The sequence below is a fragment of the Desulfovibrio sp. Huiquan2017 genome (genome assembly GCF_017351175.1).
In the GTDB taxonomy this organism is placed as follows: domain Bacteria; phylum Desulfobacterota; class Desulfovibrionia; order Desulfovibrionales; family Desulfovibrionaceae; genus Pseudodesulfovibrio.
This window is the reverse complement of record NZ_JAFMPN010000010.1, coordinates 56,073-166,814: the sequence shown is the minus strand read 5'-3', so window position 1 is coordinate 166,814 and position 110,742 is coordinate 56,073. Positions and strand designations below refer to the sequence as shown.

The following is a 110,742-nucleotide window of genomic DNA, read 5'->3' as shown; positions in this document are numbered from 1 at the left end:
TCAAGGTCATCGAGGCCGATAAGCTGAATGTTTACGACGTGCTGCTGTACCCCGAGCTGGTTATGCTCGAGTCCGCCGCCCAAGACGTTCAAGAGAGGTTGAAGTAATGGATTATTCGAAAGTCCTGCTCAAGCCCGTGGTCTCCGAGAAGGCCAACGAGGCCAAGGAGCAATCCAATCACGTCTCTTTTTACGTCCACCCCGATTCCAACAAGATCGAGGTGAAGAAGGCCGTTGAAGCAGCCTTCGACGTCAAAGTCGAGTCCGTGAATATCGTCAGCAAGAAAGCCTCGCCGCGCAAGCGCATGGGCCGTCTGACCGGTGGCCGCGTCCCCGGTTACAAGAAGGCCTACGTCAAACTTGCAGCCGGTGATAAAATCGAAATCTTCGAAGGAGTGTAACCCATGGCAACCCGTAAGCTGAAGCCTACTTCTCCGGGCCGCCGGTTCCAGACCATCTCCGATTTCGCGGAGATCACCCGGACCACTCCCGAGAAGTCGCTGACCAAAGGTCTGACCAAGAAAGCCGGCCGCAATAATAACGGCCGCGTGACCATGCGTCGTCGCGGCGGCGGCAACAAGTCCCTGTATCGCCTGATCGACTTCAAGCGGAACAAGCTTGGCGTGCCCGCCAAGGTGGCCGAGATCGAATACGATCCGAATCGTAGCGCCCGTATCGCCCTGCTGCATTACGCGGACGGCGAGAAGCGCTACATCCTGGCCCCGGTGGGCCTGAATCAGGGCGACGTCATCACCGCCGGTGAAGGCGCCGACATCAAGCCCGGCAACGCCATGGCTCTGACCCAGATCCCGACCGGTACCGTCGTGCACAACATCGAGCTGTACCCGGGCAAGGGCGGCCAGTTCTGCCGCGCCGCCGGGACCTATGCCCAGCTCATCGCCAAGGAAGGCAAGTACGCGCTGCTGCGCATGCCCTCCGGCGAAGTCCGCAAGGTGCTGGCCACCTGTTGCGCCACCATCGGCCAGGTTGGTAACATTCATCACGAGAACATCAAGATCGGTAAGGCCGGACGCAATCGTTGGCTTGGCCGTCGCCCGAAGGTCCGTGGTGTGGCAATGAACCCGATCGATCACCCGCTGGGTGGTGGTGAGGGCCGCAGTTCCGGTGGTCGCCATCCGGTGTCCCCGTGGGGTACCCCGGCCAAGGGCTACAAGACCCGGAACCGCAAGAAGGCTTCCTCGAAGCTCATCGTCAAACGCCGCGGCCAGAAGTAGGAGTATAACCAATGCCTAGATCGCTGAAGAAGGGACCGTTCCTGGACGGTCACCTGATCAAGAAAATACAAGTGGCCGCCGAGAATCAGGACCGCCGCGTGATCAAGACCTGGTCGCGCCGTTCCACGATCGTCCCCGAGATGGTCGGCATGACCTTCGCCGTCCACAATGGCCGGAAGTTCATCCCCGTGTTCGTGACCGAAAACATGGTCGGACACAAGCTGGGTGAATTCTCCCCGACCCGCACCTACTTCGGCCACGTCGCCGACAAGAAGAAGTAGGGGGAGTACGTTATGGAAGCCAAAGCAGTCGCTAAGTTCATCCGTGTGTCGCCGCGCAAGACCCGCATCGTCGCCGAGAACATCAAGGGCAAGGGCGTCGAGGATGCCCTGAACATCCTGCGGTTTACCCCGCAGAAGCCCGCCGACATTCTCAGCAAGGTGCTGTACTCCGCCGTGTCCAACGCGGAGCAGATGCCCGGCGTGGACGTGGACTCCCTGGTCGTCGCATCGGTCGTGGTCAACGAAGGTCCCACTTGGAAGCGCATTCAGCCGCGCGCCATGGGCCGCGCCTACCGTGTCCGCAAGCGCACCAGCCATATCACCATTGTAGTCAAGGAACAGTAGCATGGGACAGAAAGTACATCCTTACGGTTTTCGTCTGGGGTATAACAAGAACTGGCTGTCCCGCTGGTACAGCAAAAAGGACTATCCTGCGTTCGTCTTTCAGGACGACCAGGTCCGCAAGTTCGTCAAGAAAAAACTGTATCAGGCCGGCGTTTCCCGCATCGAGATAGAGCGGGCCGGCGGCAAGATTCGCCTGATCATCCACACCGCGCGTCCCGGTATCGTCATCGGCCGCAAGGGTGTAGAGATAGAAAAGTTGCGTGAGGAATTGCGCAACAAGTTTCAAACCGAGTTCACCATTGAGGTCAACGAGATCCGTCGGCCGGAGGTTGAAGCTCAGCTCGTAGCTGAGAACATTGCCCAGCAGCTCGAACGCCGCATTGCCTTCCGCCGTGCCATGAAGCGCACGGTGGGCCTTGCCAGGAAATTCGGCGCCGAGGGTATCAAAGTCGCGTGCGCGGGCCGGTTGGCCGGCGCCGAGATCGCGCGCGGCGAATGGTACCGTGATGGGCGTGTGCCCCTGCACACCCTCCGTGCGGACATCGACTACGGTTTTGCCGAGGCGGCTACCACCTACGGCGTAATCGGCGTCAAGGTCTGGATCTTCAAAGGTGAGATCCTGGACAAAGAGGTACAACAGTAATGCTTGCTCCAAAAAGAGTGAAATTCAGAAAGCGGCAGAAAGGCCGCCTCAGAGGCAAGGCCCAACGGGGTAACATAGTGTCCTTCGGCGATATCGGCCTGAAGGCATTGGAGCACGGAAAGATCACCAGCCAGCAGATTGAGTCCGCCCGTGTGGCCATCATGCGCCACATCAAACGCGGCGGTAAGGTCTGGATCCGCATCTTCCCTGATTTCCCCGTCACCTCCAAGCCCGCGGAAGTCCGCATGGGTAAGGGTAAAGGCGCTCCCGACGGTTGGGTCGCGCCGGTGAAACCGGGCCGCATCATGTACGAAGTGAAGGGCGTTGACATCGAGCTCGCCAAGGAAGCCCTCAAGCGCGCTTCCTACAAGCTGCCGATCAAAACGGCCATCGTAGTCAAGGAGGGTCTGTAAATGACTTCCAAGGAACTTCGTGAACTGGATGACGCCAAACTGGTCGAGAAGCTGAAGGAATCCCAGCACGAGTTGTTCACCATGCGCTTTAAGCATGCGACTGCTCAGCTGGAAAACACCAAGGCTCTGTCCGGCGTCAAGAAGACCATCGCCCGTATCCTGACCATTCAGCGGGAACGACAGGGAGCGTAAGAAATGGCTGAGTTCAAATACCAAGGCAACAAGCGGTTGCTGACCGGCCTGGTCATCTCCGACAAGGCCGACAAGACCATCGTCGTCCGCGTCGAGACCCTGGTGAAGCATCCGCTGCTGAAGAAGTACATCCGTCGCCGCAAAAAGTTCATGGCCCATGATCCGGCCAATGACTGCGGTGTCGGCGATACGGTGCAGATTGTCGAGTCGAGGCCCATGTCCAAGCGCAAGCGCTGGCACCTGGTGAAGATCCTCGAAAAAGCCGTCTAGGGATTAGGAGGAAATCAATATGATTCAGGTTGAATCCAATCTCGACGTGGCTGACAACTCTGGAGCCAAGAAAGTCGCCTGCATCAAGGTGCTCGGCGGTTCCAAGCGCCGTTACGCCAGCGTCGGTGATATTATCGTAGTGTCCGTCAAGGAGGCCATGCCCCATTCCAAGGTGAAGAAGGGCTCGGTCATGAAGGCGGTTGTCGTCCGCACGAAGAAGGAGCTCGGTCGTCCCGACGGTTCCTACATCAAGTTCGACAACAACTCCGCCGTGCTGCTGAACAACAACATGGAACCCGTGGGAACCCGTATCTTCGGTCCCGTGGCCCGCGAACTGCGTGCCGCCGGTTTCATGAAGATCGTTTCCCTCGCTCCCGAGGTTCTGTAAGGAAATGACGATGAAGACTAAAATCCGTAAAGACGACAAGGTCATGGTCATCGCCGGGAAGGACAAGGGAAAGGTCGGCAAGGTCTTGAAGATCCTTAAGAAGCAGGACAAGGTCCTGGTCGAAAAGGTGAACATGGTCCAGCGCCACACCAAGGCCAATCCGTATGCCCAGCAGCCCGGTGGCATTATCGAGAAGGAAGCCCCTATCCATGTATCCAATGTGGCTGTGGTTTGCGACGCCTGCACCAAGCCCACGCGGGTAGGGTACAAGAAGACTGAAGACGGCAAGAAGGTGCGCTTCTGCAAGAAGTGCAACGAGACCTTCAAATAGGTATCAGTATGACACGTCTCGAAAAATTGTATAACGAAAAGGTCGTCCCCGAGCTCCAAAAGGAGTACGGTTACACCTCGTCCATGGAGATCCCCAAAATGGTCAAGATCTCCCTGAACATCGGTCTTGGAGCTGCCAGTCAGAACAGCAAGCTCATTGAGGCCGCCTGTGACGAGTTGACCGCCATCGCCGGGCAGAAGGCCGTGGTCACCCTGGCCAAGAAGTCCATCGCGCAGTTCAAGCTGCGCGAGGGGCAGCCTGTCGGGTGCCGCGTGACCCTGCGCGAAGATCGCATGTGGGACTTTTATGACAAGCTCGTGAGCTTTGCTCTGCCCCGAGTCCGCGACTTTCGCGGCATCCCCGACCGCGGTTTCGACGGTCGCGGGAACTTCACCCTGGGCATCAAGGAACACACCATCTTCCCCGAGCTTGACATCGACAGGGTGGAGTTGGTGAAGGGCATGAACGTGACCGTGACCACCACGGCCAAAACCGACAAGGAAGGCAAGACGCTTCTTGACCTCCTTGGCATGCCCTTTAAAAAGTAGGAGGACGGAAAGTGGCCAAAACAAGCTTACGCGTTAAGGCAAGCCGCAAACCCAAGTTCAAGGTCCGCGCTTACAATCGTTGCCCGATTTGTGGCCGTCCTCGGGCTTTCCTGAGGCGGTACGGCATTTGTCGTATCTGCTTCCGCAACAAGGCTCTCGCCGGCGAACTGCCCGGCGTCCGCAAGGCGAGCTGGTAATTAAGGAGAAATGAAATGGCTGTTGTTGATCCTGTAGCCGACATGTTGACCCGCATTCGGAATGCGTACGGCGCCTATCACACTGATGTCGCCGTCCCGACTTCCAAGATGAAGTCTTCCATCGCGGGTATCCTGAAGGAAGAAGGTTATATCGCCGACTACGCTGTCGAGGACAGGGACATCAGTATTACCCTCAAGTACGCCGATGGCAAACCGCTCATTACTGGCCTTCGTAAGGTCAGCAAGCCCGGTCGCCGCGTATACGTTGGTGCTTCTGATATCCCCCGCGTCCAGAACGGCATCGGTATTTGTATCGTGTCCACCTCCAAGGGGCTGCTCGAGGGCGCCAAGGCCAAAGAGGCCAATGTTGGCGGCGAGCTCCTCTGCGAAATCTGGTAAAGAGGTTCCGTTATGTCTCGTATAGGAAAGAATCCCATCGACATCCCTTCGGGTGTCGAGGTGTCTGTCGGAGCCTCCGAAATCCAGGTCAAGGGTCCCAAGGGAACCTTGAATACCCCGGTCGATTCGTCCGTTGGGTATAAGATTGAGGATGGCAAGGTGTACGTTTCCCGCGCGGATGATTCCCGCCGCTCCCGCGACCAGCACGGTCTTCGTAGGACCCTGCTCGCCAACTGCGTGGACGGCGTGACCAAGGGCTTTTCCAAGACCCTGGAAGTCATCGGCGTCGGTTACAAGGTGTCCGTGCAGGGCAAGAAAGTCGTTCTGGCCGTCGGGTATTCCCATCCGGTCGAGTTCGACCTGCCCGCCGGCCTGGAGGCCAAGGTGGAAGGCGCCAAGCTGACCATCGAGGGCATCGACAAGCAGCTTGTCGGTGAAATTGCGGCCCAGATTCGTCGTGTGCGTCCGCCCGAACCTTACAAGGGTAAGGGCATCAAGTACCTCGACGAAATTATTCGCCGCAAGGCCGGTAAGTCCGGCTCCAAGTAGGGGTAAAGTCATGAAAAGCAAGAATGCACAGAGGCTTCGTCGCAAGCCCCGCATCAGAAAGAAGATCTCCGGTACCGAAGCTCGGCCCCGTCTGGTCGTCTATCGCTCCAACCAGCATATCTATGCCCAGTTGGTCGATGACGTGAAGGGCGTGACCCTGGCCTCCACCAGCACTCAGGTGCTGAACAAGGATGGCGAGACGCTGAAGGCCAATAAGGATTCTGCCACCAAGGTGGGCAAGGCGATTGCCGCCGCCGCCTTGGCCAAGCAGATCGAGACCTGCGTCTTCGACCGGAATGGATATATCTACCACGGCAAGATCAAAGCCCTTGCCGACGGCGCCCGTGAAGGCGGGCTGAAATTCTAGGCACCAGGGAAAGAACAATGGAACAGAATGAAAGTGGATTGATTGAAAAAATCGTCTACCTCAATCGCGTCGCCAAGGTTGTCAAGGGTGGCCGCCGTTTCAGCTTCAGCTGCCTGGTGGTCGTCGGTGACGGTGAAGGGGGAGTGGGTTACGGCCTGGGTAAGGCCAATGAAGTGCCCGAAGCCATCCGCAAGGCGAGTGAACGCGCCAAGAAGAACATGATCAATGTTCCCCTGCTGGACGGTACCCTCCCGTATGAGGTTTTGGGACGCTACGGAGCGGGCCGCGTCATGCTCAAGCCCGCCAGCCGAGGCACCGGCATCATTGCCGGTGGTCCCGTGCGTGCGATCATGGAGGCCGTGGGCGTCAATGACATCCTGACCAAGGCCATCGGGACCAACAACCCGCACAACGTGTTGCGGGCCACCATGGCCGGGCTGGAGTCCCTGCGCAGCGCCGAGGAGGTCTCCTCCCTGCGCGGCGTGTCGGTCTCCACTCCCAGAAAGTAGGAAGGATATCGTCGTGATTAAAGTCAAGCAGATCAAAAGCAAGATCGCGTGCAAGCCCGACCAGGTAAAAATCCTGGAAGCCTTGGGCCTGCGCAGGATCAATCAGGTCAAAGAGCACGATGACACTCCTGTCATCCGCGGAATGATCTACAAGGTCAGACACCTGGTGGAGGTTACCGAATCATGAGACTTCATGAACTCTACGCCTTCCCGGAAGAATATAAGAATCGCAAGCGCATAGGTCGCGGATCCGGCTCCGGATGGGGCAAGACCGCCGCCAAGGGCCACAAGGGTCAGAACGCCCGTTCCGGCGGCGGTGTCCGTCCCGGTTTTGAGGGTGGCCAGATGCCCCTCGCCCGGCGCCTGCCCAAGCGCGGATTCAAGAATCCCTTCCGTGAAGAATATGAAGCCGTGAACGTGGGCCGACTTATCGCCCTGTTCGAAGGCAAGGACGAGATCACTCTGTCCGACATGTACGAGCGCGGCGTCGTCAAAGACGGCGCTCCGGTTAAAGTGTTGGGCACCGGTGAAGTCGACAAGGCCGTGACCATTGAAGCTCATCGCTTCAGTGCGTCGGCCGCCGACAAGATTGCCAAGGCCGGCGGAATCGCCAAGGCCATTGAGGCGTAAACTCACTATTGATTCGGAAGGGTACTGAGACGATGTCAGGAGTTGACAATATTGCCCGGTTGCCGGAGCTGCGGAAAAAGCTGCTCTGGACGTTCGCACTGCTCGCTGTCTACCGGTTGGGCATACACATCCCTATTCCCGGCGTCGATAGTGCTGCGCTTTCCGAGTTCTTCGCGCAGGCGCAGAACACCCTCTTCGGCGTGTTCGACATGTTCTCAGGCGGTGGACTCAAACGGATGTCCATCTTCGCCTTGGGTATCATGCCGTACATTTCGGCCTCGATCATCCTCCAACTTCTGACCGTCGTCAGCCCCGAGCTGAAGCGGCTTCAGAAGGAGGAGGGCGAGGCCGGCCGCAAGAAGATCACCCAATACACCCGGTACGGTACGGTGCTCATCACCATCGTTCAGGGTTTCGCCATTGCCACCGGACTGGAATCCATGAGTTCGCCCACGGGCGCGCCCATGGTCCTTTATTCCGGCATGGGCTTCAAACTGATGACGATTCTGACCCTGACCGCAGGCACCGTGTTCCTGATGTGGCTGGGCGAACAGATGACCGAAAAAGGTATCGGCAACGGCATCTCCCTGATCATCTACGCGGGTATCATCGCCGGCCTTCCGGCCGCGGTGGTCAATACCCTGCAATTGATGACCGTGGGCGAGATCTCGCTGTTCATCCTGCTCATCCTGATCGTGGTGATGGTCGCTACTTTGGCCTTCATCGTCTTCATGGAGCGCGGACAGCGCCGTATACCCATTCACTATGCCAAACGTCAGCAAGGACGACGCATGTTCGGCGGGCAGACCACGCATCTGCCGTTGAAGATCAACACCGCCGGTGTTATTCCGCCGATCTTCGCTTCTTCCATACTGATGTTCCCTGCAACGCTTGCTCAGTTTTCGAGCAACAAGTATTTGCAGGATTTCTCGGCCTACATGAGACCGGATTCCATCCTGTACAACATTCTGTACATCGGAATCATCATCTTCTTCTGCTATTTCTATACGGCGATCATGTTTGATCCCAAGGGAATCGCGGAGAACATCCAGAAGCAGGGCGGCTTCATCCCGGGCATTCGCCCCGGCAACCGCACCCGCGAGTACATCGACAAGGTTCTGGCCCGCATCACCCTGTGGGGCGCCTTCTATGTCTCGGCGGTTTGCGTGCTGCCCATGTTCCTGATCAGCAAGTTCGGCGTGCCGTTCTATTTCGGCGGTACTTCGCTTCTGATCGTGGTCGGCGTGGCCATGGATTTCATGGGCCAGATCGAGTCCTACATGATCTCCCGCCAATACGAGGGATTGATGGGGAAAGGTAACAAACTTAAAGGCAGGCGCTAGTTTTGAAAAAGTTCAGGGGCGTCTTTCTCAAAAACGATAAAGAGATTGGCCTCATGCGTGAGGCCAATCGCATTGTTTCGAGAATTCTCGACGAACTGGGTGAAAACGTCAGACCCGGCGTGTCCACCATGCACTTCGAGAATATTTGCCGCGCACGCTGCGACGAGCACGGCGTGAGGCCGAATTTCCTGGGTTACCAGGGGTTCCCCTTCGCCCTGTGTTGCTCGGTCAACGAGGAGATCGTGCACGGCTTTCCCTCCGAGGAGCGCATCCTCCAGGAGGGCGACATCGTCAGTTTCGACATGGGTGTCGAATACAAGGGATTCCACGGAGACTCGGCCCGCACCTTCGGGGTGGGCAAAGTTTCCGCCGAAGCGCAGAAACTCATGGATGTAACCCGCGAGTCTCTGTATATAGGGATCGAACAGGCCCGGCCCGGAAACAATCTGTATGACATCTCCGCGGCAATCCAGTCATACGTGGAAGGGTTCGGCCTGGGCATCGTCCGTCGTTTTGTAGGTCATGGGATCGGCAGTCATCTTCATGAGAAGCCCGAGATCCCCAACTTTGTGCCCAGGGGGCTGTCCGGTGTTCCTCTCAAAGCCGGTATGGTCCTTGCCATTGAGCCGATGGTCACGCTGGGAACACACGAAGTGGAGATTCTTGAGGATAATTGGACTGCGGTGACCAAAGACGGTTCCAAGGCCGCTCATTTCGAGCACACCGTGGCCGTGACCTCCGACGGGCCGAGAATATTGAGCCTGTCCGACTAGCTCCTTCGGGGCCTGTAATTCGGGCTTGCTCTTTGTTCAAAAAGGCTGTATAAAACGCAGCTTCGTTAAAAAGGCCACCCCCCGACAGGGGGGTATGGGCATTATTGTTATTTAGACATTGGAGATGGTCATGAAAGTCAGACCTTCTGTGAAAAAAATGTGTTCCAAGTGCAAAGTAATTCGGCGCAACGGCGTGCTGCGGGTGATCTGCGAAAACCCCCGGCATAAGCAGCGTCAAGGATAGAGGGAAAGAACTATGGCACGTATTGCTGGCGTTGATCTGCCGAGGAACAAGCGCATCGACATCGCGTTGACGTACATTTACGGCATTGGCCGGACCATGGCCCTGCAGATTCTCGATACCACCGGGATCGACTGGAAGACCAGCAGTGACGACCTCACTGCCGATGAAGTCAACCAGATCCGTGTCGAGATCGAGAACAACCACAAGGTTGAGGGTGACCTCCGTCGTGAGATCACCACCAACATCAAACGTCTGATGGACATCGGCTGCTACCGCGGTCTGCGCCATCGCCGCGGCCTGCCGGTTCGCGGCCAGAAGTCCAAGACCAACGCCCGTACCCGCAAGGGGCCGCGCCGTTCCGTCATGGGCCGTAAGAAGAAATAGCTCGACATGCGACTTCCGCCTGTGCGCCTGTGAGCGCGCGGGCGTTGTATAAGACTTTTATTCAACGGAGATTAAGGCAATGGCTAAACCCCGTCGCTCTGGGAAGAAAAAAGAGAAGAAAAATATTCCCGTCGGTATTGCCCACGTCAAGGCCACGTTCAACAACACGATCGTGACCTTCACCGACGTCAAAGGCAATGTCGTCAGCTGGGCTTCCGCCGGTGCTCATTTTAAGGGTTCCCGCAAGTCCACTCCTTTCGCGGCCCAGATGGCTGCCGAAGCCGCCGCCAAGCGCGCGCAGGATTCGGGCATGCGCACTGTGGGCATCTACGTCAAGGGCCCCGGTTCCGGACGTGAGGCCGCCATGCGCGCCATCAATAACGTCGGCTTCAAGGTTACTTTCATCCGGGACATCACCCCGATCCCGCACAATGGTTGCCGGCCGCCCAAACGCCGCAGGGTCTAATTAAGGAGAATTATCGTGGCAAGATATACCGAAGCAAAATGCAAGCTGTGCCGCCGCGAGGGAGAGAAGCTCTTCCTCAAGGGTGATCGCTGCTACACCGACAAGTGCGCTTACGAGAAGCGCCCCTATCCTCCGGGACACGCCGGCCGCATGCGCCACAAGATGTCCGACTACGCCGTCCAGCTGCGCGAGAAGCAGAAGGTTCGCCGCATGTACGGCATCCTTGAGGGCCAGTTCCGGACTTACTACAAGCGCGCTGAAGGCATGAAGGGCGTGGCGGGTCACAACCTGCTGTTCCTGCTGGAGCGCCGCCTCGACAATGTTATCTATCGTCTTGGCTTCGCGAATTCCCGCGACCAGGCTCGCCAGTTGGTCCGTCACGGCATCTTCAAGCTCAACGGCCGCCGCGTGTCCATTCCGTCCATGCAGGTCAAAGCTGAGGACGTCATCGAGGTCCGCGAGGAAGCCCGCAAGATCCCCGTGATCAACGAGGCCCAGGAAGTCATCGCCCGCCGCGGCTGCCCCGAGTGGTTGGAATCCGACGGCGCCAACTTCAAGGGCACGGTTAAGGCCATGCCGAGCCGGGAAGACATTCAGTTCCCGATCAACGAGCAGCTGATTGTCGAATTGTACTCCAAGTAAATAGGGGACTACATGCTTATTGAGAACGGCGACAAACTCATCAACACCCGCAATTGGAGCGAGTTGGTCAAGCCCGAGGCCCTCGTGCGCGACTCCAAGTCCTCCAGGACGTACGGTAAATTCATCTGCGAACCCCTGGAGCGCGGCTATGCCACCACCATCGGCAACGCCATGCGCCGGGTTCTCCTCTCCTCCATGCAGGGGTGTGCCATCGTGTCCGCCTCCATTGAAGGAGTGCAGCATGAGTTCACCACGCTGCCCGGGGTGCTTGAGGATATGACCGAGGTAGTGCTGAACCTGAAGCAGGTTCGCATAGCCATGACCACGGACGAGCCTCAGCGCTTGGTCCTCGAAGCCAACAAGAAGGGGCCGGTCACGGCCGGAATGATCCAGGAAAATCAGAATGTGACCATCCTGAACAAGGATCAGCTCATCGCCACCCTGACCGAAAATCGCACCTTGAAGATGGAGTTGGAAGTCCGCATGGGCAAAGGGTACGTCCCGGCCGACATGCATGAAGGACTGACCGACGAAATCGGCTCCATGGTCCTCGACGCCAGCTACTCCCCCGTCAAGAAGGTCGCTTACTCCGTCGAACAGGCGCGAGTCGGCCAGATGACGAACTACGACAAGCTCATCCTGGAAGTGTGGACCGATGGCTCCGTCACTCCCGAGGATGCCTGCGCCTACAGCGCCAAGATCCTCAAGGACCAGCTCTCGGTGTTCATCAACTTCGACGAATCCTCCTCCGAGACGCATGAGGAAGAGGACGATTCCATCGATCTGAACCCGAACCTCTTCAAGTCCATTGACGAGCTCGAACTCTCGGTTCGCGCCACCAACTGCTTGAAGGCCGCCAACATCCAGCTGGTGGGCGAACTGGTCCAGCGTACCGAGCAAACCATGCTCAAGACCAAGAACTTCGGCCGCAAGTCCCTGGACGAGATCCGTCGGGTTCTGGACGGCATGACGCTGAAGTTCGGCATGACGGTCGAGGATTTTGACAAGAAATACCAGGAATGGTTGAAGAGGAAAGAGAAAAATGAGGCATAGAAAGTCCGGTCGCAAACTGAATCGGTCCAATACGCACCGTGCCGCCATGCTCAAGAACATGGCTCGCGCGCTCCTGACCTATGAACAGATTCGTACCACCGAAGCCAAGGCCAAGGAACTTCGTCGCATTGTAGACAAGCTCATCAGCCTGGCCATTCGCAACGACCTGCACGCACGCCGTCAGGCCTACAAGGTCCTCGGCAGCCACCAGATGGTTCAGCGTCTCTTCGACGAGATCGGCCCGCGTTTTGAAAGCGGCGTCGGCGGGTTCACCCGCATCGTCAAGCTCGCTCAGCCCCGCAAGGGCGACTGCGCCCCCATGGTCATCATCGAGCTGACCCGGAAGGGAGGCGAGGCTGCCGCCGAAGCTCCGGCCAAGGCAGAGCCCACGCAGGCTCCCGCCAAGACGGCCGAGAAGAAGGAAGCGCCCAAGGCCGCTCCCGAAAAGACCGAAAAGCCTGAAGAACCGGCCAAGGAAAATCCTGAAGCCGACGAAAAGGCCGACGCGGAATAAGTAAAGAAAGGGGCAGGCTTAGGCCTGCCCTTTTTTTGTCTTAAGGTATAGATTACATCTATTTATGGGATTGATTTAATGGACATCCGAAAGCTTGAAGCGTTTTGCAAGGTCTATGAACTGCAAAGTTTTTCCAAGGCGGGGGAGGCCATGTTCCTGTCCCAGCCGACCATCAGCTCACACGTGGCCAACCTTGAAGACGAGTTGGGCGTCAAGCTGTTCGACCGGCTGGGGCGCAAGATCATGCCCACCCAGGCCGGTGATGTCCTTTATGAGAGCATGGTGACCATCTTCCGCAACCTGGACCGGGCCAAAGCGGCCATCGAGGTCTTGCGCGACAGGGTGGTCGGCGAACTCCAGATAGGGTGCAGTACCATTCCGTCGCACAGCATCCTGCCGGAATTGCTCAAATCTTTTTCCGCCCAGTATCCAGAGGTCTCGTTTATCGTCCACACCGGCGACTCGGCCGAGGTTATCCGGCGGGTCGTCTGCGGCGACTGGCCTGTGGGGATCGTGGGCAAACGGCCCGACGAGGATGAGTTGGTGACCAAGCTTCTGGCCCGGGACGAGACCATTCTGGTGGCCTCTCCCCGTGCTCCCTGGCTGCCGGCCGATGGCGAGCCGTCCATGGACACGCTGGTGGGGTTGCCGTGGGTCATGCGCGTCAAGGGGTCGGCCACGCGGCTGGTCCTGGAGGAGGCTCTGGGCAAGGCGGGCTACTCGCTCCAGAACCTGAACATTCGCTGCAAGGTCGAAGGGACCTGCGAGAGCCTGGCTCACGCGGTGCACGGCGTGGGCTTGTGCTTCACCTCGAAACTGGCCGCCCAATCCCTGCTGGACAGCGGCGAGGTGGTGCAGATCAAGGCTCCGGCCCTGGAGGGACGTCGGGAATTCTACCTCATCCATCATGGCGGACGGTATATGTTCCCGGCCCTCAAGGCCTTCGTGGAATTCCACGGATAGCGGGCTCAGGGCAGGAAGACCAGCTCCGGAGCGCGGTCGATGATTCCGGTTTCCACCAGGCTTCCGTAGAAGGATCGCATGCCCTTTTGCTCCTCGGGGCCGAGGTCGTAGACCAGGCCGTCAAAGTAGGAGCACATTTCCTCGTCGTTCAGGCAGCTTTCCTCGGCGGCCATGGCGCAGACGTCGTCGATGTTCTCCGCCCCCCATCGTTTGCCCGCCAGGAGCAATTCGGCGGCCTGTCGGACCTTTTCCCGATTTCGCTCCCAACTGTCGCGCTGGACGATCCAGACGCCGAAAATGAACGGCAGGCCGGTCAATTCGCGCCAGGCCTCGCCCAGATCGATACGGTAGGGGTAGTCCGGGTGATAGCGCAGGTTCAAGGCCTCGTCGCCGATGCACAGGATAGCTTGGGGGCGTTCTCCGGTCCCGAGGACGTCGGTGGCGCTGCCGGTGGTGAAGACGGTTTCGATCTTCCACAGCTGGGCCTGGAGCACGCGGAGCAGCGCGGCGGAGGTATGGGTCTGGGCGCTGACCAGGATGGTCTTGCGGTCCAGTTCCTCCACCGGGCGGCGGCTCAGGAGCAGTACCGACTGGACCGGTCCCCGACTGCCGATGGCGATGTCCGGGATGAGATAGTACTTGTCGGCGTGGCGCGCATATTCCACGCTGGAGGCAGCGGATACGTCGAGCAGGCCCGCGTCCATGAGCCGGTTGAGTTCGGCGGGCGGCCCGGAGGTAACCTCGCAGTCCATGGGCAGGATGCCGGTTTCCAGAGGGTGGTAGATGGGCAGGACATTGAGATAACCGATCTTTCCAAGACGCACGGACATTATTTTTCCTCCATCAGGGTGTAGTCCATGGTCCGCTGCCGAGGGGTAAACCCGGCCGCTTCGACCAGACGATGAATTTCCTCACGGGACAGGCGGAAGGCGACGCCCGCGGCTTTGACCACGTTTTCCTCGATCATGGTCGAACCGAAGTCGTTGCCGCCGAAATAGAGGGCCAACTGGGCGATCTTGGGCCCCATGGTCACCCAGGAGACCTGGATGTTGTCCACATTGTCCAGGACGATGCGCGACAGGGCCAGGGTGCGCAGGTATTCCACGCTGGTCAGCTTGCGGCAATGGGGCAGGGCGGTGTGGTCCGGCTGGAAGGTCCAGGGGATGAAGGCCGTGAACCCGTGGGTGCGGTCCTGGACCTCGCGCACGCGGAAGAGATGTTCGAGCCGCTGGGCCGGGGTGTCCAGGTGGCCGAACATCATGGTCGCGGTGGTGCGCAGTCCCTGGGCGTGGGCCTCTTCCATGACGCCGAGCCACTGATCGGTCGGGCATTTGTTCGGGGCCACCCGGGAACGGACCTCGTCCACCAGGATTTCCGCCCCGCCGCCGGGGATGGAGTCCAGCCCGGCCGCGCGCAGGCGCCGGATGACCTCGGCCACGGATATGCCTTCTTTGTTGGACCAGAAGACCACTTCGGGCGGGGAAAAGGCGTGTATGTGCACCGGGTGTTCGGCCTTGATGAAGCGGAGCATGTCCTCATACCAGGTCAACGGCAGATCCGGGTGGTGTCCGCCCTGCATGAGGATTTGTGTGCCGCCAAGGGCCTTGGTTTCGTCGATCTTGCGTCCGATCTCCTCGAAGGAGAGTACGTATCCGTCCGGGGCCCCAGGTTCGCGGAAGAACGCGCAGAATTTGCAGCAGCAAACGCAGATATTGGAATAGTTGATGTTCCGGTCCACCACGTAGGTGACCATGGGCTCGGGGTGCTTGCGCAGTCGTACCTGGTGGGCCAGCCTCCCGAGGTCGTGGAAATCCGCACCGGCATACAGTCGTTCGGCTTCGGCGAACTCAATTCGCTCCCCGTCCAAAACTTTCTCATAAATGCTTTCAAGCTCGTTCATATCCATCTCACCTGCATTGTCTTTCCGTTTCCTCCATCCCGCGAAGCGGCCTAAAAAACTTGGCGGGGGGAAGGGATGCCCTTTTCAAAAGGGTTTCTTTCCTCCTTCATCCGCCGCCGGAAGCGGCCCTACACCTCGTTGAAAAAACCGTCGCGCTCCACGGGGGTGCAGCCGCAGCCCCGGATCATGTCTGTCAATTCCGAGCGGGACAGCCCCTGTTCCGAAGTGGCTCCGGCCTCGTGGCCGATCTTTTCCTCGATGACCGTGCCGTCGAAGTCGTCGGCTCCGAACTTGAGGGCCGCCTGGGCCTGCTTGACTCCGAGCATGACCCAATAGGCCTTGATGTGCGGGATGTTGTCCAACAGCAGGCGGGAGACCGCGATGGTCTTGAGTTCCTCCAGGCCGGTCAGGGGATTGTCGATCGTCAGTCGGCTGTTCTTGGTCAGGAAGGGCAGGGGAATGAAACAGGTATAGCCGCCTCCCCGGTCCTGGGACTCGCGCAGTCGGACAAGATGATCCACACGGTCATCAATGGTTTCGATATGCCCGAAGAGCATGGTGGCATTGGTTTTGAGCCCCAGGCCGTGGGCCTCCTCGTGGATGGACAGCCACTCATCCGCCGTGGCCTTGCGCGGGCAGAGCCGTTCGCGAACCTCCGGGGCGAAGATCTCGGCTCCACCTCCGGCAAGCATGCCGAGTCCGGCGGCCTTGAGTCGGGTCAGGACTTCCCGGGCCGCAATGCCTTCGAGCCGGGCGAAATGGGCGATCTCCACGGCGGTGAAGCATTTGAGGACCGCATCGGGGTATCGCTCGTGCACGGCGGAGAGGATGTCCTCGAAATAGGTTAATCCGAGCTTGGGGTGGCAGCCGCCCACGATGTGGACTTCGCGCGGCGGCAGCGCAGCGGCCGCAAGCTTGGTCAGGACGTCGTCGCGGGTCAGGACAAAACCGCCGCTTTGCCCCTCTTCCCGTTGGTAGGCGCAGAACACGCAGCCGTTGACGCAGATATTGGTGTAGTTCACATGGCGGTTGACCACGTAGAAGGTCTTGTCGCCATGCAGTCGGCTGCGCACACGGTGAGCCAGGGCACCCACGGCCAAAGGTTCGGGACAGCGGAACAGGCGCACGCCGTCGTCGAAGGACAGGCGCTCGTGTGCTTCGACCTTGTCGCGGATGTCGGCCAGGCCCAGGGTGGCGAAATAGTCGCTTTGGAAAAGATGCATTCGGTTACTCCTGTGAAGGGATGTCTGCCAGGCCGTGGCGCAGGAAGGCGGCCAGGGCGCGGGCCCGGTCCGGCAAGGATGCGGCGGGCGCGAGTCCGTTGTCCAACGATGGCACGGCATAGCCCTGGATGAAGCGGTCCATGACCGCGTGCACGGTGAACACGGCCATGTCCACGTCCAGCGAGGCCGGGAGCTGCCCGGATCGGATGCCGCCCTCGATAAGTTGCCGGAGGTACTTGGCGTGTGCGCCGCGGATCTCGCCGAGAAACCGCTCGCGCAGGGGGAAATTTTCGTTGAAGAGCATCTTCAGGTAGATGTGGTACAGGTTCGGGTGTTCGTCCACGAATCGGGTTCCGGCCAGGAAGCTCTGTTCCATGCGTTCGAAGAAGTCCAGATCGGGCGTGTCGCGGATGGCTTTGAGAGGTTTCTTGAACCCGGTCACAGCGCTGCTGAAGATGTGCTCGAACAGTCCTTGCTTGTTGCCGAAATATTTGAACAGCGACCCCTTGGCGATGCCTAGGCGGTCGACGATGCGGTTGACGCTCGCCTGATGGTAACCGTGCTCGGCAAATTCCACGGTCGCCTCGTCCAGGACGCGCCGTTGTTTTTCCTCGGGTAGATTCTCGAAGGTTTTTTTCGTCAATGCCGTGGCTCCCGCACTTGCGCTTTCCGGTCGGTTCCGTTAGTGGTGACCGGGTGGTCACCATGAGTACAAGGGCGCGGGGATTGTGTCAAGCATGGTGGCTAAATTTAGTTAAAACAGAAGGTTGTCATGCAAAAAAAACTAACTCTCGGCTATTCTCCCTGTCCCAACGACACCTTCATCTTTCACGCCTTGGCCACGGGGATCATCCCATGGCCAGGCGGGCTGGACGTGACCCTGGCCGATGTGGAGGAACTGAACGGGCTGGCCGCTGGCGGGGCGCTGGACGTGGTCAAGGTGTCCACGGCTGCGGCCGCCGGAATTCTGGACGAGTACGTGCTGTTGCGCGCGGGCGGAGCCATGGGCTACGGGGCAGGGCCGGTGCTGGTGGCGCGGAAGGCCCGCACCCTCGCATCCCTGGACGGTTCCGACGTGGCCATCCCGGGCGAACGGACCACGGCCAATCTGATCTTCGGGCTGTGCTGTCGGGAGGCTGGGATCGCGGTCAACCGCGTGCCCATGGTTTTCGACGAGGTTATGCCCGCAGTGCAGGCCGGGCGGGTGGACGCCGGCGTGGTCATTCACGAGGGGCGGTTCACTTTCCAGAAGCGCGATCTGGTCCGGGTGCTCGATCTGGGGGTGTGGTGGGAAGCGCATACGGGACTGCCCATTCCGCTCGGAGCCATTGCCGTCCGGCGATCCCTTGGCGAGGATCTTGCCCGGCGCATGAACGAGGCCATTCGGCAGAGCCTGCTCTTCGCCCGCAACGAACCCGAGGCCGGGTGTGATTATATTCGCGCCCACGCCCAGGAATTGAGCGAGGACGTCATCCGCACGCACATCGAGACCTTCGTTACGGACTACAGCCTGGATGTGGGCGAGGCGGGAATGGGGGCGGTTTCCCGGTTGTTGGCCGAGGCGGGCTGCGACCGGGAGGATATCTTCATCGGCCTCTAGGCGGTGGGAGCGGGCGTCTTGGCCCGTTTCTCCTGGCTGACGTACACGCCGACGACGACCAGGGCCGAGGCCGTGTACTGCATCCAGTTGAGTCGTTCGTCCAGCAGGACCAGCCCCAGGATCAGGGTGATCACCGGAATGAGGTTGATGAAGGCCGAGGCCTGGGCCGCCGGGATCTTGGACATGCCGTAGTTGTACATACCGTAAGCCCCGATGGTCACGAACACGCCCAGGTAGAGGATGGATATCACGCCCATGGCGTCGAAGGCGGTGGGCAGCTCGGTGGAGGGCAGGAAGAGCAGCGGGAAATAGAACAGCGAGCCCGTGAAGGCCTGGATCATGGTCAGGAACCACGGATTGTAGCGCGGGGTCAGCTTCTTCAGCGATATCATGTACCCACAGGCGCAAATCATGGCCAGGAATTCCAAGAAGTTGCCGAGCGTCGGGTTGGTCGCCGTCGCCGTGGCCTCGGCTGCGCTCGACAGGATCACGGCCCCGACGATGGCCAGGCTGAATCCGGTGATGGTCCGGCGGGTCAGGGGGTCTTTCAGGATCAGGCGCGCGGCCACGGCCACCATGAGGGGCAGCAGAGCGCAGATCATTCCGGCCTGGGAGGCGTCCGTGTAGGTCAGGGCCAGGGCCTCGAATACGAAGTAGAACCCTGGTTCGCAAATGCCCATGAAGGCCAGCAGTTTCCAATCCCCGGGGCGGTAGTCGATCTTGCGCAGGCTCTTGAAGACCAGCAGGAAGCAGAGGGAAGCGATGAACATGCGGCCGAAGATGACCACCATGGGATCGAAGCGCTGAAAGGCGATCTTGAGCACGATAAACGAACTGGCCCAGAGCATGACTGCCGCCCACAGCGCCAGTAATGCCCTTGTTTTTCCTTCAGCGATAACCATATGCGACTCCTGCGGATGTGATCGGATCATCTACCATTGTTGCCAGGTGATGGGAATGGCGTCCGCCATCATTTATTCGGATGGAGATCATCGGCGTCCGGTGGCCGAAACGTGAAAAGGGCCCCGCTTTCGCCGGACCCTTTTCACGGTGTTCTATGAAATGTTTGCCCTAGTGGGGGCAGACGGCCAGGACGTTGACGGGCTTGAAGCCGTTGTCCGGGTTTTCGGCATAGCGGCAGCCCAGGTGGGAATCGTCGCGCTTGTTCAGTATGTCTCCCTCGGAACCGAGGTAGTGCGGGCAATTGTTGTTGTTGCAGATGAGGATGACACCCCAACCGGTTTCGGGGGGTGCGAGCCAGGCGTCCAGCCGCTTGCCACAGTGCGGGCAGTCTCTGTCGGGCAACTCGGTGACGATGCCGGCGTATTCATGGATAACCATCTCTGTATCTCCTTGCGTGCGGCGGATCAGGCCGTCATTTATTCAATGATACAAAATAATCCCTCAACCCCCGCCGTCAAGACCCATGGGGTTGTTTTTTTTTGTTTCCCGGTCGTCGGAAGGGCTATGCTTCGCCCTGGAGGTCGCGCAGCAGGCGGAAGAGGGCCCTGGCATCCCGAGGGGGTTTGCCCGCCGCTTTTTCGCGGCGCGCGCCGAGGGTCAGTTGGCGGAGGCGCTGGCCTTGGTCGGGGTGATTGTCGAACAACTCTTGCAGCAGGTCGTCGTCGCCACCCAAGAGACGGTCGCGCAGGGCTTCGACGCGCTTGAAGGCCTCGGTCTTGACCGTGTGGCCGAGTTGGGCGGCTTCGACCAGGTCGCGGACGCGGGAGGTGTCGAAGGTGCGCATGAGTTTGCCCACGTACTGCATGTGGCGGCGTCTGGCCTCGTGCTTGGTGATGGTTTTGATGAGCAGCAGGGCCTTTTCCACTTCCGGAGGCAGGCCCGCCTCTTTGACGACTTTGTCGCCCAAGGCGGCCAGGTCGGCCCCGAGCTGTTGCAGGGCGGCCATGTCGCGTTTGAGCTGAGAGCGGCTCGGGCGGTCGTCGATCTCGTCGAATTCCTCGGGACGGTATGTTGATTTTTTGGCCATCAGTTTTTGAGCGGCGCGGCGGCCAGGTCGGATTCAAGGGAAGTGAACACGGCTTCCACGCCCTGGGTCAAGGCTTTGACCAGGGCCTGTGGGGAGCTGTCGGCAAGGGGGACGCGTTCGGCGTAGGAGCCGGAGAAGACGATATCGTTTTCGGCCGTGGACTCGTCCACCGCGAAAAACTGCATCTCGACCACGGCGGCGGGCCGGTCGGAGGTGTAGTCGCCGTACAGGGCGTTGACCGTACCCTCCAGGGTCAGATCGGGCACGGCGATGCTGCCCGGCTCGATGATGTGCTTAAACTGCCCGGATTCGCGCAGCCAACGGCGCAGTTCCGTGGTCAGCATGTTGGACGGGCTGACGAAGAAGAGGTTGTAGAAGTCGGAGTCGATGCGTTCCTCGGGGGATCGGTAGACCAGCTCGCGGGTGTTGTAGAGGTCCGAGACGGACAGCCGCCGGACCATGAGCACGAGTTTGCGGGGTGCGGCCGCCTTGGTGGCGGTGCGCGCGGGGGCTATCTGATAGTACCGTTTTTCCAGGGGCCGGGCGCCCAGCTTGACGCAGGCCGAAGCGGCCAGGGCCGTGACCAGGAGTGCGATGAGGATGGCGTGTCGTTTCATGACGGGTACCGCCTAGTTGCCTTCGGGATTGGATTTGCTCGGCGGGTTGCCGAATATCATGCCGGACGGGTACCGTTTGGCCTCGTCCGTGAGTTCCTTGACGTTCTGCATGGCTTCCCTGGTATCCTCGACGATGGACCGGACGTTGGCCTCCTGGGAGGCGAGCACGCCGTTGAGGCGGTTGACCAGGGCATGGACCTTGGATACTGCGGCGGCCAGGTCAGTCGAGGCCTTGGAGATGTTTTCCAGGGATGGGGCGATCTCGCCCATGGCCTTGTCCATGCGCGGGTCGGTCAGGGTCTTGCTCAGGACCTGGGAGGCCTGCTTGAAGCTGGCGATGGCCTGCCGGGTCTCGGAAGCAGCCTTGATGATGTCGTCCGCCGATTCGGTGGTGATGCGATCGACGTTGGACAGGATGGAGGCCGCATGCGGGATGAGGGTCTTGGTCGCCGGATCGCCGAGCAACTTGTCGGTCTGGGCCAGGATGCCCTGGGTGGACTGGAGGATGGCGAGCAGGCGATTGCCCGCTTCCCGGCCGCCCTCGGTCTTCATGAAGTCATTGAGCGTTCCGACGATGGATTTGACATCCGTGATGATTGATTCGAGGTCTTCCTGTTTCAGGCCGCTCAGAGTCTTGCTGATGTTGGTCACGGCCTCCTCGACCCGGCTCAAGGTGGAGGGCACGGCCGGAATGTACGCGTATTCCGGGGTCCAGCTGATGCCCAGGGGCGGATTATTCTTGGGGTCCTGGTAGACCGTGTTCAGGAAGAGTTGGCCGGTCAGGCCGAGCGAAGTGGGCCTGATGCGCATGCCGCGCTTGGCTTCCGTCTCGACATGGGAGATGAACTCTTTGTCGGTCATCTCCCGGAACAGGTCCGGGTTGATCTCGCAACGGACGTAGACGTAGCGCGACTGGGGCGATTTGGCGTTGTGGTAGATGTTGGATACGAAGTTGATTTCGGCCACGCGGCCCACCTGAACGCCGCGCAGTTTCACCGGGGAGCCCACGGAAAGCCCGTTGACCGATTCGTCGAAATAGGTCTCCATGGGGAAGGTGGTCTGGAAATAGTGCCCGGCTCCGAGGATGACCACGACCGCCAGGAGCATGCCGGTGCCGAGAACTATGTACAGGCCGAGCTTGAAGTAGTCTCTTTTGCGTATCATTACCTATCCTTGGGCTGCCGGTTGTCCGTCCGGACCGTGGCCGGGGATGTCGATGTCGGGTTGCCGGAGAAAAAAGCGTTTGACGAACGGGTTTTCCGATGTGTCGCGCAGCACGCGTGGGTCGCCTTCGGCCACGATGGATTTGACATCCTTGTCGAGCATGATAACTCGATCCGCTATTTTGTAAATGCTTTCGAGCTCATGGGTGACGATGACGAAGGTGATGCCCAGGTTCTTGGCGAGGTCGAGGATGAGCTCGTCCAGGATCGCGCTGGAGATGGGATCAAGTCCCGCGCCGGGCTCGTCCAAGAAGAGGATGCGGGGGTCGAGCGCCATGGCGCGGGCGATGGCCGCGCGTTTCTTCATGCCCCCGGACAGGGCGGCAGGCATTTTGTAAGCCGCCTTTTCCATGTCCACCATGGCCAGCTTGGACTTGGCGATGATCTCGATGGCGTCAGCGGGCAGGTCCGTGAATTCCTCAAGGGGCAGCATGATGTTCTGGAGTACGGACATGGAGCCGAACAGGGCGCCCATCTGGTACATCACCCCGAACTTGCGGATGATCGTCTGGCGCATCTCGTCCGAGGCGGCCGTCAGCTCCTCTCCGTCGAAGAATATCTGGCCCGCCATGGGCTCGATCAGGCCGATCATGTTCTTGAGCAGGGTGGACTTGCCGCAGCCCGAACCACCGAGGATGATGAAGACCTCGCCCCGGCGGATGTCGAAGGTCGCGTTGTCCACGATGACCACGCCGTCATAGCCGCAGGTCAGGTTGCGCACGCTGATGACCGGGATATTGTCCGCCATGGCGCCCGCCTATATTCCTAAATAATAGTACGCCACGGCGAACAGGCCGTCGGCGAAGGCTATGAGGATGATGCCCGAGACCACGGCGCTGGTGGTGGACAGTCCCACTGCGCTGGCCCCGGACCGGGTCTGCATGCCGCGCAGGCAGCCGATGCCCGCCACCAGAAAGCTGAAGACCAACCCCTTGGCCATGCCGCCCCAGAAGTCGGTTGCGCTCACGTTGGCGAAGACGCGCGAGGTGAAGGTAACCAGGGGGTAGCCCATGGAGAGCATGACCAGGGCGCCGCCCACCAGGCTGGCCAGATTGAAGAACATGGTCATCAGGGGAACCATGCACATGGTTGCCAGCAGTTTGGGGACCACCAGGAAGCGCATGGGCGAGAGTCCCATGGTGGTCAGGGCGTCCAGTTCCTCGTTGATCTTCATGGTCCCGATCTCGGCGGCGAAGGCCGAGCCGGATCGCGCTGCCAGGAGGATGGAGGTGACCAGCGGTCCCATCTCGCGGAACATGACCAGGCCGAGCATGTTGGGGACGAATATCTCGCCGCCGAACCGCTGGAGGCTGATGGCCGATTGGAAGGACAGGATCAGTCCCATGAGAAAGCCGATGAGCACGATGATGAACATGGAGTCCACGCCCACGTTGATGCACGAGAGGATTATGTCCTTCCAGCGTACCCGGGTCGGATGCGCTGCCGTCTGGCCGAGCAGGGAAAAAGACTCGCCCACAAAGGCGATCATCGCCCGGAGGCCCTGCCGCAATTCATTACCCGTCACGCTCAGGGATTCGGCCAGCCCGCGCTGTTCGCGCTCGCTGTCCCGCCACTTGGGCAGGATCGAGTCCCAGGTCAGGCCGATCAGCCTGCGGTCCTCGTCGCGCAGGTTGGTCAGGTCTATGGCGGCCCGTTTCTCGGCGCACAGTTCCTTGAGCTTGAGCAGCAGGGCCACACCCGAACCGTCCATGTAGGTCACGCCCGCGCAGTCGGCGGTCAGCCGAGTGAAGCCCGCCGAGGACGCGCCTTTGACGACGTCATTCCAGATGGCGGCGGTTCCGGTCGCGTCCAGACGGCCGGACAGGGCCAGGACCAAGCCGCCGTTCCGGGTGGAAAGGGCGACCCGGGCGTCGGTTGGGCTGCGTTTGTTGGTGGTGGCCATGCGGTGCGGTTCCTTGCAATGTCCCGAGATTATCGGTCGAACATATCGATTTGTCAGATTATCCGAGGAAAGGGGAAAAGAAAAGTCGTATGTGCGCGGGCGGCGGCCCGGGCGCGCCGAGGCGCTTGACAGAAAATGGAAAGAATATTATTTCTTTATACCATGAATATCAGAAAGATTGACAAACTGGATTTGGAAATACTGAATATACTTCAGGAAGACGGGAAGATTTCCAATGCCGAAATAGCCCGAAAAGTCGGCAAGGCTCCCTCGGCCGTGCTTGAGCGCGTGCGCAAGTTGAGGAAGGGCGACATCATCAAGGGCTATGAATGTATTGTCAACCACAAAGCACTGGGCCGGGGGCTGACGGCCTTCACTTCCATTCGGGTGGAAGAGGGGGTGGGCGCCACCGAGGTCGGTCAGAAGCTGGCGGAATTTCCGGAGGTCCTGGAAGTCCATTACACGGCCGGGCGGGATTCGTACCTGGTCAAGGTCAGGGTGGAAGACACCGAAGCCTTGCAGGCGACTCTGGCCAAGTTCGGCACGCTCGGGCCGGTTCGGGACACCAATTCGACCATCGTCCTGACCACGGTCAAGGAATCACGGGTCATACCGCTACCTCACGAAAACGACTAGAACGCAAGGAGCCAACAATGTCCGTTACACCGACCTCCCTGGACCCGAGAATTATCGCTCGGGGCAGGGAGTTTTTTACGTCCATTTCCGGCGAATCTCCTTCGGTTTTCAACAAAGGCTGGTGGACTGGAAAGGTCATGGATTGGGCCATGAAGAACGAGGATTTCAAGGTCCAGATGTTCAGATTCGTTGATGTTCTTCCCTGCCTGAACACCTCGGAATCCCTGTCGCGCCATATCGAAGAATATTTTGCGGGCGAGGACTCCAACATCCCCGACGTGCTCAAGTGGGGGGCGACCAAGACCAAGTTCGGCGGCGGCCTGGTGGCCAAGGTCCTGCACAAGACCATCCGCGCCAACATTGAATCCATGGCCCGCCAGTTCATTATCGGCCAGGAGGCCAAGGAGGCGGTCAAGGGCATCAAAAAACTGCGTAAGGACGGGTTCGCCTTTGTCCTGGATCTGCTCGGCGAGGCCACCGTGTCCGAGGTGGAGTCCGACGCCTACCGCGACGGCTATCTGGAGGTCCTGGACGCCATCCATAAGGAATTGGACAAGTGGAAGCCGCTGGGCGGCGGCGAGGGTGGCCTGGACTGGGGCCAGGCCCCCAAGGTCAACGTGGCGGTCAAGCCCTCCGCCTTCTATTCCCAGTCCAAGCCCGTGGACTTCGAGGGCACTGTGGACGGCATGGTCCACAGTATCGAGCCGGTCTACAGGAAGGTCATGGAGATGGGCGGTTTCATGTGCATCGACATGGAGCAGCTTAAGTACAAGGAAGCCACCGTGGAGCTGTACAAGCGGTTGCGCCTCAAGTACCCGGACTACCCGCACCTGGGCATCGTTTTCCAGGCCTACCTCCGGTCCGTGGACGAAGACGTCCGCCTGCTCATCGACTGGGCGCGCGGGGTCAACCTCCCCATTTCCATCCGGCTGGTCAAGGGCGCCTATTGGGACTACGAGACCGTGCTGGCCAAGCAGAACGATTGGCCCGTGCCCGTTTGGACCTACAAGCCCGAGTCCGACATGGCCCACGAGCGCGTGGCCCGTTATATCCTCGAAAACCACGACATCTGCCATTTCGCCTGCGCTTCGCACAACATCCGGACCATTGCGGCGGTCATGGAGAACGCGGCCGAGCTGAACGTGCCCGAGGACCGCTACGAGTTCCAGGTCCTCTACGGCATGGCCGAGCCCGTGCGCAAGGGCCTCAAGAACGTGGCCAAGCGCGTGCGCCTCTACTGCCCCTACGGCGACCTGTTGCCCGGCATGGCCTACCTGGTCCGCCGCCTGCTCGAAAACACGGCCAACGAATCCTTCCTCAAGCAGACCTTTGCCGACGAGGCCGACAGGGACCGCCTTCTGGAAAATCCCCAGGAGACCCTGCGCCGCCAGCTCGAAGGCAAGTGCAAGGCCGAGTCCGGGGAAGGGGAAGGGCTGCCCCGGTTCAAGAACTATCCGCCCGTGGACTTCACGATCCCGGCCGAGCGCGAGGCCTATCCCGCGTCCATCGCCAAGCTCCGCGCGGCCATGGGCAAACAGGTCCCGCTGTTCATCAACGGCAAGGACGTGACCACCGGCGACACGCTCGATTCGTATAACCCGGCCAATCCCGAAGAGATCATCGGCACTGTCTGCCAAGCGGGCGTGGCCGAAGTGGACAGCGCCGTGGAAGCCGCCCGCGAGGCGTATTTCACCTGGCGCGATGCGCCCCCCGAGACGCGCGCCGAGGTCCTGCTCAAAGCCGCTGAGTACCTCAAGGCCAACGTCCACGACATGGCCGCCCTCCAGGTCCTCGAAGTGGGCAAGCAATGGGATCAGGCCCAGGCCGACGTGGGCGAGGCCATCGACTTCCTCGAATACTACGCCCGCGAGATGATCCGTCTGGGTAAGCCCCGCCGCATGGGCCGGGCTCCCGGCGAGATGAGCCATCTCTTCTATCAGGGCAAGGGCGTGGCTGCGGTCATAGCTCCATGGAACTTCCCCATGGCCATCTCCGTGGGCATGGTCTCCGCCGCCATCGTCTGCGGCAATCCCGTGGTCTACAAGCCCGCCGGATCGTCCTCCTGCGTCGGCCGCGCCCTGGTGGACATGTGGAAGGCCGCCGGGCTGCCCGACGGTGTATTCAACTATTGCCCGGGCCGGGGGTCGGTCATGGGCGACCATCTGGTGGACCACCCGGACGTGGCGCTCATCGCCTTCACCGGCTCCATGGAAGTGGGCTTGCGCATCCAGGAGCGCGCGGCCGTGGCCCAGCCCGGCCAGCAGCATTGCAAGCGGGTCATCGCCGAGATGGGCGGCAAGAACGCGACCATCATCGACGACGACGCCGATCTGGACGAGGCCGTGCTCGGCGTGCTCTATTCCGCCTTCGGCTTCCAGGGCCAGAAGTGCTCGGCCTGTTCGCGGGTCATCGTCCTCGACGCCGTTTACGACCGCTTCGTCGGCCGTCTGGCCGAGGCCGCCCGGTCCATCAAGCTCGGCCCGGCCGAGAACCCGGCCAATTACATGGGGCCGGTGGTGGACAAGGCTGCCCAGAAAAACGTCCTGCGCTACGTCAAGATCGCCGAGGAGGAGGGCAGGGTGCTGGTCAAGCGCGAGGTCTCCGACGACCTCAAGGCCACGGGCGGTTGCTACGTGCCCCTGACCATCGTCGAGGATATCACCCGGGAAGACCGCATCGCCCAGGAAGAGGTCTTCGGCCCGGTGCTCTCCGTCATGCGCGCTGCCGACATGGACGAGGCCCTGGCCATCGCCAATTCCACCAAGTTCGCCCTGACAGGGGCGGTCTATTCCCGCAGCCCGCACCATTTGGAGCAGGCCTACAGGGAATTCCGCGTGGGCAACCTCTACCTGAACAAGCACTCCGTGGGCGCGCTGGTCGAGCGCCATGCCTTCGGCGGCTTCAAAATGTCCGGCGTGGGCTCCAAGTCCGGCGGCCCGGACTATCTGCTTCAGTTCATGGACCCGCGTCTGGTTTGCGAAAACACCATGCGCCGAGGGTTCGCCCCCATCGAGGAGGGTGACGACTGGCTGAGCTAGACGCCTGTTCGTTCCGACAACGCAACCCCCTGCCCGGACATCGGGCAGGGGGTTTTTTGTCTCCACGGCTCGGGACGAAAAGGGGGAGGACGAGAAGCATTCAGGGCGGCAGAGCAACTTTTTTTCATTTCTTTTCGAAAGACCGATTTCGGGTATTCGACTTTTTCAATAATTTTATGTGCCTTGATTGTGAAACTGAGTGCATACTCAGTTTTGGGGATTTTTTTGACATTGTAGGATTTTACAAAGTATGAGGGAAAAAACTGAGTGAACACTCGGTACGCTTGGGAAAAAAGGATCAAAGGCATGAAGAAGAAGGAATCCATCCTCAAGGCCGCCACGTTCATGTTCGCGCACAAGGGGTTCACGGACACGTCCGGGCAGGAACTCGCCCGCCTCACCGGGGTGGCCGAGGGGACCATCTTCTATCATTTCAAGACCAAAGAAGGGTTGTTGCTGGCGATCCTGGAGCAGACCAGGGATGAGATAGTGGACCAGTTCGAACGGTTCTTTGAGAACAGGCCGTTCAAGTCCGGTCTTGAGATGACGGAGGAGGTCATTTCATTCTATCTCTATCTGGCGGGCCTGATGGAAGACAAGTTCCTGCTGTTGCACCGTCACATTCTCTACCAGTTCTCCGAGTCCAACCCGGAGTTCAGGGGGAACCTTGAAGATATCTACAATTGCCTCGTGGACATCTTCGAGAAGGCCATCGTGACGGGGCTGGAGGATGGTTCCATCAGCCAGGAGGTCCAACCCAGGAAATCGGCGCTCATTCTGTTCACGATGGCTGATGGTCTGGTTCGGTTCAAAAACTACAACCTGTACGATGCGGGCGCGCTGTTCAACGAGTTGATGCGGGCGTGTCGCAGGATGTTGCAGGCGTAATGCAAGGAAGAGGCTGCATGCTTTCACGAATATTCCCCTTTATCGGCTGGTTCAAAGGGTACAACATGGCGGCGTTTAGGGCCGACGCCATCGCGGGGCTGACCGTCGCCCTGGTGCTCATCCCTCAATCCATGGCCTACGCCCAGTTGGCGGGCATGCCCGCCTACTACGGTCTGTACGCGTCTTTCCTTCCGCCCCTGGTGGCAGCCCTCTTCGGCTCCAGCCGTCAGTTGGCCACCGGCCCCGTGGCCGTTGTCTCCCTCATGACCGCCGCCTCGCTTGAGCCTCTGGCCACGGCGGGCAGCGAGGGATACATCGCCTACGCCATCCTGCTGGCCCTCATGGTCGGCGTCTTTCAATTCCTGCTCGGCGTGCTCAAACTCGGCCTGGTGGTCAACTTCCTGTCCCACCCCGTGGTCAACGGATTCACCAACGCTGCGGCCATCATCATCGCCTCGTCCCAGTTCTCCAAGCTGTTCGGCGTTTACGTCGATGGCGCCGAACACCACTACGAGACCATCATCCGCGTGGTCGAGTCCGCTTTTCAGTACACGCACTGGCCCACCCTGGGCATGGGCGTGCTCGCCTTCGGCATCATGGTCGGTCTCAAGCGTGTCAATCCCAAGATCCCCAACGTTCTGGTGGCCGTGGTCGTGACCACGGCTCTGTCCTGGGGGCTGGGTTTCAATCATGACATCAAGATTTCAGAGGACGCCATCCGCATTCCGGCCGTGCATGAGGCCATTATCGGCTTCAACGGCACCGTGGGCGCCCTGGATGAACTGGCCCTTGAGCGTGCTTCCATGGCCAAGCGGATGGAGGAGGCCTCGGCCTCCGGCGACCCGCTCAAGGTCCTGGACATCCAGCATGCCCAGAACGTCATCGGCGTGAAGATGACCGCCCTCAAAGAGAAGGCCCACGAAATGCGCACCGAGCTGCGCGAGGTGCTCATGTCCGGCGTGGAACAGCCCGGCGGCGGTCTGCTTTTCTTCGAGCGGGGCGCGGTCCCGGCCGGCATGACCGACGATGGCCGGACCTGGCGCATGAAGGTCGGCAACACCAAGCTCGACACCGCTTCCCTGAAGATGATGGGCGGCGGGGCCGTGGTCGGCGTGGTCCCTTCGGGCATCCCTGCCATCTCCATGCCGAATCTGGACCTCAAGGTCCTGCTGCGCCTGATCCCGTTCGCAGCGATCATTTCCCTGCTCGGCTTCATGGAGGCCATCTCCATTGCCAAGGCCATGGCCGCCAAGACCGGCCAGCGGCTGGATCCCAACCAGGAGCTCATCGGCCAGGGGCTGGCCAATATGATCGGTGCCTGCGGCAAGAGCTACCCGGCCTCGGGTTCGTTCTCTCGCTCGGCGGTCAATCTCCAGGCGGGCGCGGTTACTGGCATGTCCTCCGTGTTCACCTCGCTCATGGTCGTCATCGCCCTGCTTTTCTTCACCCCGCTCCTGTACCATCTGCCCCAGGCCGTGCTGGCCGCGGTCATCATGATGGCCGTCATCGGGCTGATCAACGCCTCGGGCTTCATTCACGCCTGGAAGGCCCAGTGGTATGACGGGGCCATCTCCATCCTGTCCTTCGTCTGCACCCTGGCCTTTGCCCCGCACCTGGACAAGGGCATCATGGTCGGCGTGGTCCTGTCGCTGCTCGTCTTCCTGTACAAATCCATGCGTCCGCGCGTGGCCACCCTGTCCCGGAGCGAGGACGAGTCCCTGCGCGACGCCACGGCCTTCGGCCTGAAGCAGTGTCAACACATCGCCCTGGTCCGTTTCGACGGCCCGCTGTTCTTTGCCAACGCGAGCTTCCTGGAGGACCAGATCACCGAGCGGATGATGGGCAACGACAAGCTCAGGCATATCATCATCGTGGCCAACGGCATCAACGACATGGACGCCTCGGGCGAGGAAGCCCTGTCGCTCATTGTCGACCGGGTCCGCTCCAGCGGTCTGGACATCTCTCTGTGCGGCGTGAACGAGGCGGTCATGGCCGTGCTTGAGCGCACCCACCTGCTGGAGAAGATCGGCAAGGATCACGTCTACGCCACCATGGAGGCCGCCATCTGCGCCACGCACGAGAGTGCGCACCGCAACGGCGACGAAGATAGTTGTCCCCTCACCACCGTTTGCCGCCTGGCCTAAAGGCGCTAAAAGGGAGTCGATATGTCAGTCATTACCGTTTTCAACGGATTGTTTTGCGAAGCCGGAGTGGTGGTCAAGCGCGTCGTGGACGCCACGAACTGCCGCCTCGTTACCGATCAGGAGATCGTGGCCGACGCCGCCAGGCTGTCGGGCATGGCCGAGGACCGCATCGCCCGGGCCTTCCAGGCCAAGACCTCGGTCTTCAATTCCTTCAGTCATGAAAAGGAGCAGGCCATCGCCTGGATGCGCCTGGCCGTGGCCAAGCGGCTGGTCGAGGACGATACCCTGGTTATCCCCGGGTTCGCCTCGCAATTGCCCGACCCGGCCATCGGCCATATCCTCAAGGTCTGTCTTATTTCCGACATGAAGGCGCGCGTGGGCGTAGCCGAACGCGAAGAGGGCTTCGCCGAGAAACACGCCCTGAAGCTCATCCGCAAGGACGACGAGGACCGTGCCGCCTGGGTCAAGGCTCTGCGCGACGTTGACGATCCGTGGTCCGGCACCCTCTACGATCTGGTCCTGCCCGTGGCCTCGACCGGCATGGATCGTTGCGCAGACCTCATCGTCGAACAGCTCGGCAATGCCGCGGTCCAGGTTACGGACAAGACCCGCGCGGCCGTGCAGGATTTCCTGCTCGCCGCCAAGGTGGAGACCGTGCTCGCCAAGGAGGGTCACAGCGTCCAGGTCTCGGCCCACAAGGGCACCGTCACCCTGACCATCAACAAGCACGTGCTCCTGTTGGAGAAGCTGGAACGCGAGCTGAAGTCCATCGTCTCGGGCGTGGACGGCGTCCTGGCCGTGGAGGCCCAGGTGGGCAAGGGCTTCCACCAGACCGACATCTACCGCAAAATGGACTTCGAGGTCCCTTCCAAAGTCCTGCTCGTGGACGATGAGCGTGAATTCGTCCAGACCCTGTCCGAGCGGCTGATGATGCGTGACATGGGTTCGGCCGTGGTTTACGATGGCGAATCCGCCCTGGACCTGGTGCGCGACGACGAACCCGAGGTCATGATCCTCGATCTGAAGATGCCCGGCATCGACGGCATCGAGGTCCTGCGCCGCGTCAAGGGCGAGCATCCGAACATCGAGGTCATCATTTTGACCGGGCACGGCTCGGAGGCGGACCGCAAGGTGTGCATGGAGTTGGGCGCCTTCGCCTATCTGCACAAGCCCGTGGACATCGACGTCCTGAGCGAGACGCTCAAGGCCGCCAACGACAAGATCAGGGCCGAAAAGTAACGGCGGGAGCCGGGTGACGTCATGGCATCACTGTTTGAGAAGATACGACCGCAATTCTGGGACACGGACGACGGCGGCGGGGCGGGCAAGAGCCTGTTCGACTACCGGCGCATCTGGCGTTTCGCCATCATCCTGCTGGCGCTGGTTGCGCTCATCCCCCTGATGGTCATGGCCTTCATCGACTACAACGTCACCCGGCACTCCCTGGAATCCGAGAATCTGCTGCGCACGTCCCGAACCACCTCCAACACCCGCCGGGCCGTGGCCTACTTCCTGGAGGAACGGACCAAGGCCTTGGAGTTCCTGGTTCTGGATCAAGGCATCAACGCCCTGCGCGATAGCCGGAAGCTGGCCAACGTGTTGGCTTCTCTGCAACAGAGCTTCGGCGGGTTCGTGGATCTCGGCGTGATCAACGACAAGGGACGGCAGGTCGCCTATATAGGTCCCTATGACCTGCTCGGCCGCGACTACAGCGGCCAGGAGGGGTTCGCCACGGCCATGGCCCACGGCACCTATATCAGCCGGGTCTTCCTCGGCTTCCGCGACGAGCCGCATCTGGTGGTTTCGCGCAAAGTGCGCGACAATCGGACCGGCGAGAACTACATGCTCCGAGCCACCCTGGATACGGACCAGTTCAACTCCATCCTGCAACTCGATCTGCCCGGCGGCGGCGACGCCTTCGTGGTGGACCGCGACGGTTTCATCCAGACTCCGTCCAAGGAGCACGGCTCCTTGCTGACCAAGGTGGACCTGGGCATCCCCGGCTATTCGGATACGACCCGCGTGGAGCGGGTCCGGGGCGGGGACGGCCGGGAATACACCGTGGGCTACGCCTACATCCACGACAGCCCGTTCATCGTCCTGGTGGTCAAGCGCACCCGGGAACTGATGAAGCCGTTGCAGACCATCCGCATGGAGCTGCTCTGGATTTTGATTTCGAGCATCCTGATCATCCTGCTGGTCATCGTGGGTGTGGCCACCTACATGGTCAACAAGATCTACATCGCGGACCAGACCAGGGCGCGGACCTTGCACCGCATGGAGCACACCAACCGCATGGCTTCCATCGGGCGGCTGGCGGCTGGCGTGGCCCACGAGATCAACAATCCCCTGGCCATCATCAACGAGAAGGCCGGGCTGATTCGCGACCTGTTCATTTTCAAGCAGGAGTACGCCCACGATGAGCGCCTGCTTGGGAATATCGATTCGATCATCAACTCCGTGTCCCGGTGCGGCAAGATCACCAAACGGCTGTTGAGCTTCGCCCGGCATATCGACGTGGAGATGGATGAGATCGAATTCAAGGACCTGGCCAACGAGGTCGTGGACTTCCTGCGCAAGGAAGCCGAGTACCGTTCCATCACCATCGAAATGGACATCCCGGAGAACCTGCCCCCGTTCATCTCGGACCGGGGCAAGCTCCAGCAGATATTCCTCAACCTGGTGAACAACGCCTTCCAGGCCATGAACGACGGCGGCCATCTGTCCATCTCGGCCCGGGATACCGCCTGCGATCACCTGGTTTTTGCCGTGGCGGACGACGGCTGCGGCATCCCGGAGGCGGACATCAAGCGCATCTTCGATCCGTTCTTCTCCACCAAGAAGAAGACCGGCGGAACCGGGCTCGGCCTGTCCATTACCTACGGCCTGGTTCAGGAACTGGGCGGGACCATGAGCGTGGAGAGCGAAGTGGGCAAAGGTACTACCTTCACCATAACCATGCCCCTCAAGGGGACCAAGCCCGAAGACAAGAACAAGGCATAGCATGAAAGTACTTTTGGTAGACGATGAAGTGGAACTGGTTTCCGCCATGGCCGAGCGCCTCGGCTTCCGGGACGTGGACGCGGACTGGACGGACAACGGCGAATCGGCCATGGAAATGGCCGACAAGACCGCCTATGACGTGGCCGTCCTGGACATGAAAATGCCCCGGCTGAACGGCTTGGACCTCATGGAACGGCTGGCGGAAAAGCACCCGGGCATGAAGTTCATCTTTCTGTCCGGCCATGGCTCGGAATCGGATTTCAAGGCCGGTTGCGCCGCGGGCTGCAACTACCTGATCAAGCCCATTCAGCTTGAGGAACTCGTCGCTCTGATTCACAAGGTGGCGGCGTAACGACAAAGGAGGGGGCATGAGCCGAACCCAGTGCGAGACCCGCGAAGGGCTCAGATTCTTTGGACGCATCAGTGCGTCGGTGTCCCATGAGATCAAGAACGTGTTCGCCGTGATCAACGAGGCGGCCGGGCTGATCGAGGACCTCACGCTCATGGCCGGGCGCGGAATGCCCCTTCAGCCGGAGCGCCTCAAAAGCGCGGCCAACTCCATCCAGGGCCAGGTCAAACGCGGCGATGCCATCGTCAGGAACATGAACGCGTTCGCTCACTCCACAGACGAGGACGTCCGCGAAGTGAACCTGATCGAAGCCTTGAAGTTGGCGGTGGACCTGACTTCCCGTTTCGCCGATATGCGGCGGATCAAACTGACCGTGGGCGAAAGTGAATCCGTGTCCATGGCCGCGTGCCCCTTTGATCTGACGCGCCTGCTGCACTCCTCCATGGCGGCGGCGTTTGATTCCATGCAACCGGGCGATACGTTGGTCATCACCGTGTCTCCCGCCGACGGCGGCGCATCGTTCTCCCTTTCCGTGCCCGGAAAGGATGCTCCGCTGAAGAATGACGAGCCGTTTGCAGACTTGGCCCGGGCCATGGGCGCCCGCGTCGAGACGGACGAAAAAACCGGGATCAGCCGGTTGCTGCTTGCGGCCGAGGGCGCACCCGCGTAGAACAACATTCATACCAAATCGGAGAATAGAAAAATGGCAGAAAAAGTACTGCTTATCGATGACGAAGTGGAATTCCTCGAAGCCCTGTCCGAACGGATGGAGATCCGAGGCATGGACGTGACCACGGCCGAGAACGCCGCCGCCGCGGTAAGCGCGATCAATTCGGGCGACTTCGACGCCATCGTGCTGGACCTGCAGATGCCGGACATGAACGGCATCGACATGCTCAAGGTCATCCGCAAGACCAACCCGGACATGCAGGTCATCCTGCTCACCGGCCAGGCCACTCTGGAGGCGGGCATTCAGGCCATGAAGCTCGGAGCCATGGACTTCATGGAGAAGCCCGCGGACATCGACGCCCTGACCGACAAGATCAAAAAGGCCCAGGCCAAGAAAATGGTCATCGTGGAAAAGAAGACCGAGAAAAAGGTCAACGACATCCTCAAGTCCAAGGGGTGGTAGACCCCATCGCCAATGACGAAAAAAGGCTGCCGGGATCGTTCCGGCAGCCTTTTCGTTTTTCGTGGGGACGGATTTTTTAATCCGTCAGGACCAGGGTCATGGCGTGCCAGACCGCGCCGCCATGGGTGGACCGGGACGGCCCGTCGTCGGTGAAGCCGAAACGGGCGTAAAAGGCGGTCAGCGGTTCTTTGCACAGGAGCTTGATTGCGGACTTGCCCATGTCCCGGGCGTGCCCGATGAAGTTGGTGAGCAGGGTGCCCGCGATGCCGCGCTGCCGGAATGCGGGGAGCACGGACAGGGAGAAGATGACGATGTTGCGGCCGTCCGGGTCGTGCCCGATGAGTTGCTTGAATTCCTCGTCCGTGATGTCGTCCTTGTCGGTGGAGCCCGCATTCACCTGGCCGACCACCTTGCCTTCCCATTCGGCTACCAGAAATCCTTCGGGATAGATCTCGATGCGGTTGCGCAGGCTGCTCGCCCAGGCGGCTTCGGCGGGCGGGAAACAGTTGGCTTCGATGGTATGGCAGGCGGTCAGGTCGTCCATGTCCGCATGGCGTATGGTCAGGGCTTTCATGATCAGTCCAGCTCCACGCCCTCAAGGGCGGTTTCGAGTTCTTCCCAGGTCTCATAGGCGATTTCGAGATCGGACTCAATGGTTTCCAGGCGTTTTTGGTCATCGGCCATTATCTCGCCGGAATTCTTGTAGTAGTCCGCCGCCGACATGCGTTCCTGCAGCGTTGCGAGTTCGCGCTCCAGCCCTTCGATGCGGCCGGGCATGACCTTCAATTGCTCCCGTTTCCCTTCAAGTTCGAATTTTTCCTTGTAGCTCAATTTCCGCTTGGCGGACCGGGGGCGTTCCGGCTCGGGTTTAGGCTTGCCCGTCTTGGCCGGAGCGGGCGCGGCTGACGGTCGCTGGCGTAGCCAGTCGTCGTAGCCGCCCACATATTCGGCGACCACGCCATGCCCTTCGAAACCGATGGTCGAGGTGACCACGTTGTTCAGGAAGTCGCGGTCATGGCTGACCAGGAGCAGGGTGCCGGAGTAGTCCATGAGCAATTCCTCCAGCAGGTCCAGGGTCTCGGCGTCCAGGTCGTTGGTCGGTTCGTCCATGATCAGGACGTTGAACGGGCGGGTGAACAGCCGGGCCAGGAGCAGCCGGTTGCGCTCGCCGCCGGAGAGTACACCCACGGGGACCTTGGCCCTGTCCGGGGTGAACAGAAAATTCTTCAGGTGGGTCATGACGTGGCAGCGGTAGCCGTTGATGTCCACGAAGTCGTTGCCTTCGGCCACGTTGTAGCGGGCGGAACGGGTCTCGTCGAGCTGCTCCCGGAGCTGATCGAAGTAGCTGACCTGGAGGTTGACCCCCTGACGGACGGAGCCCGACTGCGGCTTGATTTCGCCGAGCAGGATTTTGAGCAGGGTGGTTTTTCCCGCGCCGTTGGGTCCGATGAGCCCGACCTTGTCGCCGCGCATGATGGTGGTGGAGAAATCGGCGATGAGCGGAACGTCGCCGTAGCCGAAACAGAGATGCTCGGCTTCAAGAACCAGCTTGCCCGTGCGCTCGGCCTCCTGGATGACCATCTTGACCGACCCCACCCGTTCCCGCCGGGCTTCGCGCTCTTCGCGCAACTTTATGAGGTCGCGCACGCGGCCCATGTTCCGGGTGCGCCGGGCCTTGATACCCTGCCGTATCCAAGTCTCCTCTTCGGCCAGCTTGCGGTCGAAGTTGTGATTCTGCTTGGCCTCGGCGGACAGGGCATCCCCCTTGCGCTGCAAATAGGTTTCGTAGCCGCATTCCCAACTGGTCAGCTGTCCCCGGTCCAGCTCCACGATGCGCGTTGCCAGACGGCGCAGGAAGGCGCGGTCGTGAGAGACGAAGAGCAGGGCCGCATTCTGGCGCAGGAGGAAATCCTCCAGCCAATTGATGGAGTCTATGTCCAAATGGTTGGTGGGCTCGTCCAGGATGAGCAGGTCCGGGTTCGAGACCAGGGCGCGGGCCAGGAGCACGCGGCGTTTGGTGCCGCCGGACAGGGATGCGAAACGTGCATCGCCGTCGAGCTTGAGGTGCGAGAGCACGGCCTCAATGGTCTGGTGGTGCGGCCATCCTCCGGCCTCTTCCAGGGCGTGCTGGGCCGTTTCCAGGCGGTTAACCAGGTCCGGTCCGGGCTCGGGGGATTCCGCCAGAGTGCGGGAGGCGTCGTGGTAGGCGGCCAGGTGTTCTCCGACCTTGCCCAATCCTTGGGCCGCGATGTCGTAGACCGTGCCCGCCAGATCCTGGGGCACCTCCTGGGGGAGCATGGCCACGCGGCAGCCGCGCTGATAGTCCACGGAGCCCGAGTCGGGCGGAGTGATGCCCTCGATGATGGACAGCAGGGTGGACTTGCCTTCGCCGTTGCGGCCGATCAGGCAGACGCGTTCGCCCGGCTCGATCTGCATGGACACCTTGTCCAGCAGTACCGTTCCGGTGAAATTGATGGAAATATCTCGTAAACTGACCAGGGCCATAATGTTGCTCAAAGAAAAGGGGCTGTCGGACAGCCCCGTGGTTGTTCGTTACTTGCAGGCGTCCTGAAACGCCTTGTGCCGGTCGCCGTAGGGCGGGTGTTTGAAAAATGCCGAGCCGGATACGAGTACGTCTACGCCTGCCCGCGTCAGTTCGCGCGCGTTGTCCAGGGTCACGCCGCCGTCGATCTGGATCAGGGTGTCGGTCCCGGCCTTGTCGATCATGGCCTTCAGATCGCGGACCTTGTCCAAACAGAAGGGGATGAACTTCTGGCCGCCGAAACCGGGGTTCACGGACATGATGAGGACCATGTGCAGTTGCGGCAGGAGATAGCGGATGGCCTCGGGCGGGGTGTGCGGATTGAGGGCCACGGCCGGTTTGGCCCCGGCCTCGGCTATCTGGGCGCAGACCCGTTCCAGGTGCGTGCACGCTTCGGCGTGAACGCAGATCAGATCGGCCCCGGCATCGGCGAAGTTACCGACATATCGGCCCGGATCGTTGATCATCAGGTGGCAGTCAAAGAACAGGTCCGATTTGGCGCGCATGGATTTGATGATCGGCGGGCCAAAGGTGATGTTGGGCACGAACATGCCGTCCATGACATCCAGGTGGACCCAGGTGAGGCCCGCTGCTTCCAGGGCCTTGAGCTCGGTTTCCATGTTGGCGAAGTCCGAGGAAAGCATGGAGGGGGAAAGAATCATTCGCGTCGCTCCGCTTGGTGGTTTTGCTGGCACAGGTGTACCCGCTCGCGGCCGGGACCGCAAGGGTTTCCGGGGAGCCAGCCGGGGACGGGCGGAAAAATGCCGTGACTTCGCCCGGGGTGAAGGTATATCATGCCGTCGATATGAAGAAAATATATATAACTAGATTGAATTATTATATTTTATTTGTTGTCGCTTGGCTGTCGATCACGCTTTTCGGCCTCCTCCCATTCGCCGAGGCGCAGCCGTTCACCTTCTATGTGGACGAGGTCCCTCCCTTCATCTCCATTGCAGATAAAGGCTTGATCTCCGGCATGGCCGTGGATGTGGTTCGTGAGCTGATGGCTTCCGTCGGGCAGCCTGTCTGGCAGGGGAACATCCGACACATCAATTGGGCCAGGGCGATCAGGACCGTTGAGACCACTTCGGGCACCGCACTCTTCGCTCTGGTCCGGACCCCACGGCGGGAGAAAGCGTTCAAGTGGGTCGGACCCATCGCCAAACTCAATCTGGGGCTGGTGGCGCACAAGCCCTTCGGAGCCGCCCTCCGTGGCCTCGAGGACCTGAGCAACTACCGTATCGGCGTGGTCCGCGACAGCGGCCCCTCGCATATTCTCGCAAGCGAGTTCGGAATTCCCGAAGCCACGCAGGTGAAGGTCAAGAACGCCCTGATCCAGTTTCGGATGCTTCGTGCCGGGCGGGTGGATCTGATCACCCAGGCGGACACGGCCGTGCCCGTCATCCTGCGGGAGATCGGCATGAATCCCGCCGAATTCGAAATGGCCTGCGTACTCAAGCCGTTGGAGCTTTATCTGGCCTTTAATCCGTCAGTGGACGATCTCTTGGTGGCCCGGCTTCAAGCGGAACTGGAAGACATGAAACGTGAAGACGAGAACGGGGTCAGCCGCTACGGCATGATCATGAATCGTTTTTTGGAAGGCGGGGCCACCGCTCACCACAGGCAGTAAGCCGTATGGTCTGAAGTGGCGACTGTCTGCGTCGGAGGGAGAGGCGTCAGGGCTGTTCCTGGACCAGCCGTTCGGTCGCGTAGCCGAGCAATCCGCCGAGGACCAGAGCGATGCCGAGGACTTGGAGCACGCCGGGTGTGTCGCCCGGATGGAGCAGGATGCCGAGCGGCAGGGACGTCAGCACGGCGATGAGCATGCCCGTGGCCCAGCTTTCCAAAGGCATGCGCGCGTAGGCGATAACGATACCCAAGCCCAGCCAGTGGAGCAAGATCGCGGCCACGCCCTGCCAGTGAAAGGCCATGAGGGCCATGGGAATGGCGTTCAGAATGCCCGCCGCCAACCCGAGCAGAAGAATCTTGCACAATTTGGGCATGTCCTTCCGGCCTTCCTATTTGTCCATCTTGAAATCGACTTTGATCTTGAACAGCTTGTCCGCCGGGAGATTGAGGACCTTGATGCCCGTGGCTTGGGTGATGGATGCGAGGATCGCCTCCACCGCGTTCATGTCCGGGGCGATGAGCGCGAACCAGACGTTGAACTCGTTCTCGCGCAGATAGTTGTGCGTCACGCCGTCGTGCTTGTTCACCTCGGCCACGAACTCGTCGAGCTTGTCCTCGGGCACCGAGGCTGCGCACAGGGTGGATTGCCAGCCCAGCGCCTGGGACGTGAAGTTCGCTCCCATACGCCGGATCAGCCCGGAAGCCTTCATGGCCCGTATTCGTTCCAGCACCTCGGCCTCGGTCAAGCCCACCTGCTTGCCGACCTCCTCGTAGGGGCGGGAAGCCAGTGGAAAATGGGACTGGATAATATCGAGTATTTGCTTGTCGTATGCGTCCATGGGATGCCTCCGGCAGCCAGAGGGAAAACTTTTGAAAAAGTTTTCCCTCTGGACTCCCTTTCAAAACTTTTTATCGCGCCTTCGGCGGGTACGTCGACGCGCGCCATCTTTTTTCCAATACCGACCCGCAGGTCAAGCGGTCCCATCCCCCGGCCGCCGGAGGCCTCATCATGCCCTCGGCTTTTTCTTCGGGGTGTAGGAGCACAGGGGCTCCTCTTTGAGGTAGTGCCCGTTCATGGTCTGGGCTCGGGCGCGACAGCCGCCGCAGACCTTTTCGTATTCGCAGTGGCCGCACTTGCCGTCGTAGGTTTCGGCATGGCGCAGGTTGTAGAATTGCGGGGAGTTCTTCCATATCTCCGGGAAGGGAATCTCACGGATGTTGCCGCAGTTGAGGTCCAGGTAGCCGCACGGCTGGACCTGGCCCCTGTGGGAGATGAAGCAGAAGCCAATGCCGCCGAGGCAGCCGCGCGAAACCGCATCCAGGCCGAAGTGCTCGAAATCGACCGGGACGCCTTCCTCTTTGGCCCGCTGGCGCAGGATACGGTGGTAGTGGGGCGCGCAGGTGGCCTTGAGCTGCATGTTCGTGGTCTTGCGGAAGTCGTAGAACCAGTTGAGCACGTCTTCGTATTCCTCGGCGGAGATGATCTCGGCGCCGAGTTCGACGGCCCGGCCCGTGGGCACGAGCAGGAAGATATGCCAGGCGGCCGCGCCGATCCGTTCGCAGAGATGGAAGATGTCCTTGAACAGATGGAGGTTGTGCTTGGTCACCGTGGTGTTGATCTGGAATTCGATGCCCGCGTCCTTGAGGTACTGGATGCCGCGCATGGAGGCGTCGAAGGCCCCGACCTCGCCCCGGAACTCGTCGTGCTGGACGGACTCGGGAGCATCAATGGAGATGGAGCAGCGTTCGATTCCCGCTTTCTTCATTTCTTGCGCGGTCTCGGGGGTGATCAATGTGCCGTTGGGGGCCATGACGCAGCGCATGCCCTTGTCCTTGGCGTAGGCGATGAGTTCGTAGACGTCGTGCCGCATCATGGGCTCGCCGCCGGTGAAGATGATAATCGGGGAGCCCACGTCCGGGAAGGTGTCGATGAGCGCCTTGGCCTCGGCCGTTGACAGCTCGCCTTCGTAGGGCTCGGGGTGCGCCTCGGCCCGGCAGTGTTTGCAGGCCAGGTTGCAGGACCGGGTCACTTCCCAGGCGATGAGTCGGCAGATAGGCGTAACGCCGTCGTCCAGGTATTTCTTGGGGGCGTGCTCCGCGCCGGGATGTTTGCCGCCGGGATGTCCGCCGGGATGGCCTTCGGGCGGACAGCCGGTCATGGGACCGCCGGGGTGATTCTGGTGTTCGCTCATATTATTTCAATACCTTGAGAACGTCTTCGGTGAAGTAGGAGAGGATCAAATCCGCCCCGGCCCGCTTGAAGGCGACCAGGGATTCCATGACGATGGCCTGTTCGTCCACCCAGCCGTTCAGGGCGGCGGCCTTGATCATGGCATACTCCCCGCTGACCTGGTAGGCGGCCACCGGGGTGTCGAAATTGTCGCGGACCAGCCGGATGATGTCCAGGTAGGGCTGGCCGGGCTTGACCATGAGGATGTCCGCGCCTTCCTCCAGGTCGGCGGCGGCTTCGCGCATGGCCTCACGTGCGTTGGGCGGATCCATCTGGTAGGTCTTGCGGTCGCCGAACTTGGGCGCGCCCTCGGCGGCTTCGCGGAAGGGACCGTAGAAGGCCGAAGCGTATTTGACCGCATAGGACACGATCGGGACGTTGATGAATCCCTCTTCGTCCAGGGCGGCGCGGATGGCGGCCACGCGGCCGTCCATCATGTCGGACGGGGCGATCATGTCCGCCCCGGCCCGGGCCTGGGACACGGCGGTCCGCGCCAGCAGGTTCAGGGTGGGGTCGTTCTGGACGTATTCGTTTTTGACCACGCCGCAGTGGCCGTGGGAGGTGTACTCGCACAGGCAGGTGTCGGCCATGATGATTAGCTCGGGCCAACGCGTCTTGATCATGCGGGTGGCCTTCTGGATGATGCCGTTATCGTCGTAGGCCCCGGAGCCCAGTTCGTCCTTGGTCTTCGGAATGCCGAAGAGCATCAGCGCCTTGAGGCCGTTGTCCACGGCCTCGGCCACCTTGAGCTCCAACTGCTTGAGGGAGAGCTGGTATTGGCCGGGCATGGACGGGATTTCCTTCTTGAAATTCTCGTCCTCGGTGTCGATGACGAAGTAGAGCATGACCAGGTCGTTGGCAGTGACCGCATGCTCCCGCACCAGTTCGCGCATGGCGGGCGAAGTCCGTAGCCTGCGTCCGCGATAGAAATCCGTGGGTATCATGATTCGCTCCAGGAAAGAGATTCAGTTTGATTCGTTCTACACCGGTCCACACCTATCCCGCAAGGAGGTGCAACAATGCGCTCGAAATCGCGGGTAGGGGAGCGTCCGGAAAAAAAGCCGGGAAAATCCTTTCTCAGGATTCCCCCGGCCTTGGGATGGATTGGTTACAGCTTCTCGCCGGTGATTTCTTCGTCGGAGAGATAGCAGGCGGGGTCCTGGGCCCAGAAATCGCCGTAGTAGGCTTCGGCCCGGGCGCGGAAGTTGCCGCCGCAGATGTTCAGGAAGCGGCACCCGGCGCAGCGGCCGCCCACATGCGGGCGCTTGTCCTTGAGCTTGTGGAGCAGTTCGATGTTCGGATCGGTCCAGATCTCGGAGAAGGGGCGTTCCAGGACGTTGCCGAAGGTGTGGTGACGCATGAACTGGTCGGCGTGAACCTTGCCGTCCCAGGAGATACAGCCGATGCCGCGCCCGGAGGAATTACCCTCGTTCCACTTGAGCAGTTCGAGCACTTCCTTGGCGCGTTCGGGGTCTTCTTTGAGCAGTCGATAGTAGACCAGGGGGCCGTCGGCGTGGTTGTCCACGGTCAGGACTTCCTTGGGCAATCCCTTGTCGAACAGGGCGCGGGTGCGGTCCATGATCAGGTTGACCACGTCGCGGGTCTCCTGGTGATCCAGGTCTTCCTTGATCAGTTCGGAGCCCCGGCCGGAATAGACCAGATGGTAAAAACAGATGCGCGGGATGTCCATTTGCTCGATGAGGTCGAACAGGTGGGGAATCTCCACGGCGTTGCGCTTGTTGATGGTGAAGCGCAGGCCGACCTTGAGGCCTTCGGCCTTACAGTTTTCCACGCCCTGAAGGGCTTTTTTGTAGGAGCCCTTGACGCCCCGGAACTTGTCGTGGACCTCCTCGTTGCCATCGATGGAGATGCCCACGTAGGACAGGCCGACTTCCTTGAGCTCGCGGGCCTTGGACTTGGTGATCAGGGTGCCGTTGGTCGAGATGACCGCGCGCATGCCTTGGGCCGTGGCGTACTTGGCCAGGTCCACCAGATCCTCGCGGACGAGGGGTTCGCCGCCGGAGAAGAGCAGGACCGGAGCGCCGAACTGGGCCAGGTCGTCGATCATTTCCTTGGCCTGGTCCGTGGAGATGGGGTCCTTGTGCCCGCTCGGGTCGATGGCCTGGGCGTAGCAGTGGACACATTTGAGGTTGCACCGCTGGGTCATGTTCCAGACCACGACGGGCTTCTTGTCTTTGGAAAATTGAAGCAGATGGGACGGCAGCTGCCCGGATTCGCGGTTGTAACGCAAGGCGTCGGAAGCTTCCACGGCGCCGCAATACAATTTGGAAATGCCTATCATTAAATATACCTCTCAGGTGAAATGAAGGTCTCTCAGGTAGCACACAAAATGCGCGGTGTAAAAGACGAAAAAAGAGGCCAGGCATGGCCCCTTGTCGCGTGTTCGAGGTTGAAGATAAGAATTATTGCCAATAAGTCAAGCGGTCATTGCCGGGCCTGATTCGCCATCCGGATTTCAACTCGGCGGTTTCGTTGCCGATCTTCGGGCGTGGCTCCGGAGGTCAGGGGACGGGAATTGCCGAAGCCCACGGCCTCAATGAGGTCCGGGTTGATGTGCCACTTGTCCACCAGATAGGTTTTGACCGCTTCGGCCCGTTTTTTGGAAAGGGTCAGGTTGTATGCGGCGTCGCCTGAGGCGTCGGTATGTCCGCCCACCACGATGCTGCGTCCTTTGAACTCGGGCGAGTTCAGGGTTTCGCCCAGGGCGTCGAGCACGCCGCTGGACTCGGGCTTGATGGTCGCCTTGTCGAAGTCGAATCGGATGTTCAGGTCCACGCCCGAGATGGCCGGCCGGGGTGTTTCCTCTCCGTCCTGTCCGGTTTTGGCGGCCGGGGTCCGGGTGCCGGTTTTCTTGGATTGCCCGGCGGCCTGGGGTGCCGCGCCCGTTTCGGGCGGGAGATTTCGTTCCTGCACGCCGATGACCGGGTCCGCCGAGAGCTCGGTCTTTACCGCTTCGGGGGTGGAGACATAGGGGTAGTTCGCGTCGGGGTCGGGCAGCCACGCCTTGAGCGGGATGGTCATGTCCTTGGCTATGGCCCGGACGATCTGGTTGAAGGGGCTGTGGGACATGCGCGTTTCGTGAACGAAATAGATGTAGTCCTCGGGATTGCGCTGCTCGATGCGCGCGGATTGGAGCATGGTCCAGAGCAAGGTCCCGCTGCCTGCGGCGTAAATGTCCACCTGGATGGTCACGGCCGAGTCGTCCAGGGTCGTGCCGTCATAAAAATAGGGGACCCGGCCCATGACCAGCAGGTCCGCGCCCCGCCGGCGGGCCGATTCCAGGGCCGAGGAATATCCCTGGTAGCCGTAGCCCGGGGCCAGTTCCATGGTCGAGAAAAGGCGTTCCTCGGTCCAGGCGTTGAAGAATATCTGCGTGAAGGAGGTGGACAGGGCGGTGTGGTCCGCATTTTCCTGCTGGATGATGAAGGGGTGGAAGTAGGCGGTCAGGGGCGTGTACTGCTTGCCCCGGGGGTGGACCGCCACCTGGAGCGCCGATTTCCTGACGGGCGCGTCGGTGTAGACCTTGGTCTGGTCGGTCAGGGACAGGTCCACGTGAGAACACGCGGAAATAAGCAGCAATAAGCTGAAAAGAAAAGTTTTTTTCATATCGTTCACCGGCTGATGGTTGAAATCGTCCGGGCTTCCCGCCGGGGTTGCGGCGGGGCCGGAATACTCGATGGAATTAAAGCAATATGTGTGCCGGTGATGCTATTGGAGGGTCTGGGTGGGGGAAGGCGCGGACTCGATGGACTCCAGGAGTTGCTCGCGCGACTCCTGGAGTCCTTGTCTGAGGAGCAGTTTCTTGCCGGTGGAGAGCTTTCGGAATTCGGGCCGGTCGGCCAGATCCGAAAGCCGCTCCATCTCGACGATGACGCTGCGGATGAGCTTGTGTATGTCGGGCTCGCGCGGGTTGAGTTGGGAGGCGAGCAAGGCCAGGTCGCGGATTTCCATGGCCATTTTTTTGAATGTGCGCGGGTCGGTCTGGCGGGCCAGCTTGCGCTGGGCCTTCCATGTCTCGATTCTGCGTTTGAACCAGCCGGTCATGAGCCCTCCTCCCCTAGACGGTCGGCATCTGCCCCTTGAGCATGAGCAGGGCCATGATCATGCCCAACAGCAGAGGCAGCAGGAGCACGGGGATGACCTTCGTGTAGCTTGTCTTGTGGATGTATTTCAGGCCGATGGCGGTCAGGACCAACCCCCACAGGGCGTAGAGGAACATCCAGGCCGCCATGAATCCCACGGTGAACATGGGGATGATCCCGGTCATCATGGGCGCGTAGGCGTAGGCCACGGCCCGGAACGACCCCTCGAACCCCTTGTTGCCAGCCTTGAGCGCGTTGAGAATGGCGTGGTAGAAACCGGCGATGACGAACAGGGACAGGGCCACGAAGGCCGGGGTGAGCAACAACTCGAACAGGCCGTTGGTGGCGTCGTAGGGCACGGTCTGGAAGCCCTGTCCGGTGACGTCCACGCCCGGGGTCAGCCCGGCCACGCCCCAGGCGTACTGGGCCACGGTCTGGATCAGGGAGATCAGGATGGCGAAGGTCAACGGCTTGGACAATCCGTTGCCCACGGGCATGACCGAAAAGAACAGGCGCGGCGAGAACAGGACCAGCTTCAGGGTCAGAAACAGGCCATGGAAGAAGCCGTAGCGGTCCAGCTGTTCGAAGGGCGGCGGCACCTGCATGGGCGTCTCGTCGTTCTCGTCGTCCTGGAATTCCCCCTGCATGGGATCGGGGAAGTCCTCGTTGAATTCGCCGGTCCAGCCGGGCACGGGCTGTTGCTCCTGTTGGGGCGGTTCCGGCTGGTCGCCGATTCCTTCGAGGGGCTCGTCGTAGTGCTCGTCGGCGGGTTCGCTTCGCGCGGTGCGGGGCTTGTCGGGCGGGGTCATGGTGTGTAGACGCCGCCACAGCTCGTCGTCGTCCTCCGCCGCAGGCAGGTCCGGGAAGGCTTTGTCTTCGGGCTCGGGCCGGGAAAGCGGTTCGCCGCGGGGCGCCTCTTCGGTCGCGGGCGGGGTCTCGGCAGCGGCCTTGGGCTGGGTGGCCGGTTCGGGTTCCTCAATGAGAAATTCTTCTTCCGGCAGGTTGCGGAATTTGAATTTTGTCTGGCATTTCGGACAAGTAGCCACCTGCGAGCGGGCGGGAATCTTGTTCTCGTCTACCTCGCGGGTGAATCTGCATTCGGGACATGTTATTTGCATCGTGGTTCCTTGAAGGACATGAATATCATCGATGATCGGTCGTATACATTTTGTAGGTCAGAATCAAGCTGTCTGCAATGGACTGCACCGTCAGGCCGGGTTTTCCTCCAACAGCAACATGGACAGGGAACCCACCAGGAAGGTCGCTTCGGACAACAGGGCGCGCGGGATGGTCGGATAATCGTCGTTGAGCATGTGCCGGACGTGTCCGTCCGAGGCCGCGTCGAATCGTTTGAGCTTGGCCGCCAGCGTGTCCGGGGATTTGGTCAGGCGGCTGTAATGCAGGATGGGCGCGTCTAGGACCAGGGCCGTGCGGCCGGTCAAGCCGGTCAGTCGTTCATGCACGGGCCGGGTGAAGCGCACACCGTCCTGGTTGCGGAAGAGGCGTAGTTGCAGGTCGGGCCACAGCCCGTAGCCCGCCTTGCACCGGGTTTCGTCCGGGTACAGGGTCATGCGCGGGAACCAGCAGGCTTCGAGCCGTTTCACCAGCATGCAGGCCGTGAGCAGGCCCCAGACATCCTCGCTGAATCGTTCGTCGCCGTCCAGGAACAGCACCCAATCGCCCGCGCATTCGGCGAGCGCGTGGTTGCGTTGGGAGGCGAAGTCGTCCAGGGGGCGGGCCAGGTGGCGGACCGGCGCGGCGCAGGCAAAGTCGCGTTCGGGCGGGGTTTTTGCGTCCCAGACCACGATCACTTCGCGGGTCCAGTCCGGGAACTGGGCAAAGAATTCATCGAGTCCGGGCTCGTCCGGGGACAGGATCACGCCCACCGACAGGTCCGGGGCCTGGACGCCCACGTGGCTCAGGTACGAGCTGTTCAGGGCCTGGTGCGGTTTCGCTCTCATGAACAGGCGCTGGAGGTTGCGGTACCGGGCGCGTTCATCCTCGGCCAGGGACGGGTTCAGGGCCAGGGCGGCGTTGTCCGGACGGACTCCGCTCATGGCCAGGAGGTAGAGGTGCGCCCATGGCGAGGTATCGGCCAACACCAGGGTCCGCGAATCGGGTCCATTCCATTCGGGGCGGGTGGTCAGGAAGGCGCGCGCCGTCTCCGGGTCGGTCTCGCAGACGATCAGCCGGGCCGATCCGGGCAATCCGGCGGCCAGGGCCAGGGCGTGCTCGCCGCTCCCCAGGCCGAACAGGACCAGGGTTTCGTTCCCGCTTTTGTCCAGGATGCGCAGGGAGCGTTCGGCAAAGGACGCCGTGTCGTTCGGGGCCGGGAAATCGGCCGGTGCGGCGGCGTGGCCCCGAAAGGCGAATTCCAGGACGGCGGCGGTATATTTCTTGATCAAGTCGTTATTCATTGCAGGATTCCTTTGCGCCGGAGCAGTTCCAGGTACGTGGTTTCGAGCTTGCGGGCGACGGTTTGCATGCGGAACAGACGCGTGGCCTTGTCCCTTCCTGCCCGTCCCATACGTTCGGCTTCGTCCGGGTGGGAAAACAAGTACTTGAGGGCTCCTGCATACTCTTCCGCGTTGCGGGCCACAAGTCCGGTGACGCCGTGCTCCACCAGTTCGAGTTGTCCGTTGTCGCGCAGTCCCTGGCTTGGATGGGTGATGACGGGCAGGCCGCAGGCCATGGCCTCGGCGATGACCAGCCCGAAGGATTCGCCCGTGTCGTTGGCGTGGGCCAGGACCGAGACGCCGTCCAGGAAGGCGGCGATTTGAGCGTCGGTCTCCACCGGGGCGTGGAAGCGGACGTTCTTCTCCAGGTCGTGGGTGCGGACGAAATCCACGGCCTCGGGAATGGCCCCGATGATATGGTAGCGGAAGTCCGGCAGGTCGCGCACTATACCGGGCAGGAAATCCAGGGCCAGCCGGGACCACTTGCCGGGGTCGGGCCGGGAGATGCGCCCGGCGGCCGGGCGGGAAAAGTCCCGGTCCGTCCGAGCTGCCCGGGCAAAGAAATCCGTGTTCACCGGGTTGTACAGGTAGCTGTAGCGTTCGGGATTGGGGGCGATGCCCGTGGTTCGGGAAAACCTATCCAGGCAGAAATGCGAAACGAACAGGGTATGGTCGATGATCGCTCCCAGAGGGCTGGGGTCGTGGCGGCCGAAGACGTTGGTCTCCACCACCACGGGCACCCGGGCACGTTTGAGCGGCACGAGCAGGTCCGGCTCGGGCCACCCGGCGCGGTGCACATGCGCGATATGAGGCCGGAAATGGTCGAGTATGGCGAGCAGGTCGCCGCCGATGAAGGTATCGACGTTCGCCGCGCGGATCTGCGCGGCGCGCACGCCGTCCGTCGGGCTGTATGCCGCCGTGGTGAAGCGGGTCGGGTCGAGGTTGGTCACGAACAACTGCATGACCTTTTCCGTGCCGCCCAGGCCCAGGGATTTGATCACGTGGAGCACGCGCACTGGGGAGTCAACCATATGGCGGCAAAGTGACATATGCCGAATGTGTTGTAAATGACCGTCTATGCGTCGCTGGGGACCGGGCGCTGCCCGGAATATGAAACCGTCTCCCCGCGGGGCGTGCCTGCATGATCCGGTTTGCCGGGTGCGGGAAAAGTTCGGGACCGTCGCGTGGTATTGATCTCACGACGGCCCCGAATTCTCGCGGCAATGGAGCGGATGACCGCTCCCCGCGAAGTAGGTTCGTTCATCGGTTGGCGTTGTTGTAGGCGTTGGCCGCGCGGAATTTGGCCGCTGTCGCCGCAGTGCGTAGCGGATTGGACGGCGCGTCGGGTTTGGGCGCGGGTTGGGCCGCCTGCTTGGCTGCGGCCTTTTGGGCCGCTCGCGGGGATGTCTGCACGGGCATGACCGGAGGTGCCGGGGGGGCCGGAGGCCTGGTCGCACTGGTGGTCGCCGTGTCGCCCGGAGCCGCCTTGCCGTCGTGGATGGGGACGATCTGGGCATAGGCCGAGCGCAATCCATCCAGGATTTTGATGACGTCGTCGATCATCCTGTTGTCCAGGCGGATGTTGGCCTTGACCAACTGCGTGGTGCAGAACATGTACAACTGTCCGAGTTTGGGGGTGATGTCCCCACCTTTTTCCTTGTTCAGGCTTTCGGACAACTCATGGATGATCGCCATGGCCTTGGATATGTAGATGCCCTTCTTGGCATAGTCTCTGTTGTCGATTTCCCGCTTCGCCTGTTTGAGGAACTTGATCGCCGCCTCGTAGAGCATGAGGAGGAGTTCCCCCTGGGTGGTGGTTTCGACCTGAGTCGTCAGATATGCCTTTGCTGGGTTGGCCATTCATTACTCCTTACTGTGAAAGCTGCGACAATGCCGCTTCAAGTTGCCCCTGCCTCAGTTGGTACTGGCCGAGCAGGGCATCGAGCCGGGCGTATTTTAAACGCATATTCCGTTCCAGTTTATCGATTCTGTTCTTCTCCCAATCGATCTTTTCATCGATGGAATCCATGATATCTTTGTAGTTGTTTTGCAGGACCGCCAGCGGGCCGCCTTCATAGGTGAATTTGTTGTACGGCTTGGTCAGCGCGGTCAACGCGTCGATCATCTCCGAGGCTTTGCCTTCTTTGATCGCCACCTTGCCCGAGTACGTCCCCGCCGCCGTGTTGTTCAGGCGAAGCGCCATACCCTTGGCGGAGCCGCTCTGGCCGGTGATCTCCCATCCCGATACCGTGGCCTCCTCGCCATTGATGGTTGCGCTGATGATTTGGGTGCCGTCGCTGACCACCTTGACGTCGTATTCGCCCGGCTTGGTTGTGCCTTCGATGAAGGAGTTGAAGGTAAAATCCGTGGTCCGGCTGACCCCGGTAGGTTCCAGGGCGAAGATCTCGGACACGGCCTTGGGGTCCGCCAGCAAAGCCTCTTTGAGCTTGTCGTAGTCGATGGTCAGCAGTCCGTAGGTGGGCGAGCCCTGCTCGGCGTCGGTCAGGATGCCGAGTTGGGACAGGGCCGAATATATGTCCCCCTCTCCGGTCTTTAGGTTCCGGAGTTTGAAACCCTGCCCCATGCTGGCCGTGATGTTCTTCAGGTTCTGCGAGACGATGTCGATGCCGTAGTTGCCGGTCAGGATGGCCCCCTTGCCCTCCTCGTCCACCTGGGTCAGGGTGAGGATCTGAGACCGGATGGCGTTGACCGCGTCCACGAAGGAGGCGATGTTCTCCACGATGCCATCGGTCTCCGTGTTAACGGTCAGGGTGACGGCTGTGAACGGATTGACCGACTTGAGGTTGAGGGTCACGCCGTCGATGATGTCACTTATGGAGTTGGAGTCGCGTTCGATCCAGGTGCTGCCGCCGGGGAAGCCGTCCACTCGAATCTGGCTGTTCTGGGCGTTCTGGGTTTCGTTGAAGTTGCTTGCGCCGAACATCAACGAGCCCGCGTTGGAGATGACCAGTTGGTTGTTCGCGCCCAGCCCCTTTCCCGACAATTGGAGGTGGTACGAAGTGCCGTCGTAGAGGGTTGTGGCCTGGATGATCCCCCGGGTATCCGGGTGGTTGTTGATCATATCCACGAATCCCTGAAGAGTGGTGCCCGCCGGAATGTCATCGAGTGTGATGGAGTTGCCGGCATAAGAAAATTGGAACGAGGTAGCCGACGGGGCGATGACGGTTTTCAGGGATTCGGTTCCGGTTCCGGTGGTCAGGATGTCGTTGGTGGCCAACTGGTTGACGATCACGGAGTGGGTCGACTCCAGAGCTCCCGCTTTGGCCGAGGCCGTGAGCAGGTTGGTATTGGAGCTCTCCACGCTTTTGGTCATGAATTCATCGAGGGTGTCCATGCCCTCCAAGGTGGTCTTCAGGCTGAGCAACTGGGTGTTCAGCGCCTTGAATTGAGTATTCTTGTCCTCCCAGGAGGCCTTCCATTTTTCCAGTCGCGTGACTCGGGCCTGTTCCACCTTCACAAACCCTTCGATGAGCGTGTTGAAGTCCGTCCCGTTGCCCAGGCCGGTGAAGTTGATGGAACCCGATGTGTACGTGCTGTCTTCCATGGTTATATCCTTGATCGGAAGTTTTTTCCCATTCCATTAGGTATGAAATGGCTTGCAATCATGGTGCCATGGGAGGAGGTGGGAGATGTCCAATAAAAACAATGGGCCGGGCTCAGAATGAGCCCGACCCGAAAGTCGCTTAAAGCGATGCGATTGCTGCCTAGCCGAGCAGGGACAGGGCCATTCTCGGCATGCTGTTGGCCTGGGCCAGCATGGAGATACCCGACTGGGTCAGAATCTGGTTGCGCACGAATTCGGTCATCTCGGTGGCCACATCGACGTCGGAGATGCGGGATTCGGCGGCCTGGATGTTCTCGGCCTGGACTTCCAGAACGGTAACGGTGTTTTCCAGGCGGTTCTGCAGGGCTCCGAGGTTGGCGCGGATCTTATCCTTGGAGATGATGGCCTTGTCCAGGACCTCCAGGGCCTGCTGCGCCAGCTCCTGAGTGGAGATGGAGCGTCCCGCGCTGCCGGTTGCGCCGTAGCCGACACCCAGAGAGGAGGCCGTGGCCGTGCCGATCTGGATGTAGTAGTAGTCTTCGGAGCAATCGTTGCCGGTACCGAAGTGGACCTTCAGCTTGCCCGAGGCCTTGACTCCGGAACCGTCGTGGGTCGCGCCGGACAGGTTGCCGTTGAGCAGGTAGATGCCGTTGAAGTCCGTGGAGTTGGCGATACGGGTGATTTCCGAAGCCATGGCCTGATACTCGGAGTCGATGATCAGGCGCTGGTCGGAGTTGTAGGTACCCGTGGAGGCCTGCATGGCCAGTTCCTTCATGCGGATCAGCTTTTCATCGATAACGCCGAGCGCGCCGTCAGCCGTCTGGATGAGGGAGATGCCGTCGTTGGCGTTACGGATGCCCTGCTGCAGGGACTTGACGTCGGAACGCATCAGTTCGCGAACGGCCAGACCGGCGGCGTCGTCGGACGACTGGGTGATGCGAAGACCCGAGGACAGGCGACGGGTGGACGTTTCCAGGTTGCCGTAGGACACGCCCAAGTTGCGCGAAGCGTTCATCGCCATCAAGTTGTGGTTGATAACCAGGGACATAATTTCCTCCTTGAAATTGTTTTGGCTTCCATGCCTAGGTAGCATTCCGACGAATCACGTTCCGCCGGACAAACCTTTCTTTTGTTGACCACTTCATCGACTGGCGTGGAGAAAACTTTAGGTCGAATGAATGCTTTTTTATGTCGGTGAATCTGTCGGAAGAAAATGGCCCGGTCCGGGGCGCGCCGAACGCGGCCGGGCTACCGGATGGGCGGCCGGATTTGCCGCATCTACCGGCGTTGTCGGTCTGAAACCCGTACCGGCGGTCCGGCCGGTTCAGGCGAAGGTTTCGCGCAGGATTTCAAGAAGCCTTTGTAGGCGGTGTTCGTAGGTATGTTCGGCCAGGATGCGCCGGGCGGCGGCCTGGACGATCTTTTCGCGTGCCGTCGGATCGGCCGAGAACCGTTCCACCAGGCCGGGGATTTCCTCCACGTTTCGATAAACCGCCGCTTCGCGGTCCAGGTCGAAGAGTTGTTCCATCTGCTCGCGGTGGTCGGTCAGCAGGAAGCCCCCGCAGGCCGGAACGTCGAAGACCCGTTGGTTGACCGCGCCCTTCATCTGGCGGCTGGTGCAATTGAAGTTGATCGTGGATCGAGGGTAAAAGCGGGGCAGGTCCGCATAGTAGTCGAGAGGAGGCAGGAACCGCGCCTTTGCGCTGCCCAGGAGTCCGGTCCAGCCTTTGTCGCCCACCACGAGCGGGGAGAAGGGCAGGGTGGCCCGCACGCAGGCCAGTCGGTACTGCCGGGTGGCCTCCCAGGTGAGCAAAGATTCGGCGGCCAGCCGTTGTTCGCGCGACTCCAGCCCCCGGACGGCGGCCAGCCAGTCCGGCCGTTCGGCTTCAAGAAACTTGGTCACGGAGGTCTCGCCCGAGCGTCCGAAGACTCCGGCCACGGCTTCATATTCCCCGGCCAGGGGAGCGGGCAACCCCGCCAGGGCCAGGGATTTGGCCACGGGCCGGGTCATGGAGCTGCCCACAAAGGATAAGGGGGCCGTCCAGGCGGATGGGGCCCCGCCCGCGCGCGGCCGGAAACGATGCGGGTCGGTGGCAAGCGGCAGGTAATGGACGTGTTCAAACCCCCTGTCGCGCATCTCGTCCAGATTGCCCGCGTCGAAAGAAAAGATGACCGTGTTGTCCGTGCCGGGGTGGTCGTAGTCGAAGAGGATCAGACGTGGATTGTCCACGAACCAGGAGGCCAGGGGCAGGCCGAGATCCGCAAGCAGCCCGGCCAGCTTGCCTTCGCGGTCCAGCCCAAAATGGTTGACGGTCAGCACCATGTCCGGGCGGAAGGCGATCACGGCCTTGAGCAACCCCTCGATGAACGCGCCCGAGCCGGTCTCGCGGTCGTTCAGCGGCAGGGTGCGGTGGGCCACGCCGAGGCGGTCCAGGGCCGCCAGGATCTCCCGGCACAGGAAATAGTCCGAGTCAAAGAAGAGCACGCGCGGGGCCGCCGCACGGAATTTGGGATAGCGGGCCAGGGACCAGAAGCCCGTGGCCGCGTCCGCCTTGAGGGTCTGGGCCAGGGTGCCGTACCAGTCGCGGTTCAGTCGCTGGTACAGGGGCAGGATCACCGGAATCGGCGTGCGTCCGCCGTGCTTCTCGCTCCACCGGGCCAGCCGTTTCAGGGCTTCGGCCGGGTCCGGGTCGTCCAGGTGCAGACAGGTTTCGGCGGAACGCCCGTCGAGGGCCCCGGTCAGCCCGAGCAGTCCGCTCTCCCGATCCGCCACGGCCACGGGCAGGCCGCGCGCCAACAGGAGGTCCAGGGCGTGTCCCAGTCCCGCTCCCAGGAGTACGGGCAGGCCGTCGTCCGGCACGGCGTCGGCCAGCTCGGTCTCCCGCTCCCGCCCCTTGCGGCCCCACAGGTGCCAGGTCTTGCCCTGGACGCGGACGCGCAGGTCCGTCAGGGAGTCGTGGTCGAGGACCGCTTCGGCGGTGTACGGGGTGGCGCTCATATCCTGGACCTGTACTGCATTCGGTGCGTGGACGGCAAGGGCGGGCGCACACGAAAGGGGCCGCCCCGGCGAATCCCGGAACGGCCCCTGGTTTTCTGTCGAGAAACAGTTATTCGGAAGAGCCGCCGAACAGCCCCTTGATGGCTCCGCCCACGGAATCGCCGGCTTTGCCCGCGCCTTCCATCGCGCCCTCCACGGCCTTGCCCACGGCTTCCTTGAGTTGCTTGGTTACCTGGGTGACCGTACCGGTCACATCGCCGGTCATCTCGCCGAGAATTTGGGCAAACGCCTCGGCAGGGGTGGTTTCCGAGTCCTTGCCGATGTCCTTCAGGTGAATGTCGGGCAGGTTGATGCCCATGCCCTGGTCGCCGAAGGCGTCGAGCAACGAACCGCCCAGGTTGATCTTGCCGTTCTTGACGATGAAGTCGTTGATCTGGATCTTTTTCTCGGAGCCGGTCTCGGACGTCTTTCCCTCGGTCCCCTTGGCCGTTTGTTTCTTTTCTCCGGCCACGGTCTTCTTGATGTTGTTGACGATAGTCTGGAAGTTGTCGGTGTTGCCCCGCTTCTCATAGCTGATGACCGGGCCGTCGATGTAGATTTCCTCTATGATGATCTTATCCGAGGTCAGGGACTTGGTGTCCACCTTGATCCGGATGGTTCCGCACTCCATGGCGCTGGGCATTTTGAATCCCCGGGGGTTGCCCAGGTAGAAATTGGTCAGGGTTCCGGCTCCGGACAGGACGGAGATGTCGGCGGAACCGAGACGGACCTCCGTTTTGGTGATGGGCGGCCCGAATTCCTCCACGGCGGTTTTGATCAAGTCGCCGAGGTTGAGGATGACGAGCACGATGGCGGTGATGATGCCCGCGAGGATGACGCCTGCGCCGATGAAGATGTATTTTTTCATGATGGCTCCTGGTTGAGGGTGGGGACTACGGGGAAACAATACGGCATTTGCGTTGTCGGAGCAACATGCTAGCGGGAATGTTGCGGAAGCTTTGGGAACAGGTCGTCGGCCATGTGGCGCATGTCGCCGGTTCCTGCGCCCCGCCTGCCGGAATCCAGGGACGGCCCGGTCTCGGGCAGGACGGGCCCGGTTCCGTCGAAGACCGCCGGTTCCAGGCGGCGGCAGAGGGCGGCGGCCCGATCCGCCGCCCGGTCCATGAGGCGGGCCAGGCTTTCCTCGCGGACCGCGTCGGATACCGGGTCGTGGTAGCGGATGACTTCATTGATGCGTCCGGCCTGGTCGAGCCATTGGGGAGCGTAGAACAGGGCGGCGAGTTCCCGAGCCGTGTCCGGCAACCAGGGCGCGGCCGCATGCAGGGTCCTGGCCAGCCCGGTCCGCGGGAACAGGGCCTGGAAGCGGGCGAACAGCCCGAAGGCCGAGGCCAGTGCCGGGACCGCCCGTCCGGGTCTCACATTCGCCAGGTTCGCCAGTCCTTTCATGGGCAGGGCCTCGAACAGGAGCGGGCCCAGAGAAGCGAGGAGATTGCGGATGCGGTACAGGGGGCGGTCGATCATCTCCGGGCAGGCGATCATATCCATGAGCGATTCCAGGGCGCGGTGGCGCTGGCGGGCCAGGGATTTTTCGCGTCGGGAATCGGCGTAGTAATCGCCGGTCAGATGCCAGACCATGGGGTGCATGACCGTGTCCGCCCACAGATGCGAGGCCATGCCCACCAGCAGGGCTGCGGCCAGATCCCGGTCCGGCGTCCCGGCCGCGTGGCGCGCCTGGAGCCGGAGCAGGGCGTAGGTGTCCTCGCCCCGGGCTCCGTGGAGGCGGTGGGCCAGCTTGGCCATGGGCAGGGCACGGGGCATGGCCCCGAAGAACAGCGCGTCGTGGAACACGGCTCCGAGGAGCACACCTTGAGGCCGGGCGGCCAGGCCGGAGGCGAAACGGGTGTCGGCCAGCCGGGCGGCGGTCATTTCGGCGGTTTTGAAGTGGATCAGTTCCTTGGGCATGGCGGTCGGTTTTGGATTTGCCTTTCGGCCATCCTACTTGATACCTTCCACTTGGCAACACAAACTTGCAACCAGCGAGAGACGTATGGTCAAATATCTCATTAATGAGGAATACGATGTGGAAGATGCCGGGGCGGCCAAGGGGTACGCCCGGGGCGAACGGCGCGAGGATTACGCCGACCCGTGGCGGGAGACGGGCAACGTGGTCCTTCTCGGCCTGCCCGGCTCGGGCCGGTCGGAACTGGCCCGATTGCTGGCCGAGCGCACCGGCAAGCCCGTGCTCTCGCCCGAGGCTCCGGGGGCGGCCGCCGAAGCCCTGGCGGGGCGCGGCGCCATCATCGTTCTGCCCGACCGGCTGGCGGATCACCCCGATGTCCGGCCGCTCATCCATGGGGCGGGCAAGGTCTTCTACCTTATGGCCGATACCCGTCTGCTCGCGGGCCGGGTGGCCGAGCGTGACGGCGTGGCGGACACGGACGCCCTGTGGCGGGAGCTCTCGGCCCGGTTGGCCGAGGTGGAGCCGATCTTCTACAGTGTGCTCCACTTTATCCTGCAAGGAACACGGACGCCGGGCGAACTGATGGACGACGCGCTGGAGAAGATAGGCTACTAGCCGAGGTCCGGGCCGGATGACAGCCCGGCCGGTTTGCGGTAAGCAGAAAACCTTTCACCCTACATATAGAATAGAATTGGAGCTCGATACATGCCGGAAAAGCAACTCAGGGTCGAACTTTTGACCATGACCCCCGACGCCCTGTCCCTCATTTATGCCGCGTTTCGGCAGTGCTACCATGCCGGGTTCGTGGCCGACATGTGGCCAAAGCTGCTCTCCGGCGAAATCGACCCGCAGGTCCAGGCGGACTTCGTGGCCAAGACCATGGAGTCGGGCCATGACAGCCCCGTCGAGCACGTGTCCATGACCTTCGCCGTGGAGGGCATCTCCCGGGCCTGCTCCCACCAGGTCGTCCGGCACCGCATCGCCTCCTATTCCCAGCAGAGCCAGCGCTACGTGGCCGAGAACGACATGGACTATATCCTGCCTCCGGCCATCGCCAAGATTCCCGAAGCGCGTGAGCGCTTCGAGTCGTTCATGGCCGAGGTGCAGTCCGCCTACTCCGACCTGCGCGACATCCTGGTGGCCCACGGCCGCCAGTCCAAGGCGAACGAGGATGCGCGCTTCGTCCTGCCCCAGGCGGCCGAGACCAAGATCGTCATGACCATGAACTGCCGCAGTCTGCACCACTTCTTTCACCTGCGCTGCTGCAACCGGGCCCAATGGGAAGTCCGGGCCATGGCCAACGGGATGCTGGACATCTGTAAGGAGAAGCTGCCCGCCATTTTCGCCAACGGCGGAGCGCGTTGCGAACAGCTCGGATATTGCCCGGAATCACCGAAATTCGCCTGCGGAAAATATCCGACCCGCCAGGAGCTGGGCTAATTAATTTTCCATAGACTGGGATTTTTTCCCGCCTCCGAGACCCCTTGTCCTCCCTGGTCTTTCGGTCGCGATTATTTTTTTATCTTTTAATTCGATGTATTGCACTTGTTCCTAACCGCCTGTTCCCCCGCAGCCCTTGGGCTGCGGGGGTTTTGCGGAATATTCGGGGTACGGACCTAGACGAATGTTTTGTATAGAAATAGTTGTTTATTTTTAATGTCTTTTTATTTCAATGCATTACGATTGGCGCCGTCAAAATACTCCCGATTGCGTAGGAAACAGATTGTCACAAATCGGAAATGACGGACAAGAAAAAGAGTGTAATCATGAAGAATTTGTCGAAATTTACATTTTATACTGTGGAAAAGATTTTCAACAACTGTTGATAATGTGTTCATCTAGAAAAAATCAAGACCCAGAAAACCCTTGTTACACCGATGTTTCAAACTGATCCGGCTGAAAACGTCGGCGCACTGTGGGTTTTAAAATAAATAAATAAATTACAAATGGTTGACGGCTTGGCGCGCTGTCGATAATCTGTTCCTGTCTTTGCCGTTTCATTGAATAACGCGAATTGTCCATTCCCACTCGATACACTATCCCACACAACATGATTGACACTGCCTGGAAGCAAATACTCTTCTCGCTCGAAAAGAGCCTCAACCCTGGTCTCTTCACTGTCTGGATAAAGCCCCTTCAAGGTCGCGTGGACGGTAATCGCCTGACTCTGACCGCGCCCAACGAGTTCGTGGCCAACTGGGTCCGCGACCGCCTGCTCCAGGTCATCCGCGAGTCCGCCGCCGAGATTCTCGGCGCGGAACCCCGCATCACCATCACCATTGCCGCGCGCAAGCCCGACGTCAAGGCGGCCCCCGCCGTCGGCAGGAAAACGGCGGTCGCGGAGCGCGCTCCCCGGCATATGGGCTTGCCCCTGGGGCAGACCATCAAGCCCGTGACGGTCTCGAACTGGCGATTTTCCTTCGACGATTTCGTCGTGGGACCGTCCAACGAACTGGCCTGCGCGGCCAGCAAGTCCATCGGGTCCACCGCCTTCAACTCCGACCATCTGTTCCTCAGCTCCGGTCCGGGCCTGGGCAAGACCCATCTGCTCCGGTCCGTGGGCAACGAACTGTGCCGCACCTCCAACCGCAAGCACCTCAAGGTTGCCTGCCTGTCCTCCGAAGAGTTTGCCACCCGATGGGTGCTGGCCTTCAAGTCCGGCCAGGTGGACCAGTTCAAGGCCCAGTTCCGCGAAGCCATCGACGTTCTGCTCCTTGAAGACGTGCATTTCTTTCAGGGCAAAGAGAAGATGCAGGAAGAACTGCTCTGCACCCTGACCGCCCTGCGCGAGCGCGGTTGCAAGGCGGTCCTGACCAGCTCCTTCATGCCCAAGGAATTTTCCAAGGTGGATGACCGTCTGGTCTCCCGGTTCTGTTCCGGATTTCTGGCCCACATCAATCGTCCGGACATGGAGACCCGCCGCCGGATCATCCTCGAAAAGGCCCGCCGCATGCAGATTTCCGTGCCGGTGGAGGTCTCCGAACTTTTGGCCGAGCGTATCACCACCGACATCCGCCAGTTGGAAAGCTGCCTAAACAACCTGGTCCTCAAGGCCCGTCTGCTCAACCGCGATGTGACCATGAACCTGGCCTGGGAGGTGCTGGAAAACTACGCCGTGCAGAATTCCTCTCCGGATTTCGCCCACATCATCGAGTTCATCTGCAAGTGCTATGAGCTGTCCGAAGATGTATTGCGTTCCAAGAGCCGCAAGCGCGACGTGGTCCTGGCCCGCAACACCGCCTTTTATCTGGCCCGCAAGCACACCGAGCTATCCCTCAAGTCTATTGGGGAACGTCTTGGCCGAAAACATTCCACCGTACTTAAGGGCATCACCAAGGTGGAGCGGGAAATTTCCCTGCAGACCCCACTGGGACGGCAGATTGAAAACACCACCCATCGGCTCACCCCCTAACCCAGCCCCCCGCATGTTCTCCCGGAGTCGCCACACCGGTGCGCTCCAGGAGATTTTTTTAGGCCGATCGTCAGATCGGCCTTTTTTTGCGGGATAGTGCGGGCCCCCTGGTGGAGCGCGGCCCGGCATTTGGGGGAGGGGAAGGCCCTATGCGAGGTCGTGCAAAAAGCGGATAACCTGGGTGCGGATGTCGTCGCGGATGGCGCGGGCGGCGGCCAGACGTTCCTCCGGAGAGCCGGTGACCCGTTCGGGGTCGGGAAAGGGCCAATTCAGGCGGACGGTCTGGCCGGGCAGGGGCGGCATGTCCCGGAGCTCGTCCGGGCCGGAGGTGGTGATGACGTAGTGGTAGGGCGGTTTTTCCCTCAGCAGGTCGCGGATGTCGGCGGTGCCGTGATCCCGGAATTCAAAATTGGCTTCGCGCATGACCTCCCGGACCAGGGGAGCCACGGTGGTGGGAGCGGTCCCGGCACTTCTTGCCGCGAACCGTCCCTGGCCGAGGCGTTGCAGGAAGGCCTCGGCCATAAGGCTTCGGCCGCTGTTGTGCGGGCAGACGAAAAGTACGCGTATGGGGTCCATGGAACAGCTCCTTATAGGGAATGCTCTATCCTCGGCAGGTTACAGCCGTAGGGCGTTAGCATGGCCGGAGTGTAGCAACTCTCCGGCGTTGGAGCGGTCGATCGGTCCGTCCGGTCCGGATGGTTGCCGTGCATGGCGGTGGGATCGGTTCTTCCCGGAGAGGAGCATGCGCCGGGGCGCGCGATCCGGTCGTCTCGGAGGCTAGGCCCGGCGCAGGCTTTCGAGCTTTTGGCGGGCCTCGTCCGGATCCAGGCCGCGCTTGGCCGCAATCTGGTCCAGGTTGGCCTCGGCGTCGGAAGGACGCACGTAGATGGGCTCGATGGATTCACCGGTGAACAGGGCCTGGTCGGCCGAGGTCAGCAGATGTTCCGGCGTGGGGTTGTCGAAGGCGGCACTCAGCAGGGTGTAGCCGGGATTGGCTTTGGCCAGTTTGGTGAAAAAATCTGGGTTCTTGCGCAGGCCGGTGCCCATGAGGTGCGCTGCGGGCCCGAATTCGGCCATGCGCGCCGCGGCCTGCTCTAGGGGCAGGGCGTCCAGGGGCGCGATTTCGGTCAGGCTAGGGCAGTCGAAGGATTGCGTGTAGACCAGGCCGCGCCGGGCGTAGGTCAGAACGTGCAGCGGGCCGGCCAGCAGCGGGCCGGGACCGGCGGCCAGCAGCGGCAGGTAATCGAGTCCGGCCAGGGGTAGGGACAGGCCCGCAGCCACGCCTTCGGCGGCGGCCAGAACCAGTCGCAGACCCGTAAAGCTGCCGGGGCCGCGCACGCAGGCGATGCGCGCAAGCACCGAGGCATCCAGACCGAATTCGTCAAGCGCGGCCTGGAGGCCCGGCGCCAGAAAGCGAACGGACTGGCCGGGCACGGTCCACTGGCGCGAGGCGAGCAGCCCGAGACCGTCCGGGCCGGGCTGGCCCAGAACGAGCTGGAGCCGTTCCTCCGGTCCGGACAGGACCAGGGTCAGGTCGTGCGGGCGGATGGGCTTGGGCATCGCCATGGTGGACCTAGCCCAGGAGCCGGCGCACGTCGTTGAAGATGGCCAGGCTCATGAGCAGGAGCAGAAGGAGCAGGCCGACGCGCATGGACATGGCCTTCCAACGGTCGTTGAGCGGCCTGCGGAAGACGATCTCCAGGCCGAAGAAGAGAATGTGGCCGCCGTCCAGGACCGGGATGGGCAGGAGGTTGATGATCGCCAGGTTGATGGAGATGACCGCCATCATGGCGAGCAGGGAGTAGAAGCCGCTTTGGGCGGACTCATGGACCAACTGGGCGAGCATGATCGGGCCGCCTACGGATTCCACCGGGATGAGCCGTTCGATGATGGACAGGAAGCCTTTGACCACCACTGCGGACATGTACCAGGTCTGCTGGGCCGCAGGCCAGATGCCCAGACCTTCGATGGGCTCGTAGCGCACCTGCCCGGCCTGGTTGATGCCGACCATAGGCACGGTGACCTCTTCGCCGAACAGGTCCTTGAAGGTATTCACTTTGGGGGTGACGGTCAGGGTCAGCTTCTCGCCGGACCTGTCCACGACCACCTGGAGCGGTTCGCCTTCGGCGGCCCGGATGGTCTCGACCATCTGGGTCCAGGAGTCCACGGACGCGCCGTCTATGGCCGTGACCATGTCCCCCTTGACGAATCCGGCCGCTGCGGCCGGGGAGTCGGGCAGGACTCCGCCCACCAGGGGCAGGACCACGGCTTGGCCTTGGGCCAGTGCCAGGAACCAGTAGATCAGGAAGGCGAGCAGGAAGTTGAAGAAAGGACCGGCGGCCACCACGCACAGGCGCTGCCAGGCCGGGCGGTTGGAAAAGAGTTTGTCGGGCGGGAAGTCGGTTTCTTCCTCGCCCTGTTCGCCCGCCAAGGCCACATAGCCGCCCAGGGGGATCAGGGATATCTTGTAGTTGGTCCTGCCGGAGGTGAAGCCGACCAGTTTGGGCCCGAAGCCCAGCGAAAACGCTTTGACTCCCATGCCGAAGATTCGGGCCACGGTGAAGTGCCCCAGTTCATGGAAGAAGATAAGTCCGCCCAGTACCAGGACAATGGCGATGGTGCTCGTGATCATGTATTCCTCGTGTCGCCGCGTTGGTAAAAAAAGCGTGCGGCTCGGATAACTATAACCATCCTCGGATGATTGGCTAGAGGCTGGCCTCGGTTTCCCTTCGGATCTCGCGGTCCAGGGCCAGGACCGCCTCGGGCGTGGATACGTCCACGGCGGTATGGCGGTCAAGTCCGGCTTCGATTATGTCCGGGATGTCGGTGAAGCCGATGCGTTCATGAAGGAAGGCATCCACGGCGATTTCGTTGATTGCGTTGAGCACGATGGGGTGGCTCGGCCCGGCGTCGAAGGCCTCGCGCGCCAGGCGCAGACAGGGGAAGGCGGCCAGGTCGGGCGCTTCGAAGGTCAGGGAGCCCGCTTCGGCCAGGCGGAGCCTCGGCACGTCCACGGTGACGCGTTCGGGAAAGCACAGGCAGTGGGCGATGGGCACCTGCATGTCCGGGTTGCTCAGATGGCCCAGTTGCGAGCCGTCCACGTATTCCACCAGGGAGTGGACGATGGACTGGGGATGGACCACCACGTCGATCCGATCCGGCGGCAGCCCGTAGAGGTGGCAGGCCTCGATGAGTTCGAGCCCCTTGTTCATCAGCGTGGCGGAATCGATGGAAATCTTGGCGCCCATACGCCAGTTGGGATGGGCCAGGGCCTGTTCGCGGGTGACGGTTTGGAGAAACGCCCGATCCTTGCCCCGGAAGGGACCGCCCGAGGCGGTCAGGATGAGGCGCTCTATCTCCTCGTCCTTGCCGTGCCCGGCCAGGCCCTGAAACAGGGCATTGTGCTCAGAATCCACGGGCAGGACCACGGCCCCGGATGCCCGGCATGCGGCGCGGATGAGATGGCCGCCTAAAACCAGGGATTCCTTGTTGGCCAAACCGATCATCTTGCCCGCCCGGGCGGCGGCCAGGGTGGGCGCAAAGCCCGCGGCTCCCACGATGGCGGAGAGGATCAGGTCCGCTTCATCCAGCGCGGCGAGGCGCACATAGGCGTCGGGCCCGACGAGAAGCTCGGGGCCGGGGCCGTCCGGCAGGTTGTCGAGAAATTCCGTGCGCGCTGTGTCGTTGAGCACGGCGGCGTACTTCGGCTTGAACCGGGCGCAGAGCGCGGCCAGCTTCCGGCCGTTGTGTCCGCCCGCCAGGGCTGTGACGGTGAACCGCTCGGGATGCTTGGCGACCACCTTCAGGGCCGAGTCGCCAATGGAGCCGGTGGCCCCGAGGATGACCAGCCGGCGCGGGAAGGGCGGACTGGGCACCGTGGCGGGCCAGGTGGAAATATAGGTTTTCATGGCGGTGCGCCTTAGGGGAAGAAGGGCTGGAACATGGAGAAGAGCCCGTAACAGGGGATGACCAGAAGCAGGCTGTCCACGCGGTCGAGCAGGCCGCCGTGGCCGGGCAGGATGATCCCGGAGTCCTTGATGTCCAGGGAGCGCTTCAGCGCCGACTCGAAGAAGTCGCCGAATTGGGCGGCCATGTTCAGGGCCGCGCCGAGCAGCAGCCATTTCCACCAGACCACCTCGGGCAGGCCGAAGGCGAAGCCCCAGGCGAAAGTGGCGGCGGTGCAGGCGGTCAGTCCGCCCAGGGACCCGGCCCAGGATTTTTTGGGGCTGATGCGCGGCCAGATTTTCTTTTTGCCGAGCCAGGTGCCCACATAGAAGGCGGCGGTGTCCGAGATGACGGCCGCGCCCAGGACGAGCAGGAGTTCCAGCCTGTCGTAGGACAGGAGGAAATGGAAATTCATCGGGATGTAGAAGAGTCCGGCCAGGAAGATGGCGGCATGTCGGTAGGACGCGGTTACGTCCCGGTTGTAGCGCAGCAGGAAAACCATGGCCGACGCCCAGAAGGCCAGAGCCAGGATGACGCCGGGGTAGCGGAGATCGCCGGTGGTGTAGGCGCCCATGAGCAGAAAGGTGAAGGCCGCTCCCAGGGATTTGAAGGCGGTCATGGACTGCACCGGCCGGAACATGGAGTAGAACTCCCACAGGGTCAGGACACTGAACAGGGCGAGAACCGCGAACAGGACCCACCCCTGGAATATCAGTGCCAGAGTCGGAAGGATGGCCAGGACAGCGCTGGTGGCGATTCGTTGCTTGTGTGGGGAGATATCCATGGTGATTTCAGCGGTTAGTGGTGATTCCGGGAGTCTCGTGAATTTGTCCCCTTTACGCTATTTGCCGGGCGGGGGCAACACGCCGGCCCGATTGAAGGCCGGGCATCCTATGCGTGGTCCAGTTGTTCGCCGGTTTTGCCGAAGCGGCGCTGGCGGCTGTTCAGGTCCTTGATGGCCTTGTCCAGTTCCGCCGGGGTAAAGTCCGGCCAGTAGATGTCCGTGAAGTGGAGTTCCGCGTAGGCGCATTGGAACAGGAGGTAGTTGGACAACCGGAGTTCCCCGCTGGTGCGGATGATCAGGTCCGGGTCGGGCTGGCCCGCGGTCCATAGTTCGGCGGCGAAGGCCTCCTCGGTGACCGCTTCCGGGGGCACGCCCTTGGCGACCAGGGCTCTGGCCGCGCGGACGATCTCATCACGGCCCGAGTAGCTCAGGGCCAGATTGAGGGTCATGTCCTCGCACTGGGCCGTCTGGCGCATGACATGTCGGAGCACCTGGCGTACGGCCAGGGGCATGGCGTCGATCTCGCCCAGGATATTGAGGCGGATGCCCTGCTCCTTGAGACTTTTTTCCTCGCGTTTGAGGAAGGTGGTCAACAGGTCGAACAGGGTCCCGATCTCGTCCTTGGGCCGTGACCAGTTTTCCTTGGAAAAGGTGTACAGGGTCAGGAAACGCACACCGAGTTCGCGGCAGTGGGTGACCACGGCGCGAGCCGCCTCGGTTCCGGCCCGATGGCCGTCGGATCGGGGCAGCCCGCGCTGTTTGGCCCACCTGCCGTTGCCGTCCATGATGACGGCTATGTGGGTGGGAATTTGCATGTTGCTCAAGAATGGGCCCTAGATTTCGAGAATCTCTTTTTCCTTGGCGGCCATGGCCTCGTCGGCCTTCTTGACGTATTCGTCGGTCATCTTCTGGACGTCGCCTTCACCTCGGTGCAGGTCGTCCTCGGATATCGTCTTGTCCTTTTCCATCTTCTTCAGCACGTCGTTCATGTCGCGGCGCACGTTGCGGATGGCGATCTTGGCGTCCTCGGTGTACTTCTTGGCGACCTTGACCAACTCCTTGCGGCGTTCCTCGGTCAGGGGCGGAATGGAGATGCGGATGATCTTGCCGTCGTTGACCGGATTCAGGCCCAGGTCCGAGGTCTGGATGGCCTTTTCCACCGCACCGAAAGCGCCCTTGTCCCAGGGCTGGATGGTGATGGTCTTGGAATCGGGCACGGATACGGAGGAGAGCTGGCTGATGGGCGTGGGCGTGCCGTAGTAATCCACCTGGATGGAGTCCACCAGGGCGGTGGTGGCCCGGCCCGTGCGCAGCTTGCCGAATTCCTTGTCCAGGGAACCGAGGGCTCCGTTCATTCTTTTCTTGCCGTCGTCGAGTACGGTTTGCATATTAGTCTCCTTGAACAGTCGTTCCGATGTTTTCGCCGTTGGCGGCCCTGCGGATATTGCCTTCCTTGTACAGGTTGAAGACGATGATCGGCAGGTTGTTGTCCCGGGCCATGGAAATGGCCGTGGAGTCCATGACGCCGAGCCGCTTTTCCAGGGTTTCCATGTACGAGACCGTGTCGAACTTGACCGCGTCGGCGTATTTGACCGGGTCCTTGTCATACACGCCGTCCACCTTGGTGGCCTTGAAGATGGCATCGCACTTGAGTTCGAGTGCGCGCAGGGCGGCGGCCGAGTCGGTGGTGAAGTAGGGGTTGCCGGTACCGGCGGCGCAGATGACCACGCGGCCCTTGTCCATGTGCCGCAGCGCCCGGCGGCGGATGTACGGCTCGGCCACGTCGGCCATGGACAGGGCGGTCATGACCCGGGTGTCGCAGCCGTTCTTTTCGAGCGCGTCCTGGACGGCCAGGGCGTTCATGACCGTGGCCAGCATGCCCATGTAGTCGCCCTGGGCGCGGTCCATGCCCTTGGCCGAGGCGGCCATGCCACGAAAGATGTTGCCGCCGCCGATGACCAGGGCCATCTGCAGGCCGGTGGCGGCTACTTCCGCGATCTCCTTGGCGAACTGGCCGATGGCCTCCGGGTGGATGCCAAACTGCTGGTCTCCGGCCAAGGCTTCGCCGCTTAATTTCAATAAAATCCGCGAATAACGCGTCTTCGTCATGGATACCCCTGCGTGTATGATTGGTTGCGTTACGATCTCGCCCCAAGGCGATAGCATGTTTTCCGGACAAAAAAAACGGGCCGTGCGGCCCGTTTTCATTTTTTCGGCAGTCGGATTACTCGGCCTTTTCTCCGAGCGCCAGCCGGTGGAAGCTGGCTACGGTGCCGCCCTTGAGAATCTGCTTGATGGTCTGCTTGTCGTCCTTGATGAAGGCTTGTTCGAGCAGGCAGACGTCCTTGTAGAACTTGTTCAGGCGGCCGGTGACGATCTTTTCGGCGATGGCTTCGGGCTTGCCCTCGTCCATGGCCTGCTTGAGGTACAGGACCTTTTCCTTTTCCAGGGTCTCGGCGGGCAGCTCCGCGGGGGAGATGCAGGCCGGGTTCATGGCGGCCACGTGCATGGCCACATCCTTGGCGACCTCGACGTCGTCGGTGCCGGTCAGCTCGACGATGACGCCCAGCTTGTTGTTGGAATGGATGTAGACGCCGATGACGCCGTCGGTGACGATCTTGGCGAAGCGGCCCACGGCCATGTTTTCGCCCAGCTTGGCGATCAGGTCGGTCACGTCGGCGACTTCCTTGGGCAGGTCGTCGGCGGTGCCGGTGGTCACGTCCAGCTCGGCGATCTTGCCGGGCAGGGCGGCGGCAAAGGCCTGGAAGTCGTCACCCTTGGCGACGAAGTCGGTCTCGCAGAGAAGCTCGGCGATGACGGCGGTCTTGCCGTCCTCGGAAACGTAGGGAGTGACCAGACCCTCGGAGGTGGCGCGTCCGGCCTTTTTGGCGGCCTTGGACAGCCCTTTCTCGCGGAGGTACATGACGGCCTTTTCCTCGTCCCCTCCGGACTCGGCCAGGGCTTTCTTGCAATCCATCATGCCTGCGCCGGTTTTTTCGCGCAGGGTTTTCACTTGTGCGGCGGTGATCGACATTATTACTTCTCCTCGGCAGCGGCCTCGGCAGGAGCCTCGGCCTTCTCTTCGGTTTCGGTTTCCTTGGCGGCGGCAGCGGCCTTGGCTTCGGCTTTAGCGTTGGCCTCGTAGTCCTTCTGCATGGCGGCGCCTTCAAGGCAGGCATCGGCCATGTGGGTGGCGAACAGCTTGATGGCGCGGATGGCGTCGTCATTGCCGGGGATAATGTAGTCCACCATGTCCGGGTCGCAATTGGAGTCGACCACGGCCACGACCGGGATGCCGAGCTTGCGGCATTCCTGGATGGCGATCTGTTCGCGCTTGGGATCGATGACGAAAGCGGCCTGCGGGGCCTCGGTCATGTCCTTGATGCCGCCGAGCGCCAGATTGAGCTTCTTGACCTCGCGGTTCATGCCCACGGCTTCCTTCTTGGTGTACCGGGAGATGGAGCCGTCCTCGAACATCTGTTCGAGGGTCTTGAGGCGGTCGATGGACTTCTTGATGGTCTGGAAGTTGGTCAGGGTGCCGCCCATCCAGCGGTGGGTGACGTAGTACATACCGGAGCGTTCGGCCTCGGCCTTGACGGATTCCTGAGCCTGGCGCTTGGTGCCGATGAACAGGACCTTGCCGCCCTTGGCCACGGTATTGGTGATGAAATCATGGGCGGTAGCGAACATCTTGACGGTCTGCTGCAGGTCCATGATGTGGATGCCGTTGCGGGCGCCGAAGATGTACGGGCGCATTTTGGGGTTCCAACGGCGGGTCTGGTGGCCGAAGTGGACGCCGGTCTCCAGCATCTGCTTCATAGTAACGTAAGCCATGATAATCTCCTGGGTTTTTCGTCCATCCCGCGGTCCAATAAGGAGCCCGTGCCATCACGGACCACCCGGAGTTATGGGCGGGATGTGTGAATTTAAAGTCGGGGGGTATCTAACGCATGATTGCGCACTTGGCAAGGAGTAAAAACGATGTTTCGCCGACTTGCGGCCCGAATCCGCACCGCTTACAGGCGGCCCGGCCGGTTTGCCGGTCCGTCCTTCGGGCGGCAGAAATAGATGGCCCGGTAGGCCGGCTCCCGGTTTTCCAATTCGAAGTAGTGCCGGTTGAAGAATCCGCTGACCTCCTTCTTCAGGTCCTCCCGCAAGCGGTGCATGGCCATCCATGATGCCCGGCAGGCGTTCGGGTGCCGCTCGTACTCAAGCCCGAGCCCGTCGAGAATCCTTTCCACATGGGGCGATTCGCTGACTGGAAACGAGACGACGAGCGTCTGGTGCGCCAGGCGGGCCGTTTCCGCAAGGAAGAACGCGCGCGCTCTTCCGGCGGGACATGCTTCAGGACGTCGAGGGCCACAACTACGTCGAAGCTGCCTACGTCCAGGATGAGCAGTCCGTTTGGTCCGGAGGCCCGCACGGGCTGGAGCAGATCGGCCACGGCGCGGAACCGCTGGAACCGGTCGAAGTGGGTCGCATAGAGGGGGTTTTCTGGCTCGTCGGGCATGGTGTCCTCCGTGTCGTTTGGCTGGTCATTCGCCGAAGGCCCGGGCCATGAGCCGTTTGCCCAGGCCGCCGAAGTCCCGGGGCGCGTAGCCGAAGACTTCTTTCCAGACCTGGGTGGACTCCATGCAGAAGTAGAGCTGTTCCTCCATGCCGTGGGCGCGCAGCCGGTCGACCATGAACCGGAACTGCTCCACGCGCAAGGGGCGGAGCAGCCGGGCCTTGCCGTCCAGGCCGGGCACGAATTCATTATAGATGTAGGTGGCCTCCGGGAACTTGTCTTCGATGATCGGGGTCAACTGGGGCATGCACCGGAAGGAGCCCAGGGACATGTAAGCGATCTGCTCCGGCCGTACGTAGTCGAAGATGCGGTCGATGATCTCGCCGTATCCCTCGCGCCAGCCTTCGAAACGAATGATCGGGTCGAAGTGCAGGCAGACCTTGAAGCCCGCCTCGGTGCAAGTGCGTGCCGCCTCCAGCCGTTCGGTCAGGGTGGATACGCCGAATTCCTCGTGCTCGTTGATGAACGGGGCGTTCAGGGACCAGGCGGGCAGGACGCGGTCCGTGCGCGTGGTCCCGTCCATCCAGGAGAGGTCCACCACTTTGGATTTCAGCTCCAGGACCACGTTGTCGTAGTCTTCCAGAAAATGGACCAGGTCGCGACTGTAGGCGGTCAGGTGCTCCAGGGCGAGGGAGTCGGTGAATTCGCCGGTACCTACCCGGAAGCGGGCGGAGCTGTCCGCGCCGAAGCCGTCGGCCAGCTCGCGGAACAAGGCGTCCTGGTTGGCCCAGATCTTGAGTACCCGGTCCTGGAAATAGGCTTGGAGGATGCAGTAGGAGCAGGCCATGGGACAGTTCTCGCCGATGTGGATGATCCGGTAGCCGCAGCAGTGGTATGCGCGGGTGCCGGGGCAGAAGCGCAGGAAACGCCCCTTGTATTCTTTGAGGTATATGGCCTGGGTCTCGCCTTGGTCGAAGGTCACGCGGTCGGCGTCCGGCGGGACCACGGTCCAGGGGATGTCTCCCCGGCCAGCCGCGTCGAGGTGTTCTCGCACCCGGCGGGCGACGGGGGTGTCGGTCATGGATTCGTCCACGAAGACGTGGCCGATCCGGCGCAGGTGGGCGGGCAGGCTAGTCATGTTCACCGCCCGGACGAAATACGGTTTCCCAGGCCGGATTGTCGGCCATGGCGCGCAGCGCTTCGACGGCCCCGGCGAGTTGGTCCCGATCCTTGATCCACACGGAGAGTTCGGCGCCGTCGGTCTCGAAGTTGTCGGGTTGGGCCAGCCGCCAGTCGGTCCCGGCGGTTACGGTCCGGGCCGCCGCGTCGAAGCGTTCGCGCAGCCTGGTCAATTCGGGATGACGCACCTGCCGGGCCGCGGCGCACAGCCGGGCGATGGCGTCCTTGGGCGACAAGCCCTGCCCGAGCAGGTCGTTCATTCCGGCCTCGGCCATGACCTCGGCCACGGGACGCCCCGCCACTCGGGCTGCTTCGAAGAGCCAGGTCAGGGCATTGACCGCGTTGGATCGGGACCAGGACATGCCGGTGAACAGAGGCAGCAGGGCGTCGCGGTCGGTCTCGCTCATGCGTCCGAGAACCATGCCCGCGGCCAGGGGAACCGAGCCGTCGCCGAGCAGCGCCTGCCAGCGGGCGGGCAGCCCGAGCCAGTCCAGGAGCAGACGGGCATCCTTGGATTTGGCCCGGACCCCGAGCCGGGGCAGGATGTCCGCTTCCAGGGCTGTCCGGTCCATGAGCGGGGCGAAATACTGCAGCGCCTGGAAACGCATGGCGTCGTTGGGTTGCCGGTGGGCGTTGTCCGCCAGATAGAGCAACCCCAGGGAAAGGGCGTCCGCGCCCGTGATCAGGCGGGCCAGGACCGGCTTGCCGAGACTGGTCAGCACGGCCAGTCGCGCCGCGCCCGCGGCCAGTTCCAGAGCGCCGCTTCTCTCGAACACGAGCACCGGGGCGGATTGGCCGAATTCGGCTATGGAATTCGTCAGCGATTCCGGGATGCTGCCGGTCCAGAAGAGGTGGTCGCCGTGGGCGTGGATAGCCGCCGGGTCGGTCGTGAAAATCTCGCTTGTAAGCTGCAATGCGGGCTCCTGAAAGTTTCTCTCAATGTCGCTTCAACGGATTGATATTGTTTGCGAAAGAGGGTATTTTAAGGTCAAGCTTGTAAAAAAATATTTTTATTTCAAGCAGATGGCGTAAAGTTGTAGAGTGCTCAGCGACTTGACATTCTCGCGTTGGTCTTCCTATAGGACTAAACCCGTTAAAAACCAAGTGCTGTGCTTTTCGCGGGGTAAAACGGCTCCGCGACACCGATAAGGACAACCAGAAACGATGTGGAGTGAAGTATGCCTGACCTCAAGACCCAAAGAACGTATGCACTCGTCGGTCACGGCGGTAGCGGCAAAACCACCGTCGCCGAGATGCTGCTTTTCAACTCGGGAGTTGTAAACCGCCTCGGCAAAGTCGAAGAGGGGAGCACCGTCCTCGACTTCGAGCCCGAGGAAATCAAGCGTCGCGGTTCGGTCCAGCCCGGTTTCGCCAGCTACAAGTGGAACAAGAACGACCATTTTCTCATCGACACTCCCGGCGATTCCAATTTCGCAGGTGATCTCTCCTACTCCCTCACCGCCGCGGATGGCGTGGTCATGGTCATCGACGCCGTGGATGGCGTCAAGCCGCTGACCCGCAAGGTCTGGGCCCTGGTCCAGGACATGGGCCTTCCCGCCATGATCGTCATCAACAAGATGGATCGTGACCGGGCCGACTTCGACATGGCCTTCCACGGCATTTCCGAAGCCCTGGGCGCCCGCCCGGTCCTGTTGTATTATCCCATCGGTTCCAAAGAAAATTTCAAGGGCGTAGTGGACATGATGTCCGGCAAGGCGCTCCTGTTCGGCGAGGACGGCGCGGTCACCGAGGGCGAGGTCCCCGGCGACATCGCCGACGAGGTCGAGACCCTGCGCGAGACCATGATCGAGAACATCGCCGAAAGCGATGAGGAGCTCATGGAAAAATACTTCGAGGAAGGCGAACTTTCTCCCGAAGACATCACCAAGGGCCTTCAGTCGGGCGTGGCCTCCGGCGAATTGGTTCCGGTGGTGGTTTCCGCCGCCCTCAATTGCCAGGGCGGTCAGATGATCCTCGACACCGTGCAGAATCTGCTGCCCGGTCCTCTGGACCACAAGCCGTGGCAGGGCGAGGACGGGTCCGAGCTGGCCAGCTCTCCGGACGAACCCCTGGCCTGCTTCGTGTTCAAGACCCAGGCCGACCCTTTTGCGGGCCAGCTCACCGTGGTCCGCGTCCTGGCGGGCCAGCTTTCCCCTGACTCCCAATTGCTCAATACCGGCAACGGCGAGAAGGAGCGCGTGGGCCAGCTTCTGGTCATGAACGGCAAGGAACAGGCCCCGATCAAGACCCCCATGGGCCCGGGCGCCATCGTCACCCTGGCCAAACTCAAGAACACCCGCACCGGCGACACCTTGGTGGAGAAGGGCCAGTTCAAGCTGGTCAAGCCCGAACTGGCTCCGCAATTGATCACCTTCGCCCTGGCCCCCGAGGTCAAGGGCGAGGAGGACAAGGTCTATGCCGCCGTGGCCAAACTGCTCGACGAAGACATCACCCTGACGCTTGGCCGCGATGAGGAGTCCGGTGATATCCTGCTTTCGGGCATGGGCCAGAACCACATTGAAATCTCGGTCGAGAAGGCCAAGCGCCGCTACAAGACCGCCATCGTGCTCAAGACTCCCAAGGTTCCGTACCGCGAGACCTTCAAGACCGGCGCCCGCGAAATCCAGGGCCGCCACAAGAAACAGTCCGGCGGGCGCGGCCAGTTCGGCGACTGCTGGATCCACGTAGCTCCCCGGGCGTCCGGCGAGGGATACGAGTTCGTCGATCAGATCGTCGGCGGTTCCATCCCGCGCCAGTTCATCCCGGCCGTGGACAAGGGCGTCCAGGAGACCGCCGCGCGCGGCGTGCTCGCCGGGTTCCCGGTTATCGACTTCCAGGTGACCCTGTACGACGGCAGCTACCACAACGTGGACTCTTCGGAAATGGCCTTCAAGGTGGCCGGTTCGCTGGCCTTCAAAAAGGCCTGTGAAAAGGCCAAGATGGCCCTGCTGGAACCGATCATGCTCGTCACCGTGGCCGTGCCCGACGCCTTCATGGGCGACGTCATCGGCGATCTGTCGTCGCGGCGCGGCAAAGTGCTCGGTTCCGATTCTCAGGCGGGCATCACCGAGGTCAAGGCCAACGTGCCCATGGCCGAGATGCTCCGCTACGCCCCGGACCTCAACTCCATGACCGGCGGCCAGGGCACCTTCTTCATGGAATTCGCCTCCTACGAGGAATGCCCGCCTCAGGAAACCGAAAAGGTCATTGCCGCGCACAAGAAGAACGACGGCGAATAGCACCACATCAAATGTCCCCAGCAAGGGGCGGCCGTTTCGCGGCCGCCCCTTTTTCGTCCCTTCCCGGTCCGGCGCATTCGCGCAAGTCGTTTCTTTTCTTGTTTGCTGCTGTGTTTTGGTTTAGTTACGGGAGAGTTTGCTGAACAAGGACGGATCATGTTTCGACGATTGTTTTTTATCATTCTGCTCGTGCCGGTGACCATTTGGTACTCTCTCAAGATGCTCAAGGTGGACCCGGAGACGGCGACTCCCGAGGAATATGACCGCTGGGGACTGGCCTGGGGCGCGGCCGCCGTGAAGCTGTCCGGTATCCGCATCGAGGCGGATATGGGTGAGGCGGCCCCCGATGGGCACTACGTGTTCATCGGGAACCATCAGTCCAATCTGGATATTCCTGTCCTGTTCAAGGTGCTTGCGGGCAACCGCATCCGGTTCGTGGCCAAGAAATCCCTGTTCGATATCCCGCTGTACGGCAAGGCGCTCGGACATGCTGGCCACATCTGCATCGACCGGGACAACCGGCGGGCGGCCATGCAGTCCTTGAACGATGCCGTGGCGGTCGCCCAGGGCGGCATCTCTCCGGTCATCTTCCCGGAGGGCACGCGCAACACGCATCTGAGTGAACTCATGGAATTCAAGATCGGGGCCATGGTCCTGGCGCTCAAGGCGGGCCTGCCCGTGGTGCCGTTCGTCATGACCAACACCGGGCGGGTCATGGGCAAGGGCCAGTTTTTCATCGACAACCGGCCCGTGGTCCGGTTCAAGGCGCTGCCGATCATAGACCCGTCCCAATACACCCTCAAGGAGCGCGAGCGCTTCAAGGAAGACCTGTACGCCATGATGAACAAGGCCTATCAGGAACTGCTGGCGGAGGGATAGGCGCGATGGCCGAAACGTCCTTCACCATTTATCCGCTGGGCGGGCTCGGCGAGATCGGCATGAACTGCATGCTCTACCGGACCGAGAAATCCCTGGTCATGGTGGACTGCGGGCTCATGTTCCCGGAGGACTACCACTTCGGCGTGGATGTGGTCATTCCTTGCTTCGATTACGTTCTGCGCAACAAGAGCCGCCTCAACGGCATTGTCCTGACCCACGGTCACGAGGACCATATAGGCGCGCTGCCCTGGTTGTTGCAGAACGTGGACGTGCCGGTCTACGGCTCGGAGTTCACCCTGGGGCTGGTCGAGAGCAAGCTCAGGGAGCACGACCTGGACCGTTGGGCCGATCTGCGCCCCGTGCGCCCCTACGACCGTCTCCTGCTCGGTGATTTCCGCTTCAATTTTTTCCCGGTCTGCCATTCCATCATCGAGGGGTTCGGCCTGGGCATCGAGACCCCGGCAGGCCGGGTGGTGCATACCGGCGACTTCAAGATCGACCGCAATCCGTTGGGCGGCCACGCCACGGACCTGGGCGCGTTCCGCAAGTTCTCGGATGAGGGCGTGCGCCTCATGCTTTCGGATTCCACCAATATCGGCAACGAGGGGTTCGCCCTGACCGAGCGGGAGATCAAGGTCTCCCTGCGCGAGATTTTCAACACGGCCAAGGGGCGCATCCTGGTCTCCCTGTTTTCCAGCCACATCCAGCGCATCCAGGAGATATTCGACCTAGCCGACGCCGAGGGCCGCAAGGTGGCCGTGTCCGGCAAGTCCCTGCACCGCAACATCGAACTGGCCCGGGAACTGGGGCATCTTAAAGTGCCCAAAGGCACATTCGTGGAGCTGGATTCCCTGGACGAGTACGGCGATTCCCAATTGGTTCTGTTGGTTACCGGCAGCCAGGGCGAACCGTTGGCGGCCCTGTCGCGCATCGCCATGGGCGAGCATCGGCAGTTGTCCGTGCGGCCCGACGACCTGTTCATCCTCTCCTCGCGGTTCATCCCCGGCAACGTCAAGGCCATCAACCGGGTCATCAACAATCTCTATCGCCTCGGGGCCGAGGTCCTGTACGAGAAGATGCACGGCATCCACGCCTCGGGCCATGCCCACGCGGGCGAACTGACCCTCATGCTCCAGACCGTGCGGCCCGAATATTTCATCCCGGTGCACGGCGAATACCGCCACCTGGTCAAGCACCGGCGGCTGGCCATCGACTGCGGCGTGGACGAGAACAAGGCCTTGGTGATGGAGAACGGCCAGCCCGTGACCTTTCATGCGGACGGCTCCATGGAACTGTTGCCGCGCATTGCGGCGGACAAGATCCTGGTGGACGGCAAGGGCGTGGGCGACGTGGGACAAAGCGTGCTCAAGGAGCGTCAGCTCCTGGCGGGCGAGGGCATGGTCATCGTGGTTCTGGTGGTGGACGAGGCCTCGGGCGAGATCTCCATGGGCCCGGACATCATGAGCAAGGGATTCGTCTTCGAGCAGCAATACATGCACTTGCTCGACGACGCCAAGTGTATCGTCCTGGACGTGCACGAGAATATCGCGCCCGGCGACACGGCCAAGCTCAAGGAGCGCATCCGCTCGGCCCTGCGCCGGTTTTTCCGCAAGGTGCTTGGCCGCGACCCGGTGGTCGTTCCCCTGGTCATTTCCATCTAAGAGGGTAGACTTCGGCCCGATGTTGGGCTAGATAATTCAATAAACCGAGAGAGATGCTTTTTCCGAGAGGATATCCGACATGAAACGATTTCTACTTGTTGCGGCCATGACGGCCATGGTTTCCTTGCTTGCCGCCTGCGGCGCACAGAAAAATGACCTCGATCAGGGCTTCGCCATGCTCAAACAGGGCGATTGCGCCGGGGCCCAAGTCTATCTGGACAACACCATTGCCCAGCCCGACAGCGCCGTGGATCTGGCCTACGCTTATTTCCTCAAGGGGAAATGCGCGGAAGGGGCCGCCGACAACAAGACGGCCTACAAGAACTACTACGCGGCCAAGGTCGTGGCCTGCTACGTGGTCAGCCGCCAGACCCACGTCAACCTGGACACTTACGCCCGCAGCGATTACTGCGAGCGGATCATCCCCGCGAAGCTCGAAGCCCTGTCGGCCAAGATCGACGACCCGGCGGCGATAGAACGCATCGAGGGCGAGGTCAACGGCATCCTCAAGGCCGACTACCTCAAGCAATTTGAAAAGCGTCTGAACTAGCATAGCCGAACGCCCCGCCTTGCGGGGCGTTTTTCGTGGCGCATCCTTTCAACCGGGGAGGGCGACATGGCGTTGGCGGACTACACGGCGAGCGTGAACCACCTGCAACGGGCTCTGGGCAGGGCCTTTGCGGACGAGCCTTGGCTGCTGAATATGCCGGGACGGTCCGTGGCCTGCAAGATCGACCAATATTATTATCTGGCGGTCATGCCCGGCTTTCTCGAAACCCTCGGCCGGTTGGGCGGCATGTTTCCGGATCAGGTCCTGGAAACCTTGGTCAGGACCGGCAATCTCATCACCCGACATCCGGAGCGCGATCCGCGCCTTGCCCTGACCGTCAGTTGGGGAGCCCGCGCCGTCACCCTGACCGGCGCTTTTGTGGATGCCGACTTCATCGACCGCGCCGTCAAGACCTATGGCGGGTTCGGCACCATCCTCAACGTCTCGGATCTCAAGATTTCCGCTGCCGACCGCGACCGCGTCGAAGCGCTTTTCGAAGACAAAACCCCGCCCCAGGGGCTGGCGTATTTCTGATGCCCACGGGCCGCCCATTTTTTTATCCCTCCTGAATTTTTTGTTTCCGTTCCGCGAGGCGTGCGCGCATGCGAAAGCCCTTGGACCATGAGTGGACCAAGGGCTTTTCCCTTTGGGGAACGATTGGGAGCGCAGCACCTCGGCGGCCCAGTCCGCCGTTATCGGAAGCCGCTAGATGTCCGAGAACCGTTTATCCAGCATGATTTGAAGGATGGTCTGGTCGGTCTGGATCATGCCGTCCACGGCCAGGGTGCCGATGTTGCGCATGGTGTCCTCGGAGGACAGGCCGACGATGCCGTCGGTATGGTGGACGTTGACGCCCTGGAGGGAGAAGAGGGCGGCCTGGACCGCGGTGCCCGCCGCCGTGGCCAGCTTGAGGGCGCAGCCGGTTTTGGCGCCGTCGCAGATGATTCCGGCCAGGTCTTCCAGAAGGTTCTTGATGGCCCCGGCGATGTGGTGGGCGTCGCCGCCGAGCAGGAAGGTGATACCTGCCGTGGCCCCGGCCCCGGCGGCCACGGAGCAGCCGCAGATGGCGGACAGGCGGCCGGTGTGCGCTTTGACGAAGGCAGTGACGATGTGAGAGAGGGCCACGGCTTCGAGCACGTCCTTGGTCTGCACGCCCTCCACGTAGTCCTTGACCGCCCAGATGGGCAGGATGGCGGTCAGGCCGTGGTTGCCGGACCCGGCCGAGGACATGGCGGGCAGGGATGCGCCGGACATGCGCGCGTCGGCGGCGGCCGAAGCCAGGATGCGCGCGGCGAGCATCATGTCCTTCTTGATGAGGCCTTGGCGGCAGAGCCGTTCCAGAGTCTTGCCCACGCCCAGGCCGAGGCCGTACTTGAGGCCCTGTTCGGCCAGGCGCATATTTACGTCCACGCCCTCCTTGAGAAAGGCGTAGTCGTCCGCGTCCAGTTCGTCGGTCAGGGCCATGAGCTCGTTGAGCGTCAGGGTCTTGAGCCATGCCTCCATGGCGGCCACCGGGGAGGGCGCGCCGTCGGGCCGGGTGCGGATGAGCGGGCTTTCCACGGGCTTTCCGTTCAGGGTTAGGGAAACGATGTTGTCGTGCAACCCTTCGATGACCGATTCGGCGACCATGCCGCCGGACACGGCTTTGGAGCGGATGAGCAATCCCTGGTGGTCCCTGATCAGGGCGACGTCCACCCGGCCTTCGGCCAGGGCTTTTTTCGCGGTCTTGACGTCCTCGTCGGTCACGGTTTGGAGCACTTCCAGTCGCAGGGACGGATCGCCGCCCGCCGCGCCCAGGGCCGCGGCGGTGTCCAGGCCGGACAGTCCGCCCGCACCGGGGATGGAAACAGCCAGGCCGTTTTTGTAGACGTTGGGGTCCACGGCCACTTCGAGGGACTCGAACCGTTTGTCCGGGAGCAGGGACACGGCGGCGGCCGCGCCCAGGGCGATGGCCACGGGCTCGGTGCAGCCGAGCGCCGGGGCGACCTGGATGGAGAGTACGTCCTTGACCGTGAAGCTCATGGCGTCAGTTCCTTACCGTGCTTTTGGGACAGTTGGCGCTGAGGTGGCAGACCTCGCAGCCGCCGGTGTAGGGGTAGGGGGTCAGGACCGCGTACTTGCGGTTGACCGAGCCTTCCTCGTTCCAGGTCAGGCCGAGGGTCTCGAAGGCGTCGAGGATGCCCTGGCCAGGCCGGGGCAGGGGCGCGCATTTGCCCTGCTGCAGTTCGGGCACGAACCCTTGGGCCGAGCTCATGACCATGGTGATGGCCAGGGCGTGGAAGAGCAGCCCGTGGGTGGGGGAATCCTGCCAGATGCCCTCCACGGTGTCCTCGGCGGCCTGATCCAGGAAGATGAGCACGAACTTGCCGTCGCCTTCGGTGTTTTTCAGTTCATAGGCCTTGAGGCTCTCGGCGGACCACTTGTCCCAGAAGGTCTCGAATTCTTCGAGGATGTCGCCTTCGATGCGGGTTTCGCCCGCGACTTCCATGAAGTACATCATGTCGAATTCGGGGGTCGGGGTCAGGGGGGTGATGTCGTATTTCGCCATGTCGATTCTCCGTGAAGGGGATTGAGTACGTTGGGGAGGCTTTGCTTACCCTTTTTCCCGGTTGCGCTCAAGTTTTCCGGTCAATTCGTTGCGCTTGGGCGGGAAGTGGGGTTAGTATCCAAGCCAAGGAAAACAGGCCCGGTCCTGCGTTGTCAACACCGCACCCCGCGGAGCGATCTGGAGATTCAATGGCCGACCGAAGTGAACCGCTCTTTCTCAAGCTCAGACGACCCAACATCCGATTCCTGTTTCTGGCCATCATCATCGGTGGATTGGCCGGTTATGGGGCGGTCCTGTTCAAGTTGATCCTCAAGTACATGCAGTGGGTCTTCTACCGGAACACCGGCGACTGGCTGACCTTCGCCGATGCCGTGCCGCTGTGGATGAAGATCGCCATGCCCGTCCTGGGCGGGCTGGTGGTCGGACTGGTGGTCAGCTTTTTTGCGTCCGAGGCCAAGGGACACGGCGTGCCCGAGGTCATGCAGGCCATCGCGCTTCGGGGCGGGCGCATCCGCAAACGGGTGGCCGCCGCCAAGATTTTCGCCTCGGCCGTGACTATCGGCTCGGGCGGTTCCGTGGGCCGCGAAGGGCCCATGGTCCAGATCGGCGCGTCCATCGGTTCTTCCGTGGGCCAGATATTCAAGATTCCCCGGGTGCATATGAAGACCATGGTCGGTTGCGGGGCCGCGGCGGGCATCGCCGCCACCTTCAACGCGCCCATAGCGGGAGTGCTCTTCGCGCTCGAAATCATCATCGGCGACTTCGGGGTCATGCAGTTTTCGCCCGTGGTCCTGTCCTCTGTCATGGCCACAGCCATTTCCCGCTACTATTTCGGCGACTTCCCGCATTTCGACATCCCGGCCTATTCCATCGTCTCCCTGTGGGAATACCTTTTCTATCCGGTGCTCGGCGTGATCACGGGGCTGGTGGCCCTGGCCTTCACCAATTCCCTGTACTGGCTGGAGGACCGTTTCGACGCATTGCCCGTCCCGGAGTGGAGCAAACCCGCCATGGGCGGCGCGGTGCTGGGCGGTATCTTCGCGGTCTGGCCGCAGGTCTTCGGCGTCGGGTACGGCGCCATGAACGCGGCCTTGGTCAACCAGACCCCGTTTTTGCTCATGTTCGTGCTCGTTTTCGTCAAGATAGCGGCCTCCAGCGTGACTCTCGGCTCGGGCGGTTCGGGTGGTATCTTCGCGCCGAGCCTGTTTATGGGCTGCATGGTCGGCGGAGCCTTCGGCCATGTGGTCCACTGGCTGCTGCCCGCCTATACGGCCACGCCCGGAGCCTATGCCCTGGTGGCCATGGGCGGCCTGGTGGCGGGCACCACCTATGCGCCCATTACCGCCATTCTGATCATTTTCGAAATGACCTCGGACTACTCCATCATCCTCCCGCTCATGCTGACCTGCATCACGGCCACGGTCATGAACTCGACCATCCAGCGGGCCTCCATATACACCACCAAGCTCCTGCGGCGCGGTATCGACATCGAGGCGGGCCGGGAGCGGCACCTGCTCTCCCACATGCTGGTCAAGGAGGTCATGGTGCGCGATTTCGTGACCATTCCTCAGACCATGAGCCTGACGAGCATCATCTGGACCTTCAAGACCCAGAACGCGCCCTATCTGCATGTGGTGGACGAGGAGGACCGGCTGACCGGGATCATCTCCTTCCGGGACCTGCGGGCCGTGCTCAACGAGGACGGGTTGGGCGACCTGCTTATCGCCCACGACCTGGCCACGCGCAACCCGGTGACCGTGACCACGGACGATACCTTGCAGGATGCTCTGGATCTGATCACGGACCGGGGCGTGTCCCAATTGCCGGTGCTCTCGACCGGCCGGGAGCCGAGGCTGGTGGGCACCCTGACCGAGCTGGCCATCGACGCGGCCTACAATTCGGCCACAGTCAAGGCGGAGATTGCCGAGGACCAGGGACGCAAGGCGTCCTAAGCCCTGGCCGGGGCGTCATTGCCGTTGAGGCCCGCCGTCCTTTGTGCTAGCTTCCGGGCACCGGTCGGCCAGGCCGGGCAATCGCATTTCGAGGAACTGACCGCAATGAACGACATCCGTATTTCCGTGACCCTGTCCCTGGACGAGAAATATCCCGAGGACGGCTACATCGACTTCAACCTGTCCGTGGACGGACAATACCTGCACGAGGTCGGCGTGTACGTCGATCCCGTGGACCTGGTCACCTCGGCGACCATGTCCGGCGAGTTCTTCATCTATACCTGCGACTGCGGCAATCCGGCCTGCCAGGGCATCGATGACGGGGTCATGGTTGCCCACACTCCGGATACGGTCGTCTGGCGGCTGACGAATCCCATCTCCTGGCCACCGGACGAGCCTCGGCCCGACTGGGAACACGAGGCCGAGTTCATCTTCCCCAAGGACCTCTACCTCCAGCAGGTGTCCATCGCCCTGGACCACGCCAAACGCATCGCCCGGGGTTTCCGGCTGTCCGGCAACCTGTGGGTCGGCCCGGACCTGTCCAAGGAGGGGCTGCTGGCCCTGGAGGTGCCGCACCAGGAAGGGGGCTTCTTCGCCCTGGAGCCCGAGGGGCGCGCCCTGCATTAACCTCTCGGCCGGTCCGGGGCGGCCACATGGCCCCGGGATATGACTGGGCATCCGTTTTCACGCCCTGGCCGTCGTTGGCGGCTGCGAACCTTGCACCGCGCCCACGGCGGAATGACGAAAAAGCCCGGCGGACCATTGCGGTCCACCGGGTTTTTCCATGCGACGGATCGGCCGCAATTTTCGCGTTCCCCATTCGGATACCCCGAACCCAGGCGTTCACATCCCGCGAAGCGGCACAAAAAGTTTAGGAAAGGATGGGGATGGGGGCCTGGGGGAAGGGGAAGGAAAAGCCCTTTTCAAAGGGTTTTCCTTCCCCTTCCCCCAGCCGCCGGAGGCAAAAAGGTCCGCGCCTAGACGCGGACTTTCATGATGATCTTGTGGATCTCGCTGTCCGAGATCATGGGCATGTGCGCGTCTTCGGGGAAGTAGGCGGCGATCATGCCGGGCGCAACGTCGGCCCAGTGGGTGGGTCGGTCCGCGTAGAAGGTTACGTCGGAACGCGGGTCGGACGCCTCCACGGCCGGTCCGAGGTCGCGCCGCGCCTTCCAGCCGATGGAGTCCGTGCCGGAGATGACGTAGGCCAGGTCGATGTAGTGGTCATGGGTCTCGATGAGCGCGTCCTCGGGATTGCGGCCCGGTCCCTTGGCCACCACCGCGTACAGGCCGTCCTCAAGGTCGATTCGGCCGACGGGAAGGTCGGCCAGATCCGGCCTGCGCAGGAAGGCGAAGGCGGCGGGGAAGCGGGGATTGAGGGCCGTATAGCGATCGGCGTTGTCGAGAACATCCAGGATCATTGCACTTTTCTCCTTTCGGCCGTGAGGGCCATGAGCAGGGACTCGTCCAGGGACGGGTGCGGGAAGATGATGGAGCGGACATCGTCGGCCGTCCAGCCTTGGCTCACAATCATGGCCGCCGGGGTGACCAGGCGGGAGACGTCGTGCCCCACGGCGGTGACGCCGACCACCTGGCCTCCGGACCAGACCACCTTGACGAACCCCTGGGTGGCTGCGTGGGCCTGGGCCATGGGATTGGCGGCGAGCTGGGCCACGGAGGTCTCGGTGGTGTCGTAGTCGGTCAGGAAGGCCTCGTTTTCCATCATGCCCACGCGCATGGCTTCGGGCGCGCCGTAGAGTACGCTCGGTACCGGGGGGCAGACGTAGGGACCGTCGGTTTTCCCGGCCGCGTGCAGAGCCACGTAATGGGCCTGGTGCGAGGCCGCGTGGGCCAGTTGGATGTGTCCGTTGGCGTCGCCGATGGCGTAGATGTCCGGAGCGGCCATGAGGTAGTCGTCCACCTTGATCTGGTTGAGGAACAGCTCGATGCCCGCCGCCTCCAGGCCGATGGACTGGGTTACGGGACCGCGCCCCACGGCCACCAGGGCCTTGTCCGCGAACAGCTTGTCGCCGGACTGGAAGGTCAGTTCGGCGCGGCCGTCCCTGGTCAGGACCCCGGCCACGCGCTCTTCCAGGCGGATGTCCCATTTCCAACGCTTGAACACGCCCGCCAAGGCCCGGGATACTTCGGGGTCCTCCAGCGGGGCCACGCGGTCCATTGCGTCCACTACGGTGATCTTGCAGCCGAAGCGGTGGGCTACCTGGGCCATTTCCAGGCCGATGAAGCCCGCGCCGACCACGATCATGGATTCGGGCATGGTTTCCATGGACAAGAACATGTCGGAGTCGAGCACGCATTGCCCGTCCGGTTCCAGGCCGGGGAAGAAGATGGGCCGGGATCCGGTGGCGACCACGAGCTTTTTGTAGTCGAGGATTCGTTCGCCGTCGGCCGCGGCCACCGTCACCTGGTGGTCGCCGGACAGTCGGCCCGTTCCTTCGACGAGTTCCACGCCGAGCTTCTTGAGTTGTAGGCCCATGGCCTTGCGGGTGCCCGCCAGGTGCTTCTGCACCCGGTTCTGCAACCCGGCGAAGTCCACAGTCACCTCGCCCGAGGCGACCTTCATGCGGGCCTGGTTGTGCAGCTCCTCGATGGCCGAGGTCGCCCCCAGCCAGAGTTTGGTCGGGATGCACCCCCGGTTCAGACAGGTGCCGCCCAGGAAGTCCTTTTCCACCAGGGCTACGGACAAGCCGAGTCCGGCCGCTTCCACGGCCGCGTCGAATCCGCCGGGGCCTGCTCCTATCACCACGAGATCAAAGGTCATCCGTCAACTCCATGGCGCGGGCGGCCTTGGTTTCGTCCAGTCTGGTTACGGGCAGGGTGACCGGCGCCGAGGTCAGGATTTCGGGGTGGGTGTCCACCAGTCCGGCCAATTCGATGAGGTCGTCGCAGAATTGATCCAGGGTTTCCTTGTTCTCGGTCTCGGTGGGCTCGATCATGATCGCCTCGGGCACGATGAGCGGGAAGTAGACCGTGGGCGCGTGGTATCCCTTGTCGAGCAGCCCCTTGGCAAAGTCGAGCGCATGCACGCCCTTCTTGGCCTGTTCCGAAGCCGAGGCCACGAATTCATGCATGCAGATGCGATTGTAGGGGACCTCGAAGTGGTCGCACAACCGCTTGCGCATGTAGTTGGCGGCCAGGACCGCGTTTTCGGTGGCTCGGGTCAACCCCTTGCCGCCCAGGCGCAGGATGTAGGCGTAGGCCTTCAGGTACACACCGAAGTTGCCGTAGAACGGGGCCACGTAGCCGATGGACTTGGGCTGGTCGTAATCCAGGAAGTAGCGGCCGTCCTCGCGCTTGGCCACGCGGGAGATGGGCAGGAAAGGCGCGACTTTTTCGCTGACGCCCACCGGGCCGGAGCCCGGGCCGCCGCCGCCGTGCGGGGTGGCGAAGGTTTTGTGCAGATTGAGGTGGACGATGTCGAAGCCCACGTCGCCCACGCGCATCTTGCCCATGATGGCGTTCAAGTTGGCCCCGTCATAGTAAAGCAGGGCGTCCACCTTGCGCAGCATCCTGACAATCTCGGGCAGGTTCTTCTCGAACAGGCCGAGCGTGTTGGGGCAGGTCATCATCATGCCCGCCACCTCGTCGTCCAGAACCTCGGCCAGGGCGGCCGGGTCCACGATGCCGTCCTTCGACTCCACGGAAACCACGTCGAAGCCCGCGATGGCGGCCGACGCCGGGTTGGTGCCGTGGGCCGAATCGGGCACGATGACCTTGGTTTTCTTGTTGCCGCGATCCTTGTGGTAGGCGGCCATGAGCATGGTCCCGGTCAACTCGCCGTGCGCCCCGGCCATGGGGTGCAGGGTGAAGGCGGCCATGCCGGTGATCTCCGAGAGCAGGGCCTCGGTCTCATACATGACCTCAAGCGCGCCCTGGCACAGCCCGCCCGCGCCGCGAAGCTGGGGCAGGACCGGGTGCAGCCGGGTGAAGCCGGGCATGGCCGCGACCACCTCGGTGAATTTGGGGTTGTACTTCATGGTGCACGACCCGAGCGGGTAGAAGTTCCCGTCCACGCCGTAGTTGCGCTGGGAGAGCCGGGTGAAGTGGCGGACCACGTCGAGCTCGGAGGCAGAAGGCAGTCCGACTTCGCCGTCGCGCAGCAGTTCCTTGGGAATGTAGGCCTCTTCGGCTATGCCTTCGCAGGGCCAGCAGCCCTCGCGTCCGGCTACGGATTTTTGGAATATGGTTTTCATTTCAGCGCACCTCGCAGCATCTCGGCGAATATGCCGATCTGTTCTTCACTGGTCTTTTCCGTGCAGGCCACCAACAGGCCGTTTTCCAGCCCCTCGAAATACCGTCCCAGCGGGAAGCCCGGCACATAGCCGCGCTCGGTCAGCTTGGCGATGACCTCGAAGGCGTTGACGGGCAGGGTTACGGCGAATTCGTTGCCGAAGGCCCCCTTGGTGAGCAGGGACACACCGGGAACGGCGGTCAGCTTTTCCGCGCAGATGTGGGCGCGTTCGACCGATACCCGCGCCGCGCGCTTGAGGCCGAGCTCGCCCAGGGCGCACAGGTGGACCAGCGCGCGCAAGGCGCACAGGGACTGGTTGGAGCAGATGTTGGACGTGGCCTTTTGGCGGCGGATGTGCTGCTCGCGGGCCTGAAGGGTGAGCACGTAGCCCGTGCGGCCCTCGGTGTCCGTGGTCCGGCCCACGATGCGGCCGGGCATCTGGCGGACCATGGGCTTGGTGCAGGTCATGATTCCCAGGTACGGCCCGCCGAAGGAGAGCGGCAGCCCCAGGGACTGCCCTTCGGCTACGGCGACGTCCGCGCCCATGGCCCCGGGCGTCTTGAGCAGGGCCTGGAGCACCGGGTAGGCGGACACGACGGACACGGCCTTGACCGCTTTTGCGGCGGCGAACAGTTCAGTGAAATCGTTGATGGAGCCGAAGAAGTTCGGGTTCTGCACCAGTACGGCGGCGATGGAGTCGTCGAGCGCCGCCTTGAGCCCTTCGATGTCGGTCATGCCGTCCTTGTGGGGCACGGTGACGAACTCGACATCCAGGTTGGAGGTGTAGGAACCGAGCATGACCCGATAGATGGGGTTGAGGGCCTCGGAGACCACGATCTTGCGCCGTTTGGTCTTGCGCACGGCCATCATCAGCGCCTCGTACAGGGCGGTGCCGCCGTCGTAGACCGAGGCGTTGGCGCACTCCATGCCCAGCAGCCGGGTCACGGCGGTCTGGTACTCGAAGATGGCCTGCAGGGTGCCTTGAGACGCCTCGGGCTGGTAGGGGGTGTAGGCGGTGTAGAACTCGCCGCGCATGGTCAGGGCGTCCACGGCGGCCGGGATATAGTGGTCGTAGAAACCCGCGCCCAGAAAGCTGACGCTGTTGATGGCGTTCTTGGCGGCCAGGCCCTCCAGCTTGGAGAGGACCTCCATCTCGCTCAGCCCCTCGGGGAGGTCGAAACTCTTGGGGCGCATGTCCGGGGTGATCTCGGCAAAGAGATCCTCCACGGAATCCACGCCGATGGTGGCGAGCATCTCGCGCACTTCGTCTTCGGTATGCGGTACAAACGGCATGATGAAACCTGCTCGGTTAATAGGAGAAAAAAGAAAAGGGCCGAGACCTGCGCCCCGGCCCCGTCGGCGTCAAAGCTAGTGGGCCTCGGATTCGACCACAGCGGCGTATCCCTCGGCGTCCAGCAACCCCTCGGGGTCGCCCTTGATCCGGAACTTGAGCATCCAGCCCGCGCCATAGGGTTCTTCGTTGACCTTTTCCGGCGCGTCTTCGAGCTCGGCGTTGACCTCGATGACCTCGCCGCTGACCGGGGCGTAGATTTCGCTGGCGGCCTTGACGGATTCGACGGAACCCATCTCCGCGCCCGCCTCGAAGGTGTCGCCCACCTCGGGCAGCTCCACGAAGGTCAGGTCACCCAGCTGCTCCTGGGCGAACTGGGTGATGCCCACGGTGGCGATGTCGCCCTCGACCATGACCCACTCGTGGGTTTTTGCATACAACAGATCTTCGGGAATCATATCTCTCTCCTTAGCTTGGAAAAGGGGGTTTTCAAGTTTGTGATCGCTTGTCTTTACCATGGGATGATACTGTTGAAAACAGTAAAAATAATGACACTTTCATGGTTTGATCACTTAATCACCGACGGACGTTCCTTTTCGCCAAAAAGCTGACGAACCCGGTTTGTCGCGGTTCAAAATAGCCCCATGTTTTCGGGTGATTGAGCAAGAGCTCGTATCTTGTAACGTCATACTTATTTTATATGAGCGGCATAAAAGGTATTACGATGGCGGTTGACCATGTTACGAAGCAGGGGTATCCTCGTCGCTGCGTATGAGTGATGCCTCGTTCATATCCCCCCTTGTGGGCCGCTTCGGCGAGCCCGACCCCGGCTCCCGCGTGGAGGTGGCGGTGGGCGGCCGCGTTTGGCTGCTCGACCGCGCCGCCGACATGGAGGCGCTCTGGGACGCCATGGACGAGGGCGATCTGGACGAGGACGAGCGGCTGCCTTACTGGGCCGAGGTTTGGCCCGCCAGCGTATTGTTGGGACGGCACATCCTGCGCAACGCGGACCGTTTGAGTGGCCGGACTTGCCTGGACATCGGCTGCGGGCTCGGTCTGACCGGCATAATTGCGGCCTCCGTCGGCGCGCGGGTGGCGGCCTTCGACTACGAGTGGCCCGCCGTGCGCTTCGCCAGGCGCAACGCGGCGCTCAACAACGTGCCCCAGCCCCTCTGGCTGCTCATGGATTGGCGGCATCCCGCCGTCAGGCCCGGCGCTTTCGATTTTATCTGGGGCGGAGACGTGCTTTATGAAAAGCGGTTCTTCGATCCGCTGATCCGGCTCTTCCGTCACGCGCTCGCGCCGGGCGGACGCATCTGGATCGGCGAGCCCGTGCGCACCGTGTCCCGGCCCGTCTGGGAGCGGCTTGAGGCCGAGGGGTTCGCAACCGAGAAATTGACCGTGGAGAAGGTCGCCCTGTGCGGCCAGGACGCCACGGTAAACTTGTGGGAAATCACCATTCCCCGATAATGGAGGACACTATGGGCAAGACCATTCGATTCGGCGTGTCTCTTGACTCCGACCTACTTGAAAAATTCGATCAGCATTGCGAGGAGCGCAGCTATCAGACCCGCTCCGAAGCTATCCGTGACCTCATCCGCAACACCCTGGTCCAGCGCGAATGGGAACAGGCCGAAGGCGACCTGGCCGGGACCCTGACCCTGGTCTACGATCACCACAAGTCCGGGTTGTCCCAGAAATTGACCGAGATTCAGCATGAGGCGCACCACGTCATCCAGTCTTCGCTGCACGTCCACCTGGACCACTTCAACTGCCTGGAGGTCATCATCCTCAAGGGCGATGCCGAGGTCATCAAGGAACTCGGCCAGAAACTCATTTCCACCAAGGGCGTCAAACACGGCAACCTCGCCTTGACAACCACGGGGAAAGACTTGATTTAGGAGGGCCTTCGGCGACCGGGGAAGGAACGCCGCCCTCTTGAAGACGGGCTTTGCTTCCCGCTTTTTCCGGTCCCCCGGCCCCGTTTTCTCCCGTTTGGCGGGAGGGAGGAGGGGAGGGAGCGCGTGACGCGGCGCGAAGGGGAAAGGAAGGGAGAGAATATGGAAGACGTACAGCAGAGCCAAGCCCCCATCGCCATGCCCATCGACCGGGTGGGCGTCAAAGGGCTGCGATTGCCGATCATCGTCCGCGACCGCGAGTCCGGGGTCCAGCACACCGTGGCGCAGGTGTCCATGTCCGTGGACCTGCCCGCCCGATTCAAGGGCACGCACATGAGCCGCTTCGTGGAGGCGCTTGAAAACTGGGAAGGGACACTGGACTACAACTCCTTCCGTTCCCTGCTCGACGACATAGTGGAGCGTCTTCAGGCGCGCAGCGCCCATCTACGCTTCGTGTTCCCCTATTTCCTGCGCCGCAAGTCGCCGGTTTCCCGGGCCAACGGCATGATGGACTACACCTGCCGGGTTGACGGCAATTTAAAGGACGGCAAACTGACCTTTACCTTGGGCGCGGACGTGCCGGTCATGACCGTCTGCCCTTGTTCCAAGGCTATCTCCGACGAAGGCGCCCATTCCCAGCGGACCGAGGTCCGCATCCTGACACGCTTCGACGGCTTTCTCTGGCTGGAGGACCTCATCGAGATCGGTGAGCGCGCCGGGTCCTGCCCTGTCTATTCTTTGCTCAAGCGCGAGGACGAAAAATACGTCACCGAGACCGCCTTCGCCAACCCGACCTTTGTCGAGGATGTGGTCCGCGAGGCCGCCAAGGGGCTGGACGAACACCCGCAGGTCCACTGGTATAAAGTGGAAGTGGAGTCCTTCGAATCCATCCACCACCACTCGGCGTTTGCGGTCATCGAGAGCGACGGATAGGGCCATGGACAACCTGGACCGCGAACTTGAGAGGGCGGCAGGCACGGGAGTGCCCCCCACGGTGGAGAACGTGCGTCGTTCCTGCGACGAGGCAGCCGCGCTCCCGGACAGTCCGGTCCGGATCGACGAGCAACGCCTCCGGGCGTTCACCAGGTCTTTGGACATCCGGGCTGTCAAGCGGTCGAGTCACCTTATGGCGGTGCCCATCGCCTTTGGAAGCGTGCGCGCGGCGACCAATTTTCATCTCAACCTCCACCTGTTCAATTTCGGGCACGGATATCGTCACCCTCTGCACTCTCTCTGCGGGCAGGGAGCATGGCGGACCATGAAGCGGGGGATTGAAGCACTGCACGCGTCCTGCGGCGAGCGGGGGATTGATGCCGCGACTTTGGCGGCCCTCACTCCGTCGGCTGTGGATGCCTTGTTCGGCTTCCCTTCCGGCGGGGCGGCGGGTGAACTCGATCCGCTCCGGGACATGATCCTGCGGGTGGCTCACGCCACGGGAAACCGCCTCATCGAGCTGGGATTTCCGTCCTTCGCCGACATGATCGCCGACCGCGCGGCGCGTGGCCGGTTGTCCGCCGCCGGGCTGGTCGAGCTTCTGGCCGGGCAATTCCCGGCTTTCGACGACCGTCGTTCCCTGGGCAGCGGCAGAGAGGTCCTGTTCCTCAAGAAGGCCCAGATAGCGGTGGCCGAGCTGTACCAGAAGCTCGGCGGAGAACTGGCGGATCATGTGGATTTTAGCGACGTCACGACCTTCACCGTGGCCTGCGACAATGTCCTGCCCTGTGTGCTCAAGACTCTGGGTATCCTCCGGCTCGACCCCGGCCTTGAACGGGACATTGCGGAAGGGCGTCCGCTTCCGGCAGGCCGGGAAGAGGCGCTGTTGCGGGCTGCGGCCCTGAGCGCCGCCGAGGCCGTGGTCCGGCTGTCCACCGGCGCGTTCTGGGCCAAGGAGCTGGGGGATTACCTTTGGACCATGGGCAAGGATTCCGGCTTCAGGCAGGCGGAGCGCCACGCCGCGCGGGATACCTGTTTCTACTGAGACCACCCGTTTGCATCCCGGGCGCGTAACGGGTATACTGGTTTCCGGTAGCTTCCCCAACCCCGAGAGGGGGTGATCACCCATGTCCGACGCCAACATTTCGGCCCTGACCGCACTGTCCACGGTGCAGGAGGTCACGGCCAACAACATCGCCAACGTGAACACCGACGGCTTCAAGTCTTCGTCGGTGGCGCTTGAGTCCGGCCCGGGGGACCAGGGCGTCGAGGTGGCGGCTATCAATCAGTCCACCACGCCCGGTTCCATGGTCAACGGCGTGGAGACCTCCAACACCGATATCGGCCGCGAGATGGTCGATATGACCATCACTAGCCGCGCCTTCGAGGCCAACACCACCTTCATCCGCGCGGCGGAGGAGATGACCGGCCACCTGCTGAACATGATCGCCTGACGCCGCGTAAGCGGCCGTTCGGCGTGCCGCCGTTTCGCAGGGTTCCCCGCCTTGACATCCCCTCGATTCATGTCTTACGGTCTACTATGGCCCGTCTGTGCGCGTCCCCTTTTTGCGGGGGAGCTGCCGGTACGGGCCATACTTGCGACAGACGAGGAGAACTCATGACCAAGACCGTGAATACCGATTACGACGTCATTATTGTGGGCGCGGGCCCGGCCGGGCTGTTCGCCGCTTATTATTTGAGCGAGCATTCCGATCTGAGCGTGCTGCTCATCGACAAGGGCAAGCGCTCCCTCAAGCGCAACTGTCCCATTTCCGGGGACCAGGGGTGCGTCAAGTGCCGCCCGTGCAACATCCTGTGCGGCGTGGGCGGGGCCGGGCTGTTCTCCGACGGCAAGCTCAACTACATCCATAAACTCGGCAAGACTGACCTGACCCAGTTCGTGGGCACCTCGGAAGCCCTTCGACTCATTGATGAAACCGAGGCGATATTTAATAAATTCAATATGGATGGAAAGGTCTTCCCGACCGATATGGAGACGGCCAAGCAGATTCGTAAAGAGGCCCGCAAGCACGGCATCGACCTGCTGGTCATCAAGCAGAAGCATCTGGGCAGCGACAATCTGCCCGGGCATATCGCGGGCATGGCCGATCACATTCGCGACAAGGGTGTGGTTTTCCATACCTCCGAGACCGTCACCGACGTGGTCGTGAACAAGGGCAAGGTTGCGGGCGTGATCACCGACCGGCACGAGTACACCGCCCGGAACGTCATCCTCGCCCCCGGCCGGGTGGGCGCGGAATGGGTCGCCCAAGAGGTGCGCAAGCACGGCATCCAAGTGTCGCAGCGGGGCATCGAAGTGGGCGTGCGCGTGGAAGTGCACAACGAGATCATGCAGGACCTCTGCTCGGTCATCTACGACCCGACCTTCTTCGTGCGCACGAACAAGTACGACGATCAGACCCGGACCTTCTGCACCAATTACGGCGGCTACGTGGCCCTCGAAAACTACCAGGACTTCGTCTGCGTCAACGGCCATGCGCTTATGCACAAGAAGTCCGACAACACCAATTTCGCCTTCCTGTCCAGGGTGGTGCTCAACGATCCGGTGGAGGACAACCAAGCCTACGGCGAGTCTATCGGCCGCCTGGCCACCCTCATCGGCGGGGGCAAGCCCATTCTCCAGCGGTTCGGCGACCTGCGTCGGGGCCGTCGGTCCACCTGGGACCGCATCGGCAGCGGCTACATCGAGCCGACCCTGCGCAACGTGGTTCCCGGCGACATCGCCATGGCCCTGCCCGAGCGTATCCTGACCAACCTCATGGACGGCCTCGAACAGCTCAACAATGTTGTCCCGGGCGTGTCCAATGACGAGACCCTGCTCTACGCGCCGGAAATCAAGTTCTTCGCCACCCAGGTCGATACCCGGGAGCATCTCGAAACCAGCGTGGACGGCCTCTTCGTGGCCGGTGACGGACCCGGCGTGGCCGGGAACATCGTCGGTGCCGCCGCCACCGCCCTCATCCCGGCCAAGGAAATCATCCGCCGCTTGTGATTGGGAAACGAGGATAGTCGAAAAGGGCGCCGCTGATGCGGCGCCCTTTTTTTTGCCTCCTTCCCCCAGCCCCCATCCTCCTTACTGTTTTTGGTGCCGCTTCGCGAAGAGGCTTATTTTTTTACGGGGAGTTATGTGATCGGAAGGAAGCACGGAGCGTGCGAACGCGTGGCTTCCGCGAAGCGGCGACAAGAAGTTCTGGAGATTCTCAAGAACCTCTTTCAAGAGGGTCTTGAGCGGGGTCCGGGGCAGCGCCCCGGCCGCCGGAGGCTTCCCTTTCCAGCTCACGGGCAGGGGGGTGATTTTCCAGAATTTCTTCTTGTGAAGGGGTTATAGTCGTTGACATGCTGTCAGTAAATTGACAGAGAAGATGTATAGTAATGATATGGCTGCGGGGCAATGGGTCCCGCTGGTAGCGTATCCATGTGCATTGGGAGGAAAAATGTCGCTCAATCTTGACGGCATCATCGGAAACAGTCCGGTCTTGGCCAAGGTGTTCAAGGTGCTGGGCAAGGTTGCGCCCACGGACAGCACGGTGTTGGTCACGGGCGAGTCCGGGACTGGCAAGGAGTTGCTGGTCCGGGCGCTGCACCGCAACAGCGAGCGCCACGAGATGCCGTTCGTGCCCATCAACTGCGGGGCGATCCCGCGCGAATTGCTTGAATCCGAGTTGTTCGGGCATGAGAAGGGCGCATTCACCCACGCCATCCGCTCCCGGCCCGGTCGGTTCGAACTGGCCGACGGCGGCACTATTTTTCTGGACGAAATCGGGGAGATGGACCTTTCGCTCCAGGTGAAGATCCTGCGCGCCTTGCAGGAGAAGGAGATCGAGCGGGTGGGCGGCACCTCCATCAAGAAGGTGGACGTGCGGGTAGTGGCGGCCACCAACCGGGACCTGGAGGGTGAGGTGGCTTCGGGCCGCTTCCGCGAGGACCTGTTCTATCGCCTCAACGTCATTCCCATGACCCTGCCGCCCCTGCGCGAGCGCGGCATGGACATTCTGCTGCTGGCCGAACATTTCCTGACCCGTCACTGCGGCGACAAGGCGCGCAAGCCGTTGACTCTGTCCGAGAAGGCGCGCGAGATGCTCCTGACCTATTCCTGGCCCGGCAATGTGCGCGAGCTGGAGAATTTCATGGAGCGGCTGGCCATCCTGTGTGACGGCTGTGAAGTGGAACCCGAGGATTTGCCGGAGAAGATTTTCACGGACATCGGGGAGAAGCCGCTTCGGCGGGAGGAGAAGGTCGTGCCCATGCGCCCGGTCGGGTTCGCCTGGCCGTCGCTCAAGGACATGCGCGACAAGGATTTGAAGCTCAAGGAATTTTTGGAGGCCATCGAGGGCCGCCTGTTGGCCGAGGCCCTGGAGCAGGCCGAAGGGGTCAAGAACAAGGCCGCCGAACTGGTCGGCATCAAGCGGACCACCCTCATCGAGAAGCTGAAAAAAAGGGATTTGTTGTAACTTGCGGAGTAGGGCAAGAGCTGCCCGTTTTACGGGTAGCACGACAATTGCATAACTGCTTGCCGTGACTGTGAAATATGTCAAAAGCATAGCCTGGCCCCTGGCGGCCGCCCTTGTCTTGGGACTGGTCTTGGTTGACCCCGCCCAAGCCCTGAGGGTGGACTTTTCTTCTCAGGGTGACTCAGACAAAATTGTTTTCGCTTTTGATTCCAGCATATTACCCCAATCAACGGTGGCCAGGACGGGCAAAACGTCCATGAAGATCCTGCTGCCCATGGGCATTTGGGGCCGGGAATCCCGGCCTGAATCCCGAAGCTTTCCTGGCAAGCTGGTCAAGGCTATGGCCGTCACGGACAACGGGGTAGAGATCACCACCTCGACCGACGCTTTCGGCTACATCCGTGTGCCCGAGCAGGGCAAACCGGAATTTGTTCTCCAGGTCTACAACGATCCCATCGGCGCACGCTGGCGGTCGCCCGCCGCGCCTCCGGCCCGGTCCGCTCAGGCTCCCCGGACCGCACCAGCCGCGACGCAGACCCCACCATCCCGGGCCGCTACGCCCGTGGCCAAAGCCGCCGCGCCCGAGCCCAAAGCTCCCACGGCCGCCGACGTGGCCCGCAACCTGTCCGCGGTCCGTCCAGACCAGCCCGCCCCGGTGCAGTCCGAGACGGATCTGCCTCCCGAGACTCCGCCCGCCGGACGCAAACCGTTTTTCGCCGTGCCTTATTCCGTGCGCGACGAGGTCCAAGCCCCCGGCGACCGGACTGCTACCTCTGCCGCGGAAACTCCGGCACCAGCCGCCCCCGGCGGTGCCGTGACCGGCGATTATCCGCCTGCCAGCGAGTTGCGTTTCAAGGCGGTGAACAAGTCAGCCGAGGACGTGAAGTTCGCGGAGTTGGCCGGTGACGCGGGGGGCGCTTCCCCGGTGGTTGCGCCAGCCGAACCCGGGTCGCGTCCCGAGACTGGCTCTCCTGCTGAGCCGGTCGTGCGTCAGACCGTGGCCCCGCCGCCGCAACCTGTTCGGGCCGAGCCGCAACCGGTTGCGGAAGTTCCGGCCCCGGCGCAGGACTCTCCCGGCAACGAAGTGCTCGGCAGCGTGAGCCCGCCCCCGTCGGCCGAGCCGGGCGAGACGCGCAAAACCGAGGCCCCGACTCCGGCCGAAATATCGGGCCAGGGGCAGGTGGGTGGTGCGGTGTCGCCGCCTCCGCCGCCGATGGCCGACGCGGGACAGGCCGGTGGTGCGGTCTCGCCGCCTCCGGCCACGCCCGAAGCGACGCCCGCTCCGGTCCCCACGGCAACGCAACCCGTCCCGCCTGCGGAGCCGCCCGTTCCGGCCGTGGAGCAACCCGCCCAACCGGCCCCGAAACAGCCCGCACAAACGGCCGATGCCGAGTCGTCCGCGCCCGCCGACGTGCAGCCGGGCGCCGAAGGAGCGCCCGCGAAGGAGTTGTCGCCCGCCGAAAAGGAAAAGGCCCGCATCCAGGCCCTCCGCGACAGTCTCTACGAGGCGCAGTCCCTGATGTTCAACGGTGCGTTGGAAGAGGCGCTGCCGTTGTACGAGGACATCCTCAAGCAGCCTAAGTTGCCGGAGGACATACGCGAGGAAACCCTGTATGCCGTGGCCGACATCAAGAAGCAGCTCGATTCCAAAGATCTGGCGAACAAGTTCGACGAAGTGGCCCAGGCTTACATCCAGGCCATGAACGCCAACCTGCGTTCCAGCCGTGTGCCGCGAGCCCTGCTCAACCTCGGCCTGCTTAACCTCCAGGTGGGCAACTTCCCCGAGGCCCGGGCCTATTTCAAGATTTTGCAGGACAAGTACCCGGACGACGACAATATTCCGTCCATCAGCTATTATTGGGGCGAATACTGGTACCGCAAGGGCGACTACAAGAAGGCCGCCGATCAGTTCCAATATCTCATCCAGACCTACCCCGAGCACCAGTTGGCCAAGCAGGCCGCCTACTATCTGGCGGATTCCCTGAACCGCCTGGGCTACCTGGACCAAGCCTACCAGATCGTGGACTACATCGACAAACGCTGGCCCGATTACTACATGGAGAACATGGACTTTCTGCGGTTGGCGGGTGGCGTGGAGATGCAGCTCAAGAAGTGGGACCAGGCCAAGAACCACTATTTCACCTACTACAACCTGAATCCCGAAGCGGACGGCGCGGACGTGGTCCTGGCCCGCATCGGGGATATCTATCTGCGCAAGAACGAGAAGGACGCGGCCAAGCAGGTCTATGAAAAGGCGGCCAAGGACTATCCGGACAAGGAGGGTGGGCTCATCGCCAAGATGCGTCTGGCCGAGGAGGGCATTTACGACGATCCGGCCATGAACGAGATGGTCGATGTCTTCAACCGCCCGTACAACCTCAACCCCAAGCGGGTTTATACCGAGATCGTTTCGCAGCATCCGGATAGCCCGCTGGCGCCCATCGCCCAGCTCAAGCTGGCCATGTGGTACGCCTTCAACAAAAAATATCCCGAAGCGCTGACCGCAGCCCAGGACCTCATCGAGAAGTACCCTGACAGCCCTCTGGTGGAAAAAGCCCGGACCCTGGGCGACTCGGTCTTTGTCCGTGCCGTGCCCGGCATGCTGGCCGAACAGCGTTACGGTCGCATCATCCGCTACTGGGAGACCTACGATTTCATCGGCAAGAAGGACTCCAAGGTTGACGACGCCACCAAGCTCGCCATCGCCACCAGCTACTGGAAGATCGGCCAGCCGGACAAGGCCTTGGAGATGCTTAAGCCGTACCTGGTCGAGAAACAGATTCCCGGCGTCTCGGACCAAGCCCTGGGGCTGGCCGTGAACATCTATCTCGATCAACTCGCCTGGCAGGACATTTCGGACTTGGTTTCCATGGCTTCCAAGCATTGGAAGCTCAAGCCCGAGCAGGAGCGTCAGCTTCAATACGCCCGGGCCATGGCCTTGCAGAATCTGGGCGACGACAAGCGGGCCGTGACCCTGTGGGCCGACCTGGCCAAGGACACCACCGTGGACCCGGCCTTCCGCGCCTACGCCATGTACTACATGGCCAAGGACGCCATGGAGCGTCAGGACCTGCGCCGTGTCTTCGTCTATTCGCAGGAGGCTCTGTCCCTGTTGTTGCAGACCAATGGCGATCCCGAGAAGATCAAGGACGCCGTGCTCATGTCCATCTACGCCACCGAGCGGTCCGGCCGCTACGAGGAGGCGCTCAAATGGGCCAAGGAGTACGACAAGTATATCTCGGTGGACAATCCGGAATGGGCCTCCACCCGGTTCAAGCTCGCCCGTATCTACCGCAAGGCCGGGGCCATGGATGAATGGAAGCAGCTTTTGCAGGACATCATCGACAAGAAGCCTGACTCCCTTCAGGCCCAACTCGCCAAGTCCGCCCTGGAGACCTACGACCTCGAACAGAAGGCCAGTCAGTACGCCCCCAATCCCGGGTAGGGTTTCGGCCCTTTCCTGTATGGTCCGTTTCCTCCGCTTTTTTTCCGTCTTGCGGGTTTGGTTGTGCCCGATAGTGTGCTAAACGGGGGGTGTGGAATTCTGCAACATTTGTTTGGAGAGGTGACAATATGGATAGACATCCCATCGTTGCCGGACGGTTTTACGATGCGCGTCCTGATAGGTTGCACGCCGTGGTGGACGGTTTTCTCAGCTTGGCCGGGAAGCGGCAGCAAGAACCGACTCTGCTGGCTATGGTCCCCCATGCCGGGTACGTTTTTTCCGGGGAGGTCTGCGGCCGCACCTTGGGCGCGGCCAATCTCGCGTCCATCGTGGTGTTGCTCGGCCCCAACCATACGGGGCGGGGCGAACGGTTCGCCCTATGGCCTGACGGGGCTTGGCTTGTCCCCGGCGGCTCTCTGGCCGTGAACACCGCGCTGGCCGAAGCGCTGCTGGCCGCCGATCCGGGCATCAAGGCGGACACGGCCGCGCATATGGGCGAGCATTCCCTGGAGGTGGTCTTGCCGTTTCTGCATCGACTCAACCCGGACACGACCATTGTGCCCGTCTGCGTCTCCTTGCCCGGCCTGGAGTCCCTGGAACGGGTGGGACGGGCCATGGGCAAGGTGCTGGCGGATTTCCCCGAACCCGTGTCCTTGGTGGTCAGCTCGGACATGAGCCACTACATATCCCACGAAAATGCCCGGAAGATGGACGGTATGGCCCTGGAGCCGGTGATGACGCTGGAACCGGCCAAGCTCTACGAGACCGTGCGCTCCCAGGGCATCACCATGTGCGGGGTCCTGCCCATGACCGCTGGGCTGTATGCGGCCAGGGAACTCGGCGCGACCCACGCCGAACTGGTTGCCTACGCCACCTCGGGCGAGGCCTCCGGCGATTTTGAGCAGGTGGTGGGCTACGCGGGAGTGCTGGTCCGCTAACCGGCCGGTCCATGCCCGCCGGGCAGGGCGAAGCAAAAGGCCATCCGGATGGATGGCCTTTTTTCGCGGCCCGGCAACCTGCCGGGATCAGACGTGTCAGGAGCCTCGCTTGAAGCCCACGCAGGCCTTGCCCTCTTCGACGATGACCGGGATGCGTCGCTGTCCGCCGGAGAGCCTGAGCATCTCTTCCATGTTGGCTTCCGAGGCCAGGATGTCCACGAAGCGCGCCTCCGGATGGGCGGCCAGGGCCCGCTTGGTGTGCGGGCATGTCGATTTGCCATAAATGACGATTTTACTCATCGCTTTCTCCCATTCACTGCTCAAGATATCACCCTGGCCATACGCCCACAACCCCCGCGAAACGATGAGAACGGCGGTGCAGGAAGGGCAGGAACGTTCTCGAAGGAGGCCTTTCGGTTGGCGGCGGCAAGAAAAACGCCCTGTCCGGCGGTAGCCGGACAGGGCGTTTCAGTTACATTGGGATGGGCTTAGCGACGGTCGCGTCCGCGTCCGCCACGGCTGTCGCGGCTGTCGCGGCGTCCGCCGCGGTCACGGTCGCCGCCGCGCGGAGCAGGGCGCTTGAATTCGTCCAGGTTGACTTCCTGGCCGGCTTCTTCCATGAGCCATGCCTTGCGGGACAGGCGGATGCGTCCACCGGGCTCCAGCGAGATGCACTTGACCATGACTTCCTGGCCGAGCTGGACCACGTCTTCCACACGCTCCACACGGTCGAAGTCGAGCTGGGATATGTGCAGCATACCTTCCTGGCCGGGCAGGATCTCGACCAGCGCACCGACTTCGAGAATCTTGCGCACCACGCCCTTGTAGTTCTTGCCGGGTTCGGGCTTCTGGTCGTAGTAGAGGACCATTTCCTTGGCCTTTTCCATGGACGCCAGGGTCGGGGCGAAGATGGAAATCTTGCCGGAATCCTCGATGTCGATGTCCGCTTCGGTCTCAGCGGTGATGGCCTTGATGTTCTTGCCGCCGGGTCCGATGACGGAACGGATCTTCTCGGGATCAATGTAGACCACGTCCATCTGCGGTGCCAGAGTGGACAGTTCGGAGCGCGGGGTTTCCAGTACCTCGGTCATGTGGTCGAGGATGTGGGTGCGTGCTTCCTTGGCCTGCTGCAACGCCTTCTTGAGGACCTCTTGCGGGATGCCCGCGATCTTGATGTCCATCTGGATGGCGGTGATGCCGTCGCGGGTACCCGCGACCTTGAAGTCCATGTCGCCCAGCGCGTCCTCGTCGCCGAGAATGTCGGTCAGAACGAAGTACTGGTCGCCTTCCTTGCACAGGCCCATGGCGATACCGGCCACGGGGGCGGAGATGGGCACGCCCGCATCCATCAGGGACAGGGTCGCGCCGCATACGCTGGCCATGGACGAGGAGCCGTTGGACTCCATGATCTCGGAGACCACGCGGATGGTGAACGGGAAGGTCTCCGGATTGGGGATGACCGGGGTCAGAGCCCGTTCGGCCAGAGCGCCGTGACCGACCTCGCGGCGGGAGGGGCCGCGCAGCATGCGGGCTTCACCGACGCAGTAGGGCGGGAAATTGTAGTGCAGCATGAACCGTTTGGTGGCGTCGCCGAGCAAGGAGTCGTAGCGCTGCTCGTCCCGGGTGGAGCCCAGGGTGGCGGTGGCCAGGGAGCAGGTCTCGCCGCGACGGAACAGGGCGGAACCGTGGGTCTGCTGGAGCACGCCGACTTCGATGGACAGCGGGCGGACGGTCGAGGTGTCGCGGCCGTCGATGCGCAGTCCTTCCTTGACGATGCGCTCACGCACGATTTTCTTGGTCATGTCGCCGACGACATCGTCCACGGCGGCCAGCTTGGCCGGATCGTCGGGGAACTTCTCGGCCACGGCTTCCTTGGCCTTTTTCTTGGCGGCGTCCTTGGCGGCGTAGCGGACCATCTTCTCGGGGGTCGTCAGGGCCTTCTTGAGGTCGTCGGTGAGGAGCTCGCCCAGGTATTCGGCCACTTCCTCGTCGTGATGAGGCGGGGTGACCTCGATCTTGGGCACGCCGACCTTTTCGCGCAGCTCGTCCTGGATATCGAAAAGCGGACGGACCTGCTCGTGGCCCCAGGCCAGGGCGTCGGCCACCAGATCTTCGGAGACGAAGTCGCCGCCGCCTTCAACCATGACCATGGCGTCGCGGGTGGCCGCGAAGATCAGGTTCAGGGAGGAGCGCTCCTCAATGCCCTTATAGGAGGGGTAGAGGACGAACTGGCCGTCCACGTAGCCCACGCGGGCGCCGACGATGGGGCCGAGGAAGGGCATCTTGGAGATGTGGCAGGCGGCGGAAGCGCCGGTCAGGGCCAGGACGTCCGGATTGACGTGCTTGTCGGCGGACAGGACCGTGGCGATGATCTGGACCTCATCGGAGAAGCCCTTGGCGAACAGGGGCCGGATGGGACGGTCGATGAGCCGGGAGACCAGGGTCTCGCGCTCGGACGGACGGCCCACTTCGCGGCGGAAGTAGTTGCCCGGCACGCGGCCGGCGGCGTAGGCCATTTCTTGATAGTTGCAGGTCAGGGGGAAGAAGCCCCGGTCTTCGGCCAGGGGCTGGGTCACGGCCGTGACCAGCACGGTGGTGTCGCCGGACGAAATGGTCACGGCGCCCGAGGCCTGGCGGGCGTATTTCCCGGTTTCAATGGTGATGTCGAGATCGCCGACCTTGGCTGTTACGCTGGTGGCGCTGAAAGGAATCATCGTCATAGAGATTCTCCTGCCTTGCGGGGCAAGGCAATAAGGGTGAATCACTTTCTGCGATTATCCCTCGGGTGGGGTTAGCCGGCTTGGGGAGGAGCTTTTGGGGCAATGGAACCCGTCGGTCCCAAAAACGCCTTCCGCAGCCAACTAAACTGTGCGTGAGGATTCGGAGCGGGGTCTGAAAAGACGGCTCCGACGCAGAAAGTGACGTACGTGACGGGGGAGGTGTTACCCTCCCCCGAACATCAATTCTTCAAAGAACTACTTGCGCAGACCAAGGCGGCCGATGAGGTCGCGGTAGCGCTGGATGTCCTTGTTTTGCAGGTACTTGAGCAGTTTCCTGCGCTGGCCGACCAGCTTCAGCAGGCCGGTGCGGGAGTGGTGGTCCTTCTTATGGGTCTTGAAGTGCTCGGCCAGGTAGGTGATGCGCGCGGTCAACAGCGCGACCTGGACCTCGGGGGACCCGGTGTCGCCTTCACAGGTCTTGTACTCGTCGATGATCTTCTGTTTTTCTTCAGCAGTCATGACCACAGCGATATCCTCCTAAGTTGGATGTTGCTTGTATCGTTTTGCCGGACGTGTTGTCTCGGCGGTTCAGTCCCGGTTCCAGAGTCCCCGGAGAATGGCCCATCGGGGCTTGCCGTCTTGAAGCTTGGCCTCCACCAATGCCAGGGGCGCTTCATCGGGACCAAGCAGCATGGCCTGGTCGCCGAGTTTGCCCGCCAGCAGGGCGCCGGGTTGGTCGGCCACCGGCAGCCAGGACCCGTTCATGACGAGCCCGGCCAGCGGTTCGGTCAACCGAAACCTCGGCCAATGAGGCAGGGTGTCCCGTAGCGGAATCACCCGTTCCGGAAACAATTCCGGATGCTCCAGGACGTCCTCCAGGTCAAAGGCCTGTTCGAGCCGAAACGGCTCGCTGGCTTCCCTGACCAGGCTGGTCAGTGCCGCGCCGCACCCCATTCGCGTCCCCAAGCTGTGGACCAGGGATCGTATGTAGGTGCCCGCGGAACAACTGACCCTGAATGCCGCCTCGGGCGGATTCACGTCCAGCATTTCCACATGAGAAACAACAATGGGCTTTATTTTGACCGGTGTTTCCAGGCCCTCGCGAGCCAAGGCGTACAGCGGCTTGCCCTGGTGTTTGGCAGCCGAATAGGCAGGAACCTCCTGCTCTGTCAACTCTTTCCAATATAAAATTTCGCGTTCGACATCGTCGGGCGAGGCGTCCACCGGGCTTTCCTTGAGGACTTCCCCTTGGATATCAAGCGTATCGGTGGTTATTCCGAGACGAAATGTACCGGAATAGGTCTTGGTTCCGCCGGTCAGGTATGGCGCGAGCTTGGTGCCGTTGCCGAGCAGGACCAGAAGCACGCCTTCGGCCATGGGGTCCAGGGTGCCGCCGTGGCCGATCTTGTACTGCTTGAGGCGGTGCTTGATGTCGTTCAGGCAGGCGGCCGAGGTGGGCCCGGAAGGTTTGTTCAGGATCAGCAGGCCGTCGAGCTGGAACGGGCTGCGCTGGTTGCGTCGTCGGCCCATCTAGTCGATCTCCAACTGGTCGGCCACGGCCTGTATGAGCCGCGCCTTGGCTTCGGCCAGGGGAGCCTGGATGGACCCGCCCGCCGCGTTTTTGTGCCCGCCGCCGCCGAATCGGGCGGCTACCTTCTGGACGTTGTCGTCGCCGTAAGAGCGCAGGCTGAACTTGTACAGGTCCGGACCTTCCTCGCGCAGGACGGCGGCCACGCGAACGGTCTTCAACCGCCGCAGGAAATTGATCAGGTTCTCGGTGTCCGCGTTGGTCGTACCCGTGCGCGCGAACATTTCCCGGGTGATCACCGTGGCGCTGACGCGTTTGTCCAGGAACAGCTCCATGGCGGCCATGGCTTCGGTCCAGAGGCGCATGCGGTTCTCGGACCACTGCTTGGTGATGCGCTCGTTCATGAGGGCTATGTCGAGCCCGTTGCGGAGCATCGCGGCGGCCAGCTCCAGGGATTCCGGAGTGGTGTTGCCGTAGGTGAAGAAACCGGTGTCCGTGGCCACGGACAAATAGATGCACTCGGCCAGGGGACCGGTCAGAGGCACGTCGAGCGCATCGGCGAGCAGGGCGACCATGCTGCCCACGGAGGGCTGTTTCGCGTCCACCCAGTTGACTGCGCCGAACTCGTCGTTGCCTAGGTGGTGGTCGATGTTGACGAACGCGGTCTCGCTTGAGCGGGTGGCCAGTGCTTCCCCCATGCGCTCCCGGCTGCCGCAGTCCAGGACGAAGGTCCAGGGGGGCAGGGCGGCGGGCAACTCGCGCTTTATGGGGGCGGGCAGGCCGATGAAGGCGTAGCGCGAGGGCATGCCAGACGGGTTGTACAGCGAGACCCTTTTACCCAGAGAGACCAGGATGTGGCCTAGGGCGCAGATGGACCCGATGGCGTCCCCGTCTGGGCTATAGTGTGAGGCGATCAGGAATTCGTCATGCCCCGCGATGATTTCGCTAATCCGTCGGATGGGACTTTCCATAGACCACGTCCTCAAGAAATTCGTCGAACTGGAAGCGCAGTTCGGGGGTGTATTGCAGCTTGAGAATACGCCCGAGCCGCGAACGCAGGAAGCCGGTAGCCTTTTCCAGGCCTTCCTGGACTTCCTTGCGGTGCTCGGCGTCGCCGGACACCGTGTAAAAGATCTCGGCGATGCGCAGGTTGGAGTTCATGCGAACCCCGGACAGGGTGACGAGGTTCAGGCGCGGGTCCGCGGCCTCCTCCACGAGGAGGGTGCCGACCTCGCGCAGGATCTGGTCGCCCATGCGCACGGCGCGTCGGGAAGTGGAAGCTTTCATAACCGTATCCTCTAGTCGGAATCCGAAAAAATTTCTGTGTTGCAGCGGGTCAATTCCGCCGGGGAGATGGCCTCGACCATGGCCAGGGCCCTGGACAGGGTGCTCTCCACTCGGGTCGATTCATTGGCCGCGGTCACCACGGCCAGGACCAGCTTGTCATGTACGTCGAGGGCGTCCACTTCGGCAACGGAAACATTGAACTTGTTTCGCAGCTTCTGCTTCAGGCTCAGGGATACTTTGCGTTTGCCCTTGAGGGAGCGGTTGCCGTGGAGCCTGAATTCGAGGTGGAGCACGCCGATGATCATGCCGGTCCCCTTAAAAATAAACACGGGCGGCCCATTGTCCAATGAGCCGCCCGCGATTTTCGATCCGTTGCGCTAGTCGATGGTGCGGGCGACTTCCTTGGTCTCGAAGACTTCAATGGAATCGCCGACCTTGACGTCGTTGAACTTCTCCAGGCCGATGCCGCATTCGTAGCCCTTGGCCACTTCGCGGACGTCGTCCTTTTCGCGGCGCAGGGACGCGACCTGGCCGGTGTAGATGACCACGCCGTCGCGCAGCAGACGCGCCTTGGCGTTGCGGGTGATCTTGCCGTCGGCCACGAAGCAGCCTGCGATCACGCCGACCTTGGGCACGCTGAAGGTGGCGCGCACCTCGGCCTGCCCCAGATAGACTTCCTCGATGTCCGGGGTGAGCATGCCGCTCATGGCGTCCTTCACTTCCTGCACCAGCTTGTAGATGATGTCGTAGAAGCGGATTTCCACGCCTTCCTGCTCGGCGATCTGCTTGACCTTCAGGTTCGGGCGCACGTTGAAGCCGATGATGATCGCTTCGGAGGCACCCGCCAGAAGGATGTCGGACTCGGTGATGGCGCCCGCGCCGCCGTGGACGACGCTGATCTTGACCTCGTCCGTGGACAGCTTGTTCAGGGCCTCGGTCACGGCTTCCAGCGAACCCTGCACGTCGGCCTTGAGCACCAGGTTCAGGGTCTGGGCCTCGTCGTTGGGCTTGGAGGCCAGGAAGGATTCCAGGGTGACCTTGGTCTTGGCGGACAGGACCTTCTCGCGCTGCTTCATGGCGCGGGACTGGGCGATACGGCGGGCGACCTTTTCGTCGTCCACCACGAACAACTCGTCACCGGCCTCGGGCAGGCCGTCAAAGCCCTGAATTTCCACGGGCATGGCCGGTCCGGCGGATTTGATTTTCTTGCCCTGGTCGTTGAACATGGCCCGGACCTTGCCGAAGTGGATGCCGGACACGAAGCTGTCGCCCTGGTTGAGGGTGCCTTCGCTGATGAGCATGGTGCCCACCGGGCCGCGTCCCTTGTCCAGGCGCGCCTCGACGATGTGGCCGCGGGCGTGCTTGTCCGGGTTGGCCTTGAGTTCCATGACCTCGGCCTGGAGCAGGACCATTTCGAGCAATTCGTCGATGCCTTCCTTCTTCTTGGCCGAGACGTGGGCGAAGATGGTGTCGCCGCCCCAGTCCTCGGGAGCCAGGCCGAGTTCGGCCAGCTCGCGCTTGACGTTGTCCGGGTTGGCCCCTTCCTTGTCCATCTTGTTCACGGCCACGACGATGGGCACGCCCGCCGCCTTGGAGTGGGAGATGGCCTCGCGGGTCTGGTCCATAACGCCGTCGTCGGCGGCGACCACCAGGATGACGATGTCGGTCACCTGGGCGCCGCGCATGCGCATGGTCGTGAACGCCTCGTGGCCCGGGGTGTCCAGGAAGACGACCTCGCCCCGGTCGGTCTGCACGTGGTAGGCGCCGATGTGCTGGGTGATGCCGCCCGCTTCGCCCTCGGTCACGTGGGACATGCGGATGGCGTCGAGCAGGGAGGTCTTGCCGTGATCGACGTGACCCATGATGGTCACTACCGGAGGACGCGGCTTGAGGTCCTCGTCCTTGTCCACCTGGGTGGGGATGAGGAATTCCTGCTCGTCGAAGGAAACGTTTTCCACCTCGTAACCGAACTCGCCGGCCAACAGGGAGGCGGTGTCCAGGTCGAGCGACTGGTTGATGGTCGCCATGACGCCGAGGCCGAACAGGGTCTTGATCAGATCCTGGGCCTTGACGCTCATCTGATGGGCCATGTCGGACAACCGGATAGCCTCGTCGAATTTGATCTTGCGCTTGGCCGCCTTCATGGGCTGCGCCTGGAGCTGTTCCTGCTGCATCATGGACTGCTGTCCGCGGCGCCCCTTCTTCTTGCGGCCCTTGCGGCCCGCCGGGAAGTTGGAATCGTTGTACAGCTTGTTGGTATGATCCTGACCGCCTTCGGTGGAGAATTCCACCACGCGGCGGTCCTTCTTGCCCTTTTTCTTCTTGCTGCGGCCGTCACCAGCCGCCGGATCCGGCACGGGGCTGTTGGAACCGGGCGCTGCACCGGGGCGTCCGACGGGGCGGCCACCGGCAGGGCGACCGCCGGCGGGGCGGCCACCAGCCGGGCGTGCGCCGGTGGGGCGTCCGCCGGGATGGCGTTCGGGCTGGGCCAGCTTGGCTGCTTCGCGGGCCTGCACCTCGGCCTCGGTGGGCATGGAGATGATCTTGACCTTGGGGGCCTCGGGCTCGCGCTTCTTCTTTTTCTTTTTGCGGGGTTCGCCTTTTTCCGCCGTGTCTTCCGCTTCGGGAGCGGCTGCGGATTCCTCGCGGGCGGGCTTTTCATCCGTCTCTTCGGGAGCCGCTTTTTCAGCGATCGGGGCTTCGGCTTCGGAAACGGCTTCAGGTGCGGTTTCAGGCTCGGGCTGGGCTTCGGCAGGCGCGGGTTCGGGGGCGGCCTCTTTCGCCACGGCTTCAGCGGCCGGGGCCTGTTCGACCTCGGCTGCTACCGGTTCGGGAGCCTCGACGGGCTCCTCAACGGCGGGCTTGATGATTCTGACCTTGGGCGCAGCCTTGCGCGGGGCCGCCTTGGGGGCGGGCTCCTCAACGGGCGTGGCGACGGGCTCCTCGGTCTCCTTCCCGGCGGGCGCGGCCTCGACGGCTTCGGGCGCACCGGTCTCCGGGACGAACTCCTCGGGCTCCTCGGCCGACTCGTCGACCTCGAGGGTCACGGCCTCCTCCTTGGGGGACTTGGCCTTTTTGCGCCTGCGCCGGATAATGACGCCGGACTCACCCACGCGGCGGACCTCTTTTCGGCCGCTGCCGCCCTTTTTCAATTCCGCCTTGAGGCGGTCCACATCTTCGTCTTCCACGACGGTCTTCTGGCTTTTCGCCTGAACGCCGATCTCACGAAGCTGCTGAATGATCTCCTTGTTGCTGAGACCAAGCTCAGCAGCCAAGTCTTCTACCCGAACCTTTGCCGTCATCTAATCACCTCGCACGTTTCTTCATCAGGCCAGCGATCATTTTGGGAAATCGCTCCCTGCACCGGGCCTGGTCGCATACGTAATATCCACGTCCCGGCCGGGTCATGGCCGGGTCCGGTACCGGACGGAAGTCCGGCTCATTCGTCTCCTCCGGGGGCACGAACCGCGTCAGCTCCTCTTTGGGAAACCGTTCGCGGCAAACCACGCACATGCGTTCGGGGTGATGTCCCTTGCAGCTCATGCGTTGCCCCCGTGCGGAGCCTATTTCGTCTCCGCGCCCTCGGCGGGAGTCTCGGTTTCCTCTTCGGTCTCGTCTTCGGTCTCGTCTTCGGTCTCGGACTCTCCCTCGGCGTCGTCCCGGGGCGTTTCCTCGGCGGCCTCCGCGAGCGTTTCGGCTTCGGGGGCTTCGGACCTGTCATCCTCGGCTTCCAGGTCGGGGGCGAGCATGTTGACGGCCAGCCGCACGTCCGCGATCTTGGACTCGGTCATGCCCTTAATGGACAGGAGTTCCTCATCCGAGGCCAGGGCGATGGAGTCGATGGACTCGAAGCCCGCGTTGAAGAAGTTCTCCATGGAGACTTCGGCCACGCTGGCGATCTGATCCATGCCCTTGCGGGCGGCGTTGAGCTCGCCGTACCGGGATTCGGTGAAAATGTCTATTTTCCAGCCGAGCAGCTTGGCGGCCAGCTTGACGTTCTGGCCCTTGCGGCCGATGGCCAGGGTCAACTGATCGTCGGGGCAGACCACTTCCAAGGCCTCGTCCTCCTCGTCCACCGTGATCCGCGAGATCATAGCCGGGGACAGGGCGTGCTGTGCGTACATGGCGATGTCCGGGGACCAGACCACGATGTCGATGCGCTCGCCCTTGAGTTCCTGGACCACGTTCTGGATGCGGGAGCCGCGGATGCCGACGCAGGCGCCCACCGGGTCCACGTCGCGGTCGCGGGACATGACGGCCACCTTGGCGCGCAGGCCCGGGTCGCGGGCCACGCCCATGATCTTGACCGTGCCGTCGGCCACCTCGGGCACTTCGCGCTTGAAGAGCTCGATCATGTAGTCCGGGTGGGAGCGGGAGACAACGACCTGCGGGCCGCGCGACTCCTTCAATACATCTATGATATATGCCTGCACCCGGTCGCCGCGTTTGTACCGTTCCCTGGGGATCTGCTCCTCCTTGGGCAGCAGCGCCTCGGTCCGGCCAAGGTTGATGATCCATCCGGTACGGTCGCGGCGTTGTATGATGCCGCTGGCGATCTCGGACACGCGGTCCTTGTACTCTTCGTAAATGATTTCCTGCTCGGCATCGCGCATGCGCTGGATGATGACCTGCTTGGCCGATTGCGCGGCGATGCGGCCAAGGTCCTCGACCTTGACCGGGAAGCCCATCTCGTCGTCCAACTGGGCGTTGGGATCGTGGGCCACGGCGTCTTCGAGCGAGATTTCGCTGACGGGGTCGTGCACCTCTTCCACGACTACCTTGAACTCGAAGACCTCGATTTCGCCGAGTTCCTCGTTGAAGGCCACCTCGATGTCCATGGTCTCGCCGTACTTGCGGGCCACAGCCGAGCGCACGGCCTCCTCAAGGGTGTCGATCAGCAGGTCACGGTCAATGCCCCTGTCCTTGCTAATCTGGTCGATGGCTCTTTTCAGCTCCGACATGATAAACCTCCGCTTGTGCCGGTCGGGGCCTCTCCCCCCGGCAGTGATATCTGCTAAAATTCGTGGACCAGGGTGATTTTCTTGATGGCGGTCCAATCGAAGTTCTTGACTTGGTCATCGACGTTCACGGCGACGGTGTCGCCTGCAATACCGGCCAGTTCGCCCTTGAACTTGCGGCGGCCGTCTTCGGGCTCGAAGAGCAGAACGTCCATCTTGCGGCCCATGTAGTCGGCCAGTTGGGCCGGGGCGAAGAAGGGCCGCTCCAGGCCCGGGGAGGAAACCTCGAGATTGAAAGCGCCGGGGATGACGTCCTCCACCTCAAGCATGAGTCCCACCTGGCGGCTGACTTCGGCGCACTGATCGATGTTCACGCCGCCCGGGGCGTCGATGTATATGCGAACAACGCGCTTCTTGCCCGACGCCGGGGAGGTCAATCCCCAGAAGACGTAGCCAAGGTTTTCCACCTCGGGCCGGATCATGTCCGACAACATTTCCTCAAAAGTCTGGCGCATCGCGGTTCTTCTCCCGCCGGAACGGCGTCCGGTCCGACAAATATAAAAAAAGGTGAGCCCGAGCTCACCTACGCGAACCCCGCAGGGCCCTTTTATTGGGCCCTGCGAAAGGCTTTGGAGCGGGTGACGGGGGTCGAACCCGCGACACCAAGCTTGGGAAGCTTGTACTCTACCAACTGAGCTACACCCGCCCGGAAACGAGCCTATTTATACATATACACACAGGTTGTCAACAACCATCGTGCCGGTTCCCGCCGGCCGAGAAATGGGTTTCCAGCGTTGGCATGCATAGTGCAAATCCCTCGTCGAACAGGAGGATCGCCCTATGCGGGACAGTACACAGAGCGCCATTTTCGGGGCTTTATCCAATGAATTAAGGATGTCATCCATCGCCAATAATTTGGCGAACGTGAACACGTCCGCCTACAAGAAAGACAAGCTGGCCTTTCATGACACCTTCATTCGTTTCTCCCATGACTATCTGGTGGATGACAAGACCTACATCCGGGGAAAGAACATGTTCCCCGAGGGGCACATCATGGCCAAGGCGCGGTTGTCGGCTCAACAGGCCGACCTGTCCCAGGGCAGCCTTGAGCGCACGGGTAACCAGCTCGACTTCGCCCTGTCCGGCCCGGGATTCTTTTCCATCCAGGGCGACGGCGAGATGCTGTACACCCGCGCCGGAAACTTCGTGACCGATTCCGACGGGATGCTTCAGACCGCGGATGGTCATCCGGTCATGGTGGACGGCGGGCCGCTCTTTATCCCGCCGGGTGGTCGGCTCCAGGCGGACGACCAGGGCAATCTTCTGATCAACGGCCAGCCCGCCGGGGCCTTTGACCTGGTGGATTTCGACAATCCGGCTCTGCTGGAACGGACGGGTTCCAACAACTACCGCATGCCCGAAGGCGTGGCCCAGACCGCGCCCGGAGAAATGGAAGTTGCCCAGGGCTTCGTCGAGAAGTCCAACGTGGAGGTCGTCACCGAGATGGTTTCGATGATCGAAACGCAACGGGCCTTTACCATGTATACCAAGATGATC

120 protein-coding genes and 1 tRNA gene (2 of these 121 running past the window's edge) are annotated in these 110,742 nt (G+C 61.9%); 59 read left to right on the top strand and 62 right to left on the bottom strand.

Annotated features, from left to right (window positions below):
- The 28 genes from rplD to J0909_RS10275 form a co-directional block, all read left to right on the top strand.
- Positions 1–107, top strand: partial view of a 50S ribosomal protein L4 gene (rplD, locus tag J0909_RS10410; protein WP_207262627.1) — the 3' end only. The gene continues 514 nt to the left of window position 1, outside the view; 107 of the gene's 621 nt are visible here — the last part of the coding sequence; its start codon lies beyond the left edge, outside the window; the stop codon is at positions 105–107.
- Complete coding sequence (gene rplW / locus J0909_RS10405) at positions 107–400, top strand: 50S ribosomal protein L23 (protein WP_207262625.1); 294 nt, start codon at positions 107–109, stop codon at positions 398–400. Before rplD ends, rplW begins: the two co-directional genes overlap by 1 nt.
- A gap of 3 nt (positions 401–403) precedes the next feature.
- Positions 404–1,234, top strand: a complete 831-nt coding sequence (rplB, locus tag J0909_RS10400; RefSeq protein WP_207262623.1) for a 50S ribosomal protein L2 — start codon at positions 404–406, stop codon at positions 1,232–1,234.
- 11 nt (positions 1,235–1,245) lie between these two features.
- Positions 1,246–1,515 (top strand): 30S ribosomal protein S19, encoded by a 270-nt coding sequence (gene rpsS / locus J0909_RS10395; RefSeq protein ID WP_014324031.1) that lies wholly within the window; start codon positions 1,246–1,248, stop codon positions 1,513–1,515.
- Between the two features lie 12 nt (positions 1,516–1,527).
- Positions 1,528–1,860, top strand: coding sequence for a 50S ribosomal protein L22 (rplV, locus tag J0909_RS10390; RefSeq protein ID WP_014324032.1), 333 nt, complete (start codon positions 1,528–1,530; stop codon positions 1,858–1,860).
- A gap of 1 nt (position 1,861) precedes the next feature.
- Positions 1,862–2,503 (top strand): 30S ribosomal protein S3, encoded by a 642-nt coding sequence (gene rpsC, locus J0909_RS10385; RefSeq protein WP_207262621.1) that lies wholly within the window; start codon positions 1,862–1,864, stop codon positions 2,501–2,503.
- Complete coding sequence (rplP, locus tag J0909_RS10380) at positions 2,503–2,916, top strand: 50S ribosomal protein L16 (protein ID WP_207262619.1); 414 nt, start codon at positions 2,503–2,505, stop codon at positions 2,914–2,916. The genes rpsC and rplP overlap by 1 nt, the downstream gene beginning before the upstream one ends.
- The gene (gene rpmC / locus J0909_RS10375) at positions 2,917–3,108 is read left to right on the top strand and encodes a 50S ribosomal protein L29 (RefSeq protein ID WP_207262618.1); all 192 of its coding nucleotides are present in this window, start codon (positions 2,917–2,919) and stop codon (positions 3,106–3,108) included.
- Positions 3,109–3,111: 3 nt separating this feature from the next.
- Positions 3,112–3,378 (top strand): 30S ribosomal protein S17, encoded by a 267-nt coding sequence (rpsQ, locus tag J0909_RS10370; protein ID WP_014324036.1) that lies wholly within the window; start codon positions 3,112–3,114, stop codon positions 3,376–3,378.
- A 19-nt stretch (positions 3,379–3,397) separates the two neighbouring features.
- The gene (gene rplN, locus J0909_RS10365; RefSeq protein WP_066805540.1) at positions 3,398–3,766 is read left to right on the top strand and encodes a 50S ribosomal protein L14; all 369 of its coding nucleotides are present in this window, start codon (positions 3,398–3,400) and stop codon (positions 3,764–3,766) included.
- A 10-nt stretch (positions 3,767–3,776) separates the two neighbouring features.
- Complete coding sequence (rplX, locus tag J0909_RS10360) at positions 3,777–4,097, top strand: 50S ribosomal protein L24 (protein WP_207262617.1); 321 nt, start codon at positions 3,777–3,779, stop codon at positions 4,095–4,097.
- 8 nt (positions 4,098–4,105) lie between these two features.
- Entirely contained in the window at positions 4,106–4,645 is a 540-nt protein-coding gene (gene rplE / locus J0909_RS10355; RefSeq protein WP_207262616.1) for a 50S ribosomal protein L5, read from the top strand.
- Positions 4,646–4,656: 11 nt separating this feature from the next.
- Entirely contained in the window at positions 4,657–4,842 is a 186-nt protein-coding gene (locus J0909_RS10350) for a type Z 30S ribosomal protein S14 (protein WP_014324040.1), read from the top strand.
- Between the two features lie 15 nt (positions 4,843–4,857).
- Positions 4,858–5,241, top strand: a complete 384-nt coding sequence (gene rpsH / locus J0909_RS10345; RefSeq protein ID WP_207262615.1) for a 30S ribosomal protein S8 — start codon at positions 4,858–4,860, stop codon at positions 5,239–5,241.
- Between the two features lie 12 nt (positions 5,242–5,253).
- Positions 5,254–5,790, top strand: coding sequence for a 50S ribosomal protein L6 (gene rplF / locus J0909_RS10340; protein ID WP_207262614.1), 537 nt, complete (start codon positions 5,254–5,256; stop codon positions 5,788–5,790).
- Between the two features lie 10 nt (positions 5,791–5,800).
- Positions 5,801–6,157 (top strand): 50S ribosomal protein L18, encoded by a 357-nt coding sequence (gene rplR / locus J0909_RS10335; protein WP_207262613.1) that lies wholly within the window; start codon positions 5,801–5,803, stop codon positions 6,155–6,157.
- Between the two features lie 17 nt (positions 6,158–6,174).
- Entirely contained in the window at positions 6,175–6,666 is a 492-nt protein-coding gene (gene rpsE, locus J0909_RS10330; protein WP_207262611.1) for a 30S ribosomal protein S5, read from the top strand.
- 13 nt (positions 6,667–6,679) lie between these two features.
- Positions 6,680–6,853: a 50S ribosomal protein L30 gene (gene rpmD / locus J0909_RS10325; RefSeq protein WP_207262609.1), complete on the top strand. Its 174-nt coding sequence runs from the start codon at positions 6,680–6,682 to the stop codon at positions 6,851–6,853.
- Positions 6,850–7,296 (top strand): 50S ribosomal protein L15, encoded by a 447-nt coding sequence (gene rplO, locus J0909_RS10320; protein ID WP_207262607.1) that lies wholly within the window; start codon positions 6,850–6,852, stop codon positions 7,294–7,296. The genes rpmD and rplO overlap by 4 nt, the downstream gene beginning before the upstream one ends.
- Before the next feature lie 32 nt (positions 7,297–7,328).
- Positions 7,329–8,639: a preprotein translocase subunit SecY gene (gene secY / locus J0909_RS10315; protein ID WP_207262605.1), complete on the top strand. Its 1,311-nt coding sequence runs from the start codon at positions 7,329–7,331 to the stop codon at positions 8,637–8,639.
- Positions 8,640–8,641: 2 nt separating this feature from the next.
- Complete coding sequence (gene map / locus J0909_RS10310) at positions 8,642–9,412, top strand: type I methionyl aminopeptidase (RefSeq protein WP_207262604.1); 771 nt, start codon at positions 8,642–8,644, stop codon at positions 9,410–9,412.
- A 130-nt stretch (positions 9,413–9,542) separates the two neighbouring features.
- Positions 9,543–9,656: a 50S ribosomal protein L36 gene (gene rpmJ / locus J0909_RS10305; RefSeq protein WP_014324049.1), complete on the top strand. Its 114-nt coding sequence runs from the start codon at positions 9,543–9,545 to the stop codon at positions 9,654–9,656.
- A gap of 12 nt (positions 9,657–9,668) precedes the next feature.
- Complete coding sequence (gene rpsM / locus J0909_RS10300) at positions 9,669–10,040, top strand: 30S ribosomal protein S13 (RefSeq protein WP_207262603.1); 372 nt, start codon at positions 9,669–9,671, stop codon at positions 10,038–10,040.
- A 79-nt stretch (positions 10,041–10,119) separates the two neighbouring features.
- Positions 10,120–10,506, top strand: a complete 387-nt coding sequence (gene rpsK, locus J0909_RS10295) for a 30S ribosomal protein S11 (protein WP_014324051.1) — start codon at positions 10,120–10,122, stop codon at positions 10,504–10,506.
- Positions 10,507–10,521: 15 nt separating this feature from the next.
- Positions 10,522–11,148, top strand: a complete 627-nt coding sequence (rpsD, locus tag J0909_RS10290) for a 30S ribosomal protein S4 (RefSeq protein ID WP_207262602.1) — start codon at positions 10,522–10,524, stop codon at positions 11,146–11,148.
- Between the two features lie 12 nt (positions 11,149–11,160).
- Positions 11,161–12,201 carry a DNA-directed RNA polymerase subunit alpha gene (locus J0909_RS10285; protein WP_207262601.1) on the top strand — a complete coding sequence of 347 codons (1,041 nt, stop codon included), beginning with the start codon at positions 11,161–11,163 and terminating at the stop codon, positions 12,199–12,201.
- Complete coding sequence (gene rplQ / locus J0909_RS10280; RefSeq protein ID WP_207262600.1) at positions 12,191–12,715, top strand: 50S ribosomal protein L17; 525 nt, start codon at positions 12,191–12,193, stop codon at positions 12,713–12,715. The genes J0909_RS10285 and rplQ overlap by 11 nt, the downstream gene beginning before the upstream one ends.
- Positions 12,716–12,793: 78 nt before the next feature.
- Positions 12,794–13,678 (top strand): LysR substrate-binding domain-containing protein, encoded by an 885-nt coding sequence (locus tag J0909_RS10275; RefSeq protein ID WP_207262599.1) that lies wholly within the window; start codon positions 12,794–12,796, stop codon positions 13,676–13,678.
- A 5-nt stretch (positions 13,679–13,683) separates the two neighbouring features.
- On the opposite strand, the gene J0909_RS10270 is transcribed toward J0909_RS10275, so the two are convergent.
- The 4 genes from J0909_RS10270 to J0909_RS10255 all read right to left on the bottom strand — a co-directional run bounded on the left by J0909_RS10270 (position 13,684) and on the right by J0909_RS10255 (position 17,444).
- Complete coding sequence (locus J0909_RS10270) at positions 13,684–14,508, bottom strand: menaquinone biosynthetic enzyme MqnA/MqnD family protein (protein ID WP_207262597.1); 825 nt, start codon at positions 14,506–14,508, stop codon at positions 13,684–13,686.
- The gene (gene mqnC, locus J0909_RS10265) at positions 14,508–15,578 is read right to left on the bottom strand and encodes a cyclic dehypoxanthinyl futalosine synthase (protein ID WP_207262596.1); all 1,071 of its coding nucleotides are present in this window, start codon (positions 15,576–15,578) and stop codon (positions 14,508–14,510) included. Before mqnC ends, J0909_RS10270 begins: the two co-directional genes overlap by 1 nt.
- A gap of 128 nt (positions 15,579–15,706) precedes the next feature.
- Positions 15,707–16,801 carry an aminofutalosine synthase MqnE gene (mqnE, locus tag J0909_RS10260; RefSeq protein WP_207262594.1) on the bottom strand — a complete coding sequence of 365 codons (1,095 nt, stop codon included), beginning with the start codon at positions 16,799–16,801 and terminating at the stop codon, positions 15,707–15,709.
- Positions 16,802–16,805: 4 nt separating this feature from the next.
- Positions 16,806–17,444 (bottom strand): TetR/AcrR family transcriptional regulator, encoded by a 639-nt coding sequence (locus tag J0909_RS10255; RefSeq protein WP_207262592.1) that lies wholly within the window; start codon positions 17,442–17,444, stop codon positions 16,806–16,808.
- A 129-nt stretch (positions 17,445–17,573) separates the two neighbouring features.
- On the opposite strand from J0909_RS10255, the gene J0909_RS10250 reads away from it, so the two are divergent.
- Positions 17,574–18,401: a 1,4-dihydroxy-6-naphtoate synthase gene (locus J0909_RS10250; protein WP_207262591.1), complete on the top strand. Its 828-nt coding sequence runs from the start codon at positions 17,574–17,576 to the stop codon at positions 18,399–18,401.
- Here the strand turns inward: J0909_RS10250 and J0909_RS10245 are convergent.
- From J0909_RS10245 to J0909_RS10215, 7 genes are all read right to left on the bottom strand, one after another.
- Complete coding sequence (locus J0909_RS10245) at positions 18,398–19,303, bottom strand: DMT family transporter (RefSeq protein ID WP_207262590.1); 906 nt, start codon at positions 19,301–19,303, stop codon at positions 18,398–18,400. The two genes, J0909_RS10250 and J0909_RS10245, sit on opposite strands and share 4 nt — an antisense overlap.
- A gap of 169 nt (positions 19,304–19,472) precedes the next feature.
- Entirely contained in the window at positions 19,473–19,742 is a 270-nt protein-coding gene (locus tag J0909_RS10240; RefSeq protein WP_207262589.1) for a hypothetical protein, read from the bottom strand.
- 124 nt (positions 19,743–19,866) lie between these two features.
- Positions 19,867–20,391 carry a ribosome biogenesis factor YjgA gene (gene yjgA, locus J0909_RS10235; RefSeq protein WP_286181940.1) on the bottom strand — a complete coding sequence of 175 codons (525 nt, stop codon included), beginning with the start codon at positions 20,389–20,391 and terminating at the stop codon, positions 19,867–19,869.
- On the bottom strand, positions 20,391–21,008 hold the full coding sequence (locus tag J0909_RS10230; protein WP_207262588.1) for an ABC-type transport auxiliary lipoprotein family protein: 618 nt from the start codon (positions 21,006–21,008) through the stop codon (positions 20,391–20,393). Before J0909_RS10230 ends, yjgA begins: the two co-directional genes overlap by 1 nt.
- Before the next feature lie 12 nt (positions 21,009–21,020).
- A complete protein-coding gene (locus tag J0909_RS10225; RefSeq protein WP_207262587.1) occupies positions 21,021–22,172 on the bottom strand; it encodes an MlaD family protein in 1,152 nt (383 codons plus the stop codon).
- Positions 22,173–22,175: 3 nt separating this feature from the next.
- Positions 22,176–22,979 carry an ABC transporter ATP-binding protein gene (locus tag J0909_RS10220; protein ID WP_207262585.1) on the bottom strand — a complete coding sequence of 268 codons (804 nt, stop codon included), beginning with the start codon at positions 22,977–22,979 and terminating at the stop codon, positions 22,176–22,178.
- 9 nt (positions 22,980–22,988) lie between these two features.
- Entirely contained in the window at positions 22,989–24,134 is a 1,146-nt protein-coding gene (locus J0909_RS10215) for an ABC transporter permease (protein ID WP_207262583.1), read from the bottom strand.
- Positions 24,135–24,296: 162 nt separating this feature from the next.
- Between J0909_RS10215 and J0909_RS10210 the strand changes: the two genes are divergently transcribed.
- The 9 genes from J0909_RS10210 to J0909_RS10170 all read left to right on the top strand — a co-directional run bounded on the left by J0909_RS10210 (position 24,297) and on the right by J0909_RS10170 (position 35,324).
- On the top strand, positions 24,297–24,770 hold the full coding sequence (locus tag J0909_RS10210; protein ID WP_207262581.1) for an Lrp/AsnC family transcriptional regulator: 474 nt from the start codon (positions 24,297–24,299) through the stop codon (positions 24,768–24,770).
- A 17-nt stretch (positions 24,771–24,787) separates the two neighbouring features.
- The gene (locus tag J0909_RS10205) at positions 24,788–27,808 is read left to right on the top strand and encodes a proline dehydrogenase family protein (RefSeq protein ID WP_207262579.1); all 3,021 of its coding nucleotides are present in this window, start codon (positions 24,788–24,790) and stop codon (positions 27,806–27,808) included.
- Between the two features lie 306 nt (positions 27,809–28,114).
- Entirely contained in the window at positions 28,115–28,696 is a 582-nt protein-coding gene (locus J0909_RS10200) for a TetR/AcrR family transcriptional regulator (RefSeq protein WP_207262578.1), read from the top strand.
- A gap of 17 nt (positions 28,697–28,713) precedes the next feature.
- On the top strand, positions 28,714–30,840 hold the full coding sequence (locus tag J0909_RS10195; RefSeq protein ID WP_207262577.1) for a SulP family inorganic anion transporter: 2,127 nt from the start codon (positions 28,714–28,716) through the stop codon (positions 30,838–30,840).
- A 21-nt stretch (positions 30,841–30,861) separates the two neighbouring features.
- Positions 30,862–32,079, top strand: coding sequence for a response regulator (locus tag J0909_RS10190; RefSeq protein ID WP_207262576.1), 1,218 nt, complete (start codon positions 30,862–30,864; stop codon positions 32,077–32,079).
- 21 nt (positions 32,080–32,100) lie between these two features.
- Positions 32,101–33,843 carry a sensor histidine kinase gene (locus tag J0909_RS10185; RefSeq protein WP_207262575.1) on the top strand — a complete coding sequence of 581 codons (1,743 nt, stop codon included), beginning with the start codon at positions 32,101–32,103 and terminating at the stop codon, positions 33,841–33,843.
- Between the two features lies 1 nt (position 33,844).
- On the top strand, positions 33,845–34,195 hold the full coding sequence (locus J0909_RS10180) for a response regulator (protein WP_207262574.1): 351 nt from the start codon (positions 33,845–33,847) through the stop codon (positions 34,193–34,195).
- A 16-nt stretch (positions 34,196–34,211) separates the two neighbouring features.
- Positions 34,212–34,862, top strand: a complete 651-nt coding sequence (locus J0909_RS10175) for a sensor histidine kinase (protein WP_207262573.1) — start codon at positions 34,212–34,214, stop codon at positions 34,860–34,862.
- Positions 34,863–34,895: 33 nt separating this feature from the next.
- Positions 34,896–35,324 (top strand): response regulator, encoded by a 429-nt coding sequence (locus tag J0909_RS10170; protein ID WP_207262572.1) that lies wholly within the window; start codon positions 34,896–34,898, stop codon positions 35,322–35,324.
- A gap of 76 nt (positions 35,325–35,400) precedes the next feature.
- On the opposite strand, the gene J0909_RS10165 is transcribed toward J0909_RS10170, so the two are convergent.
- From J0909_RS10165 to rpe, 3 genes are read right to left on the bottom strand one after another with little or no spacing between them, the layout of a single operon-like run.
- Positions 35,401–35,898 (bottom strand): GNAT family N-acetyltransferase, encoded by a 498-nt coding sequence (locus J0909_RS10165; RefSeq protein WP_207262570.1) that lies wholly within the window; start codon positions 35,896–35,898, stop codon positions 35,401–35,403.
- Positions 35,899–35,900: 2 nt separating this feature from the next.
- The gene (locus J0909_RS10160; protein ID WP_207262568.1) at positions 35,901–37,829 is read right to left on the bottom strand and encodes an ATP-binding cassette domain-containing protein; all 1,929 of its coding nucleotides are present in this window, start codon (positions 37,827–37,829) and stop codon (positions 35,901–35,903) included.
- Between the two features lie 48 nt (positions 37,830–37,877).
- Positions 37,878–38,528 (bottom strand): ribulose-phosphate 3-epimerase, encoded by a 651-nt coding sequence (rpe, locus tag J0909_RS10155; protein WP_207262566.1) that lies wholly within the window; start codon positions 38,526–38,528, stop codon positions 37,878–37,880.
- A gap of 143 nt (positions 38,529–38,671) precedes the next feature.
- On the opposite strand from rpe, the gene J0909_RS10150 reads away from it, so the two are divergent.
- Complete coding sequence (locus J0909_RS10150; protein ID WP_207262564.1) at positions 38,672–39,496, top strand: substrate-binding periplasmic protein; 825 nt, start codon at positions 38,672–38,674, stop codon at positions 39,494–39,496.
- A 46-nt stretch (positions 39,497–39,542) separates the two neighbouring features.
- On the opposite strand, the gene J0909_RS10145 is transcribed toward J0909_RS10150, so the two are convergent.
- The 16 genes from J0909_RS10145 to J0909_RS10070 all read right to left on the bottom strand — a co-directional run bounded on the left by J0909_RS10145 (position 39,543) and on the right by J0909_RS10070 (position 56,809).
- A complete protein-coding gene (locus J0909_RS10145; RefSeq protein ID WP_207262562.1) occupies positions 39,543–39,869 on the bottom strand; it encodes a hypothetical protein in 327 nt (108 codons plus the stop codon).
- Positions 39,870–39,884: 15 nt separating this feature from the next.
- A complete protein-coding gene (gene ahbA / locus J0909_RS10140; protein ID WP_207262560.1) occupies positions 39,885–40,334 on the bottom strand; it encodes a siroheme decarboxylase subunit alpha in 450 nt (149 codons plus the stop codon).
- Positions 40,335–40,502: 168 nt separating this feature from the next.
- Positions 40,503–41,687, bottom strand: a complete 1,185-nt coding sequence (gene ahbD, locus J0909_RS10135) for a heme b synthase (protein WP_207262558.1) — start codon at positions 41,685–41,687, stop codon at positions 40,503–40,505.
- 1 nt (position 41,688) lies between these two features.
- Positions 41,689–42,669, bottom strand: coding sequence for a porphobilinogen synthase (hemB, locus tag J0909_RS10130; RefSeq protein WP_207262557.1), 981 nt, complete (start codon positions 42,667–42,669; stop codon positions 41,689–41,691).
- Between the two features lie 164 nt (positions 42,670–42,833).
- On the bottom strand, positions 42,834–44,027 hold the full coding sequence (gene ahbC / locus J0909_RS10125) for a 12,18-didecarboxysiroheme deacetylase (protein ID WP_207262556.1): 1,194 nt from the start codon (positions 44,025–44,027) through the stop codon (positions 42,834–42,836).
- A gap of 143 nt (positions 44,028–44,170) precedes the next feature.
- Positions 44,171–45,352: an OmpA family protein gene (locus tag J0909_RS10120; RefSeq protein ID WP_207262555.1), complete on the bottom strand. Its 1,182-nt coding sequence runs from the start codon at positions 45,350–45,352 to the stop codon at positions 44,171–44,173.
- Between the two features lie 102 nt (positions 45,353–45,454).
- Entirely contained in the window at positions 45,455–45,790 is a 336-nt protein-coding gene (locus J0909_RS10115; protein WP_207262554.1) for a hypothetical protein, read from the bottom strand.
- A 13-nt stretch (positions 45,791–45,803) separates the two neighbouring features.
- Positions 45,804–46,946 carry a YIP1 family protein gene (locus J0909_RS10110; RefSeq protein ID WP_207262553.1) on the bottom strand — a complete coding sequence of 381 codons (1,143 nt, stop codon included), beginning with the start codon at positions 46,944–46,946 and terminating at the stop codon, positions 45,804–45,806.
- A 90-nt stretch (positions 46,947–47,036) separates the two neighbouring features.
- Positions 47,037–48,245, bottom strand: a complete 1,209-nt coding sequence (locus tag J0909_RS10105) for a glycosyltransferase (RefSeq protein ID WP_207262552.1) — start codon at positions 48,243–48,245, stop codon at positions 47,037–47,039.
- Positions 48,242–49,315 carry a glycosyltransferase family 4 protein gene (locus tag J0909_RS10100; RefSeq protein WP_207262551.1) on the bottom strand — a complete coding sequence of 358 codons (1,074 nt, stop codon included), beginning with the start codon at positions 49,313–49,315 and terminating at the stop codon, positions 48,242–48,244. Before J0909_RS10100 ends, J0909_RS10105 begins: the two co-directional genes overlap by 4 nt.
- 229 nt (positions 49,316–49,544) lie before the next feature.
- Positions 49,545–50,144 (bottom strand): flagellar export chaperone FliS, encoded by a 600-nt coding sequence (fliS, locus tag J0909_RS10095; RefSeq protein WP_207262549.1) that lies wholly within the window; start codon positions 50,142–50,144, stop codon positions 49,545–49,547.
- A gap of 10 nt (positions 50,145–50,154) precedes the next feature.
- On the bottom strand, positions 50,155–51,849 hold the full coding sequence (fliD, locus tag J0909_RS10090; protein ID WP_207262547.1) for a flagellar filament capping protein FliD: 1,695 nt from the start codon (positions 51,847–51,849) through the stop codon (positions 50,155–50,157).
- Between the two features lie 160 nt (positions 51,850–52,009).
- Positions 52,010–52,897 (bottom strand): flagellin N-terminal helical domain-containing protein, encoded by an 888-nt coding sequence (locus J0909_RS10085; protein WP_207262545.1) that lies wholly within the window; start codon positions 52,895–52,897, stop codon positions 52,010–52,012.
- Positions 52,898–53,173: 276 nt separating this feature from the next.
- Entirely contained in the window at positions 53,174–54,847 is a 1,674-nt protein-coding gene (locus J0909_RS10080) for a CgeB family protein (RefSeq protein WP_207262543.1), read from the bottom strand.
- Between the two features lie 109 nt (positions 54,848–54,956).
- Positions 54,957–55,754 (bottom strand): AsmA family protein, encoded by a 798-nt coding sequence (locus tag J0909_RS10075; protein WP_207262541.1) that lies wholly within the window; start codon positions 55,752–55,754, stop codon positions 54,957–54,959.
- Positions 55,755–55,822: 68 nt separating this feature from the next.
- Positions 55,823–56,809: a zinc dependent phospholipase C family protein gene (locus tag J0909_RS10070; RefSeq protein WP_207262539.1), complete on the bottom strand. Its 987-nt coding sequence runs from the start codon at positions 56,807–56,809 to the stop codon at positions 55,823–55,825.
- Between the two features lie 85 nt (positions 56,810–56,894).
- On the opposite strand from J0909_RS10070, the gene J0909_RS10065 reads away from it, so the two are divergent.
- The 3 genes from J0909_RS10065 (at position 56,895) to dnaA (ending at position 60,219) form a co-directional block, all read left to right on the top strand.
- Positions 56,895–57,422 (top strand): hypothetical protein, encoded by a 528-nt coding sequence (locus J0909_RS10065; RefSeq protein ID WP_207262537.1) that lies wholly within the window; start codon positions 56,895–56,897, stop codon positions 57,420–57,422.
- Between the two features lie 90 nt (positions 57,423–57,512).
- Complete coding sequence (gene thyX / locus J0909_RS10060) at positions 57,513–58,247, top strand: FAD-dependent thymidylate synthase (protein ID WP_207262535.1); 735 nt, start codon at positions 57,513–57,515, stop codon at positions 58,245–58,247.
- 610 nt (positions 58,248–58,857) lie between these two features.
- Positions 58,858–60,219: a chromosomal replication initiator protein DnaA gene (dnaA, locus tag J0909_RS10055; RefSeq protein WP_207262533.1), complete on the top strand. Its 1,362-nt coding sequence runs from the start codon at positions 58,858–58,860 to the stop codon at positions 60,217–60,219.
- A gap of 147 nt (positions 60,220–60,366) precedes the next feature.
- Here the strand turns inward: dnaA and J0909_RS10050 are convergent, their stop codons facing one another.
- From J0909_RS10050 to J0909_RS09990, 13 genes are all read right to left on the bottom strand, one after another.
- Positions 60,367–60,795: an arsenate reductase ArsC gene (locus J0909_RS10050; protein WP_207262531.1), complete on the bottom strand. Its 429-nt coding sequence runs from the start codon at positions 60,793–60,795 to the stop codon at positions 60,367–60,369.
- Positions 60,796–60,996: 201 nt separating this feature from the next.
- On the bottom strand, positions 60,997–61,785 hold the full coding sequence (tsaB, locus tag J0909_RS10045) for a tRNA (adenosine(37)-N6)-threonylcarbamoyltransferase complex dimerization subunit type 1 TsaB (protein WP_286181938.1): 789 nt from the start codon (positions 61,783–61,785) through the stop codon (positions 60,997–60,999).
- Positions 61,786–61,792: 7 nt separating this feature from the next.
- The gene (rseP, locus tag J0909_RS10040; protein ID WP_207262529.1) at positions 61,793–62,851 is read right to left on the bottom strand and encodes an RIP metalloprotease RseP; all 1,059 of its coding nucleotides are present in this window, start codon (positions 62,849–62,851) and stop codon (positions 61,793–61,795) included.
- A gap of 73 nt (positions 62,852–62,924) precedes the next feature.
- Entirely contained in the window at positions 62,925–64,127 is a 1,203-nt protein-coding gene (gene dxr / locus J0909_RS10035) for a 1-deoxy-D-xylulose-5-phosphate reductoisomerase (RefSeq protein WP_207262527.1), read from the bottom strand.
- A gap of 11 nt (positions 64,128–64,138) precedes the next feature.
- Positions 64,139–64,948, bottom strand: coding sequence for a phosphatidate cytidylyltransferase (locus tag J0909_RS10030; protein ID WP_207262525.1), 810 nt, complete (start codon positions 64,946–64,948; stop codon positions 64,139–64,141).
- A gap of 107 nt (positions 64,949–65,055) precedes the next feature.
- On the bottom strand, positions 65,056–65,763 hold the full coding sequence (gene uppS, locus J0909_RS10025) for a polyprenyl diphosphate synthase (protein ID WP_207262523.1): 708 nt from the start codon (positions 65,761–65,763) through the stop codon (positions 65,056–65,058).
- A gap of 18 nt (positions 65,764–65,781) precedes the next feature.
- Positions 65,782–66,336, bottom strand: coding sequence for a ribosome recycling factor (frr, locus tag J0909_RS10020; RefSeq protein WP_207262521.1), 555 nt, complete (start codon positions 66,334–66,336; stop codon positions 65,782–65,784).
- 1 nt (position 66,337) lies between these two features.
- Positions 66,338–67,057, bottom strand: coding sequence for a UMP kinase (gene pyrH, locus J0909_RS10015; protein ID WP_207262519.1), 720 nt, complete (start codon positions 67,055–67,057; stop codon positions 66,338–66,340).
- A 115-nt stretch (positions 67,058–67,172) separates the two neighbouring features.
- The gene (gene tsf / locus J0909_RS10010) at positions 67,173–67,982 is read right to left on the bottom strand and encodes a translation elongation factor Ts (protein ID WP_207262518.1); all 810 of its coding nucleotides are present in this window, start codon (positions 67,980–67,982) and stop codon (positions 67,173–67,175) included.
- A gap of 2 nt (positions 67,983–67,984) precedes the next feature.
- Positions 67,985–68,782 (bottom strand): 30S ribosomal protein S2, encoded by a 798-nt coding sequence (rpsB, locus tag J0909_RS10005; protein ID WP_207262515.1) that lies wholly within the window; start codon positions 68,780–68,782, stop codon positions 67,985–67,987.
- A gap of 182 nt (positions 68,783–68,964) precedes the next feature.
- Entirely contained in the window at positions 68,965–69,189 is a 225-nt protein-coding gene (locus tag J0909_RS10000) for a hypothetical protein (RefSeq protein ID WP_207262513.1), read from the bottom strand.
- Positions 69,190–69,483: 294 nt separating this feature from the next.
- Positions 69,484–70,593 (bottom strand): SPL family radical SAM protein, encoded by a 1,110-nt coding sequence (locus J0909_RS09995; protein ID WP_207262511.1) that lies wholly within the window; start codon positions 70,591–70,593, stop codon positions 69,484–69,486.
- Entirely contained in the window at positions 70,586–71,548 is a 963-nt protein-coding gene (locus J0909_RS09990) for a hypothetical protein (protein WP_207262509.1), read from the bottom strand. The genes J0909_RS09995 and J0909_RS09990 overlap by 8 nt, the downstream gene beginning before the upstream one ends.
- 264 nt (positions 71,549–71,812) lie before the next feature.
- On the opposite strand from J0909_RS09990, the gene J0909_RS09985 reads away from it, so the two are divergent.
- The 5 genes from J0909_RS09985 to J0909_RS09965 all read left to right on the top strand — a co-directional run bounded on the left by J0909_RS09985 (position 71,813) and on the right by J0909_RS09965 (position 77,497).
- Complete coding sequence (locus J0909_RS09985) at positions 71,813–73,873, top strand: elongation factor G (RefSeq protein ID WP_207262507.1); 2,061 nt, start codon at positions 71,813–71,815, stop codon at positions 73,871–73,873.
- A gap of 156 nt (positions 73,874–74,029) precedes the next feature.
- Positions 74,030–74,752 carry a lysophospholipid acyltransferase family protein gene (locus J0909_RS09980; RefSeq protein WP_207262505.1) on the top strand — a complete coding sequence of 241 codons (723 nt, stop codon included), beginning with the start codon at positions 74,030–74,032 and terminating at the stop codon, positions 74,750–74,752.
- A gap of 5 nt (positions 74,753–74,757) precedes the next feature.
- Entirely contained in the window at positions 74,758–76,413 is a 1,656-nt protein-coding gene (locus tag J0909_RS09975) for a ribonuclease J (RefSeq protein ID WP_207262503.1), read from the top strand.
- 79 nt (positions 76,414–76,492) lie between these two features.
- Positions 76,493–76,963 carry an outer membrane protein assembly factor BamD gene (locus tag J0909_RS09970; protein ID WP_207262501.1) on the top strand — a complete coding sequence of 157 codons (471 nt, stop codon included), beginning with the start codon at positions 76,493–76,495 and terminating at the stop codon, positions 76,961–76,963.
- A 66-nt stretch (positions 76,964–77,029) separates the two neighbouring features.
- A complete protein-coding gene (locus tag J0909_RS09965) occupies positions 77,030–77,497 on the top strand; it encodes a hypothetical protein (protein WP_207262499.1) in 468 nt (155 codons plus the stop codon).
- Positions 77,498–77,668: 171 nt separating this feature from the next.
- On the opposite strand, the gene J0909_RS09960 is transcribed toward J0909_RS09965, so the two are convergent.
- Together J0909_RS09960 and J0909_RS09955 are read right to left on the bottom strand one after the other, a co-directional pair.
- Positions 77,669–78,985: an L-cysteine desulfidase family protein gene (locus tag J0909_RS09960; RefSeq protein WP_207262498.1), complete on the bottom strand. Its 1,317-nt coding sequence runs from the start codon at positions 78,983–78,985 to the stop codon at positions 77,669–77,671.
- Positions 78,986–78,989: 4 nt separating this feature from the next.
- Positions 78,990–79,511, bottom strand: a complete 522-nt coding sequence (locus tag J0909_RS09955) for a hypothetical protein (protein ID WP_207262497.1) — start codon at positions 79,509–79,511, stop codon at positions 78,990–78,992.
- A 188-nt stretch (positions 79,512–79,699) separates the two neighbouring features.
- Here J0909_RS09955 and J0909_RS09950 point away from each other — a divergent pair, with 188 nt between their 5' ends.
- Together J0909_RS09950 and J0909_RS09945 are read left to right on the top strand one after the other, a co-directional pair.
- Complete coding sequence (locus tag J0909_RS09950; protein WP_207262496.1) at positions 79,700–81,463, top strand: chloride channel protein; 1,764 nt, start codon at positions 79,700–79,702, stop codon at positions 81,461–81,463.
- 105 nt (positions 81,464–81,568) lie between these two features.
- Positions 81,569–82,090: a hypothetical protein gene (locus J0909_RS09945; protein WP_207262495.1), complete on the top strand. Its 522-nt coding sequence runs from the start codon at positions 81,569–81,571 to the stop codon at positions 82,088–82,090.
- 350 nt (positions 82,091–82,440) lie between these two features.
- Here the strand turns inward: J0909_RS09945 and J0909_RS09940 are convergent, their stop codons facing one another.
- The 5 genes from J0909_RS09940 to gcvH all read right to left on the bottom strand — a co-directional run bounded on the left by J0909_RS09940 (position 82,441) and on the right by gcvH (position 87,464).
- A complete protein-coding gene (locus J0909_RS09940) occupies positions 82,441–82,884 on the bottom strand; it encodes a NanQ anomerase/TabA/YiaL family protein (RefSeq protein WP_207262494.1) in 444 nt (147 codons plus the stop codon).
- The gene (locus J0909_RS09935; RefSeq protein WP_207262493.1) at positions 82,881–84,245 is read right to left on the bottom strand and encodes a dihydrolipoyl dehydrogenase family protein; all 1,365 of its coding nucleotides are present in this window, start codon (positions 84,243–84,245) and stop codon (positions 82,881–82,883) included. Before J0909_RS09935 ends, J0909_RS09940 begins: the two co-directional genes overlap by 4 nt.
- Positions 84,235–85,677 carry an aminomethyl-transferring glycine dehydrogenase subunit GcvPB gene (gcvPB, locus tag J0909_RS09930; protein ID WP_207262492.1) on the bottom strand — a complete coding sequence of 481 codons (1,443 nt, stop codon included), beginning with the start codon at positions 85,675–85,677 and terminating at the stop codon, positions 84,235–84,237. Before gcvPB ends, J0909_RS09935 begins: the two co-directional genes overlap by 11 nt.
- Positions 85,674–87,008, bottom strand: a complete 1,335-nt coding sequence (gene gcvPA / locus J0909_RS09925; RefSeq protein ID WP_207262490.1) for an aminomethyl-transferring glycine dehydrogenase subunit GcvPA — start codon at positions 87,006–87,008, stop codon at positions 85,674–85,676. Before gcvPA ends, gcvPB begins: the two co-directional genes overlap by 4 nt.
- Before the next feature lie 75 nt (positions 87,009–87,083).
- A complete protein-coding gene (gene gcvH, locus J0909_RS09920; RefSeq protein WP_207262488.1) occupies positions 87,084–87,464 on the bottom strand; it encodes a glycine cleavage system protein GcvH in 381 nt (126 codons plus the stop codon).
- Between the two features lie 313 nt (positions 87,465–87,777).
- Between gcvH and J0909_RS09915 the strand changes: the two genes are divergently transcribed.
- The 9 genes from J0909_RS09915 to amrB all read left to right on the top strand — a co-directional run bounded on the left by J0909_RS09915 (position 87,778) and on the right by amrB (position 98,692).
- The gene (locus tag J0909_RS09915; RefSeq protein ID WP_207262486.1) at positions 87,778–88,476 is read left to right on the top strand and encodes a class I SAM-dependent methyltransferase; all 699 of its coding nucleotides are present in this window, start codon (positions 87,778–87,780) and stop codon (positions 88,474–88,476) included.
- A gap of 11 nt (positions 88,477–88,487) precedes the next feature.
- Entirely contained in the window at positions 88,488–88,907 is a 420-nt protein-coding gene (nikR, locus tag J0909_RS09910) for a nickel-responsive transcriptional regulator NikR (RefSeq protein WP_207262484.1), read from the top strand.
- Positions 88,908–89,066: 159 nt separating this feature from the next.
- The gene (gene folE2 / locus J0909_RS09905; protein ID WP_207262482.1) at positions 89,067–89,837 is read left to right on the top strand and encodes a GTP cyclohydrolase FolE2; all 771 of its coding nucleotides are present in this window, start codon (positions 89,067–89,069) and stop codon (positions 89,835–89,837) included.
- Between the two features lie 4 nt (positions 89,838–89,841).
- Entirely contained in the window at positions 89,842–90,882 is a 1,041-nt protein-coding gene (locus J0909_RS09900) for a queuosine salvage family protein (RefSeq protein WP_207262480.1), read from the top strand.
- 82 nt (positions 90,883–90,964) lie between these two features.
- Positions 90,965–91,291 (top strand): flagellar basal body rod protein FlgC, encoded by a 327-nt coding sequence (locus J0909_RS09895; RefSeq protein ID WP_207262478.1) that lies wholly within the window; start codon positions 90,965–90,967, stop codon positions 91,289–91,291.
- 164 nt (positions 91,292–91,455) lie between these two features.
- Complete coding sequence (locus J0909_RS09890; protein ID WP_207262477.1) at positions 91,456–92,850, top strand: NAD(P)/FAD-dependent oxidoreductase; 1,395 nt, start codon at positions 91,456–91,458, stop codon at positions 92,848–92,850.
- A gap of 442 nt (positions 92,851–93,292) precedes the next feature.
- Positions 93,293–94,309 carry a sigma-54 interaction domain-containing protein gene (locus tag J0909_RS09885; RefSeq protein WP_207262476.1) on the top strand — a complete coding sequence of 339 codons (1,017 nt, stop codon included), beginning with the start codon at positions 93,293–93,295 and terminating at the stop codon, positions 94,307–94,309.
- Between the two features lie 256 nt (positions 94,310–94,565).
- Positions 94,566–97,754 carry a tetratricopeptide repeat protein gene (locus tag J0909_RS09880; protein WP_286181936.1) on the top strand — a complete coding sequence of 1,063 codons (3,189 nt, stop codon included), beginning with the start codon at positions 94,566–94,568 and terminating at the stop codon, positions 97,752–97,754.
- 128 nt (positions 97,755–97,882) lie between these two features.
- Positions 97,883–98,692 carry an AmmeMemoRadiSam system protein B gene (amrB, locus tag J0909_RS09875; RefSeq protein ID WP_207262475.1) on the top strand — a complete coding sequence of 270 codons (810 nt, stop codon included), beginning with the start codon at positions 97,883–97,885 and terminating at the stop codon, positions 98,690–98,692.
- A 96-nt stretch (positions 98,693–98,788) separates the two neighbouring features.
- On the opposite strand, the gene uxx1 is transcribed toward amrB, so the two are convergent.
- The 12 genes from uxx1 to J0909_RS09815 all read right to left on the bottom strand — a co-directional run bounded on the left by uxx1 (position 98,789) and on the right by J0909_RS09815 (position 109,891).
- Positions 98,789–98,992, bottom strand: a complete 204-nt coding sequence (gene uxx1, locus J0909_RS09870) for a UXX-star selenoprotein family 1 (RefSeq protein WP_207262474.1) — start codon at positions 98,990–98,992, stop codon at positions 98,789–98,791.
- A 188-nt stretch (positions 98,993–99,180) separates the two neighbouring features.
- Positions 99,181–101,412, bottom strand: coding sequence for a polyribonucleotide nucleotidyltransferase (gene pnp / locus J0909_RS09865; RefSeq protein WP_207262473.1), 2,232 nt, complete (start codon positions 101,410–101,412; stop codon positions 99,181–99,183).
- A gap of 255 nt (positions 101,413–101,667) precedes the next feature.
- Entirely contained in the window at positions 101,668–101,937 is a 270-nt protein-coding gene (gene rpsO / locus J0909_RS09860; RefSeq protein WP_207262472.1) for a 30S ribosomal protein S15, read from the bottom strand.
- Between the two features lie 63 nt (positions 101,938–102,000).
- Positions 102,001–102,942, bottom strand: a complete 942-nt coding sequence (truB, locus tag J0909_RS09855; protein ID WP_207262471.1) for a tRNA pseudouridine(55) synthase TruB — start codon at positions 102,940–102,942, stop codon at positions 102,001–102,003.
- Positions 102,943–103,911, bottom strand: coding sequence for a DHH family phosphoesterase (locus J0909_RS09850; protein WP_207262470.1), 969 nt, complete (start codon positions 103,909–103,911; stop codon positions 102,943–102,945).
- Positions 103,886–104,227: a 30S ribosome-binding factor RbfA gene (gene rbfA, locus J0909_RS09845; protein WP_207262468.1), complete on the bottom strand. Its 342-nt coding sequence runs from the start codon at positions 104,225–104,227 to the stop codon at positions 103,886–103,888. Before rbfA ends, J0909_RS09850 begins: the two co-directional genes overlap by 26 nt.
- 11 nt (positions 104,228–104,238) lie before the next feature.
- On the bottom strand, positions 104,239–104,532 hold the full coding sequence (locus tag J0909_RS09840) for a DUF503 domain-containing protein (protein WP_207262665.1): 294 nt from the start codon (positions 104,530–104,532) through the stop codon (positions 104,239–104,241).
- Positions 104,533–104,604: 72 nt separating this feature from the next.
- Positions 104,605–107,529, bottom strand: coding sequence for a translation initiation factor IF-2 (infB, locus tag J0909_RS09835; protein WP_207262466.1), 2,925 nt, complete (start codon positions 107,527–107,529; stop codon positions 104,605–104,607).
- A 4-nt stretch (positions 107,530–107,533) separates the two neighbouring features.
- Positions 107,534–107,770, bottom strand: a complete 237-nt coding sequence (locus tag J0909_RS09830; RefSeq protein ID WP_207262464.1) for a YlxR family protein — start codon at positions 107,768–107,770, stop codon at positions 107,534–107,536.
- Between the two features lie 20 nt (positions 107,771–107,790).
- Positions 107,791–109,188: a transcription termination factor NusA gene (gene nusA, locus J0909_RS09825; RefSeq protein WP_207262462.1), complete on the bottom strand. Its 1,398-nt coding sequence runs from the start codon at positions 109,186–109,188 to the stop codon at positions 107,791–107,793.
- 53 nt (positions 109,189–109,241) lie between these two features.
- Positions 109,242–109,700 (bottom strand): ribosome maturation factor RimP, encoded by a 459-nt coding sequence (gene rimP, locus J0909_RS09820; protein ID WP_207262460.1) that lies wholly within the window; start codon positions 109,698–109,700, stop codon positions 109,242–109,244.
- Positions 109,701–109,815: 115 nt separating this feature from the next.
- Positions 109,816–109,891, bottom strand: a tRNA-Gly gene (locus J0909_RS09815).
- 134 nt (positions 109,892–110,025) lie between these two features.
- On the opposite strand from J0909_RS09815, the gene J0909_RS09810 reads away from it, so the two are divergent.
- On the top strand, positions 110,026–110,742 hold the 5' portion of the coding sequence (locus J0909_RS09810; RefSeq protein WP_207262458.1) for a flagellar hook-basal body protein. Its footprint extends 60 nt past the window's final position; only the first 717 of its 777 coding nucleotides appear in the window; its start codon is at positions 110,026–110,028; its stop codon lies beyond the right edge, outside the window.

Bases quoted from the DNA above. Each gene is read 5' to 3' on its own strand.
- gcvPB (WP_207262492.1), bottom strand. From the start codon at position 85,677: ATGAAAACCATATTCCAAAAATCCGTAGCCGGACGCGAGGGCTGCTGG.
- rplE (WP_207262616.1), top strand. From the start codon at position 4,106: ATGACACGTCTCGAAAAATTGTATAACGAAAAGGTCGTCCCCGAGCTC.
- uppS (WP_207262523.1), bottom strand. From the start codon at position 65,763: ATGCAAATTCCCACCCACATAGCCGTCATCATGGACGGCAACGGCAGG.
- rpsH (WP_207262615.1), top strand. From the start codon at position 4,858: ATGGCTGTTGTTGATCCTGTAGCCGACATGTTGACCCGCATTCGGAAT.
- J0909_RS09885 (WP_207262476.1), top strand. From the start codon at position 93,293: ATGTCGCTCAATCTTGACGGCATCATCGGAAACAGTCCGGTCTTGGCC.
- tsaB (WP_286181938.1), bottom strand. From the start codon at position 61,785: ATGGCGATGCCCAAGCCCATCCGCCCGCACGACCTGACCCTGGTCCTG.
- J0909_RS10160 (WP_207262568.1), bottom strand. From the start codon at position 37,829: ATGGCCCTGGTCAGTTTACGAGATATTTCCATCAATTTCACCGGAACG.
- rpsS (WP_014324031.1), top strand. From the start codon at position 1,246: ATGCCTAGATCGCTGAAGAAGGGACCGTTCCTGGACGGTCACCTGATC.
- J0909_RS09940 (WP_207262494.1), bottom strand. From the start codon at position 82,884: ATGATCCTGGATGTTCTCGACAACGCCGATCGCTATACGGCCCTCAAT.
- J0909_RS09935 (WP_207262493.1), bottom strand. From the start codon at position 84,245: ATGACCTTTGATCTCGTGGTGATAGGAGCAGGCCCCGGCGGATTCGAC.
- gcvPA (WP_207262490.1), bottom strand. From the start codon at position 87,008: ATGCCGTTTGTACCGCATACCGAAGACGAAGTGCGCGAGATGCTCGCC.
- pyrH (WP_207262519.1), bottom strand. From the start codon at position 67,057: ATGACGAAGACGCGTTATTCGCGGATTTTATTGAAATTAAGCGGCGAA.
- J0909_RS10075 (WP_207262541.1), bottom strand. From the start codon at position 55,754: ATGAAAAAATACATCTTCATCGGCGCAGGCGTCATCCTCGCGGGCATC.
- J0909_RS09965 (WP_207262499.1), top strand. From the start codon at position 77,030: ATGGCGTTGGCGGACTACACGGCGAGCGTGAACCACCTGCAACGGGCT.
- J0909_RS10225 (WP_207262587.1), bottom strand. From the start codon at position 22,172: ATGATACGCAAAAGAGACTACTTCAAGCTCGGCCTGTACATAGTTCTC.
- yjgA (WP_286181940.1), bottom strand. From the start codon at position 20,391: ATGGCCAAAAAATCAACATACCGTCCCGAGGAATTCGACGAGATCGAC.
- J0909_RS10175 (WP_207262573.1), top strand. From the start codon at position 34,212: ATGAGCCGAACCCAGTGCGAGACCCGCGAAGGGCTCAGATTCTTTGGA.
- tsf (WP_207262518.1), bottom strand. From the start codon at position 67,982: ATGTCGATCACCGCCGCACAAGTGAAAACCCTGCGCGAAAAAACCGGC.
- rpsK (WP_014324051.1), top strand. From the start codon at position 10,120: ATGGCTAAACCCCGTCGCTCTGGGAAGAAAAAAGAGAAGAAAAATATT.
- J0909_RS09890 (WP_207262477.1), top strand. From the start codon at position 91,456: ATGACCAAGACCGTGAATACCGATTACGACGTCATTATTGTGGGCGCG.
- rplB (WP_207262623.1), top strand. From the start codon at position 404: ATGGCAACCCGTAAGCTGAAGCCTACTTCTCCGGGCCGCCGGTTCCAG.
- J0909_RS09830 (WP_207262464.1), bottom strand. From the start codon at position 107,770: ATGAGCTGCAAGGGACATCACCCCGAACGCATGTGCGTGGTTTGCCGC.
- J0909_RS10285 (WP_207262601.1), top strand. From the start codon at position 11,161: ATGCTTATTGAGAACGGCGACAAACTCATCAACACCCGCAATTGGAGC.
- rpmC (WP_207262618.1), top strand. From the start codon at position 2,917: ATGACTTCCAAGGAACTTCGTGAACTGGATGACGCCAAACTGGTCGAG.
- J0909_RS10030 (WP_207262525.1), bottom strand. From the start codon at position 64,948: ATGGATATCTCCCCACACAAGCAACGAATCGCCACCAGCGCTGTCCTG.
- rplN (WP_066805540.1), top strand. From the start codon at position 3,398: ATGATTCAGGTTGAATCCAATCTCGACGTGGCTGACAACTCTGGAGCC.
- J0909_RS09840 (WP_207262665.1), bottom strand. From the start codon at position 104,532: ATGATCATCGGCGTGCTCCACCTCGAATTCAGGCTCCACGGCAACCGC.
- J0909_RS09975 (WP_207262503.1), top strand. From the start codon at position 74,758: ATGGCCGAAACGTCCTTCACCATTTATCCGCTGGGCGGGCTCGGCGAG.
- amrB (WP_207262475.1), top strand. From the start codon at position 97,883: ATGGATAGACATCCCATCGTTGCCGGACGGTTTTACGATGCGCGTCCT.
- J0909_RS10205 (WP_207262579.1), top strand. From the start codon at position 24,788: ATGTCCGTTACACCGACCTCCCTGGACCCGAGAATTATCGCTCGGGGC.
- rplW (WP_207262625.1), top strand. From the start codon at position 107: ATGGATTATTCGAAAGTCCTGCTCAAGCCCGTGGTCTCCGAGAAGGCC.
- J0909_RS10100 (WP_207262551.1), bottom strand. From the start codon at position 49,315: ATGGTTGACTCCCCAGTGCGCGTGCTCCACGTGATCAAATCCCTGGGC.
- rpsM (WP_207262603.1), top strand. From the start codon at position 9,669: ATGGCACGTATTGCTGGCGTTGATCTGCCGAGGAACAAGCGCATCGAC.
- J0909_RS09955 (WP_207262497.1), bottom strand. From the start codon at position 79,511: ATGGCGAAATACGACATCACCCCCCTGACCCCGACCCCCGAATTCGAC.
- J0909_RS09900 (WP_207262480.1), top strand. From the start codon at position 89,842: ATGGACAACCTGGACCGCGAACTTGAGAGGGCGGCAGGCACGGGAGTG.
- J0909_RS10110 (WP_207262553.1), bottom strand. From the start codon at position 46,946: ATGCAAATAACATGTCCCGAATGCAGATTCACCCGCGAGGTAGACGAG.
- ahbC (WP_207262556.1), bottom strand. From the start codon at position 44,027: ATGATAGGCATTTCCAAATTGTATTGCGGCGCCGTGGAAGCTTCCGAC.
- rpsB (WP_207262515.1), bottom strand. From the start codon at position 68,782: ATGGCTTACGTTACTATGAAGCAGATGCTGGAGACCGGCGTCCACTTC.
- uxx1 (WP_207262474.1), bottom strand. From the start codon at position 98,992: ATGAGTAAAATCGTCATTTATGGCAAATCGACATGCCCGCACACCAAG.
- J0909_RS09980 (WP_207262505.1), top strand. From the start codon at position 74,030: ATGTTTCGACGATTGTTTTTTATCATTCTGCTCGTGCCGGTGACCATT.
- J0909_RS10185 (WP_207262575.1), top strand. From the start codon at position 32,101: ATGGCATCACTGTTTGAGAAGATACGACCGCAATTCTGGGACACGGAC.
- mqnC (WP_207262596.1), bottom strand. From the start codon at position 15,578: ATGAACGAGCTTGAAAGCATTTATGAGAAAGTTTTGGACGGGGAGCGA.
- J0909_RS10170 (WP_207262572.1), top strand. From the start codon at position 34,896: ATGGCAGAAAAAGTACTGCTTATCGATGACGAAGTGGAATTCCTCGAA.
- mqnE (WP_207262594.1), bottom strand. From the start codon at position 16,801: ATGCATCTTTTCCAAAGCGACTATTTCGCCACCCTGGGCCTGGCCGAC.
- rpsQ (WP_014324036.1), top strand. From the start codon at position 3,112: ATGGCTGAGTTCAAATACCAAGGCAACAAGCGGTTGCTGACCGGCCTG.
- J0909_RS10080 (WP_207262543.1), bottom strand. From the start codon at position 54,847: ATGAGCGCCACCCCGTACACCGCCGAAGCGGTCCTCGACCACGACTCC.
- dnaA (WP_207262533.1), top strand. From the start codon at position 58,858: ATGATTGACACTGCCTGGAAGCAAATACTCTTCTCGCTCGAAAAGAGC.
- J0909_RS10115 (WP_207262554.1), bottom strand. From the start codon at position 45,790: ATGACCGGCTGGTTCAAACGCAGAATCGAGACATGGAAGGCCCAGCGC.
- ahbA (WP_207262560.1), bottom strand. From the start codon at position 40,334: ATGGACGCATACGACAAGCAAATACTCGATATTATCCAGTCCCATTTT.
- rpe (WP_207262566.1), bottom strand. From the start codon at position 38,528: ATGATTCTTTCCCCCTCCATGCTTTCCTCGGACTTCGCCAACATGGAA.
- fliS (WP_207262549.1), bottom strand. From the start codon at position 50,144: ATGGCCAACCCAGCAAAGGCATATCTGACGACTCAGGTCGAAACCACC.
- J0909_RS10085 (WP_207262545.1), bottom strand. From the start codon at position 52,897: ATGTCCCTGGTTATCAACCACAACTTGATGGCGATGAACGCTTCGCGC.
- dxr (WP_207262527.1), bottom strand. From the start codon at position 64,127: ATGAAAACCTATATTTCCACCTGGCCCGCCACGGTGCCCAGTCCGCCC.
- J0909_RS10215 (WP_207262583.1), bottom strand. From the start codon at position 24,134: ATGGCCACCACCAACAAACGCAGCCCAACCGACGCCCGGGTCGCCCTT.
- infB (WP_207262466.1), bottom strand. From the start codon at position 107,529: ATGACGGCAAAGGTTCGGGTAGAAGACTTGGCTGCTGAGCTTGGTCTC.
- rpsE (WP_207262611.1), top strand. From the start codon at position 6,175: ATGGAACAGAATGAAAGTGGATTGATTGAAAAAATCGTCTACCTCAAT.
- J0909_RS10200 (WP_207262578.1), top strand. From the start codon at position 28,115: ATGAAGAAGAAGGAATCCATCCTCAAGGCCGCCACGTTCATGTTCGCG.
- J0909_RS10275 (WP_207262599.1), top strand. From the start codon at position 12,794: ATGGACATCCGAAAGCTTGAAGCGTTTTGCAAGGTCTATGAACTGCAA.
- J0909_RS10270 (WP_207262597.1), bottom strand. From the start codon at position 14,508: ATGTCCGTGCGTCTTGGAAAGATCGGTTATCTCAATGTCCTGCCCATC.
- rplV (WP_014324032.1), top strand. From the start codon at position 1,528: ATGGAAGCCAAAGCAGTCGCTAAGTTCATCCGTGTGTCGCCGCGCAAG.
- J0909_RS09880 (WP_286181936.1), top strand. From the start codon at position 94,566: ATGAAGATCCTGCTGCCCATGGGCATTTGGGGCCGGGAATCCCGGCCT.
- J0909_RS09995 (WP_207262511.1), bottom strand. From the start codon at position 70,593: ATGACTAGCCTGCCCGCCCACCTGCGCCGGATCGGCCACGTCTTCGTG.
- ahbD (WP_207262558.1), bottom strand. From the start codon at position 41,687: ATGAGCGAACACCAGAATCACCCCGGCGGTCCCATGACCGGCTGTCCG.
- J0909_RS09950 (WP_207262496.1), top strand. From the start codon at position 79,700: ATGGCCGACCGAAGTGAACCGCTCTTTCTCAAGCTCAGACGACCCAAC.
- J0909_RS10180 (WP_207262574.1), top strand. From the start codon at position 33,845: ATGAAAGTACTTTTGGTAGACGATGAAGTGGAACTGGTTTCCGCCATG.
- J0909_RS10240 (WP_207262589.1), bottom strand. From the start codon at position 19,742: ATGGTTATCCATGAATACGCCGGCATCGTCACCGAGTTGCCCGACAGA.
- rpsC (WP_207262621.1), top strand. From the start codon at position 1,862: ATGGGACAGAAAGTACATCCTTACGGTTTTCGTCTGGGGTATAACAAG.
- thyX (WP_207262535.1), top strand. From the start codon at position 57,513: ATGCCGGAAAAGCAACTCAGGGTCGAACTTTTGACCATGACCCCCGAC.
- folE2 (WP_207262482.1), top strand. From the start codon at position 89,067: ATGGAAGACGTACAGCAGAGCCAAGCCCCCATCGCCATGCCCATCGAC.
- J0909_RS10190 (WP_207262576.1), top strand. From the start codon at position 30,862: ATGTCAGTCATTACCGTTTTCAACGGATTGTTTTGCGAAGCCGGAGTG.
- J0909_RS10230 (WP_207262588.1), bottom strand. From the start codon at position 21,008: ATGAAACGACACGCCATCCTCATCGCACTCCTGGTCACGGCCCTGGCC.
- J0909_RS09915 (WP_207262486.1), top strand. From the start codon at position 87,778: ATGAGTGATGCCTCGTTCATATCCCCCCTTGTGGGCCGCTTCGGCGAG.
- rplR (WP_207262613.1), top strand. From the start codon at position 5,801: ATGAAAAGCAAGAATGCACAGAGGCTTCGTCGCAAGCCCCGCATCAGA.
- J0909_RS09985 (WP_207262507.1), top strand. From the start codon at position 71,813: ATGCCTGACCTCAAGACCCAAAGAACGTATGCACTCGTCGGTCACGGC.
- J0909_RS09960 (WP_207262498.1), bottom strand. From the start codon at position 78,985: ATGAGCTTCACGGTCAAGGACGTACTCTCCATCCAGGTCGCCCCGGCG.
- J0909_RS09945 (WP_207262495.1), top strand. From the start codon at position 81,569: ATGAACGACATCCGTATTTCCGTGACCCTGTCCCTGGACGAGAAATAT.
- J0909_RS10220 (WP_207262585.1), bottom strand. From the start codon at position 22,979: ATGGCGGACAATATCCCGGTCATCAGCGTGCGCAACCTGACCTGCGGC.
- nikR (WP_207262484.1), top strand. From the start codon at position 88,488: ATGGGCAAGACCATTCGATTCGGCGTGTCTCTTGACTCCGACCTACTT.
- hemB (WP_207262557.1), bottom strand. From the start codon at position 42,669: ATGATACCCACGGATTTCTATCGCGGACGCAGGCTACGGACTTCGCCC.
- J0909_RS09895 (WP_207262478.1), top strand. From the start codon at position 90,965: ATGTCCGACGCCAACATTTCGGCCCTGACCGCACTGTCCACGGTGCAG.
- J0909_RS10165 (WP_207262570.1), bottom strand. From the start codon at position 35,898: ATGAAAGCCCTGACCATACGCCATGCGGACATGGACGACCTGACCGCC.
- rpmJ (WP_014324049.1), top strand. From the start codon at position 9,543: ATGAAAGTCAGACCTTCTGTGAAAAAAATGTGTTCCAAGTGCAAAGTA.
- J0909_RS10195 (WP_207262577.1), top strand. From the start codon at position 28,714: ATGCTTTCACGAATATTCCCCTTTATCGGCTGGTTCAAAGGGTACAAC.
- rplQ (WP_207262600.1), top strand. From the start codon at position 12,191: ATGAGGCATAGAAAGTCCGGTCGCAAACTGAATCGGTCCAATACGCAC.
- secY (WP_207262605.1), top strand. From the start codon at position 7,329: ATGTCAGGAGTTGACAATATTGCCCGGTTGCCGGAGCTGCGGAAAAAG.
- rbfA (WP_207262468.1), bottom strand. From the start codon at position 104,227: ATGAAAGCTTCCACTTCCCGACGCGCCGTGCGCATGGGCGACCAGATC.
- rimP (WP_207262460.1), bottom strand. From the start codon at position 109,700: ATGCGCCAGACTTTTGAGGAAATGTTGTCGGACATGATCCGGCCCGAG.
- J0909_RS10210 (WP_207262581.1), top strand. From the start codon at position 24,297: ATGAATATCAGAAAGATTGACAAACTGGATTTGGAAATACTGAATATA.
- gcvH (WP_207262488.1), bottom strand. From the start codon at position 87,464: ATGATTCCCGAAGATCTGTTGTATGCAAAAACCCACGAGTGGGTCATG.
- rseP (WP_207262529.1), bottom strand. From the start codon at position 62,851: ATGATCACGAGCACCATCGCCATTGTCCTGGTACTGGGCGGACTTATC.
- J0909_RS10050 (WP_207262531.1), bottom strand. From the start codon at position 60,795: ATGGACCCCATACGCGTACTTTTCGTCTGCCCGCACAACAGCGGCCGA.
- truB (WP_207262471.1), bottom strand. From the start codon at position 102,942: ATGGGCCGACGACGCAACCAGCGCAGCCCGTTCCAGCTCGACGGCCTG.
- J0909_RS09850 (WP_207262470.1), bottom strand. From the start codon at position 103,911: ATGGAAAGTCCCATCCGACGGATTAGCGAAATCATCGCGGGGCATGAC.
- J0909_RS10120 (WP_207262555.1), bottom strand. From the start codon at position 45,352: ATGAAAAAAACTTTTCTTTTCAGCTTATTGCTGCTTATTTCCGCGTGT.
- nusA (WP_207262462.1), bottom strand. From the start codon at position 109,188: ATGTCGGAGCTGAAAAGAGCCATCGACCAGATTAGCAAGGACAGGGGC.
- J0909_RS10250 (WP_207262591.1), top strand. From the start codon at position 17,574: ATGCAAAAAAAACTAACTCTCGGCTATTCTCCCTGTCCCAACGACACC.
- rplO (WP_207262607.1), top strand. From the start codon at position 6,850: ATGAGACTTCATGAACTCTACGCCTTCCCGGAAGAATATAAGAATCGC.
- fliD (WP_207262547.1), bottom strand. From the start codon at position 51,849: ATGGAAGACAGCACGTACACATCGGGTTCCATCAACTTCACCGGCCTG.
- rplP (WP_207262619.1), top strand. From the start codon at position 2,503: ATGCTTGCTCCAAAAAGAGTGAAATTCAGAAAGCGGCAGAAAGGCCGC.
- J0909_RS10105 (WP_207262552.1), bottom strand. From the start codon at position 48,245: ATGAATAACGACTTGATCAAGAAATATACCGCCGCCGTCCTGGAATTC.
- J0909_RS10065 (WP_207262537.1), top strand. From the start codon at position 56,895: ATGGTCAAATATCTCATTAATGAGGAATACGATGTGGAAGATGCCGGG.
- J0909_RS10245 (WP_207262590.1), bottom strand. From the start codon at position 19,303: ATGGTTATCGCTGAAGGAAAAACAAGGGCATTACTGGCGCTGTGGGCG.
- J0909_RS10070 (WP_207262539.1), bottom strand. From the start codon at position 56,809: ATGCCCAAGGAACTGATCCACTTCAAAACCGCCGAAATGACCGCCGCC.
- rplF (WP_207262614.1), top strand. From the start codon at position 5,254: ATGTCTCGTATAGGAAAGAATCCCATCGACATCCCTTCGGGTGTCGAG.
- rplX (WP_207262617.1), top strand. From the start codon at position 3,777: ATGAAGACTAAAATCCGTAAAGACGACAAGGTCATGGTCATCGCCGGG.
- frr (WP_207262521.1), bottom strand. From the start codon at position 66,336: ATGCAAACCGTACTCGACGACGGCAAGAAAAGAATGAACGGAGCCCTC.
- J0909_RS09970 (WP_207262501.1), top strand. From the start codon at position 76,493: ATGAAACGATTTCTACTTGTTGCGGCCATGACGGCCATGGTTTCCTTG.
- J0909_RS10145 (WP_207262562.1), bottom strand. From the start codon at position 39,869: ATGCCCAAATTGTGCAAGATTCTTCTGCTCGGGTTGGCGGCGGGCATT.
- pnp (WP_207262473.1), bottom strand. From the start codon at position 101,412: ATGACGATGATTCCTTTCAGCGCCACCAGCGTAACAGCCAAGGTCGGC.
- J0909_RS10150 (WP_207262564.1), top strand. From the start codon at position 38,672: ATGAAGAAAATATATATAACTAGATTGAATTATTATATTTTATTTGTT.